Annotated in this window: 99 protein-coding genes, 2 tRNA genes and 1 pseudogene (2 of these 102 cut by a window edge); 53 read left to right on the forward strand and 49 right to left on the reverse strand. The window is 65.6% G+C overall.

All coding sequences use genetic code 11. From position 1 onward, the window contains the following. The 5 genes from pcaC to KHN96_RS10525 all read left to right on the forward strand — a co-directional run. Positions 1–120: the end of a 4-carboxymuconolactone decarboxylase gene (gene pcaC / locus KHN96_RS10505; RefSeq protein WP_045787362.1), read on the forward strand. The gene continues 279 nt to the left of window position 1, outside the view; 120 of the gene's 399 nt are visible here — the last part of the coding sequence; its start codon lies beyond the left edge, outside the window; its stop codon occupies positions 118–120. Positions 121–199: 79 nt separating this feature from the next. Further along, positions 200–1069: a branched-chain amino acid ABC transporter permease gene (locus tag KHN96_RS10510; protein WP_045787361.1), complete on the forward strand. Its 870-nt coding sequence runs from the start codon at positions 200–202 to the stop codon at positions 1067–1069. Next, complete coding sequence (locus KHN96_RS10515) at positions 1066–2091, forward strand: branched-chain amino acid ABC transporter permease (protein WP_045787360.1); 1026 nt, start codon at positions 1066–1068, stop codon at positions 2089–2091. Before KHN96_RS10510 ends, KHN96_RS10515 begins: the two co-directional genes overlap by 4 nt. Beyond that, positions 2088–2861, forward strand: coding sequence for an ABC transporter ATP-binding protein (locus KHN96_RS10520; protein ID WP_045787909.1), 774 nt, complete (start codon positions 2088–2090; stop codon positions 2859–2861). The genes KHN96_RS10515 and KHN96_RS10520 overlap by 4 nt, the downstream gene beginning before the upstream one ends. Continuing rightward, complete coding sequence (locus KHN96_RS10525; protein ID WP_045787359.1) at positions 2854–3555, forward strand: ABC transporter ATP-binding protein; 702 nt, start codon at positions 2854–2856, stop codon at positions 3553–3555. Before KHN96_RS10520 ends, KHN96_RS10525 begins: the two co-directional genes overlap by 8 nt. Positions 3556–3557: 2 nt before the next feature. Here KHN96_RS10525 and KHN96_RS10530 read toward each other — a convergent pair whose 3' ends face one another. Both KHN96_RS10530 and KHN96_RS10535 read right to left on the reverse strand, forming a co-directional pair. Beyond that, a complete protein-coding gene (locus KHN96_RS10530) occupies positions 3558–4727 on the reverse strand; it encodes an ABC transporter substrate-binding protein (RefSeq protein WP_062738300.1) in 1170 nt (389 codons plus the stop codon). Between the two features lie 139 nt (positions 4728–4866). After that, positions 4867–5844, reverse strand: coding sequence for a LysR family transcriptional regulator (locus KHN96_RS10535; RefSeq protein WP_045787358.1), 978 nt, complete (start codon positions 5842–5844; stop codon positions 4867–4869). A gap of 282 nt (positions 5845–6126) precedes the next feature. Between KHN96_RS10535 and KHN96_RS10540 the strand changes: the two genes are divergently transcribed. The 3 genes from KHN96_RS10540 to KHN96_RS10550 all read left to right on the forward strand — a co-directional run bounded on the left by KHN96_RS10540 (position 6127) and on the right by KHN96_RS10550 (position 8427). Then, the gene (locus KHN96_RS10540; protein ID WP_045787357.1) at positions 6127–6420 is read left to right on the forward strand and encodes a hypothetical protein; all 294 of its coding nucleotides are present in this window, start codon (positions 6127–6129) and stop codon (positions 6418–6420) included. A gap of 345 nt (positions 6421–6765) precedes the next feature. Continuing rightward, the gene (infA, locus tag KHN96_RS10545; protein ID WP_004631109.1) at positions 6766–6984 is read left to right on the forward strand and encodes a translation initiation factor IF-1; all 219 of its coding nucleotides are present in this window, start codon (positions 6766–6768) and stop codon (positions 6982–6984) included. 450 nt (positions 6985–7434) lie between these two features. After that, positions 7435–8427, forward strand: a complete 993-nt coding sequence (locus KHN96_RS10550; protein WP_045787356.1) for a hypothetical protein — start codon at positions 7435–7437, stop codon at positions 8425–8427. A gap of 118 nt (positions 8428–8545) precedes the next feature. On the opposite strand, the gene galU is transcribed toward KHN96_RS10550, so the two are convergent. Both galU and KHN96_RS10560 read right to left on the reverse strand, forming a co-directional pair. Continuing rightward, positions 8546–9418, reverse strand: coding sequence for a UTP--glucose-1-phosphate uridylyltransferase GalU (gene galU / locus KHN96_RS10555; protein WP_045787355.1), 873 nt, complete (start codon positions 9416–9418; stop codon positions 8546–8548). 39 nt (positions 9419–9457) lie between these two features. Then, positions 9458–12334, reverse strand: coding sequence for a valine--tRNA ligase (locus tag KHN96_RS10560; RefSeq protein WP_045787354.1), 2877 nt, complete (start codon positions 12332–12334; stop codon positions 9458–9460). 154 nt (positions 12335–12488) lie between these two features. Here KHN96_RS10560 and KHN96_RS10565 point away from each other — a divergent pair, with 154 nt between their 5' ends. Continuing rightward, on the forward strand, positions 12489–14852 hold the full coding sequence (locus tag KHN96_RS10565; RefSeq protein WP_045787353.1) for a UvrD-helicase domain-containing protein: 2364 nt from the start codon (positions 12489–12491) through the stop codon (positions 14850–14852). A gap of 26 nt (positions 14853–14878) precedes the next feature. Here the strand turns inward: KHN96_RS10565 and KHN96_RS10570 are convergent, their stop codons facing one another. The 4 genes from KHN96_RS10570 to KHN96_RS10585 form a co-directional block, all read right to left on the reverse strand. Continuing rightward, entirely contained in the window at positions 14879–15676 is a 798-nt protein-coding gene (locus KHN96_RS10570; RefSeq protein WP_045787352.1) for a BPSS1780 family membrane protein, read from the reverse strand. Continuing rightward, positions 15667–16671: a homoserine kinase gene (locus KHN96_RS10575; protein WP_045787351.1), complete on the reverse strand. Its 1005-nt coding sequence runs from the start codon at positions 16669–16671 to the stop codon at positions 15667–15669. The genes KHN96_RS10570 and KHN96_RS10575 overlap by 10 nt, the downstream gene beginning before the upstream one ends. A gap of 82 nt (positions 16672–16753) precedes the next feature. Continuing rightward, positions 16754–17176, reverse strand: a complete 423-nt coding sequence (locus KHN96_RS10580) for a hypothetical protein (RefSeq protein ID WP_045787350.1) — start codon at positions 17174–17176, stop codon at positions 16754–16756. A gap of 106 nt (positions 17177–17282) precedes the next feature. After that, complete coding sequence (locus KHN96_RS10585) at positions 17283–18236, reverse strand: LOG family protein (RefSeq protein ID WP_045787349.1); 954 nt, start codon at positions 18234–18236, stop codon at positions 17283–17285. A gap of 4 nt (positions 18237–18240) precedes the next feature. Between KHN96_RS10585 and polA the strand changes: the two genes are divergently transcribed. The 4 genes from polA to KHN96_RS10605 all read left to right on the forward strand — a co-directional run bounded on the left by polA (position 18241) and on the right by KHN96_RS10605 (position 24424). Next, positions 18241–21048: a DNA polymerase I gene (gene polA / locus KHN96_RS10590; protein ID WP_045787908.1), complete on the forward strand. Its 2808-nt coding sequence runs from the start codon at positions 18241–18243 to the stop codon at positions 21046–21048. Positions 21049–21230: 182 nt separating this feature from the next. Then, positions 21231–22556 (forward strand): NAD(P)/FAD-dependent oxidoreductase, encoded by a 1326-nt coding sequence (locus KHN96_RS10595; RefSeq protein ID WP_045787348.1) that lies wholly within the window; start codon positions 21231–21233, stop codon positions 22554–22556. A gap of 44 nt (positions 22557–22600) precedes the next feature. Beyond that, a complete protein-coding gene (locus KHN96_RS10600) occupies positions 22601–23479 on the forward strand; it encodes a dienelactone hydrolase family protein (protein WP_045787347.1) in 879 nt (292 codons plus the stop codon). A gap of 138 nt (positions 23480–23617) precedes the next feature. Further along, positions 23618–24424 carry a ZIP family metal transporter gene (locus KHN96_RS10605; protein ID WP_062738301.1) on the forward strand — a complete coding sequence of 269 codons (807 nt, stop codon included), beginning with the start codon at positions 23618–23620 and terminating at the stop codon, positions 24422–24424. A gap of 76 nt (positions 24425–24500) precedes the next feature. Here the strand turns inward: KHN96_RS10605 and KHN96_RS10610 are convergent, their stop codons facing one another. The 3 genes from KHN96_RS10610 to KHN96_RS10620 all read right to left on the reverse strand — a co-directional run bounded on the left by KHN96_RS10610 (position 24501) and on the right by KHN96_RS10620 (position 27565). Continuing rightward, positions 24501–25388, reverse strand: coding sequence for a sulfurtransferase (locus KHN96_RS10610; RefSeq protein ID WP_045787346.1), 888 nt, complete (start codon positions 25386–25388; stop codon positions 24501–24503). Positions 25389–25410: 22 nt separating this feature from the next. Then, a complete protein-coding gene (locus KHN96_RS10615; protein WP_045787345.1) occupies positions 25411–26385 on the reverse strand; it encodes a DMT family transporter in 975 nt (324 codons plus the stop codon). Positions 26386–26467: 82 nt separating this feature from the next. Next, positions 26468–27565 carry an aromatic ring-hydroxylating oxygenase subunit alpha gene (locus tag KHN96_RS10620; RefSeq protein WP_045787344.1) on the reverse strand — a complete coding sequence of 366 codons (1098 nt, stop codon included), beginning with the start codon at positions 27563–27565 and terminating at the stop codon, positions 26468–26470. Positions 27566–27981: 416 nt separating this feature from the next. Between KHN96_RS10620 and KHN96_RS10625 the strand changes: the two genes are divergently transcribed. From KHN96_RS10625 to folE2, 4 genes are all read left to right on the forward strand, one after another. Further along, a complete protein-coding gene (locus tag KHN96_RS10625) occupies positions 27982–28278 on the forward strand; it encodes an exodeoxyribonuclease VII small subunit (protein WP_045787343.1) in 297 nt (98 codons plus the stop codon). After that, positions 28275–29174: a polyprenyl synthetase family protein gene (locus tag KHN96_RS10630; RefSeq protein WP_045787342.1), complete on the forward strand. Its 900-nt coding sequence runs from the start codon at positions 28275–28277 to the stop codon at positions 29172–29174. Before KHN96_RS10625 ends, KHN96_RS10630 begins: the two co-directional genes overlap by 4 nt. A gap of 56 nt (positions 29175–29230) precedes the next feature. Next, positions 29231–31141, forward strand: a complete 1911-nt coding sequence (gene dxs / locus KHN96_RS10635; protein ID WP_045787341.1) for a 1-deoxy-D-xylulose-5-phosphate synthase — start codon at positions 29231–29233, stop codon at positions 31139–31141. Between the two features lie 244 nt (positions 31142–31385). Further along, the gene (gene folE2 / locus KHN96_RS10640; RefSeq protein ID WP_045787340.1) at positions 31386–32192 is read left to right on the forward strand and encodes a GTP cyclohydrolase FolE2; all 807 of its coding nucleotides are present in this window, start codon (positions 31386–31388) and stop codon (positions 32190–32192) included. A gap of 48 nt (positions 32193–32240) precedes the next feature. Here folE2 and tsaD read toward each other — a convergent pair whose 3' ends face one another. Next, positions 32241–33284 (reverse strand): tRNA (adenosine(37)-N6)-threonylcarbamoyltransferase complex transferase subunit TsaD, encoded by a 1044-nt coding sequence (gene tsaD / locus KHN96_RS10645; RefSeq protein WP_045787339.1) that lies wholly within the window; start codon positions 33282–33284, stop codon positions 32241–32243. A 94-nt stretch (positions 33285–33378) separates the two neighbouring features. Between tsaD and KHN96_RS10650 the strand changes: the two genes are divergently transcribed. From KHN96_RS10650 to dnaG, 3 genes are all read left to right on the forward strand, one after another. Then, on the forward strand, positions 33379–34599 hold the full coding sequence (locus tag KHN96_RS10650) for a BaiN/RdsA family NAD(P)/FAD-dependent oxidoreductase (protein WP_045787338.1): 1221 nt from the start codon (positions 33379–33381) through the stop codon (positions 34597–34599). 121 nt (positions 34600–34720) lie between these two features. Then, a complete protein-coding gene (locus KHN96_RS10655; RefSeq protein ID WP_045787337.1) occupies positions 34721–35170 on the forward strand; it encodes a GatB/YqeY domain-containing protein in 450 nt (149 codons plus the stop codon). A gap of 39 nt (positions 35171–35209) precedes the next feature. Continuing rightward, positions 35210–37021 (forward strand): DNA primase, encoded by a 1812-nt coding sequence (gene dnaG / locus KHN96_RS10660; RefSeq protein WP_045787336.1) that lies wholly within the window; start codon positions 35210–35212, stop codon positions 37019–37021. Between the two features lie 107 nt (positions 37022–37128). On the opposite strand, the gene KHN96_RS22795 is transcribed toward dnaG, so the two are convergent. Further along, on the reverse strand, positions 37129–37491 hold the full coding sequence (locus KHN96_RS22795) for a hypothetical protein (protein WP_233902588.1): 363 nt from the start codon (positions 37489–37491) through the stop codon (positions 37129–37131). Here KHN96_RS22795 and rpoD point away from each other — a divergent pair. The 7 genes from rpoD (at position 37484) to KHN96_RS10695 (ending at position 46368) form a co-directional block, all read left to right on the forward strand. After that, on the forward strand, positions 37484–39817 hold the full coding sequence (rpoD, locus tag KHN96_RS10665; protein ID WP_233902589.1) for an RNA polymerase sigma factor RpoD: 2334 nt from the start codon (positions 37484–37486) through the stop codon (positions 39815–39817). The genes KHN96_RS22795 and rpoD overlap by 8 nt on opposite strands. Positions 39818–39930: 113 nt before the next feature. Further along, positions 39931–40009, forward strand: a tRNA-Ile gene (locus KHN96_RS10670). A gap of 701 nt (positions 40010–40710) precedes the next feature. Beyond that, positions 40711–42300: a DUF2957 domain-containing protein gene (locus KHN96_RS10675; protein ID WP_062738302.1), complete on the forward strand. Its 1590-nt coding sequence runs from the start codon at positions 40711–40713 to the stop codon at positions 42298–42300. Positions 42301–42376: 76 nt separating this feature from the next. Continuing rightward, complete coding sequence (locus KHN96_RS10680; RefSeq protein ID WP_062738303.1) at positions 42377–43645, forward strand: DUF2957 domain-containing protein; 1269 nt, start codon at positions 42377–42379, stop codon at positions 43643–43645. A gap of 82 nt (positions 43646–43727) precedes the next feature. Further along, complete coding sequence (locus KHN96_RS10685) at positions 43728–44552, forward strand: OmpW/AlkL family protein (protein WP_045787332.1); 825 nt, start codon at positions 43728–43730, stop codon at positions 44550–44552. Positions 44553–44663: 111 nt separating this feature from the next. Then, positions 44664–45155: a hypothetical protein gene (locus tag KHN96_RS10690; RefSeq protein WP_062738304.1), complete on the forward strand. Its 492-nt coding sequence runs from the start codon at positions 44664–44666 to the stop codon at positions 45153–45155. A gap of 208 nt (positions 45156–45363) precedes the next feature. Then, positions 45364–46368 carry an MBL fold metallo-hydrolase gene (locus tag KHN96_RS10695; RefSeq protein WP_062738305.1) on the forward strand — a complete coding sequence of 335 codons (1005 nt, stop codon included), beginning with the start codon at positions 45364–45366 and terminating at the stop codon, positions 46366–46368. A gap of 4 nt (positions 46369–46372) precedes the next feature. On the opposite strand, the gene KHN96_RS10700 is transcribed toward KHN96_RS10695, so the two are convergent. From KHN96_RS10700 to KHN96_RS10710, 3 genes are read right to left on the reverse strand one after another with little or no spacing between them, the layout of a single operon-like run. Continuing rightward, on the reverse strand, positions 46373–47650 hold the full coding sequence (locus KHN96_RS10700) for a branched-chain amino acid ABC transporter substrate-binding protein (RefSeq protein WP_045787329.1): 1278 nt from the start codon (positions 47648–47650) through the stop codon (positions 46373–46375). Positions 47651–47677: 27 nt separating this feature from the next. Next, positions 47678–50995, reverse strand: coding sequence for an acetyl-CoA carboxylase family protein (locus KHN96_RS10705; RefSeq protein ID WP_062738306.1), 3318 nt, complete (start codon positions 50993–50995; stop codon positions 47678–47680). 14 nt (positions 50996–51009) lie between these two features. Further along, entirely contained in the window at positions 51010–52713 is a 1704-nt protein-coding gene (locus tag KHN96_RS10710) for an AMP-binding protein (protein ID WP_062738307.1), read from the reverse strand. A 200-nt stretch (positions 52714–52913) separates the two neighbouring features. Between KHN96_RS10710 and KHN96_RS10715 the strand changes: the two genes are divergently transcribed. Then, positions 52914–53600 (forward strand): TetR/AcrR family transcriptional regulator, encoded by a 687-nt coding sequence (locus tag KHN96_RS10715; RefSeq protein ID WP_062738308.1) that lies wholly within the window; start codon positions 52914–52916, stop codon positions 53598–53600. Here the strand turns inward: KHN96_RS10715 and KHN96_RS10720 are convergent. Further along, the gene (locus KHN96_RS10720) at positions 53554–54399 is read right to left on the reverse strand and encodes an oxygen-binding di-iron domain-containing protein (protein WP_062738309.1); all 846 of its coding nucleotides are present in this window, start codon (positions 54397–54399) and stop codon (positions 53554–53556) included. The two genes, KHN96_RS10715 and KHN96_RS10720, sit on opposite strands and share 47 nt — an antisense overlap. A gap of 232 nt (positions 54400–54631) precedes the next feature. Here KHN96_RS10720 and KHN96_RS10725 point away from each other — a divergent pair, with 232 nt between their 5' ends. Beyond that, positions 54632–56119 (forward strand): DEAD/DEAH box helicase, encoded by a 1488-nt coding sequence (locus tag KHN96_RS10725; protein WP_062738310.1) that lies wholly within the window; start codon positions 54632–54634, stop codon positions 56117–56119. A 25-nt stretch (positions 56120–56144) separates the two neighbouring features. Here KHN96_RS10725 and gluQRS read toward each other — a convergent pair whose 3' ends face one another. Both gluQRS and KHN96_RS10735 read right to left on the reverse strand, forming a co-directional pair. Continuing rightward, on the reverse strand, positions 56145–57089 hold the full coding sequence (gene gluQRS, locus KHN96_RS10730; RefSeq protein ID WP_062738311.1) for a tRNA glutamyl-Q(34) synthetase GluQRS: 945 nt from the start codon (positions 57087–57089) through the stop codon (positions 56145–56147). Positions 57090–57150: 61 nt separating this feature from the next. Next, a complete protein-coding gene (locus tag KHN96_RS10735; protein WP_062738312.1) occupies positions 57151–58053 on the reverse strand; it encodes a LysR family transcriptional regulator in 903 nt (300 codons plus the stop codon). Positions 58054–58159: 106 nt separating this feature from the next. Here KHN96_RS10735 and KHN96_RS10740 point away from each other — a divergent pair, with 106 nt between their 5' ends. Both KHN96_RS10740 and KHN96_RS10745 read left to right on the forward strand, forming a co-directional pair. Then, on the forward strand, positions 58160–58858 hold the full coding sequence (locus tag KHN96_RS10740) for a pirin family protein (RefSeq protein WP_062738313.1): 699 nt from the start codon (positions 58160–58162) through the stop codon (positions 58856–58858). Positions 58859–58926: 68 nt separating this feature from the next. Then, a complete protein-coding gene (locus KHN96_RS10745; RefSeq protein WP_062738314.1) occupies positions 58927–59499 on the forward strand; it encodes a flavodoxin family protein in 573 nt (190 codons plus the stop codon). Between the two features lie 185 nt (positions 59500–59684). On the opposite strand, the gene KHN96_RS10750 is transcribed toward KHN96_RS10745, so the two are convergent. Beyond that, positions 59685–60533: a sulfurtransferase gene (locus tag KHN96_RS10750; protein ID WP_062738315.1), complete on the reverse strand. Its 849-nt coding sequence runs from the start codon at positions 60531–60533 to the stop codon at positions 59685–59687. A 150-nt stretch (positions 60534–60683) separates the two neighbouring features. Between KHN96_RS10750 and dnaE the strand changes: the two genes are divergently transcribed. The 5 genes from dnaE (at position 60684) to KHN96_RS10775 (ending at position 68245) form a co-directional block, all read left to right on the forward strand. After that, positions 60684–64202 carry a DNA polymerase III subunit alpha gene (dnaE, locus tag KHN96_RS10755; RefSeq protein ID WP_062738316.1) on the forward strand — a complete coding sequence of 1173 codons (3519 nt, stop codon included), beginning with the start codon at positions 60684–60686 and terminating at the stop codon, positions 64200–64202. Positions 64203–64284: 82 nt separating this feature from the next. After that, positions 64285–65352, forward strand: a complete 1068-nt coding sequence (locus KHN96_RS10760) for a glycosyltransferase family 4 protein (RefSeq protein WP_062738317.1) — start codon at positions 64285–64287, stop codon at positions 65350–65352. After that, a complete protein-coding gene (locus KHN96_RS10765) occupies positions 65349–66629 on the forward strand; it encodes an O-antigen ligase family protein (protein ID WP_062738318.1) in 1281 nt (426 codons plus the stop codon). Before KHN96_RS10760 ends, KHN96_RS10765 begins: the two co-directional genes overlap by 4 nt. A gap of 13 nt (positions 66630–66642) precedes the next feature. Further along, positions 66643–67416, forward strand: a complete 774-nt coding sequence (locus KHN96_RS10770) for a glycosyltransferase family 2 protein (RefSeq protein ID WP_062738386.1) — start codon at positions 66643–66645, stop codon at positions 67414–67416. After that, positions 67403–68245 carry a glycosyltransferase family 2 protein gene (locus tag KHN96_RS10775; RefSeq protein ID WP_062738319.1) on the forward strand — a complete coding sequence of 281 codons (843 nt, stop codon included), beginning with the start codon at positions 67403–67405 and terminating at the stop codon, positions 68243–68245. The genes KHN96_RS10770 and KHN96_RS10775 overlap by 14 nt, the downstream gene beginning before the upstream one ends. Before the next feature lie 17 nt (positions 68246–68262). Here the strand turns inward: KHN96_RS10775 and KHN96_RS10780 are convergent, their stop codons facing one another. Continuing rightward, positions 68263–69045 (reverse strand): glycosyltransferase family 25 protein, encoded by a 783-nt coding sequence (locus tag KHN96_RS10780; RefSeq protein WP_062738320.1) that lies wholly within the window; start codon positions 69043–69045, stop codon positions 68263–68265. A gap of 197 nt (positions 69046–69242) precedes the next feature. On the opposite strand from KHN96_RS10780, the gene msbA reads away from it, so the two are divergent. Together msbA and KHN96_RS10790 are read left to right on the forward strand one after the other, a co-directional pair. After that, entirely contained in the window at positions 69243–70967 is a 1725-nt protein-coding gene (msbA, locus tag KHN96_RS10785) for a lipid A export permease/ATP-binding protein MsbA (protein WP_062738321.1), read from the forward strand. A 49-nt stretch (positions 70968–71016) separates the two neighbouring features. Beyond that, positions 71017–71613, forward strand: coding sequence for a peroxidase-related enzyme (locus tag KHN96_RS10790; RefSeq protein ID WP_062738322.1), 597 nt, complete (start codon positions 71017–71019; stop codon positions 71611–71613). 13 nt (positions 71614–71626) lie between these two features. On the opposite strand, the pseudogene KHN96_RS10795 reads toward KHN96_RS10790, so the two are convergent. The 7 genes and pseudogenes from KHN96_RS10795 to KHN96_RS10825 all read right to left on the reverse strand — a co-directional run. Beyond that, positions 71627–72142, reverse strand: a pseudogene (locus KHN96_RS10795) (LysR substrate-binding domain-containing protein); the annotation flags it as partial. 141 nt (positions 72143–72283) lie between these two features. Continuing rightward, on the reverse strand, positions 72284–73342 hold the full coding sequence (locus KHN96_RS10800; protein WP_115043866.1) for a type VI secretion system protein TssA: 1059 nt from the start codon (positions 73340–73342) through the stop codon (positions 72284–72286). Between the two features lie 74 nt (positions 73343–73416). Beyond that, positions 73417–74460, reverse strand: coding sequence for a type VI secretion system baseplate subunit TssG (gene tssG / locus KHN96_RS10805; RefSeq protein WP_115043868.1), 1044 nt, complete (start codon positions 74458–74460; stop codon positions 73417–73419). Positions 74461–74462: 2 nt separating this feature from the next. Then, on the reverse strand, positions 74463–76343 hold the full coding sequence (gene tssF / locus KHN96_RS10810; protein ID WP_115043870.1) for a type VI secretion system baseplate subunit TssF: 1881 nt from the start codon (positions 76341–76343) through the stop codon (positions 74463–74465). Between the two features lie 4 nt (positions 76344–76347). After that, positions 76348–76869 carry a type VI secretion system baseplate subunit TssE gene (gene tssE, locus KHN96_RS10815; protein ID WP_115043872.1) on the reverse strand — a complete coding sequence of 174 codons (522 nt, stop codon included), beginning with the start codon at positions 76867–76869 and terminating at the stop codon, positions 76348–76350. Then, positions 76862–77623 carry a type VI secretion system accessory protein TagJ gene (locus KHN96_RS10820; protein ID WP_244855863.1) on the reverse strand — a complete coding sequence of 254 codons (762 nt, stop codon included), beginning with the start codon at positions 77621–77623 and terminating at the stop codon, positions 76862–76864. The genes tssE and KHN96_RS10820 overlap by 8 nt, the downstream gene beginning before the upstream one ends. 64 nt (positions 77624–77687) lie before the next feature. Next, the gene (locus tag KHN96_RS10825) at positions 77688–78269 is read right to left on the reverse strand and encodes a TagK domain-containing protein (protein ID WP_147282529.1); all 582 of its coding nucleotides are present in this window, start codon (positions 78267–78269) and stop codon (positions 77688–77690) included. Positions 78270–78708: 439 nt separating this feature from the next. Here KHN96_RS10825 and tssH point away from each other — a divergent pair, with 439 nt between their 5' ends. Together tssH and KHN96_RS22800 are read left to right on the forward strand one after the other, a co-directional pair. Beyond that, complete coding sequence (gene tssH, locus KHN96_RS10830; protein WP_115043880.1) at positions 78709–81414, forward strand: type VI secretion system ATPase TssH; 2706 nt, start codon at positions 78709–78711, stop codon at positions 81412–81414. A 47-nt stretch (positions 81415–81461) separates the two neighbouring features. Beyond that, complete coding sequence (locus KHN96_RS22800; RefSeq protein ID WP_244855864.1) at positions 81462–82577, forward strand: OmpA family protein; 1116 nt, start codon at positions 81462–81464, stop codon at positions 82575–82577. A gap of 693 nt (positions 82578–83270) precedes the next feature. Here KHN96_RS22800 and rng read toward each other — a convergent pair. The 8 genes from rng to KHN96_RS10880 form a co-directional block, all read right to left on the reverse strand. Continuing rightward, on the reverse strand, positions 83271–84740 hold the full coding sequence (gene rng / locus KHN96_RS10845; protein WP_045787308.1) for a ribonuclease G: 1470 nt from the start codon (positions 84738–84740) through the stop codon (positions 83271–83273). Between the two features lie 124 nt (positions 84741–84864). Then, positions 84865–85488, reverse strand: coding sequence for a Maf family protein (locus tag KHN96_RS10850; RefSeq protein WP_062738326.1), 624 nt, complete (start codon positions 85486–85488; stop codon positions 84865–84867). Next, positions 85485–85955 carry a 23S rRNA (pseudouridine(1915)-N(3))-methyltransferase RlmH gene (gene rlmH / locus KHN96_RS10855; RefSeq protein WP_062738327.1) on the reverse strand — a complete coding sequence of 157 codons (471 nt, stop codon included), beginning with the start codon at positions 85953–85955 and terminating at the stop codon, positions 85485–85487. The genes KHN96_RS10850 and rlmH overlap by 4 nt, the downstream gene beginning before the upstream one ends. A gap of 21 nt (positions 85956–85976) precedes the next feature. Further along, entirely contained in the window at positions 85977–86615 is a 639-nt protein-coding gene (gene rsfS, locus KHN96_RS10860; protein ID WP_062738328.1) for a ribosome silencing factor, read from the reverse strand. A gap of 72 nt (positions 86616–86687) precedes the next feature. Further along, positions 86688–87398 carry a nicotinate-nucleotide adenylyltransferase gene (locus KHN96_RS10865; protein WP_062738329.1) on the reverse strand — a complete coding sequence of 237 codons (711 nt, stop codon included), beginning with the start codon at positions 87396–87398 and terminating at the stop codon, positions 86688–86690. After that, positions 87395–88303 (reverse strand): oxygen-dependent coproporphyrinogen oxidase, encoded by a 909-nt coding sequence (gene hemF / locus KHN96_RS10870; RefSeq protein WP_062738330.1) that lies wholly within the window; start codon positions 88301–88303, stop codon positions 87395–87397. Before hemF ends, KHN96_RS10865 begins: the two co-directional genes overlap by 4 nt. Before the next feature lie 153 nt (positions 88304–88456). Next, on the reverse strand, positions 88457–89725 hold the full coding sequence (gene purD / locus KHN96_RS10875; RefSeq protein ID WP_045787302.1) for a phosphoribosylamine--glycine ligase: 1269 nt from the start codon (positions 89723–89725) through the stop codon (positions 88457–88459). 94 nt (positions 89726–89819) lie between these two features. Then, positions 89820–90545 carry a YebC/PmpR family DNA-binding transcriptional regulator gene (locus KHN96_RS10880; RefSeq protein WP_062738331.1) on the reverse strand — a complete coding sequence of 242 codons (726 nt, stop codon included), beginning with the start codon at positions 90543–90545 and terminating at the stop codon, positions 89820–89822. Between the two features lie 172 nt (positions 90546–90717). On the opposite strand from KHN96_RS10880, the gene KHN96_RS10885 reads away from it, so the two are divergent. Further along, entirely contained in the window at positions 90718–92289 is a 1572-nt protein-coding gene (locus KHN96_RS10885; protein WP_062738332.1) for a helicase HerA-like C-terminal domain-containing protein, read from the forward strand. A gap of 70 nt (positions 92290–92359) precedes the next feature. On the opposite strand, the gene upp is transcribed toward KHN96_RS10885, so the two are convergent. Together upp and KHN96_RS10895 are read right to left on the reverse strand one after the other, a co-directional pair. Beyond that, positions 92360–93010, reverse strand: coding sequence for a uracil phosphoribosyltransferase (gene upp / locus KHN96_RS10890; RefSeq protein WP_062738333.1), 651 nt, complete (start codon positions 93008–93010; stop codon positions 92360–92362). Positions 93011–93083: 73 nt separating this feature from the next. Continuing rightward, positions 93084–94562: an NCS1 family nucleobase:cation symporter-1 gene (locus KHN96_RS10895; protein WP_062738388.1), complete on the reverse strand. Its 1479-nt coding sequence runs from the start codon at positions 94560–94562 to the stop codon at positions 93084–93086. A gap of 173 nt (positions 94563–94735) precedes the next feature. On the opposite strand from KHN96_RS10895, the gene KHN96_RS10900 reads away from it, so the two are divergent. The 4 genes from KHN96_RS10900 to KHN96_RS10915 are packed head-to-tail and all read left to right on the forward strand — an operon-like array spanning position 94736 to position 97910. Continuing rightward, positions 94736–95674 carry a DMT family transporter gene (locus tag KHN96_RS10900; RefSeq protein ID WP_062738334.1) on the forward strand — a complete coding sequence of 313 codons (939 nt, stop codon included), beginning with the start codon at positions 94736–94738 and terminating at the stop codon, positions 95672–95674. Positions 95675–95696: 22 nt separating this feature from the next. Beyond that, a complete protein-coding gene (locus KHN96_RS10905) occupies positions 95697–96488 on the forward strand; it encodes an SDR family oxidoreductase (RefSeq protein WP_062738335.1) in 792 nt (263 codons plus the stop codon). A 10-nt stretch (positions 96489–96498) separates the two neighbouring features. Next, the gene (locus KHN96_RS10910; protein ID WP_062738336.1) at positions 96499–96933 is read left to right on the forward strand and encodes a methylglyoxal synthase; all 435 of its coding nucleotides are present in this window, start codon (positions 96499–96501) and stop codon (positions 96931–96933) included. Next, the gene (locus tag KHN96_RS10915; RefSeq protein WP_062738337.1) at positions 96930–97910 is read left to right on the forward strand and encodes a quinone oxidoreductase family protein; all 981 of its coding nucleotides are present in this window, start codon (positions 96930–96932) and stop codon (positions 97908–97910) included. The genes KHN96_RS10910 and KHN96_RS10915 overlap by 4 nt, the downstream gene beginning before the upstream one ends. A gap of 9 nt (positions 97911–97919) precedes the next feature. Here the strand turns inward: KHN96_RS10915 and KHN96_RS10920 are convergent, their stop codons facing one another. The 5 genes from KHN96_RS10920 to KHN96_RS10940 form a co-directional block, all read right to left on the reverse strand. After that, a complete protein-coding gene (locus tag KHN96_RS10920) occupies positions 97920–98216 on the reverse strand; it encodes a YkvA family protein (protein ID WP_009241129.1) in 297 nt (98 codons plus the stop codon). 164 nt (positions 98217–98380) lie between these two features. Beyond that, positions 98381–99538, reverse strand: coding sequence for a BMP family ABC transporter substrate-binding protein (locus tag KHN96_RS10925; RefSeq protein ID WP_027680954.1), 1158 nt, complete (start codon positions 99536–99538; stop codon positions 98381–98383). Between the two features lie 79 nt (positions 99539–99617). Next, positions 99618–100538 (reverse strand): ABC transporter permease, encoded by a 921-nt coding sequence (locus KHN96_RS10930; protein WP_062738338.1) that lies wholly within the window; start codon positions 100536–100538, stop codon positions 99618–99620. 1 nt (position 100539) lies between these two features. Further along, the gene (locus tag KHN96_RS10935) at positions 100540–101649 is read right to left on the reverse strand and encodes an ABC transporter permease (RefSeq protein WP_062738339.1); all 1110 of its coding nucleotides are present in this window, start codon (positions 101647–101649) and stop codon (positions 100540–100542) included. After that, positions 101642–103156 (reverse strand): ABC transporter ATP-binding protein, encoded by a 1515-nt coding sequence (locus KHN96_RS10940; RefSeq protein ID WP_062738340.1) that lies wholly within the window; start codon positions 103154–103156, stop codon positions 101642–101644. The genes KHN96_RS10935 and KHN96_RS10940 overlap by 8 nt, the downstream gene beginning before the upstream one ends. 481 nt (positions 103157–103637) lie before the next feature. On the opposite strand from KHN96_RS10940, the gene KHN96_RS10945 reads away from it, so the two are divergent. The 8 genes from KHN96_RS10945 (at position 103638) to pcp (ending at position 111205) form a co-directional block, all read left to right on the forward strand. Then, positions 103638–104849, forward strand: coding sequence for a multidrug effflux MFS transporter (locus KHN96_RS10945; protein ID WP_062738341.1), 1212 nt, complete (start codon positions 103638–103640; stop codon positions 104847–104849). 270 nt (positions 104850–105119) lie between these two features. Next, positions 105120–105767: a 5-oxoprolinase subunit PxpB gene (pxpB, locus tag KHN96_RS10950; protein ID WP_062738342.1), complete on the forward strand. Its 648-nt coding sequence runs from the start codon at positions 105120–105122 to the stop codon at positions 105765–105767. After that, positions 105764–106813 (forward strand): 5-oxoprolinase subunit C family protein, encoded by a 1050-nt coding sequence (locus tag KHN96_RS10955; RefSeq protein ID WP_082062884.1) that lies wholly within the window; start codon positions 105764–105766, stop codon positions 106811–106813. Before pxpB ends, KHN96_RS10955 begins: the two co-directional genes overlap by 4 nt. Positions 106814–106829: 16 nt before the next feature. Next, on the forward strand, positions 106830–107573 hold the full coding sequence (gene pxpA, locus KHN96_RS10960) for a 5-oxoprolinase subunit PxpA (protein WP_045787288.1): 744 nt from the start codon (positions 106830–106832) through the stop codon (positions 107571–107573). Between the two features lie 59 nt (positions 107574–107632). Then, positions 107633–108355 carry a DUF969 domain-containing protein gene (locus KHN96_RS10965; RefSeq protein ID WP_045787287.1) on the forward strand — a complete coding sequence of 241 codons (723 nt, stop codon included), beginning with the start codon at positions 107633–107635 and terminating at the stop codon, positions 108353–108355. A gap of 3 nt (positions 108356–108358) precedes the next feature. Further along, on the forward strand, positions 108359–109315 hold the full coding sequence (locus KHN96_RS10970) for a DUF979 domain-containing protein (protein WP_062738343.1): 957 nt from the start codon (positions 108359–108361) through the stop codon (positions 109313–109315). A 138-nt stretch (positions 109316–109453) separates the two neighbouring features. Continuing rightward, entirely contained in the window at positions 109454–110479 is a 1026-nt protein-coding gene (locus tag KHN96_RS10975; RefSeq protein ID WP_062738344.1) for a TRAP transporter substrate-binding protein, read from the forward strand. Positions 110480–110557: 78 nt separating this feature from the next. Then, positions 110558–111205 carry a pyroglutamyl-peptidase I gene (gene pcp, locus KHN96_RS10980; RefSeq protein ID WP_062738345.1) on the forward strand — a complete coding sequence of 216 codons (648 nt, stop codon included), beginning with the start codon at positions 110558–110560 and terminating at the stop codon, positions 111203–111205. Positions 111206–111230: 25 nt separating this feature from the next. On the opposite strand, the gene KHN96_RS10985 is transcribed toward pcp, so the two are convergent. From KHN96_RS10985 to rdgB, 6 genes are all read right to left on the reverse strand, one after another. Continuing rightward, entirely contained in the window at positions 111231–111953 is a 723-nt protein-coding gene (locus KHN96_RS10985; RefSeq protein WP_238587560.1) for a ribonuclease E, read from the reverse strand. A gap of 171 nt (positions 111954–112124) precedes the next feature. Beyond that, positions 112125–112778, reverse strand: a complete 654-nt coding sequence (locus KHN96_RS10990) for a DUF2968 domain-containing protein (RefSeq protein WP_115043883.1) — start codon at positions 112776–112778, stop codon at positions 112125–112127. Positions 112779–112813: 35 nt separating this feature from the next. Continuing rightward, a complete protein-coding gene (locus KHN96_RS22805; RefSeq protein ID WP_238587561.1) occupies positions 112814–113002 on the reverse strand; it encodes a hypothetical protein in 189 nt (62 codons plus the stop codon). 321 nt (positions 113003–113323) lie between these two features. Next, positions 113324–113413, reverse strand: a tRNA-Ser gene (locus KHN96_RS11000). A 75-nt stretch (positions 113414–113488) separates the two neighbouring features. Further along, a complete protein-coding gene (gene hemW / locus KHN96_RS11005) occupies positions 113489–114757 on the reverse strand; it encodes a radical SAM family heme chaperone HemW (RefSeq protein WP_045787281.1) in 1269 nt (422 codons plus the stop codon). Positions 114758–114764: 7 nt separating this feature from the next. Beyond that, positions 114765–115343, reverse strand: the 3' portion of a protein-coding gene (gene rdgB / locus KHN96_RS11010; protein ID WP_045787903.1) for an RdgB/HAM1 family non-canonical purine NTP pyrophosphatase. Its footprint extends 27 nt past the window's final position; the window shows 579 of its 606 coding nt (coding positions 28–606); the start codon falls outside the window, past its right edge — the gene reads right to left on this strand; its stop codon occupies positions 114765–114767.

Here is a 115343-nt window from a genome sequence, read left to right on the forward strand (position 1 = left end):
ATCCAGGAGACGCTGCTGCAGACCGCCATCTACTGCGGCGTGCCGGCTGCCAACCATGCCTTCCAGCTCGCGCAGACGGTGTTTGCCGAGATGGATGCTGAAGCCGCCGGCAAGGCGTAACGGCAATCGTCTCAGGAGAGACGCCACGACACACCGGGCAAACTGGCCGCTGAGCCGGAAACGCCCAAGGAGGAGGCCCATGCTGAGCGCATTGGGTGTGTTGTTCGACGGGCTGGCCTACGGCAGCCTGCTGTTCCTGATCAGCATCGGCCTGTCGGTCACGATGGGCTTGATGCACTTCATCAACCTTGCGCACGGCGCATTTGCCATGGCGGGCGGCTATGTCTGCGTGGTTCTGATGAACCGACTCGGCGTGCCGTTCCTGGCGACGCTGCCCATCGCTTTCCTCGTCACCGCGGCCTTCGGGTTCGTGCTGGAGCGCACGCTGTACCGGCGGCTCTATCGCGCGAGCCCGCTCGACCAGGTGCTGTTCTCCATCGCGCTCGTGTTCATGGCGATGGCCGGCGCGACCTACGTGTGGGGCCCTGCCCAGCAGCCGGTGGAACTGCCGGAGATGCTGCGCGGGCAGCTGCGCGTATTGGACAGCGGGCTGGAAGTCGGGCGCTATCGGCTCTTTCTGATCGGTGTGGTCATCGTGCTGACGGCGTTGCTGGCGTGGCTCATTGAGCGCACACGCTTCGGCGCGCAGGTGAGGGCGTCGGTGGACAATCAGCAGGCGTCGGCGGGGCTCGGGATCAATGTGAGCCTGGTGTTTTCGGTCACGTTTGCGCTCGGCTCGGGGCTCGCGGGCCTGGGCGGCGGGCTGGGCATCGACGTGCTCGGGCTCGATCCGGCATTCCCGATCAAGTACATGGTGTACTTCCTGCTCGTGGTGGCGGTGGGCGGTGCGGGCTCCATCAAGGGGACGTTGCTGGCGGCGCTGGTGCTCGGCGTCTTCGACGTGGCGGGCAAGTACTACGTGCCGGAGGTGGGCGCGTTCGTCATCTACGGGCTGATGGTGGTGCTGCTCGTGGCGTTTCCGAATGGCCTGCTGGGGAGGCGCGCATGAACGTGCTGCAGCAACTGATGCGCTCCGCGCAGCCGGCGCCGGCCGGACCGGCACATGGTTTGCCAGATGCGCGCTGGTCGCCGTTCGAGCTGGCGTTCTGGTGTGTGCCCGTCGCAGTGTTCTTCCTGCTTCCGGATTACCTCGTCTTTGGCAGCCAGGTGCTGATCGTCGGGCTGTTCGCGTTGTCGCTGGACCTGGTGCTCGGCTATGCGGGCATCGTGTCACTCGGGCATGCGGGGTTCTTTGGGCTTGGCGCGTATACGGCGGGCTTGCTGGCGGCGCACGGTTGGGGCGAACCCCTGACCGGGCTGGCCGCCGGTGCCGCCGTGGCCGCGCTGGCGGGCTTCTGCGTGAGCTTCCTCGTGGTGCGCGGGCACGACCTGACACGGCTGATGGTTACGCTCGGCATTGGGTTGATGCTGTATGAGGCCGCCAACAAGATGGCGTTTCTCACGGGCGGTGTCGACGGCCTTTCGGGGGTGACGATGAACAGGGTGCTCGGCGCCTTCGAGTTCGACCTGCAGGGTCGTACGGCGTACGTCTACAGCCTGGCCGTGCTGTTCCTGGTGTTCGTGTTCCTGCGGCGGCTGGTGCGGTCGCCGTTCGGGCTGTCGCTGCGGGGCATTCAGCAGGGGCCCAAGCGCATGCCGGCAATCGGCGCCAACGTCCGCATGCGGCTGGTGGCCGCCTTCACCGTGAGCGCCGCGATTGCCGGTGTGGCTGGCGGCCTGCTCGCGCAGACGACGCAGTTCGTGGGGCTCGATTCGCTGGGCTTTTCGCGGTCGGCGGAACTGCTCATCATGCTGGTGCTCGGCGGCGCGGGCCGGCTGTATGGCGCGCTGATCGGCGCGGCGGTGTTCATGGTGGCGCAGGATGTGCTGGCCGGCATGAACCCCGTCTATTGGCAGTTCTGGATCGGGCTCCTGCTGATGGTGATCGTGCTGTTTGCGCGTGGCGGCATCCTGGGCGGGCTGGACACGATCGCCAAAGCATGGCGCGCCCGCAAGGCAGGCGCCGCATGAGCCCACCGATGATGCAGCGCGCGCCGACGCTCAGCACACGCGGCCTCTCCAAACGCTGGGGCGCCTTCCAGGCCAATGCCGACATTTCGCTCACGTTCGCCCCCGGCGCGCGCCACGCGTTGATCGGACCGAACGGTGCCGGCAAGACCACCTTCATCAACCTGTTGACCGGCACGCTGGCGCCCACGGCGGGGCAGGTCCTGCTCGACAACGAAGACATCACGCGCCTGCCCGCACACCGGCGCGTCAAGCGCGGCCTGACGCGCACGTTCCAGATCAACACCCTGTTTCCGGGGCTGACGGTGCTGGAGTCGGTGATGCTCGCCATCTTCGAGCGCAGCGGCGCGTCGTGGCACGGCTATCGCACCGTCGCTTCGCACAAGGAGGCGCGTGATGAGGCGATGGCCTTGCTGTGCCGCCTTCAGCTGGGCGCCGATGCGCTGTCGCCCACGCAGGCGTTGCCGTACGGCAAGCAGCGGCTCGTGGAGATTGCCCTGGCGCTGGCCACGCAGCCGCGCATCCTGCTGCTCGACGAGCCCGCCGCGGGCATCCCTGCAGGCGAAAGCGCCGAACTGTTCGAAGTGATCGCCAGCCTGCCGCGCGACATCACCATCCTCTTCATCGAGCACGACATGAACCTTGTCTTCCGTTTTGCCGAGCGGATCACCGTGCTGGTGGGTGGCCGTGTGCTGACCGAAGGCACGCCGCAAGAGATTGCCGCCGACTCGCGTGTGCGCGAGGTCTACCTGGGGGAGGCCGGGCATGACTGAACTGCTCGCGTTCGAGAATGTGAGCGCCGGCTACGGCAACGCCGTCGTGCTCGACGATGTGTCGTTCACGCTGCAAGCCGGCGGCAGTCTCGCGCTGCTGGGTCGCAACGGCGTCGGCAAGACCACGCTGCTCGCCACGCTGATGGGCTTCACGCGCCTGCACGCGGGGCGCATCCGTTGGCAGGGCGCGGACATCGCCAAGGTCGCACCGCACAAGCGTGCCCGGGCGGGGCTTGGCTGGGTGCCGCAGGAGCGCTGGATGTTTCCATCGCTCACCGTGGAGGAGCATCTGACCGCCGTCGCACGCCCCGGTGCATGGGATGTGGCGCGCATCTACACGATGTTTCCGCGCCTGCAGGAACGACGGCGCAATCTGGGTAACCAGCTCTCGGGCGGCGAGCAGCAGATGGTGGCCATCGCGCGCGCACTGGTGACGAATCCGGCGTTGCTGTTGCTCGATGAGCCGATGGAAGGTCTTGCGCCGATCATCGTGCAGGAACTTGGCCGCGCCATCCGCACGCTGGTCGACGAAGGCGGCATGGCGGTGATCGTGGTGGAGCAGCACGCCCGCCTGGCGCTGGAACTCACGCAGCGCGCGCTGGTGCTCGACCGCGGGCGCATCGTGCACGCATCGGCCAGCGCGGAACTGCTGGCCGACGCGCAGTTGCTGCAACGGCTCGTGTCGGTGGCGTAGCGTTACTTGCCCGGGTCCTTCACGTCGGCGAACTTGTCGAATTCGACGTTGTAGAGCTCGTTGCCGACCTTTTCGACCTTGCGGATGTAGACCGTCTGCACGACGTCGCGCGTGGCGGGGTCAATGGTGATGGGCCCGCGCGGGCTGTCGATCTTCATGCCCTTGAAGGCGGCCATGGCCTTTTCCCCCTCGATCTTGCCGCCCAGCTTGTTGATGACGTTGTAGATCGCGCCGATGCCGTCATACGCGGCCACCGCCATGAAGTTCGGCCGGCCGGCGCCCGGGTTCGCGTCGGCGAAGGCCTTCAGGAACGTCTTATTCTGCGCGGAATCGTGTGCCGCGGAGTAGTGGAACGACGTGATGACGCCCAGCGTCGAGTCGCCCATGGCGGGCAGCACGTGGTCGTCCGTCAGGTCGCCGGTGGCGATGACCTTGATGCCGGCCTGCGCGAGCCCGCGTTCGCGAAAGCCCTTCATGAAGGCCACGCCCTGCTCGCCCGCGGGCAGGAACACGAACACGGCCTGCGGCTTCGTATCCTTCACGCGCTGGATGAACGGCGCGAATTCCGGATTGCGCAGCGGCACGCGCACGGCTTCCACGACCTGACCGCCGCCCGCGGTGAAGGTCTGCCTGAAGGCCGTCTCTGCGTCGATGCCGGGCGCGTAATCGGCCACCACGGTGGCGACCTGCTTAATGCCGTTCTTCAGCGCCCACGAGGCGATCGGCGTGGAGATCTGCGGCAGCGTCATCGACACGCGCGTCACGTAGTCCGACTTGGTCGTGATCGACGACGACGCTGCGTTGAAGATGACCATCGGCTTCTTGGCCTGCTGCGCGATGGGAGCCACCGCGAGCGCTTCAGGCGTGAGGCCGAAGCCGGCAAGAAAGTCCACCTTGTCGCGCACCACCAGTTCCTGCGCGAGCCGTTTGGCCACATCGGGCACGGGGCCGGTCGTGTCCTTCAGGACGATCTGCACCTGCCGTCCGCCGGCGGTCGTGCCGTGCAGCTTCTGATACGCCTTGATGCCGCCTTCCATCTGCTTGCCGTAGTCGGCAAACGGGCCGGAGAAGGGCGCGATCAGGCCGATCTTGATCGGCTCGTCGGCAAGCGCCGGCAGGCCGGTCATCAGCGCGGCGGCAACGGCGGTCAACAGCAGGGCACGGCGTTTCATGAGGGTCTCCAAAGGTTGATCGGCAAGCGTGGGCCGAGAAACCGCAACGGCGTCGCGTGCGCGTGGCGATGATCCTAAAGGCTCTGTGTTCGCATTGCAATCGAGTGTTCGGATTGTGAACAACTCGCGCCAGAGTCGACTACTTCGTGTGCTTGCGTTTGGCCGGCGGGTGGCCGGGTTCGCGCCATTCGTCGGCTTCGTCGTTGAAGAGCGACGACACCAGCGCGCGGAACCACCGGCTGCGCGCGTCGTTGTGGAATTTGCGATGCCAGTGCTGCTTGAGGTCGAAGCTGGGGAGTTCCAGCGGGGGCTCCATCGCGCGGATGTTGGCGTGCGATTGCATGAACGACAGCCCCACCGCGTGCGGCACCGTCGCAATCAGATCGGTGCGCGCAAGAATGAACGGTATGCTCATGTAGTGCGGCGTGAGCAGCGTGGGCGTGCGCCGAATGCGCTTGCGCTCGAGGAAGCGTTCGTACAGCTCCTGGCTGCGTCCTTCTGCGCGCACCACGGCGTGACCGTATTCCAGGAACTGCGCCATCGTCAGCTTCGTGTTGCCGCCACGCGTGACGGGGTGGTCGGCCCGCACGATGCACGTGAAGTAGTGCGTGAACATGCGCTGCTGGAAGAAGTTGTTCTTCTTCAGGTCGGGGAAATAGCCCAGGGCGAGGTCCAGCGAGCCGGTCTCGAGCGCCCGCTCGATCTGCGCCGGCGGCAGCGATACCGACTGGACCGCCGCCCGCGGCGCCGCGCGTGCCATCGCTTCGACGATGCGCGGCAAAAACACCATCTCGCCTACATCGGAGAGCGCGATCGAAAAGAGATGGGTGGTCGTTGCCGGGTCGAACGCGCCGGTGTCGAGGATGCCCTGCTGCACGCGTGCGAGCACATCGCGCGCGGCGGGGATGAGCGCCATCGCACGCGGCGTGGGCTCCATGCCGCGCGACGTGCGCACGAACAGCGGGTCATCGAATGCCGTGCGCAGTTTGGCAAGCGCCGTGCTCACGCCCGGCTGGCTCATGCCGAGTTGCTGCGCGGCCATGCTGACGCTGCGGGCGTCGTGCAACGCCAGCAGGATCGGCAGCAGGTTCAGGTCGAAAGCGGGCAGGGCGGACATGGCAGCACCACTATCTGGATGGGCGATAGAGTGTATCCGCACTATCCGGTTATGCGATATGGAAAGCGTGCCGGGATGATTCCGGTCGAGCGTGCCGGCCGGCATGGCGCGACAACGCGTGGCCCGACGATGCGCGTGCATAGGCAGCAAGCTGGGTCACCGCAACCCTACGTCAAGCGGAGGCAGGGCCTAGACCAAACGTTGGCGCGGGTTTCATCGCCACGCCAGACTCGCGGGTGTATAGTCGGACAGCAGTCGACGTTCAAGAAGGGGGCACTCGAGATGGACACTTCGCCGGCGGGCCAATACAAAGGCTTCGACATTTATCCGTTGGCTTTCCAACATGAACGCACGGCACGCTGGCCCGAGGCCAGGGAAGACCGCAGCTACAACGCAGCCGTGATGATCTGTCGGGCGGGGGAGTCGCCCGAGCCAGGGCAGACCCAGGTGTTCCGCCTGTCGGGGGACCAGCAGTTCACCAACATCGGCGACGCCCGTGTGGCGGCGCTGCGCTTTGCCGAAAGCATCATCGATGGCGACGTGCCGGACCTGTCGCTTGCCGCGGGAAGCACCTGAAGCGACGCCCCCGCCCGTGATAGAATAATGGGCGAATCCGGCCCGCCGCCGCGCCTGCCGTGGCCGGTGGCAGCCGAATCCAGCACCGGGGATTACCCCGCGCCGAGCCGGGCGGCGCGCATCTGCAACCGCCACCCATTCTTCGCTCTCGCTTGCACCACACGGCGCGCGCCAATGGCGGGCGCGATTTGTGTTTCGTGCAATTCGGTACCCCCCAGGCCCGCTGTCCGGGCAGATGATCGCGGCGATACGCTGTGCACCCGTGGGTGTGAAGCGGGATTCGGGTGGGTCATCACATCATTGCAACCATCGGCGCAGCTGCGTGCTGCATACAAAGGAACGAGTTTGGCCAAGGAAGAACTGATTGAATTTGAAGGGGTGGTGTCTGAAGCACTGCCCGATAATCGTTTTCGCGTGCAACTGGAAAACGGCGTGGAGATCTGGGCCTACGCATCGGGCAAGATGCAGAAGCACCGCATTCGCATTCTCGCGGGCGACCGCGTGAAGCTGGAGATGTCGCCGTACGACCTCACCAAAGGTCGCATCAACTATCGGCACAAGTAACGGCTGGCAAGCCGTCAAGACGCTCGCCAGACGGGCGTTTCGAAGGAGCCGCGCCTCCGCTGGGAGCGCGGCTTTTTTATTGTTGTTGCGTAAGCAGCGTTAAATTTCGTTGATCTGCTCATAACTTCCGGTATCATGCCGTCTGTCTGCTGACGGGGGGTGTGTAGTTGGCAGCGCTCTGAAGCGCGGGCTTGCCGGGATCGGCGGGTTGCGTCCTGCCCCGGTGGGGCGCCACGCGCATCAGTTTCCAATAAGCGCAAGGTCCGCCGAGTGATCGGCCGGACTCCTAATCGCGCGTTCATGCGCCGACCGGGCGTCGTCTGACGCTGAGAGCCGTTCGGTGTTCAGTGTGTCAATCAGGTCACATCGGAAAGGGATACCGCACAGGTAGGACGGCGCTCGTCTACCACATCTGGGCGTCATGTTTGCGTCCGAGGGAACATAAAACACATGTTGGAAACCACAGCAGCACAGAAGGCGGCGCGTATGAGCCTGCGCGCCAAGGTGGGCCTGGTGGCGGCGGCAGCGCTGGCCGGCCTGGGGATGCAGTCGGCGCTGGCGCAGGCTACGCGCCCGAAGGCTCCCATCTACGGCGTCACCCTCGATGACGTCACCAACATCAACGCGATCGTGGCATCGCTCACGCACCTTCCGTACAAGCCGACGGTACGCGTGGTGTTCGACCCGGGCACCTCGGCGGCCGACTATTACGCGCCGCTGGTCAAGCTCCATCAAGTGGCCTACGTCATGGGCGAAGTGATGGATTCGTACTATTTTCCTGTCGACTCCAGCACCTACAGCGCACGCACCAAGGAATTGGTGAGCACACTGAAGAACGTGGTCGATGTGTGGGAAATCGCCAACGAGATCAACGGCGAATGGCTGCGCGCCAACCCGAGCGGCCCCACGGCGACGGCCACGGCGCAGGAGCAGGCAATCGGCCAGATGGTCGGCAATGCGTACGACATCGTGAAGGGCGCGGGCGGCCTCGTCTCGGTGACGATGTACTACAACGACGACGGCAAGGGCACTAACTGCTACGAGTTGCCGATGGATTCGTGGCGCACCTGGGCGACGAACTTCCTGCCGGCCCGTGTGCGGCAGGGCACCGATTACGCGCTGTTCAGCTATTACCCGTACCAGGACTGCCCGGGGCTGAAGCCGACGTGGACGAGCGACTTCAAGCTGCTGGAGAGCATCTTCCCGGCGGCAAAGGTCGGCTTCGGCGAGATCGGCACGTCGAGCACCTCGGCGCCGACGTCGGTGCAGCAAAGCCTGCTCAAGTCGTACTACCCGATGGGCACCACCACGATGGCGGCGGATCCGCGCTTCATCGGTGGCTACTTCTGGTGGAATTACGTCGAGCAGATGCTGCCGTACACAACGAGCTCGTACTGGAGCCTGCTGAACAACACCATCAAGCCGCTGGCGGCGCCGCAATAGTCGCCACGGCAACCTGTATCCAAAAGGGGGATATACGGGACCCGGGTCGATGTCTGGCCCGGCAATAAAAAACCCGCGTCGGCCTGTGCTGACGCGGGTTTTTTTCTGGCGCGCCGGATCAGCCGCGCGAGGCGAGATACGCGCGGAACTCGTCGGCGACTTCCTTGTGCTTGAGCGCCAGTTCGACCGTGGCCTTCAGGTAGCCCAGCTTGCTGCCGCAGTCGTAGCGCACGCCCTTGTAGCGGTAGGCCAGGACCTGCTCGGCCGACAGCAGCGATTGGATCGCGTCCGTCAGCTGCAGTTCGCCGCCGGCGCCGGGCTTGAGATTGCGGATGTGGTCAAAGATGCGCGGCGTGAGGATATAGCGGCCCACCACGCCCAGGTTGGACGGCGCGTTCTCGGGCGCCGGCTTCTCAACGATGCCCGACATCTTGATCACGCTGCCGTCTTCTTCCCACGGGCGGCCATCGACCACACCGTACGAACGGCTCTGCTCGCGGTCGATCTCTTCCACGCCGATCACCGAGCAGTTGTAGTGGTCGTACAGGTCGACCATCTGCTTCATGACGGGCGGGGTGCCGTCGAGCAAGTCGTCGGCCAGGATGACGGCGAAGGGCGTGTCGCCGACGAGCTTCTCGGCGCATTGCACGGCATGGCCCAGGCCCAGCGCTTCGGGCTGGCGCACGTAGAAGCAATCGACATGCGACGGCTTGATCGAGCGCACGACCTCCAGCAGGGCGGTCTTCTGCTTGGCTTCGAGCTCGGCTTCGAGTTCGTAGGCCTTGTCGAAGTGGTCTTCAATGGCGCGCTTGCTGCGGCCCGTGACGAAGATCATCTCGGTGATGCCGGCAGCCATGGCTTCCTCCACGGCGTACTGGATCAGCGGCTTGTCCACCACCGGCAGCATTTCCTTCGGACTGGCCTTGGTGGCCGGCAGAAAGCGGGTGCCGAGGCCAGCAACAGGGAAGACGGCTTTGGTGACACGTTGCATCGTGGTTTCCTTGACGACGTTTGATTCTGACCCGACGGCTCAGGCGGCCTGCACGGGCAGGCGTGCAATCTGGGCTTCCAGTTTGGCGAGCGTGGCTTTGAAATCCGCCAGACGCTTCTGTTCTTGTTCCACCACCGCCGCCGGCGCGCGCGCGACGAACGATTCGTTGCCGAGCTTGCCCTCGCACTTGGCGATCTCCCCGCGCAGGCGGTCGATTTCCTTGGACAGGCGCGCGTGTTCGGCCGCGACGTCGATCTCGACCTTCAGCAGCAGCTTGTTCTCGCCGACGATGGCGACCGGAGCGCCGGCGCCGTCCTGCTCCATGGCCGCGGCGTCCGTGTAGACCTTCACTTCCGACAGCTTGCCGAGCGCCTGCACGTAGGGGGCGGCGGCCTGCAGGAACTCGGCCTCGCCGTTGGCGTACAGCGGCACGCGCTGCGCGGGGGAGATGTTCATCTCGCCGCGCAGGTTGCGGCACGCATCGACCAGGGCCTTCAGCTGCTGCACCCATTGCTCGGCCTGCTCGTCGATCTTGCTGAGCACGGCGCGCGGGTACGCCTGCAGTGCCAGGCTTTCGGTGCCGTCGCCTTTGGCGCGGCCGGCCATCGGCGCGACCTTCTGCCAGAGCTCTTCCGTGATGAACGGGATGATCGGGTGGGCCAGGCGCAGCACGGTTTCGAGCACGCGCAGGAGCGTGCGGCGGGTGGCGCGCTGCTGCGCGGGCGTTCCGGTCTGGATCTGCACCTTGGCGAGTTCGAGGTACCAGTCGCAGTATTCGTCCCAGACGAACTTGTAGATGGCGTTGGCGATGTTGTCGAAGCGGTAGTCGGCAAAGCCTTTTTCCACTTCGGTTTCCACGCGCTGCAGCAGCGAGACGATCCAGCGGTCGGCCTGCGAGAAGTGCAGGTAGCCTTCCGGGCCGCAGTCACCGACGCATTCCTGCATGCCGCAGTCCTGGCCTTCGGTGTTCATCAGCACGAAGCGCGTGGCATTCCACAGCTTGTTGCAGAAGTTGCGGTAGCCCTCGCAGCGGCTCGGGTCGAAGTTGATGCTGCGCCCCAGCGTGGCGAGCGACGCGAAGGTGAAGCGCAGCGCGTCGGCGCCAAACGCCGGAATGCCTTCGGGGAATTCCTTGCGCGTGCGGGCTTCCACCTTGGGCGCGTCCTTCGGGCGGCGCAGGCCGGTGGTGCGCTTGGCCAGCAGCGGCTCCAGCGCGATGCCGTCGATCAGGTCCACCGGGTCCAGCGTATTGCCCTCGGACTTGCTCATCTTCTTGCCTTCCGAATCGCGTACGAGGCCGTGCACGTAGACGGTGTGGAAGGGCACTTCGCCGGTGAAGTGCAGGGTCATCATGACCATGCGCGCCACCCAGAAGAAGATGATGTCGTAACCGGTGACGAGCACGGTGGACGGCAGGAAGTGCTTCAGTTCCGGCGTATCGGCCGGCCAGCCCAGCGACGAGAACGGCACGAGCGCCGACGAGAACCACGTGTCGAGCACGTCGTCGTCACGCTTGAGCGCGCCGGTGTAGCCCTTTGCCGCAGCTTGCGCGCGCGCCTCTTCTTCGGTGCGGCCGACGTACACGTTGCCCGCGTCGTCGTACCACGCCGGAATCTGGTGGCCCCACCACAGCTGGCGCGAGATGCACCAGTCCTGGATGTTGTTCAGCCACTGGTTGTACGTGTTGACCCACTGCTCCGGCACCAGCTTGATCTTGCCGCTCTGCACCGCGTCCAGCGCCACTTCAGCAATGGAGCGGCCGGGGAAGCGCGTGCCTTCCGGCGCCGGCTTGCTCATGGCGACGAACCATTGGTCGGTCAGCATCGGCTCGATCACGACGCCGGTCCGGTCGCCGCGCGGCACCATCAGCGTGTGTTTCTTCACCTCGGCCAGCAGGCCTTGCGCTTCGAGGTCCGCGACGATCTTCTTGCGTGCATCGAAGCGGTCCATGCCGGCATAGGCGGCCGGGGCGTCGGCGACGATCTTCGCGTCCAGCGTCAGGATCGACAACTGCGGCAGCTTGTGACGCTGGCCGACCGCGTAATCGTTGAAATCGTGGCCCGGCGTGACCTTCACCACCCCGGTGCCGAATTCGCGGTCGACGTATTCGTCGGCAATCACCGGAATCTTGCGATCGGTCAGCGGCAGGTGGACGAACTTGCCGATCAGGTGGGCGTAGCGCTCATCGTCGGGATGCACCATCACCGCCGTGTCGCCGAGCATCGTCTCCGGACGCGTGGTGGCGACCGTCAGGTGCGTCAGGCCGCGAACCGTATCCGCCTCGACCAGCGGATAACGGATGTGCCAGAGCGAGCCTTCCTCCTCCTCGCTCACCACCTCCAGGTCGGAGACGGCGGTGCCGAGCACCGGGTCCCAGTTGACCAGGCGCTTGCCGCGGTAGATCAGGCCCTGCTCATACAGGCGCACGAAGACGTCGGTGACGGCGCGCGACATCTTCGGGTCCATCGTGAAGTATTCGCGCTCCCAGTCGATCGAGGCCCCCATGCGGCGCACCTGGCGGGTGATGGTCGAGCCCGATTGCTCCTTCCATTCCCACACCTTTTCGACGAACTTCTCGCGGCCCATGTCGTGGCGCGATACGCCCTGGGCATCCAGCTGGCGTTCGACGACGATCTGCGTGGCGATGCCCGCGTGGTCGGTGCCCGGTACCCACAGCGTGTTGGCGCCCGACATGCGCGCGTGGCGCGTCAGGCCGTCCATGATGGTCTGGTTGAACGCGTGGCCCATGTGCAGCGTGCCCGTCACGTTCGGCGGCGGCAGCTGGATGCAGAAATCCGGCTTGCCGGCTTCAAGCGTCGCACGGGAGACGCCCATCGCTTCCCACGCTGCGCTCCACTTCTGTTCGATGGTGGCGGGTTCGAAACTCTTGGCGAGGGCTTGGTTTTGATCGGTCATGCTGACAGGGGGCGCAAAAAGCGGCGCAAAGAGACGTTTGGCCCAGGAAAATGGCGGGCGAAAGCCTTGAATTATACGGCCTGTCCGCGTTGCGCACGGGCTGGAGGCCCCCACCCCTCGCTATAATTCCGGGATTCCGCAAAGGCTCCTCCGCATGTCCGACCTGCTCGCCAACCTGAACCCCGAACAACGCGCCGCCGTCACACTTCCCGATGAGTCGGCGCTGATCCTGGCGGGGGCGGGCAGCGGCAAGACCCGCGTGCTGACGACCCGCATCGCGTGGCTGATCCAGAGTGCGCGGGTGTCGCCGTCGGGTGTGCTGGCCGTCACCTTTACCAACAAGGCTGCCAAGGAAATGACGGCCCGTCTTCAGGCCATGCTGCCGATCAACACGCGCGGCATGTGGATCGGCACGTTTCACGGCCTGTGCAACCGGTTGCTGCGCGCCCACTACCGTGATGCCGGTCTGCCGCAGACGTTCCAGATCCTTGACACGCAGGACCAGCTTTCCGCCGTCAAGCGCCTGCTCAAGTCGCTCAATATCGACGACGAGAAATTCCCGCCCAAGAACGTCCAGTACTTCATCAACGGGGCCAAGGAGCAGGGCTTGCGTGCGGGCGATCTGGAAATCGCCAACGAATTCGACCGGCGCATGGCCGACCTGTACGCCGCCTACGATGCGCAATGCCAGCGCGAAGGCGTGGTCGATTTTGCCGAACTCCTGCTGCGCTGCTACGAACTGCTGCGCTACAACGACGCCATCCGCGCGCACTACCAGCGCCGCTTCAAGCACATCCTGGTCGACGAGTTCCAGGATACGAACAAGCTGCAATATGCCTGGTTGAAGCTCCTGGCCGGCCTGGGCGAGCCGGGCGTCACGCCCAACGCCATCTTCGCCGTGGGTGACGATGACCAGAGCATCTACGCGTTTCGCGGTGCCAATGTCGGGAACATGGTCGACTTCGAGCGCGAATTCCGTGTGCAGCACCGCATCAAGCTGGAGCAGAACTACCGCTCGCACGGCAACATCCTCGATACGGCCAACCACCTCATCGCCCACAACTCGCGCCGCCTCGGCAAGAACCTGCGCACCGACGCCGGCCATGGCGAGCCCGTGCGCGTCTACCAGGCCGCCACGGATGGACAGGAAGCCGGCTGGATCGTCGATGAGATCCGCGACCGCATCGCCAGCGGCATGGCGCGTTCCGAGATCGCCATCCTGTATCGCAGCAATGCGCAATCGCGCGTGATCGAGCATGCGCTGTTCTCGGCCGGCATCCCGTACAAGGTGTACGGCGGTCTGCGCTTTTTCGAGCGGGCCGAGATCAAGCACGCGCTGGCGTACCTGCAGTTGCTGGAAAACCCGGACAACGACGCGGCGTTCGGCCGTGTAGTGAATTTTCCGGCACGCGGGATCGGGGCGCGGTCGCTCGAACAGCTTCAGGATGCAGCCAGGCTGTACGGCATTTCGCTGGCGGCGTCGGTGCCGTACCTGACGGGTGCGGCGGGCACCAAGCTGGCCGCGTTCGTGCGCCTGATCGAGCAGATGCGCGCCGATACGCGGCAGATGACGTTGCCCGAGGTCGTCCAGCACGTGATCCACGCGAGCGGCCTGATCCCGCATTACCAGGGCGAGAAGGAAGGGCTGGACCGCATCGAGAACCTGCAGGAACTCGTCACGGCGGCCCGGGCCTTCGTGGCCGAGGAAGGCTACGGCGTGGACGCCATCGCGACGGCTTTGCCGGTGCGCCACGACGCGATGCTGCGCATCGAAGGCGGAGAGAGCGATACCGCCTCGGAGCTCGTCACCGACGAAGCGCCGGCCGAGATGACGCCGCTGGTGGCATTCCTCACGCACGCGTCGCTCGAGGCCGGCGACAACCAGGCGCAGGCCGGCCAGGACGCCGTGCAACTCATGACCGTGCACGCGGCCAAGGGGCTCGAGTTCCACGTCGTGTTCATCACCGGGCTCGAAGAGGGCTTGTTCCCGCACGAGAACAGCCAGATGGAGATGGACGGCCTGGAAGAAGAGCGCCGCCTGATGTACGTGGCGATTACGCGGGCGCGCGAACGGCTGTACCTGTCGTTTGCGCAAAGCCGCGTGCTGCACGGACAGATCCGCTACCACATCCGTTCACGCTTCTTCGACGAGTTGCCCGAGGAAACGCTGAAATGGCTTACGCCGCAGCATGCGGGATACCAGGCCACGCGCCGCGTGACGGCCGAATCGGCCTGGGGCAAGGACTGGTTCAAGCGCCCGGAACGCGGCGATGAAGAGGCTTATACCGGCACGCGCCCGACCGGCGGCATGGACACCGGCAAGAACTACGCCGACGCCAAGCGTGCGGAGGCCACGGGCTTCCGCGTCGGCCAGTCAGTGTTTCACAACAAGTTCGGGGAAGGCGTCATCACGACGCTGGAAGGCGAGGGCGCCGAGGCGCGCGCCCACATCAAGTTCAACCGCCATGGCGTGAAGGTGCTGGCGCTGGGCATCGCCAAGCTGGACCCGATCAACTGAACATCGAACGGGCCGGGGGGGTATCGTCAGACCGCCGTATCGGTCGTCTGGCCGGCCGCTTGCGTGACGTTGAAGCAGCCACGGTAGGTCGCGTAGAACGAGCAGTACAGAATCGCCATCACCAGAATCCGGTACGGGGTTGCGATGAGCGGCGCAATGTTGTTGGCACCGCTCGATGCAAACAGGGCATCGATGAAGAGCGGCACGGCGATCAGCAGAATCGCCACCAGCACGCCGTACACGATGAACGCCCCCCGGTTGCGCCATACGGCCATCCAGCTGAAGAACAGTGCCTTGCCGACCGGGATGCCGTGCCATGCCACCAGCAGCGGCGCAAACCAGAACAGCACCGCCACCGGGATGTACAGCACCGAGCCCATCACCATGGCCAGGTAGAACTCGCGGATGGCGTCGGGGGAAAGCGGCTTGTCGCTGAGCACGGTCATCAGCGTGTCGACATCGACCATCGTCATCAGCACGCCGCTGACGACCAGCAACAGCACGCCATAGATGCCGCCCAGCTTGAGCAGGCTGCGCATCGCATCCATGCCATACGACCGGAAGCCCGCAATGAGCGAGGCCGGGCCGACCCGCTTGCCAGCGACCGTGTCGCGGCACGCCGACATGAACCCCACAAAGATGGCGGGGTTGACCAGCAGGATGGCGAACACGCCTGCCGGCGGTACCAGCAGCATCAGCAGGTTGGCGGCAAACAGGTACATGAACAGCAGCAGCAAAAAGCCGATCGGGTTCTTGCGGAACAGCCACGCGCCCTGGCGCAGCCACACGTAGCCTTGCTTGGCCGGTACTTCGATCAGTTGCATGGTTGGGGTAGATTCAGAATCAGGCCGTGGGCCCGGACGCGTTCGCGCAGCACGCGCTCGAAGTGGGTCGGATCATGCGGCTTGAGCAGTTCAGCATCGCGCGGCAGATAGAAATCCCACAGGCGCGAGACCCAGAAGCGATACGCCGCGGCGCGCAGCATGTCCTGCCAGTGTCGTGCCTCGGCAGCGGTGAACGGGCGTACGGCGTGGTACGCCTGGAGCATGGCGCGTGCCCGCGCGGTATCCAGCACGCCGGTGGCCAGGTCGATGCACCAGTCGTTGACCGTGACGGCGACGTCGAACAGCCATTTGTCGACGCCGGCGAAGTAAAAGTCGAAAAAGCCGCCCAGGCGTTCCGGCTCACCGTCTTGCGCCGGCTCGAACAGCACGTTGTCGCGGAACAGATCGCAATGGCACGGGCCTTCGGGCAGCGCAGCGTAGTCGGCGCTGGCGAAGAAGCGTTGCTGGTGCGCGAGTTCGCTCTCGAGCAGCGCCCGTGTGTCGCCATGCACGAACGGCGCCACGTCGGGCACCACCTCGTTCCACCATGGCAGGCTGCGCAGGTTAGGCTGATGACGCGGATAGTCGCGCCCGGCCAGGTGCATGCGCGCCAGCATGTCGCCGACGATGGCGCATTCCGACACCGTCGGCGCGAGGTTCGAGCGGCCCGAGAGGCGCGTCACCATGGTTGCCGGTTTGCCATTGAGCGTGCGCAGGATCTCGCCGTCGCGGCCTGGAATCGGCGCCGGCACGCTGATGCCGTGCTGTGCCAGATGCTGCATCAGGTACAGATAGAACGGTAGCTGCTCGAATGTCAGCCGCTCGAACAGGGTGACGACGTATTCATGCGTCTGCCCGTCCTTTTCCGTGGTCAGGAAGAAGTTGGAGTTTTCGATCCCGGAGGGAATGCCGCGAAACGCGCGCACGGCGCCCACATCGTATTGATCCAGCCAGAGAGCGATCTCGGCGTCGGAGACCGGGGTGAAAACAGCCATGCTTCAGGAAGAGGAGACGGGTGGAGGAGAATGCGCGGCAAGCCGATGTTGCCGCGCTGGTGCGCCTCTCAGGCGCAGCCATTCAGAACTTCAGGACATTCACCGAGGGCACGCGGTCGACGCTGCCGCGTTCACGGATGCGCGGCGAGCTGTCTTCGGGCTTGCTCATGTTGTACGACGTACCCATGCCCGACTTGACGTGGATGTCCGGCGCCTGGCCTTTCTGGAAGCGGTATTCCTCGACCTGCGTACCGTCGTTGTCGCGGTAGTCGAAGCTGGGCTTGACGGTCTCGTGATGGATCGCGCCCTGGGTCGGCTTGGCAATCGGCTGATTGTTGATCGCCTTGACGTCGGGGAGGTCCAGGCCGGCGCTGTCGGAAGTCACCTCGGCGTGCGCCGGCAGGGCGAGGCAGATGGCCGCGCCCGCGAGCAGCCCTGCGTGGCGCATCAGGCGCGCAATATTGGCGGGGCGGAGGGCGGCGGGCAGGTGAAACAGCGAATCCATGATGGACTCCGGCGAGTGATCTGGGACCCTACATTCTAGCAGTCCGGGCACCCGCCATCGTCCGTGCGGCGTGGGCCGGATGTCACACCGGAGGTCGCAACCAGCGTCACAGGTAGAACATCTCTTCCTTGGGCGGAATCGGCGACGTGCCTTCGCGTTTCTCGTAGAACTCGTAGACGGCGTCGAGCGCGTCCTTGGGCTCGTCGACGATGCGCATGATGTCGAGGTCGTGCTCGGCAATCAGGCCCATCGGCAGCAGCGTGAAGCGGAACCAGTCGAGCAGGCCCTTCCAGAAGCGGCTGCCGAACATGACCACCGGCACGCTGCGCGATTTGCCGGTCTGCACGAGCGTGAGCACCTCGGCCAGCTCATCGAGCGTGCCGAAGCCGCCGGGCATGACGATGAACGCGTCGGAATTCTTCACGAAGGTGACCTTGCGCGTGAAGAAATGCCGGAAGCGCATCGAAATGTCTTGATACGGATTGCCCTGCTGCTCGTGCGGCAACTCGATGTTCAGGCCCACGCTGGCAGACTTGCCCGCATGCGCGCCCTTGTTGGCCGCTTCCATGATGCCGGGGCCGCCGCCGGAGATGACGGCGAAGCCCGCATCCGAGAACAGTCGCGCGATTTCGATGGTGCGTTCGTAGTACGGCGAATCCTCGCGCAGGCGCGCGCTGCCGTAGATCGAGACGGCCGGGCGGATCTCCGAGAGGTACTCGGTCGCCTCGATGAACTCTGCCATAATCGTGAACATCTGCCAGGAGGCGCGCGCCTTCTTTGCGGTCGCGCGTTCTTCGTCGGCGAGTGCCCGGAGGCTGGGAATCATCTTGCGATCGGTGCGGCCGTGCGCGATGTCGGCTTTGGGCTCGTGTTCCACGCCCACCGTCACGTTGACGTCCATGTCCGCCGTGGTGGCCCGGCGCGCAGGGCTCACCCCCGTCAGCTCCGTTGCCGAAACTTCAGCCGAGGAAGGGCCTGCAGCCTGCTGTGTCACGCCGCCGGAAGCGGAAGCGCCATTGTCGGAAGCGCCGTTGGGCGTTCCAGTCACTTTAGAGTCCATGGGAATGTCGGAAAGTCAAGAAACGCTGTTGCTCGTCGATGGCTCGAGTTATCTGTACCGTGCTTATCACGCACTGCCCGACTTGCGAAATGGAGAAGGGTTTCCTACGGGCGCCATCTACGGCATCGTGAACATGCTGCGCAAACTGCGCAGCGACTACCCGGCCAAGTATAGCGCTTGCGTTTTCGACGCCAAAGGCAAGACCTTCCGCGACGACCTTTATCCGGCCTACAAGGAGCACCGCGCGCCCATGCCCGATGACCTGCGCGCGCAGATCGAACCGATCCACGAAGCCGTGCGGGCACTGGGCTGGCCCATCTTGGTGGTCGATGGCGTCGAGGCCGACGACGTGATTGGCACGCTGGCCAAACGTGCCGCCAGGGAAGGCGTTCGCACCATCGTCTCAACGGGTGACAAGGACCTCGCCCAACTGGTGAATGACCACGTCACGCTGGTCAACACCATGACCAACGAAACGCTCGACCCGCCCGGTGTGCTGGCGAAGTTCGGTGTGCCGCCCGAGCGCATCGTCGACTATCTCTCGCTCATCGGCGACACGGTCGACAACGTGCCGGGCGTGCCGAAAGTCGGCCCGAAGACCGCGGTCAAATGGCTGACCGAATTCGGCTCGCTCGACAACATCATCGCGCGGGCGGGCGAGATCAAGGGCGTGGTGGGCGACAACCTGCGCAACACGCTCGAGTGGCTGCCCAAGGGCCGCGAATTGCTGACGGTCAAGGTCGACTGCGACCTCTCGAAGGAAGTGCCGACGTTCGACGCACTCATCGACGGCGGCGAAGACAAGGCCCAGCTCGTCGATTTCTTCAGCCGCTACGGCTTCAAGACGTGGCTGCGCGAGGCCTCGGGTGAAGCGCTGCCGGATACGCGCAGCGTCGGTGCTGCACGCAAGGCGGCAACGCCAGTGAAGAACTACGCCGGCGAGGCCACGCAGCCGCAGGCCAACCTGTTCGACGTGGAAGCGCCGCCGGATGAAGTCCGGTACGAGACCGTGACTACCGAGGCGCAGCTCGAATCGTGGATGCGGCGGCTCGATGAAGTGGACCTCGTCTGCATCGATACCGAGACGACCTCGATCGACCCCATGCTCGCGCAGCTGGTGGGCATTTCGCTCTCGGTCAAGCCGGGCGAGGCATGCTACATCCCGGTCGCGCATCGGGGGCCCGATGTGGCGGGGCTCGACGGCGCGGCGCAACTCTCGCGCGACGCCGTGCTCGCACGCATGAAGCTGTGGCTCGAAGACGAATCGCGCAAGAAGGTCGGTCAGCATCTGAAGTACGACGCGCACGTGTTTGCCAACCACGGCATTGCGCTGCGCGGCATCCTGCACGACACCATGCTCGAATCGTACGTGCTGGAATCGCACCGCAATCACGGCATGGACGCGCTGGCCGAACGCGTGCTGCACCTGAAGACCATCACGTACGAAGCCGTGTGCGGCAAGGGCGCATCGCAGATCGGCTTCGATGAGGTGCCGCTCGATCGCGCGACCGAATACGCGGCCGAAGATGCCGACATCACGCTGCGGCTGCATCGCACGCTGTTCCCCAAGGTGGCAGATGACGAGAAGCTGCGCTACGTCTACGAAGAGATCGAGATGCCGACCTCCATCGTGCTGCAGAAGATGGAGCGCAACGGCGTGCTGGTCGACGGCGAGCGCCTGGCCCGGCAGAGTGCCGAGCTTGGCCAGCGCCTGCTGGAGCTCGAAGAGCAGGCGTTTGCGCTGGCGGGGCAGCCGTTCAACCTGAATTCTCCCAAGCAGATCGGCGAGATCTTCTTCAACCAGCTGAAGCTGCCCATCATCAAGAAGACCGCCAGCGGCGCGCCCTCCACCGATGAAGAGGTGCTGCAGAAGCTCGCCGAGGATTACCCGCTGCCGAAGCTGCTGCTCGATTTCCGGGGGCTCGCCAAGCTCAAGTCGACCTACACCGACAAGCTGCCGAAGATGGTCAATCCGCGCACTGGCCGGGTCCACACCACCTACGGTCAGGCGACGGCGGTCACGGGGCGTCTTGCCTCCACCGAGCCGAACCTGCAGAACATTCCGGTGCGCACCGAAGAAGGGCGGCGCATCCGCGAGGCCTTCATCGCGCCGGAGGGCAGCGTGATCGTTTCGGCCGACTACTCGCAGATCGAGCTTCGCATCATGGCGCATCTGTCGCAGGACGAAGGCCTGTTGCGCGCCTTCCGTGAGGGTCAGGACGTGCACCGCGCGACCGCCGCCGAGGTGTTCAACGTCACGCCGCTGGAGGTGACGCCCGACCAGCGCCGCGTAGCCAAGGTCATCAACTTCGGCCTCATCTACGGCATGAGCGCGTTCGGGCTGGCGAGCAACCTTGGCATTGGCCGCGACGCCGCCAAGCTCTATATCGACCGTTATTTCGCCCGCTATCCCGGCGCCGCGCGCTACATGGACGAAACGCGCCAGACCGCGCGGGAGCGCGGCTATGTGGAAACCGTCTTCGGGCGGCGACTCTGGCTGCCCGACATCAACGGCGGCAACGGCCCGCGCCGCCAGGCGGCCGAGCGCGCCGCCATCAACGCGCCGATGCAGGGCACGGCCGCTGACCTCATCAAGCTGTCGATGCTCGCCGTGCAGGGATGGCTCGAGCGCGATGCGATGCGCTCGCGCCTCGTCATGCAGGTGCACGATGAACTGGTCCTGGAGGTCCCGCAGGATGAGCTGGCCGTCGTGCGCGAGCGGTTGCCGGAACTGATGTGTGGCGTCGCAACACTGCGCGTGCCGCTGGTGGCCGAAGTCGGTGCCGGCGCCAACTGGGAAGAAGCGCACTGAGGCGGCTGCCCGCTTGCCGTTCCGCAAGGCATGGCGTTTGGTTTCCTGCCAAGGCAGTGTGCGTGCGGCCGCAGCATCCATCGCCGATGATCCGCCGTATCCATTGATGCGGGGTTGCGGCGGGTTTTGCGTTGCAGCAGACTGGACGTGATTCCAAAGATTCAAAGCTCCAGGAGAACGGTATGGCAGGGCAGGCCGACGGCGCGGGCGGACCGCGCATTGTGGTGGTGGGCGGCGGCGCGGGCGGGCTCGAACTCGCCACGCGTCTTGGCGACAGGCTCGGCAAGCGGGGCACCGCGCAGATCGTGCTGGTCGATCGCAATCCGACCCATATCTGGAAGCCGCTTCTGCACGAAGTCGCTGCTGGCAGCATGGATCCGAACACGCACCAGCTCGAATACGCCGCGCAGGCGCGCTGGCATGGCTTCGAATTCCAGCAGGGCGAACTGAAGGCGCTCGATCGCGCCGGCAAGACGATCACCGTGTCGGGCTATCTCGATGCCGACGGCACGGAGGTGCTGCCCGAGCGCGCCATTCCGTACGACGTGCTGGTGCTCTCCATTGGCAGCGTGACGCATTTCTTCGGCGTGCCGGGCACCGCTGAACACGCCATCGCGCTCGATACCGCGTCGCAGGCCGAGCGCTTCCGCCGCAAGCTGATCTCTGCCTGCATGCGTGCCCAGAACGGCGTGCCGGGCGCACGCTCGCAGGTCGATATCGCCATTGTGGGCGCCGGTGCGACCGGCGTGGAGTTGTCGGCCGAGCTGCGCAACACGGCGCACGTCCTGGCCGCCTATGGCCTGCACAAGCTGGACCCGCGCCGCGATATCTGCATCCACCTCATCGAGGGCGGGCCGCGCATCCTGCCGGCGCTGTCCGAGCGTGTCTCAGCCGAGACGACCAAGCTGCTTCACAAGCTCAACGTCGACGTCATTACCGGCGAGCGCGTGACGGAAGTCACCGGCACCGCCGTCAATACCGCGAGCGGCAAGTCCATCCCGGCCGATCTGACTGTGTGGGCCGCAGGCATCCGGGCGCCGTCGGTGCTGGGTGAGTTGGGCCTGCCGGTCAACAAGCTGGGGCAGGTGATCGTCTCGCGCACGCTGCAGGTCGACGGCGAAGAGACGATCTATGCGTTTGGCGATTGCGCCAGCTGCCCATGGCCCGAAACGTCGGGCAGCGTGCCGCCGCGCGCCCAGGCCGCGCACCAGCAGGCGACGTATCTGTTCAAGGCGCTGCGTTTGCGGCTTGAAGGCAAACCGGCCGAGCCGTTCGCGTTCAAGGATCTCGGCTCGCTCGTCTCGCTGGGGCACTTCAGCGCCGTGGGGAGCCTCATGGGCGGCCTGATCGGCGGCTCGATGTTCATCGAGGGGTTGATGGCCCGGCTGATGTACACCTCGCTGTATCGCATGCACGTGATGGCGCTGCACGGCTTTATACGCATGGCGCTCGATACGGTCACGCACTGGCTGCGCAGCAAGACGAATCCGCGCGTCAAGCTACACTAGCCGCTTCGTCCACCGTAACCGCCCGAGGGCGTGAGGAGAGTGCGATGCAGCTTGAAGCAGAAGTGGAGAGTCTGGTACCCGGCCGCAGCTTCGATCGGCGCGGCTTCATGAAGACGGCGCTGGGTTCGGCGTTTGCGGCAGCGGCCTTGCCGGTGTCCGCACAGGCCATCAAGACCGATTTCAATGGCTTGACGGCCGGCGAGGTCACGGTGCCGGTGGGCGACTTCAAGATGCCCGCCTACCGCGCCCAGCCGGAGGGCAAGACGAAGCTGCCCGTGGTGATCGTGGTCAGCGAGATCTTCGGTGTGCACGAGTACATCGCCGATGTCTGCCGGCGCTTCGCCAAGCTCGGCTATCTCGCCATCGCGCCGGAGCTGTTCGTGCGCCAAGGCGACCCGCAGTCGATCGCGACGATCAGCGAGCTACAGGAGAAGATCATCTCCAAGGTGCCCGACGCGCAGGTGACGGGCGACCTGGAGGCCACGGTGGCGTGGGTCAAGCAGAACGGCGGCGACGCCGCGCGCATCGGCATCACCGGTTTCTGCTGGGGCGGCCGCCAGACCTGGCTGTTTGCCGAACACAGCCCCGATATCAAGGCGGCGGTGGCATGGTATGGCCACCTGAAGGGCAATCCCAGTGCGCTGCAGCCGGCGTTTCCGATCGACCGTGTCGACGAGCTCAAGGCCCCCGTGCTGGGCCTGTACGGCGCCAAGGACACCGGCATCACGCAGGATGCCGTCAACGCCATGAAGCAGGCGCTCGAGCATTCCAAGAACCCGAAGGCCCGCGCGTCGCGCATCATCGTCTATCCGAATTCCGGCCACGCGTTCCATGCCGACTACCGGCCCAGCTACGTCAAGGCGGATGCGGAAGACGGCTGGAAGAAGTGCGTCGCCTGGTTCAAGGACCACGGCGTGGAATAGGCCGCGTCCGCTGCTTGCACGACGGCCCCATGCCATCGCTTGGGGCCTTTTGTATTTGGTTGCGCTGGCAAAGGACGGCAAACGGGCATACAATGCGTGCCTTCTTGCAACTGTGTTGCGTTTGTCGGCTCCCGCCACATGACCCTCGATACCACCCTGTTAGGCATCCTCCTGGCCACCGCACTGTCGGGCATCGGCAGCATGGCCGGCGCCGCCGTGCTTTCGCTGACCGTGCTGGCGCGCGTGGTCGATCGCATGGTCAGCTTTTCGGTCGGTGTGCTGCTGGCAACGTCGCTGCTGCATTCCCTGCCCGAGGCATTTGAGGCGCACCACGGCGTCGTGCCGAACACACACGCGCTGTTCGCCACGCTACTCGCGGGGCTGCTGGGCTTTTTCCTGCTCGAGAAGATCTCGCTGATCCGCCACTCGCATCACCATGAGGGCGACGGGCATGGCCACCACCACGGACATGATCGGCAGGAGGCCGGGCGCAGCGGGCTCATGATCCTGGTGGGCGACGGGCTGCACAATTTTTCCGACGGCATTGTCATTGCGGCTGCGTTCCTGGCGGACATCAAGGTCGGCATCGTGACGGCCCTGGCGATTGCCGCGCACGAAATCCCGCAGGAGATCGGCGACTTCATGGTGCTGCTGAACGCAGGCTTCTCGAAGACGCGTGCCTTTGTCTACAACCTGCTGTGCAGCGTCTGTGCACTGGTGGGGGCCGTGCTGGGCTACTACCTGCTCGACCGTCTGACGTCATGGATCCCGTATGTGCTGGTGGTTGCGTCGAGCAGCTTCATCTACATCGCCGTGTGCGATCTGATGCCGCAGATGAAGCGGCGGCCGCGCTGGCAGGAATCCGCCGTGCAGGTTGCGCTGATCGTCGCCGGGGTCGGGATGATCTTCCTGCTCACGGAAGGCCTGCACGGACACGCGCACTGAGCGCCCGAATCAGGCGAGGAAAAAAGCCCGGTCCATGCCGGGCATTTTTCCGGTGGCATCCAGGCGCCTTGGGGCGTCAGGGGTTCGGTCCCGTGGCGACCGGGCGCGATGGATCGGCGCACCACTCGCTCCATGAGCCCGCGTACAGCGCCGCGCCCTGGAGGCCGGCAATTTCCATCGCCAGCGCGTTGTGGCATGCCGTCACGCCGGAGCCGCATTGCAGCATGGCGTCTTCGGGCTTGGCGCCGGCCAGCACGCCGGCAAACTCGGCGCGTAATTGTTCGGCCGGTTTGAATGTGCCGTCGGCACGCAGGTTGTCGCGGAAGAACCGGTTGCGAGCGCCGGGGATGTGTCCGCCGACCGGATCGAGCGTCTCGTTCTCGCCGCGGTAGCGGTCCGGCGCGCGGGCATCGATGATGGGCTTGCCAGGCTGCCCGAGATACTTCTGGACGATATCCACCGTCACCAGCGGCGCAAGCGACGGCTTGCGCGTCAGGTTGCCCGGGGCAGCCACCAGCTGCGGCTCTTCAGGCACGACGTTTTCGACGGGATAGTGCCCGGCCTCCCACGCCTGCAGGCCGCCGTCGAGCACGGCCACGTCGGCGTGGCCGACCCAGCGCAGCAGCCACCACAGCCGGGCGGCATACATGCTGCCCTGGCGGTCATAGGCGACGACTTGCGAATCGTCGTTCACGCCCAGCGCCTGCAGCCGGGCGACGAGCGCGTCGGCATCGGGCAGCGGATGCCGGCCGTTGGTGCCCGTCTTGGGGCCGGACAGCTCGTTGTCGAGGTGCAAGTAGAACGCGCCACGGATGTGCTTGGCGTGATACGCCTCGCGTCCGGCGGCCGGGTCGGCCAGGTCGAAGCTGCAATCGATGACGACAACGCTCTGCGGCGCGCTTTGCTGCAGCGCGGCCAGTTGCGGCGCGGTGATGAGGGTGGCGTAGTGAGCGCGTTCGCTCATGGCGGCAATCTCCGGGGTTCGATCAAACTTCTGGGTGAATCTCGGCTTCCGGGCCGGACACGGCGGTCTGTGGCGTCGGATGCTCGCTGCCCGACTGGCGGGCCCGCATGATCGTGGTCACGATGCCGCTCCCGATGATGAGCGCCATGCCCGCCCACGACAACGCGTTCAGGTGGTCGTGCCACAACAACATACCCCAACCGCTCGCAAACACGATGCCGGTGTACTGGAGGTTGGCCGTCAGCAGCGTATTGCCGCGCTTGTAGGCGCGCGTCATGGCAGTCTGGCCTAGCGTGGCGAGCAGGCCAACGGCCAGCAGCAGTCCCGCGCTTGCCCACGTATGCGGCTGTGCGCCGCCAATCAGCATCCACACGCCGCCCGCCACCGCGCTCACCAGCGAGAAGTAGAAGACGATGCGCGCCTCGTTCTCGCCCAGGTCGCCCAGTTGGCGGACCTCCACATAGGCGAGGGCGGTAAATACGCCGGACACCAGCCCGACCATGCCGCCGGTCATCTGCGACGGCCCGACACTGGGCTGCAGCAGGCAGATCACCCCGATGAACGACATCAGGATCGCTGTCACCATCTTGCGATCGGCGCCGCCCGGCTTGCCGGCCAGCGTGGCGCCCGCGCCGATGATCAGCGCAATCCACACCGGCGACATGTAGTTCAGCGTCATGGCCGTCGCCAGCGGCAGCAGGCTGATGGAGGTGAACCACAGCAGCAGCGACGTCACGCCGAACACGCTGCGCTTGATGTGCGACGTGAGATACGGCGTACGGATGCCAGCGCCCGTGCGGTACAGCACGGCGCCCATCAGCGCCATGCCGATCACGCTGCGGTAGAAGACGATTTCGCCGGTGCTGTAGTGCGCCGAGGCGAGCTTGACGCATACGCCCATCGCAGAAAACGCGAAAGCCGCAAGGATCATCCACAACGACTGGCGGGAGGAACTGGTGGCCGTCTGGGCGGCTTCGACTGCAGTATCGGCGGGCATGGGCGAAGGGCAAAAAAAACGGCGCAGGCCACAAGGGCTGCACCGTTCGTATTGTGACGCGGAAGGCGGCGGATGCCTATGGTCAGTAATCCATGACGCGGCGATACCATTCGTGAAAGTGCTGCATGCCGTCTTCCATGGGGGACTGATACGGGCCGACTTCGCTCGTGCCGCGCTTGAGCAGCGCCAGGCGGCCGGCGTCCATGCGTTCGGCGATCTCGTCGTCTTCGATGCAGGTTTCCATGTAGGCGGCCCGTTCGGCCTCCACGAACTCGCGCTCGAACAGGACGATCTCTTCCGGGTAGTAGAACTCGACCACGTTGCGGGTCTTGGCCGGGCCCATCGGATGCAGGGTCGAGACCACCAGCACGTTCGGATACCACTCGACCATCACGTTCGGGTAGTACGTGAGCCAGATCGCGCCGTACTTGGGCATCTCACCGTTGTTGAAGCGCAGCACGGCGTCGTGCCACTTCTGGTACGCCGGTGTGCCTGGCTTGCGCAAATTGGCGTGGATGCCGACGGTCTGCACGCTGTGCCACTCGCCGAATTCCCATTGCAGGTCGTCACACGAGACGAACTGGCCCAGACCGGGGTGGAAGGGCACGACGTGGTAGTCCTCGAGGTACACCTCGATGAAGGTCTTCCAGTTGTAGTTGCAGTCGTGCACCTCGACGTGGTCGAGCATGTAGCCGGAGAAGTCGAGATCGCGCGCCACGCCCAGGCGGGCCAAGTCATTGCGGACATCGCGTTTGCCCTCGAACAGCAGGCCGTTCCAGTTCTGCAGCGGCGAGCGCGACAGGTGCACGCACGGCTGCTGCGCGAAATGCGGCGCGCCCAGAAGCTCGCCCTTGAGATCGTACGTCCAGCGGTGCAGCGGACACACGATGTTCTGGGCATTGCCGCGCCCATTGAGCATGATGGCCTGCCGATGCCGGCACACGTTGGAGAGCAGTTCGACGCCGTTCGGGTTGCGGACCAGCACGCGGCCTTCGGATTCGGCGGCGAGCGTGTGGTAGTCACCCACCTCCGGAACCATCAGCTCGTGGCCGACATAGCCCGGGCCCTGCTTGAACAGACGTTCGATTTCAGTTTGATACAGCGCCTCGTCAAAGTATGCAGAGACGGGCAACTGGGTTTCAGACGGCACCAGGTTCAGTGCGGTGCTGAGATTGGACATTATCCCCACTCCCAATAACGGTGAAAGCAGTGAACAACCCAACCATCGAAAAGATCGATTTGGGAAAGGACGCCATCGGCGGGCGGCTCAAGGTCTGTTGAAATGAAAAAACGAGCGCTGCCGGCCCCCGCTTGGGCCAACGACCATACGCTTGATGGGCCAACAGACCCGAACCACCGGTACGGGGCGGTGTATGCCGGCCCGGCCTTTGGAGGAAAGGGGGGGATTGTACCCCAGGGAAATCGATAAGTCCCTGATTTTTCGTCGCCTTTCGGCTGCCCGCCGGTCCTGCCGGTGTCCGCCGCCGTCGCCGCCGCTTCCAACCGCCCGGAAGCCGCCGCCCTGCGCCATATGCGCAGAACGCACGCCGATTTGCCGTAAAATGCCGGATTGTCCTTTTCTCATTCGCAACCGGCATGCCCCGTGCCTCTAACGACGCCTCCGCCGCTGCCGGCGACGCGTCCGCCACTCCCGCCGCAGCCCCGGCATCTTATGAAGCGGCCATGGCCGAGCTCGAAACCCTGGTCGCCAGCATGGAATCCGGTGAACTGCCGCTGGAGGCCTCGCTTGCGGCGTATCGCCGCGGGGCCGAGCTGGTCCGGTATTGCCAGCAGGTGCTGGAGCGCGTGGAGCAGCAGGTGCGCGTGCTCGATGGCGACGCCCTGAAGCCGCTGGCCGACGACGGCAGCCCGAACGAGCAGGCCGGCGCATGACCGACTTCTCGCAATGGATGGCGTCGGTGGTGGCGCGGACCGAAGAGGCGCTCGACCGCGCCCTGCCCGCCGAAACCGTATCGCCGCAGCGCCTGCATGCCGCCATGCGGTATGCCGCCCTGGGCGGCGGCAAGCGCGTGCGGCCGCTCCTGGCACATGCCGCCGGTGCGCTGGGTGACGCATCGCCCGAGGCGCTCGATGGCGTGAGTTGCGCAGTGGAAATGATCCACGCCTACTCGCTGGTCCACGACGACATGCCATGCATGGACGACGATGACCTGCGCCGCGGCCGCCCGACCGTGCATCGCGCCTATGATGAAGCGACCGCCCTGCTGGTGGGCGACGCCTTGCAGACGCAGGCCTTCACCGTGCTGGCCGAGCTGGACCCGGTCGCCCCGGCCATGCGGGCCGCGTTGGTCAGCGAGTTGGCGCGCGCTTCGGGGTCGGTCGGCATGGCGGGCGGGCAGGCAATCGACCTGCAAAGTGTTGGCGTGGCGCTGTCGCAAGACGCCCTGGAAGCGATGCATCGCATGAAGACCGGCGCGCTGCTGCGGGCGAGCCTGCGTATGGGGGCGCTCTGTGCGGGTGTGCAGGCCGGGGCACTGCAGCAGGTGGATGCCTACGCGGCTGCCGTTGGGCTGGCGTTCCAGGTCGTCGACGACATCCTCGACGTGACGGCCGACACGGCGACGCTCGGCAAGACGGCTGGCAAGGACGAGGCCAATGACAAGCCGACCTATGTGTCCATCCTGGGGCTCGATCAGGCCCGTGCGCTGGCGGACGAGCTGCATGCCGCGGCCGTCGCGGCGGTCGCGCGGCTGGCCCGCGAAGCCGGCGAGGCGCGCACCGTACGGTTGGCCGAGATGGCCGACCTGATCGTGCGGCGTGGCCACTGAACAACATTGCATAGACGGTAGAAGTCTTTGCCAAAACGCCAAAGCGGCGGTCCCACATGACGTACGAACTTCTGAACACCATCGACGACCCGGCCGACCTGCGCCGCCTGGACCGTCGCCAGCTCGGGCCCCTGGCGGATGAGCTGCGCGCCTTCGTGCTCGATTCCGTCTCCCAGACGGGCGGCCATCTGTCGTCCAACCTCGGCACGGTGGAGCTGACCATCGCGCTGCACTACGTCTTCAACACGCCGGAAGACCGCATCGTGTGGGACGTCGGCCACCAGAGCTATCCGCACAAGATCCTCACGGGGCGCCGTGACCAGATGAGCACGCTGCGCCAGCTGGACGGCATCTCCGGCTTCCCGCGCCGCAGCGAAAGCCCGTACGACACGTTCGGCACGGCGCACTCGTCCACGTCGATTTCCGCCGCGCTGGGCATGGCGCTGGGCGCAAAGACCAACGGTGAACAGCGTGTCGCCATTGCCGTCATCGGTGACGGTGCGATGAGCGCCGGCATGGCCTTCGAGGCCATGAACAACGCGGGCGTCTACAAAGACCTGCCGCTGGTGGTGGTGCTCAACGACAACGACATGTCGATCTCGCCGCCGGTGGGGGCGCTCAACCGCTACCTGGCGCGGCTGATGAGCGGCCAGTTCTACGCGGCGACCAAGAAGGGGGTGGAGAAGCTGCTGTCGGTGGCGCCGCCGGTGCTCGAATTCGCCAAACGCTTCGAGGAGCACGCCAAGGGCATGCTCGTGCCGGCCACGATGTTCGAAGAGTTCGGCTTCAATTACATCGGCCCGATCGATGGGCACGACCTCGAATCGCTCGTGCCGACGCTGCAGAACATCCGCCAACGCGCGCTGGAAGGCGGTGGTCCGCAGTTCCTCCACGTGGTCACCAAGAAGGGCCAGGGCTACAAGCTGGCCGAGGCGGACCCGATCCTGTATCACGGCCCCGGCAAGTTCAATCCGCAGGAAGGCATCAAACCGTCCGCACGCCCGGCCAAGGTGACGTACACGCAGGTGTTCGGGCAATGGCTGTGCGACATGGCCGCAGCCGACAAGCGCCTGATCGGCATCACGCCCGCCATGCGCGAGGGCTCGGGCATGGTCGAGTTCGAACAGCGCTTTCCCGACCGCTATTACGACGTCGGCATCGCCGAGCAGCACGCCGTCACGTTCGCTGGCGGCCTGGCCTGCGAGGGTCTGAAGCCCGTCGTCGCGATCTATTCGACGTTCCTGCAGCGCGGGTATGACCAACTGATCCACGACGTGGCGCTGCAGAACCTGCCGGTGGTGTTTGCGCTGGACCGCGCCGGCCTGGTCGGCGCGGACGGGGCTACGCACGCCGGCGCGTACGACATTGCGTATCTGCGTTGCATCCCGAACATGATGGTGATGACGCCGGCCGACGAGAACGAATGCCGCCGGCTGTTGAACACGGCATTCGCGCAGGATTGCCCGACGGCGGTGCGCTATCCGCGCGGCGCCGGCCCGGGCATTGCGGTGGAGCCCACGTTGGAGCCGCTGCCGCTTGGCAAGGCGGAGGTCCGCCGTGCATCCGCGGCGCCTGCGGGCCAGCGCGTGGCAATCCTGGCGTTTGGCTCGATGGTGGCGCCCGCCACCGCCGCTGCCGAGCGCCTCGATGCGACCGTGGTGAACATGCGCTTCGTCAAACCGCTGGACGCCGCTTGCGTGCTGGACATGGCACGCACGCACGATTACGTGGTGACGGTGGAGGAAGGCTGCGTGATGGGCGGCGCCGGCAGCGCCTGCGTCGAAGCGCTGGCCGCGGCCGGTGTCGCCACGCCGGTGCTCCAGCTTGGATTGCCTGACCGCTTCGTCGATCACGGCGACCATGCGGTGCTGCTCGCGCAATGTGGGCTCGACGCCAACGGCATCCTCGCCTCCATCCGCGAGCGTTTTGCCGTACAGCCGCGAGCCACGGCCGCGCGTGTTGCCTGAGCAACACATCATGCATAGGCAGAATCAATCACCCGTATTGCTTCTGCGGGTTTGAGTAGTTGACTGCAGAGGTGGGAAATTTCCCTTACACTCCGCCAGTCCATTTTGTGAATTGTGTGCGCAGTCGCGGGATGGGTTGAGACGATCACTTGAGGGGTGGTCTCGATCAGCCAGGTTCCGCGGTTTCACACTCGTTGCGTTCCGGTCGACTGCGATGGCCGGGCGACCGTAAAGGAAACCGATCATGAACGATATGAACCCGGCCTTCGCCATGCCGGACGTGCAGTCCAGCCACGATACCCGCCAGATTCCGATCCAGCGCGTTGGCGTGCGCGGGGTGCGTTACCCGATGTCGCTGCAGACGCCGTCGGGCGTGCAGAACACCGTGGGCACGTTCAACCTGGACGTGCACCTGCCGGCCGACCAGAAGGGCACGCACATGTCGCGTTTCGTCGCGCTGCTCGAAGAAGAGCGCGAGCCGCTGAACCTGGCCCAGTTCCAGTTGCTGCTGGAAAAGATGCTGGAGAAGCTCGAGGCCGACGCCGGCCGTATCGAAGTCCACTTCCCGTATTTCGTCAGCAAGACGGCCCCGGTGTCGGGCGTGCAGTCGCTGATGGACTATGAGGTGACGATGATCGGCGAAGTGCGCAACGGCCATACCACGGTCCGCGTCAAGGCGCTGGTGCCGGTCACGAGCCTGTGCCCGTGCTCGAAGAAGATCTCGCAGTACGGCGCGCACAACCAGCGTTCGCACATCACGATCGACGCCGAACTGGCGGCCGACACGCCCGTCGAAGCGCTGATCCGCATGGCTGAAGAAGAAGCCTCGTGCGAACTGTGGGGCCTGCTCAAGCGCCCGGACGAGAAGTTCGTGACCGAGCGTGCGTACGAAAACCCGAAGTTCGTGGAAGACCTGGTGCGCGATATCGCCATGCGCCTGAACCAGGACGACCGCATCGTCGCCTACACGCTGGAAGCCGAGAACTTCGAATCGATTCACAACCACAGCGCCTATGCGCTGATCGAGCGCGACAAGCGCACGGACAAGTGATCGACGCGCCGCGCTGCAAGAAACAGCCGCTCATCCGAGCGGCTTTTTTCATGCGCGGTGGATGCGGATGTCTTCGAGGTCCCATCGGGGCGTGACGCCGAAGCCGTAGCCGTCCTGCACCTGCGCAGGGTCTGCCTGCAGCCGCATCGCGCCGGCAAACGCGATCATCGCGCCGTTGTCGGTACAGAACTGCAGGTCGGGGTAGTACACACGCAGGCCGCGCTTCTTGCCTTCAGCGTTGAGCCCCTCGCGTAACTGGCGGTTGGCGCCCACGCCGCCCGCCACGACGATGCGCTTGAGGCCATGCTCGCGCGCCGCCCGCAGCGTCTTGCTGACGAGTACTTCAACGATCGCATCGACAAACGCGCGGGCAAGGTCGGCGCGCGGCTGGTAGCAGGTTTCGCTGTCGGTCAGGTTCAGCTTGCGCACTTGCGTGAGCACCGCCGTCTTCAGTCCCGCGAACGAGAAATCGAAATTGCCCGAGTGCAACATCGGCCGGGGCAGGTCGAACACCCCTGGGTTGCCGAATTCGGCCAGGCGCGACACCGCCGGGCCGCCGGGGTAGCCGAGGCCGAGCAGCTTGGCGGTCTTGTCGAACGCCTCGCCGGCCGCGTCGTCGAGCGTTTCGCCAAGCAGCGTGTACTGGCCGACGCCGTCGACGCGCATCAACTGCGTGTGCCCGCCCGAAACGAGCAGCGCCAGGAACGGAAACTCGGGCCGGTCGGCCTCCAGCAGCGGCGAGAGCAGATGGCCCTCGAGGTGATGCACGCCCACCACCGGTTTGCCCAGCGCAAACGCCAGGGCGTTCGCCACCGAGGCGCCGACAAGCAGCGCGCCCGCCAGCCCTGGGCCCTTCGTGTAGGCAATCGCATCGATGTCGGCGGGCGTGGCGCCTGCCTTGCCCAGCACTTCCTCCAGTAGCGGGATCACACGGCGGATGTGGTCGCGCGAGGCCAGTTCCGGCACCACGCCGCCGTATTCGCGGTGCATCGCGATCTGCGAATACAGCGCGTGCGCGCGCAGCCCGGCGGCCGTGTCGTACAGGGCGACGCCGGTTTCGTCACAGGAAGATTCGATGCCGAGGACCAGCATGGCGTGTGAAGGAAGAAATCCGTAGGGAGGCGCCGAAGATAGCACAAGCTAAAATGCGCGGTTTTCAGGCATAGACAGAGGCGGCGCGGCGATCATGATGCGGTGCGATGTGGCGGTGATCGGCGCGGGCGCGGCCGGGATGATGTGCGCGGCCGTGGCCGGGCAGCGGGGCGCGCGCGTGGTGCTGATCGACCACGCGACCCGGCTCGCCGAGAAGATCCGCATCTCGGGCGGCGGCCGGTGCAACTTCACCAACGTCAACGCGGGGCCGGCCAATTACCTGTCGAACAACCCGCATTTCTGCCGCTCCGCGCTGGCGCGGTACACGGCGCAGGATTTCATCCGCCTCGTTTCCAGCTACCGCATCCCGTATCACGAGAAGCACAAGGGCCAGCTTTTCTGCGACGACAGCGCCGAAGACATCATCCGCATGCTCGAAGCCGAGTGCGAGAAGGGCGGCGTCCTCTGGCGCACCGGCTGCTCCATTGCTGAGGTCGGCAAGGCGGGCGATGCGTATCGGCTTTCAACCAGCGCGGGGGAGATCGTCGCGCGCAAGCTGGTGATCGCCACGGGCGGCCTGTCCATTCCCAAGATCGGCGCGACGGATTTTGGCTATCGCGTTGCGCGCCAGTTCGGGCTGAAGATCGTCGAGACGCATCCGGCGCTGGTCCCGCTCACGTTCAACGCCGAGCACTGGGCGCCGTTCTCGGCGCTGTCCGGGGTGTCGATGGAAGTGGATGTGACCGTCGCGCAGCAGGCGGGGAAGGGCCGCAAGGGCGGCGCCACCACGTTTCGCGAAGACCTGCTGCTCACGCACCGCGGCCTGTCCGGCCCGGCCATTCTCCAGATTTCGAGCTTCTGGAATGCAGGCCGGCCGCTGGCCATCGATCTGCTGCCCGACACGGACGCCGCGCAGTGGCTGTGCGACGAGAAGTCGGGCTCGCGCAAGCAGCTCGGGACGGTGCTGGCGCAACGACTGCCGGAACGCGTGGCGCAGGCCTGGTGCGCCACGCATGGCGCCAACCCGCATGCGCCGATTGCCGAGCTACCCGACAAACTGCTGCGTGCGCTTGGTGCGGCCCTCAATCGATGGGAGCTGACGCCGTCGGGCAGCGAGGGCTACCGCAAGGCCGAGGTCACGCGCGGCGGCGTGGATACGCGTGCGCTGTCCTCCACGACCATGGAGGCGCAGGGCGCACCCGGCCTTTACTTCATCGGTGAGGTCGTCGACGTGACGGGGTGGCTCGGGGGCTACAACTTCCAGTGGGCGTGGGCCTCTGCCGTGGCGGCGGGGGAGGCCGTGTCTGCCGCTTGACGCCGCGGACGGGGCCGGGAACCGTCCTGGTTCTGTGCTACGATCAGCGATCCACTTTTCTACGTTTGCAACCCGCTGGGCCAGCCGCTCAAGCGGGTTTTGCCGTTTATCGGAGTTCGGAATGTCCCTCAAGGCACAGATCACGGAAGACATGAAGGCCGCCATGCGCGCCAAGGAAATGGATCGTCTGGGCACGATCCGCCTGCTGCAGGCCGCCATCAAGCAGCGCGAGGTCGATGAGCGCATCGAGCTCGATGACGCCGCCGTGCTGGCCGTGGTGGACAAGATGATCAAGCAGCGCAAGGACTCCATCGCCGCGTTCGAGCAGGCCGGCCGCGACGACCTCGTCGCAAAGGAAGCCGCGGAAGTCGCCGTGCTGCAGGTCTACATGCCGGCGCAGCTGTCCGAAGCGGAAGTCGATGCCGCGGTGCGCGAGGCCGTAGCCCGGGCCGGTGCCGCCGGTCCGCAGGACATGGGCAAGGTGATGGGCATCCTCAAGCCGGCCCTCGCCGGCCGCGCCGACATGACGCAAGTCTCCGCCCGCGTGAAGGCGGTGCTTGCCGGCGCCTGATCCTGCCCGACCAACGTTCCCCACAGGGGCGCACCGCGCGTGATCCCGCAGCCGTTCATTGACGACCTGCTCAACCGCGTCGACATCGTCGACGTGGTGGGCCGCTACGTGCAGCTGAAGAAGGGCGGCGCCAACTTCATGGGGCTGTGCCCGTTTCATAACGAGAAGTCGCCGTCGTTCTCGGTGTCGCCCACCAAGCAGTTCTATCACTGCTTCGGATGCGGCGCGCACGGCTCGGCCATCGGCTTCCTGATGGAGTTTTCGGGCCTGTCGTATGTCGAGGCCATCAAGGACCTCGCGCAGTCCGTCGGCATGGTGGTGCCCGAGGAGCGCGGGGGCCTGCCACCGGCCGCCCGCGCCGAGCAGCAGGCCAAGACGGTCGCCCTGGGCGACATCATGGCCCGTGCCTGCGACCACTACCGCAAGCAGCTGCGCAGCGCACCCAACGCCATCCAATATCTCAAGGGCCGCGGCCTGACGGGCGAGATCGCCGCGCACTTCGGCCTCGGATATGCGCCCGACGACTGGCAATCGCTCGAAGCCGTGTTCGGCCCGTACCGGGACGACGCCGTTGCGGCGCCGCTGATCGAAGCGGGCCTGGTCATCGAAAGCGAGAAGACCGGCGCCGACGGCACGCACCGCCGCTACGACCGCTTCCGCGATCGCATCATGTTCCCCATCCGCAATACCAAGGGCGTGGTGATCGGCTTTGGCGGCCGGGTGCTGGGGCAGGGCGAGCCCAAATACCTCAACTCCCCCGAGACGCCGCTGTTCAGCAAGGGCACCGAGCTGTACGGCCTGTTCGAGGCGCGCAGCGCCATCCGCGAGTTCGACTACGTGCTGGTCGTGGAAGGCTACATGGACGTCGTCGCGCTGGCGCAGCTCGGGTTTGCCAACGCCGTCGCCACGCTCGGTACGGCCTGCACGCCCATCCACGTGCAGAAGCTGCTGCGGCAGGTCGATACCGTGATCTTCTCGTTCGACGGGGACAGCGCCGGGCGCCGGGCCGCGCGCCGCGCGCTGGAAGCCTGCCTGCCGCACGCCACAGACAACAAGACGATCAAGTTCCTGTTCCTGCCGCCCGAGCACGATCCGGACACGTTCGTGCGCGAAGAGGGCACCGAGGCGTTCGCCCGGGAAGTCCACAACGCTATGCCGCTGTCGCGCTTCCTGCTGCAGGCCGTGACGGAAGATCTCGACCTGCGCCAGCCCGAGGGCCGTGCCCGCGCGCAGTACGAAGCCAAGCCGCTGCTCGCTGCGATGCCGGCCGGCGGCCTGCGCCTGCAGATCGTGCGCGGCCTGGCCGAACTGACCGGCACCACGCCCGCCGACATCGAAGCGCTGTGCGGCCTGCGCAGCGACCCCGCCCAGGCAGGCCGCATGACGCAGAAGCGCCCGCGTGTGGCGCGTACGGCACCGACCGCGCTGGAGCAGAAGGTGCTGCGGTTGCTGATGCGGTATCCGGCCCTGGCCGGCCGGCTCGATGCCGATGCGCGCGCCCAGTTGACAGCGCCCGAACTGCCCCAAGGTGAGGTACTGGCAGGACTGTTGGCCGAATGCGATGCCGCGGGCCCGGACGTGCACTTCGGCGCCTTTGTCGAGCGCCTGGGGCAGACGCCTTACGCCGAAGCCTTTGCCGGCCTGCGTACCGCCGTGCTGCAGGACGACATCGAACTCGAGCCCGCGATCTTGGAGTTTGATACTGCGGTGCAGAAGATGCTCGCCGAGCCGCTCAAGCGTGAGTTGGAGATGCTGCAGCGCAAGATGGAAGCCGGCCATGCGAGCGACGACGACAAGGAGCGCATGCGCTGGCTGGTGGCCGAGATCAGCCGCCGCCGGCAGCTCGTGTAGCGCCGACGCCGCAGCGCCGGGGCCAGACGGGGCGGGCCATTGCGGGTAGCCCCTTGATTTTTCAGGCGAAAACCCGATTTTCGTTTAGACCGGCCGGGTCTGACGTGCTAGAATAGCCGGTTTGGATTGCAAGACCTTTTTCCCATTTTCGGGGGAGTGAGCGTGCCCATGGTGAAGGTGAAGACCTCCGCGAAGGCCGGTTCCAAGGCCAGTCCTGCTTCTGTTTCTGCCACGCGAGTCTCATCGGCGCGCGGCGCCGGGGGCGGAAAGACCACAGCGGGAACGGCGAAAGTCGCAAACGGTCGGACCCATGTGGGGCAGGCGGGAACCAAGGCCACTGCGCCGGCAAAGACGGGGAAAGCCCAGCCGCGCCAGTCCGCCGACATCGCCGTCGCCGCCAAAACGGCACCACGCACAAAGGGTGCAGTCCAATCTTCAACCTCAGGCAAGGTCTCGACGTCGATGAGCACGAGCGCCAGACCTGGCGGCAAAGCCGCTTCCGTCGCACTCAAGGGCAAGACAACCACCGTGGCGAAATCGAAAGTTACCGAAGTCGAGAGCAAGCAGACCACTGCCAGCGCGCGCGCAACCAAGACGGGTACCGCTCGTACCAGCACCGCAGCCAAGCCGACCAAGGCGGCAGCGGAGGACACCAAGCGCACGGCCCAGGCAGCGGCCACTCCCACCCCAACTCCCCCTGCGCCCCGCGCGGCGGCGGCAGCCGAGCCCAAGAAGCGCGGTCGCAAGCCCAAGGCCGAGACGCAGGCAGATGACGACAGCAGCACGGACGTGACTGAAGAATTTGACACCCCCGCCGCTCCGGCGCCGAAATCCGAGAAGCTGAAGGCCCGTGACCGCAAGGCCAAGGAAAAGGCCCTGCTCAAGGAATTCGCGGCCTCGCAGCAAGGCGGTTCGGAAGAAGAGCTCGAGGCTCGCCGCCAGAAGCTCAAGGCGCTGATCAAGCTGGGCAAATCGCGTGGCTACCTGACCTACGCCGAAATCAACGACCACCTCCCCGACGACATGGTCGACGTGGAGTCGATGGAGACGCTGGTTGCCACGCTCAACGACATCGGCGTGGCCGTGTACGAGCAGGCGCCGGACGCCGAAACGCTGCTCCTGAACGACAACGCGCCTTCCGTGACCACGGAAGAAGAGGCGGAGGAAGAAGCCGAAGCCGCGCTGTCGACGGTGGACTCCGAATTCGGTCGCACGACTGACCCGGTGCGCATGTACATGCGCGAAATGGGCACGGTCGAGCTGCTCACGCGCGAAGGCGAAATCGAGATCGCCAAGCGCATCGAAGCCGGCCTGAAGGACATGGTCATGGCCATCTCGGCCTGCCCGGTCACCATTTCGGAAATCCTCGCCATGGGCGAGCGCGTGGCCAATGACGAAGCCAAGATCGACGAGTTCATCGACGGCCTGATCGACCCGAATGCCGAAGCCGAGGCCGCTGCCGCCGCGCAAGCCGAGGAAGACGAAGACTTCGAGGACGAGGAAGCCGAAGAGGAAGGCGACGAAGAAGAAGACGAAGACGATGACGGCGCCGGCGCGTCGGCCGCGTCTGCGCGTCAGCTCGAAGAGCTTAAGCAGGCTGCGCTCGAGAAGTTCCGCATCATCGCCGACCAGTTCGACAAGATGCGCCGCGCGTTCGAGAAGGAAGGCTACAAGTCCAAGCCGTACCTGAAGGCGCAGGAAGCCATCCAGAACGAACTGATGACGATCCGCTTCACGGCGCGCAACGTCGAGCGCCTGTGCGACACGCTGCGCGGCCAGGTGGACGAGGTGCGCAAGCTCGAACGCGCGATCCTGAACATCGTGGTCGACAAGTGCGGCATGCCGCGCGCCGATTTCGTCGCGCGTTTCCCTGGCAACGAGACCAACCTGGACTGGATCCAGTCCGTCGTGGCCGACGGCAAACCGTACAGCGCCATCGTCGAGCGCAACGTGCCGGCCGTGCACGAGCTGCAGCAGAAGCTGATCGACCTGCAGGCGCGCGTCGTTCTGCCGCTGGCCGAGCTGAAGGACGTCAACCGCAAGATGTCGGAAGGCGAGCGCCGCGCCCGCGAGGCCAAGCGCGAGATGACCGAGGCCAACCTGCGTCTGGTGATCTCGATCGCGAAGAAGTACACCAACCGCGGCCTGCAGTTCCTCGACCTGATCCAGGAAGGCAACATCGGCCTGATGAAGGCGGTGGACAAGTTCGAATACCGCCGTGGCTACAAGTTCTCGACGTACGCGACGTGGTGGATCCGCCAGGCCATCACGCGCTCGATCGCGGATCAGGCGCGCACCATCCGTATTCCGGTTCACATGATCGAGACGATCAACAAGATGAACCGCATCTCGCGTCAGATCCTGCAGGAAACCGGCCAGGAGCCGGATCCGGCAACGCTGGCCGAGAAGATGGAGATGCCGGAAGACAAGATCCGCAAGATCATGAAGATCGCCAAGGAGCCGATCTCCATGGAAACGCCGATCGGTGACGACGACGACTCCCATCTGGGCGACTTCATCGAGGATACGAACACGCTGGCCCCGGCCGAAGCGGCGCTGCATGGTTCGATGCGCGGTGTGGTGAAGGACGTGCTCGATTCGCTGACGCCGCGCGAAGCCAAGGTGCTGCGCATGCGCTTCGGTATCGAGATGAGCACCGACCACACGCTGGAAGAGGTCGGCAAGCAGTTCGACGTGACGCGCGAACGTATCCGGCAGATCGAGGCGAAGGCACTGCGCAAGCTGCGCCATCCGAGCCGTTCCGACAAGCTGAAGAGCTTCCTCGAAGGCAGCTAAGGTCGAATCCAGGGGTGGGCTTCGGCCCACTTTCGGGTAAAATCGCATACATGGCCCGGCCTAACCCGCCGGGTTTCTTTTTGCCGGGCGCCTGTTCGGGCGCCGCACACCTTGGGCCTCTAGCTCATGCTTGGTTAGAGCAGCGGACTCATAATCCGTTGGTGCCGGGTTCGACTCCCGGGGGGCCCACCATCTTTTCTTCCCTCGACGTAGTCTCTTGCTGGCCGACATGGGTGCCGGCCCCTTCAGTCTGGTGCGGCCAAGAGCGCCTTGCCCTTCCGGGACCGGCTTTTGCTAAAACACTTCCCTTCCAAGAAATATCGGCTGATTCCTGAATTCGATAATGCCGGCGCGCCAATCCGCTCAATGGGGGATAGGTTTAAAACACTTCAAAGGAAACCGTTTCATTCCCTCGTTTGAAAAATCGGCAGCCCGCGCCGCGCCTGCTTGTACAGGGGATGGTCGGCGGTGTTTTGAATGAAATCTCTATTTACTTCATACTCGGCGCGGACCATAGTTTCCGCCATAACGACAAGTAAATAGCCAGTAGCGTACCTTCGGAGACACAGGATGTTACGCATTCAAAACGGGCCATTCCAACATTCCGCTTCTGCGCGTGCCCACGCGCGTCATCGTCATCGCGGCGGCGATCCGGCTCGCCTGCGGTAGCAGCCTCACATTCATTGTTTTGAGATCGGCGCCTGGCCGATCTGCGTGATACCCGCGCATTGCGGGTCGCACGCGTTCAAGCACGCTTGTCGTTTCCGTCGTTTGCCGCTCGGCCTGTCGACAAGACGAAGCGTGCGCTGCCGGCTTCCATGCGCGGCAGACGGAGTATTGGCCGGATACCGCCGGCGCCAGCACAACAAGTTCCGAAAACGCGAGGAGACACCATGGGAAGTCCACGTCATCTTTTTATTGTCATGGCAGCCAGTTGTCTGGCGGCCGTGCCGTTCATCGGCGGGTGCGGCGGGGCGGATGACCCCGGTTCGTCGGATGTGGCGCAGTGCTCGGGCAGTTCCTGCCCTCCGAGCGGCGCGACCACCACGCCCAGCACCCCCGCCAGCCTGTGTCCGGCGTCGCTCGACTATTCGACCACGTACACCGGTGGTTCGGGCAGCGGCGAGTACATCAAGGTCCGGTTCGATACGAGCAAGAACACGTACCAGATGCAGTTCATCGAGTCGTCGGTGCCGACTTCCGCGGGACAGATCAACAACACGCGCAAGGGCCTGACGATCAACGGTACGTTCGTCCATCCGACGAATCTGCCGACGGCCGAACAGAACCGCTGTGCGTTCGTGCTGCAGTCGGGCAAGACGGCCGACAACAGCTATGCGATCACCGTCAACCCGCAGGATCCGCCGATGCTGTTTGTCGGCAAGGGGATCGTGGGCGGGGGCATTCCGGGCGCGACGATCCAGTTTGATGGGCCACTTCCGGGCGTGCCCATCGGCGTCGTGCCGTCGCGCACGTTCGACTTTTATCCGTTCCTCGGCTTCTCCGAGACCGTGACGGACTTCTCGCAAGTCGCCGGCCGCTACAACGAGCTCGGCGTGCATGTCACCCCGACCGGTTCGGGCAACCAGACATCTTCGCCGCAAGGCTGGGAACCGGATGCCGTGAACTGGACGCAAACGCTCAACGCTGACGGCTCCTGCACGCCAGACGCGTCGGACTATTCCTGCCACACCACCGGTACGCCGTGGACGCTGCGCCAGAACGACGACGGCTCGCCGGACAACGTGTTCGTCAGCCATCCGACCGGCCCGAACACCCCCTATGCCTACGTCGGGCAGGTCTCGCCGTTGATGCTGCTGGCGCCGAGCCAGGCCAAGGGCATCATGATCGTCGGCAAGCTCGGCGGGCAGGTGGTGCCGGTGGTGATCCGCGTGGGGTACTCGTACAGCGACCCCGCGAACCTGCTGGCCTCGGTGGGCGATGACCAGATCGGCATCTCGATCCTGACACCCGCGACGCCCATCCCGACGAACGCGCTCGCCGGCGGCTACATCGGTGCGACCAGCGCATCGGCATGCGGCCTCGTGACTTCGAATGGGCCGACCACCAACATCGGCGGTTTCAACGGCATCAATGGTACGGTCCCGCACCCCGAGCTTCCCGGCACCTACAGCAATGGCTTCTTCCATCCGGAAGCCGGCAACTGCAGCGACGGTACGGCCGTCTCCACGCTCGCGGCGAACTACACGTCCACGCTGTTCCAGAACGGCACGGCCGCCTTCATCAACCCGCTCACCTCGCGTGTGACGGCGCAGTTCGGGCTCGACTACACGCAGGCCTCGCCCGGCAAGTTGATCGTCACCGCGCAGAACGACTTCAACGCGCAAGGGGCAAGCGGCAACGTGGCGCTGTTCAAGGCCGGCGACAAGGGCGTCGCGGTGAAGGTGGGCGACGTGTACGCACTGCTCATGAACAACAACAAGTACAACCCGTTCTTCACGGTGGGCGCGTTCGTCCAGTAGGACGCGCAGCAACGCAACCGCAGGCGGCAGCGCCAGCGCGCTGCCGCGTCTGAACAACGATATGGAGGAGACGCAAATGCAATGGCGTAAATGGCTGGCAGCGCTCGCGTGCGCACCGATGACGGCGGCACTCTTGACGGGATGCGGTGGTGGAGACGACCCGCCGCCGCCCGTGATCCAGCGCCTGTGTCCGCAAGCGATCGACTACAACACCGTCTTCACCGGGGGCGCGGGCTCGGGCGAACTTGTGAAGGTGCAGCTCGACACCACCAAGATGACGTACCAGATCACGTACCTGGCCTCGCCGATTCCGGTCAAGACCGGCACCGTGGCACCCACGCGCGATACGCCGCCCAACAACGTGCAGACTGGCACGCTCACGCAGGAGACGGCGCTGCCGACCGAGAAGCTGAACCAGTGCGCGTTCCGCCTGAACAACGCAAGTCTCGACCCGAGCCGGCCCGCGCGGTTCTTCCTGGGGCAAGGGGTGCTGGGCGGCACGATTCCGGGCGCGACGATCCAGTTCGACGGCATTGTCGGCGTGGGCAGGATTCCGCAGACGACCTTTCCGTATTACCCGTTCATCAGCTTCTCGAACACCGAGACCGATCTGAGCAAGATCGCGGGCAACTACAACCAGTTGGGCTATCACCAGGTGCCGTCGCAGAGCTTCTCGCAGCAGGCGGTCGATGCGCGCTTCACCATCAACGCAGACGGCACGTACACCGAATGCGACAACCTCGGCGTGAAGAACGGCGGTGCATGCCTGACCTCCACCGCGACGGTCAACCAGAAGTTCACCTTGCGCAGCGACGCGCCGGCCTTCACCACGCTGAACTACCAGCCGCAGGTGCCGCCGACGGTGTCGTCGCTCGATCCGAGCAAGGCGGGCAAGGGCGTGCTGATCGTGGGCAAGCTGTACGGCCAGCTCGTCCCGGTCTTCATTCGCGTGGGCGCAGCCAACTCTGATCTGACGGCCGGCCCGCCCGTGGCTGACGACGAATCCGGCATCTCGATCATGGCGCCGGCCGCGAACGTCGCGCAGGGCTCGCAAGACGGCGAGTACACGGGCGTGGACAGCCAGTTCAACTATCGCGCCACGGCGCTGGTCGGCACGCAGGCCACCCTGCTCGACCCGTTCAACGCCTCGCAGGCCGCGCTCACCCGTCCGCTGAACCTGGACTTCACGCAGACCGTGCCGGGCGTGATCCGCACCACGCAGACGAGCGCGCCCGCAGGCTCCGCGCCGACGGGCAAGCTGATCTTCACCGGCAAGACCTTCGGCTTCCTGGACATGAGCGATACGAAGAACCCGTACTTCACCGTGGGTGCCTTCGTGCAGTGACGGCTCCATCCGAAAACGCCATGGGCGTGGCGCATGACCGAGGCAGCGCCACGCCCCGCTCAGAACAACAGGAGGAAGGAACATGAAACGACTGACTGTCGCATTGATGGCGGCTTGTGCAACGGGCGGCGCCATGGCGCAGCAGGCCGGCGACAACGTGGCCACGCTGGGGTGGTTCCACATCATGCCGCAGGACTCCAGCAACAACCTGACGACCACGGTGATCAACGCGCCGATCAACGACCCGCTGCGCCTGCCGCGCAGCTTCACGTCGCCCAACAGCGGCCTGACGGTCAACAACGCCGACACGCTCGGCCTGACGCTCACGCACTTCTTTACGGACAACATCGCGCTGACCACGATTGCCGGCGTGCCGCCCGAATTCAAGCTGACCGGGCATGGCGTGATCCGCGCGCCCGGGCCGGCAGGCGCGCTCGGGCATGTGGACCTGGATGATCCTTCGAACCAGCCGGCGGTGCGCAAGGCGCGCCAGTGGAGCCCCGGCGTCATCCTGCAGTACTACTTCGGGCATGCGCAATCGAAGTTCCGGCCGTTCGTGGGCGCGGGCGTGGTCTACAGCTTCTTCACCAACATCGAGCTGAATCCGAACTTTGCTTCGGCCGTCAATCGCGAGCTGGGCAGCGTGCTCGCCGCGGGTGCGGGCAAGCCGGGGCCGACGAGCGTGGAGGGGAAATCCTCGTCGTCGTGGTCGCCGATCTTCAACCTGGGCGCGAGCTATGCCATCAACGAGCGCTGGGCGCTGACGGCAACGGTGTCGTACATCCCGCTCAAGACCGAAGCCGCCACCGTGATCAAGGCCGCGGACGGCACGACGCTCGCCACCACGAAGACCACGCTGAAGGCCAATCCGATCATCACGTTCGTGGGGGTGTCGTACAAGTTTTAGCCGGGTGCCGGCTGTCTACCTGGCTAAATCGGCGCGGCGGGCGTCCAACGGGAACGGGTTCCCGCCGCTTTCTTAAGACGGTTTCCACCGTCAGTTCCAGTGAGGCAATAAATGAGCACACGTAAAGTCGTATCTCTTGCAGTTGCACTCGCACTTGCCACCGTAGCAGCCACACCCGCACTGGCCGTCACCGTTTCGCGTGTCGATGGCCAGCCGATGAACCCGAACGGCGAGCCGTTCTCCGTGACCGGCGCAACCACGTTGTCCAAGAGCATCCTGAGCGCCAACTGCACGGTGACGTTCAACGGCACCATCACACCGTCGGGCATCGTCAACATCACGTCAACCACCTTTGCCGGTGGCGGGACGTGCGGCCTGATCACCGGCCTCACGCCGTGGACCGGGCAGGCGGACAGCACCACGCAGCTGACCATCAACAACGCTGCCGTCAATGTCTTCCTGGCGGGCAAGTGCGGCCCGAGCAAGGTGGTGACGACGTGGAACAACGATGCATCGTCGCTCACGTTCACCAACGCGCCGATGGACCCGGACTGCAAGGTCGGTGGCACCGTGTATTCGTCGCCGAAGTTCACGGTGCAGTAAGCACGCCACCGGTTGGCCCGCGGATGCGCAGCCGCTGTCAATCGGCATGAAGCAATGGGCCCGGCATGTCGGGCCTGGCTTGTTCTGGGGCGTGCTTCTCAGGGCAATACCCCTGTCGCCAATAGCGACAACGCATGTGCTTCGGAAGTGGCATGATCGCGCTTGCGCCGCTGCACCGGGGCAGCGGCCAATCTTCAGGAGCCAAGACATGCGTTTGCTCACTTCCGCCGCAGCGGCCGTTGCGATGGCCGCATCCGTCGGCATCGTCCACGCACAGACCGCCACGCCTGCCGCCACACCGGCACCCGCCATTGCACAGCAACGCACGCAGGTGCCCGGCTACTACCGCATGGCGCTCGGGGATGACGTCGTGACCGCGCTGTACGACGGCTACGTCGACCTGCCTGCCAAAACGCTGGTGGGCATGAACGCGCAGTCGGTGCAGAGCCTGCTGGCACGCATGTTCGTATCGAGCACACCCGGCATGCAGACTGCCGTGAACGGCTACCTGATCGACACGGGCAGCAAGCGCATCCTCGTCGATACGGGTTCGGGTACCTGCTTCGGTCCGACCATGGGCGGCCTGGCGGGCAACGTGCGCGCGTCCGGTTACCAGCCCGAGCAGGTCGATGCGGTGCTGCTCACCCATCTGCACCCGGATCACGCGTGCGGCCTGCTGACGCCGCAAGGCCAGCCGACGTTCCCCAACGCGCAGGTGTATGTGGCTGCGCCGGAAGCGGATTTCTGGCTCAGCGAGACGATCGCGGCATCCAAGCCGAAAGACATGCAGCCGTTCTTCAAGATGGCACGCGATGCCGTGGCGCCGTACGCCGCCGCCGGCAGGCTGAAGCAGTTCAAGCCCGGCGACGAAGTGGTGGAGGGCGTGCGCTCGGTGGTGGCGAACGGCCATACGCCGGGGCATAGCGGCTACCTGGTGAGTTCCAAGGGCCGCAGCCTGCTGGTGTGGGGCGACATCGTCCACAGCCACGCGGTGCAGTTCCAGCACCCCGAGGTCGCGTTCGAATACGACGTCGACCAGAAGCAGGCCGTGGCCTCGCGCCGCAAGCTGTTTGCCGACGCGGCGCAGAACAAGCTGTGGGTGGCCGGTGCGCATCTGCCGTTCCCGGGCCTGGGCCACGTGCGCAAGGACGGCAAGGCCTTCGCCTGGGTGCCGATCGAGTACGGCCCCTTGCGCACCGACCGCGCAGACTGAACCGTCACGCGCCTGCCGGCCGCTTCATCTTGCACGTGGTCGGCAGGTCGAGGTCTTTGGCGGCGGTGGTGCTTTCGGTCTTGTGGCCCCATTGCGTGCCGTCATAGCCGACCTTGACGGTCTTGCCGTCCACCGGTGCGATCGTCGAGACGACCTGCGGCAGCAGCAGTTGGTGGTCGACCTTGCGCATGGTGACTTCGCCGAGGAAGCTCTGCTTCTGCATGCCCTCCAGGGCAAGGGCGATCTTCAGCGGGTCGGCCGAATGGGCCTTGCGGATGGCATCGGTCAGCAGTTCGACCGAGAGCACGGTCCGCGGTGCGAAATGCTCGCCGGCGGCCGTCTGCCGGGCACGGGCGTCCATCTGCATCAGCTGCGCGTTGCCGCTGCCCGGCGTCCATTCCGACACCCACGTCACCTTGCCGAGCTTGGCCTGTGATACCGCCAGCACTGTGCCGGGTGCGCCCGCGCCACTGTGGTTCAGGTAGCGCACGTCGTAGCCCATGTCACCGGCGGCCTTGATGAGCAGGTTCAGATCCTGCCCCCAGTTGCCAGTGAGCAGCGTATCGGCGCCGCTGGCCTTGGCTTTCGAAGCATAGGGCGCGAAGTCCTTCACCTTGCCGATCGGGTGCAGCGTCTCGCCGGTGAACTGCACGTCGGGCCGTGCCGCAGAGATCATCTGCTTGCCCAGCGACGCCCACAGCCGCCCATGCGCGTAATCCTGGTTGAGCGAGTAGACCTTGCGGATGTCGGGCTGCGTCTTCACGAAGTTGGCCAGCGCGCGCATCTTCATGGCCGTGTTCGCCTCGGTGGCGAAGTGCCAGAAGCTGCAGTGCGCGCCCGTCAGGTCCGGGTCGATCGACGCGTAGTTGATGATGAGCACCCGCTTGGCCGGATTGCGCTCGTTGTGCTTGGTGGCCGCATCGACCATGGCCGCCACCACGGACGAGCCCGAACCCCCGGTGAAGACGATCTTCGCGCCGGCATCGATCGCGCTCTGCAACGCCGACAGGCTGTCCTGCGCCGAGAGCTTGTTGTCGTACGTCGACAGTTCGTAGCGCGCACCGCTGAGCACGCCCTGCGGCTGCGCGTTGGCGTCGTCGATGGCGAGCTTGATGTTGGCCAGGAACTGCTCGCCCACGTTGGAGAGCGGGCCACTCAGCTGATCGATGAACGCGACCTTGATCGGCGCGGCATCGGCGGCGTGCGCCTGCGGTGCGCAAAGCAGCGTCGCGGCACAGGCCAGCGCTGACAACGGACGGGCGAAGCGGAACGATGCAGCCATGGGGTCTCCTTGATTGTTCGTTGTGGCCTACCACGTATCGATGAAGCGGCGCGAGGCAGGGTCGCGCGTATGCCGCGGCGGGGCAGGCGGCACCGATCGCAGCCCGCGCAGCAGCCAGCGGCGCGTGTCGGCGGGGTCGATCACCGCGTCGATCTCGAGATAGCTCGCAATGTTGAGCGCGCGGCCTTGCTCGTAGGCCTCGTCAACCATCTTGCGGAACAGCGCCTCGCGCTCGGCCGGGTCTTGCACCGCTTCCAGCTCCTTCCGGTAGCCGAGGCGGATGGCGCCCTCGATGCCCATGGCGCCAAATTCGCCGCTCGGCCACGACGCCGTGAAGAACGGCGCCTGGAAGCCGCCCGCCGCCATCGCCATCGCCCCAAGGCCGTAGCCCTTGCGCAGCACCACCGTGAAGAGCGGCACGCGCAGGTTGCCCGCCGTGACGAACATCCGGCAGACGTGGCGCACGGTGGCCGTCTTCTCCGCTTCAGGGCCCACCATGAAGCCCGGCGTGTCGCACAGCGAGACGATCGGCAGGTCAAAGGCGTTGCACAGCTGCATGAAGCGTGAGGCCTTGTCGGCGGCGGCCGAATCGATGGCGCCGCCGAGATGCCGGGGGTTGTTGGCAATGCAGCCGAATGCGCGGCCTTCGATGCGGATCAGCGCGGTGATGATGCCCACGCCAAACGCCTTGCGCAGCTCCAGCACGGAGCCGGTGTCGGCCAGTGCATCGATGACGGCGCGCATGTCGTAGCTGCGCAAGCGGTTTTCCGGGATCACGTGGCGCAGGCGTCGGGCGTCGCTGGCGCTCCAGTGGGCGAGCGGGCCCTGGAAGTAGCTGAGGTATTGGCGCGCCGCGTCCACGGCTTGCGCTTCGTTCTCGACGAGCACGTCGATCACGCCGTTGGGGGCCTGCACGCTCACGGGGCCGACCTCCTCGGGGGCATACACGCCCAGGCCGCCGCCCTCGATCATGGCCGGTCCGCCCATGCCGATGGTGGCATCGCGCGTGGCGATGATCACGTCGGCGCAACCGAGCAGCGCCGCATTGCCGGCAAAGCACCGCCCCGACACGATGCCCACCGTCGGCACGAGCCCCGACAGGCGCGCGAACTGGATGAAGGTCGGGCAGTCCAGCCCGCTGATGCCGCGCTTCTCGGTGTCGCCGGGCCGGCCGCCGCCGCCTTCGGCAAACAGCACGACGGGCAGCTTCCACTGCTGCGCCAGGTCCAGCGCGCGGTCGGTCTTCTTGTGGTTGAAGGTGCCCTGCGTGCCGGCCAGTACGGTGTAGTCATAGGCCAGCACCATGCAGCGGGCGTCCTGGTCGGGAAAGTGCGCGCCGTTGACGGTGCCGATGCCGGTGATGATGCCGTCAGCCGGCGTCGAGCGGATCAGGTCGTCCAGCGAGCGCCGTTGCCGTTGCGCGGCGATGGCCAGGGCGCCGTACTCGATGAACGAATCGGCATCGCACAGGTGCGCGATGTTCTCGCGCGCGGTGCGCTGGCCCGTCTTGCGTCGGCGGGCGACGGCCTCGGGCCGGTTCTCGTCGAGCCCGAAGGCATGGCGGTCGATGACGGCCTGCAGATCGGGGCGGATGTGGTCCAGGTCGACTTCAACGTCCGCCGCTTCGGCGTGCTGGTCGGCATCGTCCAGCTGCAGCGCCAGCAGCGGCTGGCCTTCGCGCATGGTGGCGCCGGGTTGTGCATACACCTGAAGCACGTGCCCGGATGCCGGCGCGAGCACCACGTGTTCCATCTTCATCGCCTCCATCACGGCCAGCACCTGGCCGCGCGTGACGGCTGCGCCGGCTTCCGCGTGGATCTGGATCAGCGCACCGTCCATGGGCGCCGTCAGCAGTTCGGCATCGTCCGGCAGATCATCGATGGGGACGTGGCGCGCCTGCCCATCCGGATCTGCCGCGGCATCCGACGACGGATGAAACGCTCGGTGCGCACCGTCGCTGGCGTTCAGCAGCTCCGTCAGGCGCGCGTCGAGAAACTGCGTGTGGACCGCGTTGGCCTGCACGTCTGCATCGCTCAGGAGATCCTGCAGCAGCCGCTTGTTCGTCGCCAACCCTTCGATGCGGAATTCGCACAGTGCGCGGTACGTCTGCGCCAGCGCCTGCGCATACGTGCCGCGCGCTGTATGGACGATCAGCTTGGCGAGCAGCGAATCGAAGCGCGGGTTCGGCCGATAGCCGACGTAGCCGCACGTGTCGACGCGCACACCCGGGCCATTGGGTGGCTCGAACGCGGCAAGCGTGCCGGTGGACGGATGCGGCTGGCCGGAAGCGTCGAGCGTTTCGGCATTGATGCGCACCTGGACAGCGTGGCCGCGCGGTGCGATCGGCTGGCCCAGCCCAAGCTCTGCCAGCGACGCCCCTTGCGCGAGCGCCAATTGCGTCGCCACGAGGTCGACACCCGTCACCATCTCCGTGACGGTGTGTTCGACCTGCACGCGCGGGTTGGCTTCCATGAAGTAGAACGCGGCGTGCGGTGTGCCGGCGCCTTCCACCAGAAACTCGAATGTGCCGATGCCGCAGTAGCCGGCCGCTTTGGCGAGCGCAATGGCCGCGTCGGCGATGCCCGCGCGCAGGGCGTCGTCCAGCGCGGGGCTGGGTGCGATCTCGATCAGCTTCTGGTGACGGCGCTGCAGGCTGCATTCGCGCTCGCCCAGGTGCGCGACATTGCCGTGTGCGTCTGCAACGATCTGGATTTCAATGTGGCGCGGCGCCGGCACCAGTGCTTCCACGTAGACGTCGCCGCTGCCGAATGCGGCCTGGGCCTCGGACACGCAGCGCGCATAGGCCTGCGCAATCGCAGCCGCATCGTGCACGGCGCGCATGCCGCGTCCCCCGCCGCCGGCCACGGCCTTGATCATCATGCCGTGCGACGGCGGCAGCGCCGCGAAGAACGCCTGCGCCTCCTGCACCGACGTTGCGCCGCGTGTGCCATTGACGATCGGGATGCCGGCTTCGTGTGCCAGCGCCCGAGCGCGGGCCTTGTCGCCGAACATGTCGAGAACGCGCGGGGCAGGGCCGATGAACTGCACGCCGGCTTCGGCGCACCGGCGCGCGAACGCGGCGTGCTCGCTCAGAAAGCCGTAGCCGGGGTGGAGCGCGTCGGCGCCCACGGCGCGCGCGGCGGCGAGAATCGCTTCGCCATCGAGGTACGCACGGGGGCCGGTGCCGGGCAAGGGTACGGCTTCGTCGGCGCGCAGCGGGTGCAGGGCATCCCGGTCGTCTTCGGAATAGACGGCGGTGCAAGGCAGGCCGACCGAGGCAGCCGCGCGGGCAATGCGAATGGCGATCTCGCCGCGATTGGCGATCAGCAGTTTGCGAAACGTCATGTGAGGGGGAGGCGTCAAATCCGTTCTGCGAGCGGCGCGAGATCCTGCTTGCGTACCTTGCCCGTGGCCGTGAGCGGCAGGGCATCGACGATGCGCACGATGGGCACCTTGTAGACCGCCATGTTGTCGCGGCACCACTGGGTGAGCGTCGCGTCGTCCAGCGTGCCGACGGCCTCGGGGCGCAGCATCACGAACGCGACCGGGACCTGGCCGCGCTGCTCGTCGGCGCGGCCGACCACGGCGGAGCCCAGCACAGCGGGGTGCTTGCCGAGCATGGCTTCGATCTCGGCCGGGAATACGCTCATGCCATTGACCTTGAGCATCTCCTTGCGGCGGCCGAGGTAATGGATGTAGCCGTGCTCGTCGATGCAGCCGATGTCGCCGGTGTGGAACCAGCCGTTGCGCAGGGTTTGTGCAGTCGCTTCCGGCTTGTTCCAGTAGCCCTTGAGCAGCGTAGGGGTGCGCACGCACAGTTCGCCCTCTGCGCCGATGGGCAGGACTTCGTGCGTGTCGAAATCGCAGATCTTGAAGTCGGTGCCCGGCACGGGCAGTCCCACGAAGATCGGCTGCGAACGCAGGTCGAAATCGTCATCCTGCATGCCGACCGTGAAGGTGTTGCAGGTTTGCGTTTCGGTCATGCCCCAGGCGCTCTCGGCCATCATCGAGCCGGTGAGCTCCCGCCACGCGCGGCGGTACTCCGGGTTCAGCTTCTTGACGAACGACGACACGCCCGTGTGCCGCAGCGAGCGCAGGTTGTATTCGTGCACGCGCGGATGCGCCATCACTTCGGCCGCGCTGTCGACGAGCATTGAGCCGTTGGTGACGCGGTAGCGCTGCACGCCGGCCATGAAGGCCTCGGCATCCCAGCGCGCCAGCAGCACCAGCGGCACGCCGAGGAACGCGGGAAAGATCAGCCCGGTGTTCTCGCCGGCAATCCAGAACTGCGGATAGAAGCTCAGCATGACAGTGTCGCCGTCTGCGCGCAGCGACACGGCCGAAAACGCGGCGGCCATGTCGACCATGTCGCCCTGCGTGTGGATGCAGCCCTTGGGCAGGCCCGTCGTGCCGCCGGTGTAGTTCAGCGCGGCGGGGGCGTCGAGCCCAGCGGGCGGCAAAGCGATGGGCGCAGTGTTTGCCAGCGCCGGCACCAGGTCGATGGCGTCATCGCAGGGGGCGGGCGCTTCGGCCAGCATCGCGGGCAGCGGCAGCGTCGGCTGCGCGGGCACCACATCCGCATAGCGCGTGACGAAAACATGCTCGAGCGATGTCTCGGCCCGCACGTCGCGCACCAGCGGCATCAGCCGATCCAGCGTGACGATGGCGCGCGGCGTCGCGTCGGTGAGCGCATGCATCAACTCCGCGCGCTGCGATAGCGGGCTGATCGGCACATACACGGCACCGAGCTTCAGGATGCCGAAGAACACCACATTGAATTGCGGACAGTTCGAGAGGAACACCCCCACGCGATCGCCCGCGCCAATGCCGTGCCGGGCTAGCAGCGCCGCAAAGCGGTCAGACAGGTCATCGAGCTGGGCGAACGTCGTGTCGTGCCCGTAGAAGTGGATGGCCGGTTTGTCTGGCGTGGTGCGGGCCCAGTGGCGCAGATACTCGGTCAGGGCGACGCGTCCGATGGGGTAGTGGGGTTCGCGGGGGGCATCGACCGGCCATGCGCGCGCCCAGAGCGCGCGAACGCGGCCGAGATACTCGGACTCGTCCATCGCCAAAGCTTGTCTCCGTTGGGTTGTGCAGGGCATACGCCCGTGGGCGTCGCACTGTCTATACTTGATGGTAGATTTTTATACCAACGGGTATGAATATAGGAGCCGTTTTTTGAGGCGTCAAGCATTCCAGGATGCCGGGCCGCCAGGATGTGCGCACGCTACGGCGTGTTCCCGGGCGGCGTGCGAAAATGCGCGCTATGTCCTCCGTCCGCAAAACCGCTGTCTCCGACGTGAATCCGCCTGCCGAAGCCGAAGCGCCGTCGATGCGCCCGCACATTGCCGAGCGGCAGGAGGCGCGCCGCCGCCAGATTCTCGATACCGCCGCCCAGCTCTTCTTCACGAAGGGCTACGCCGGCATGACGATGAGTGATCTGTGCAGCGCGCTCGGCGTGACCAAGCCGGCGGTGTATTACTACTTCACCGACAAGTACGAGATCTTCGACATCCTGTGCCGCGAGTCGGCGCGGATCACCATGTCGGCCATCCGCGAGACGGCCGACCCGGCGTTGCCGGTGCGCGAACGCCTGCATGCGTGCATGCTGGAACTGGCCCGACGCTGCATCGCGTGCCATTACTCGGCCACGCTCTGCTATCGCGACCGCCAGTACCTGCGCCCCGAGACGATCGAATGGATGGGCGCGATGTCGCGCGCGTACTATCGCGACCTGTATGCGCTGCTCGACGAAGGCAAGCGCCTGGGCGTGTTCGAGTTTGGCGATGCACGCGTCGCGGCACACGCCATGGGCGGCGTCATGGGTTTCATGTACACGTGGCATGACCCGTCGCGCATCGACGCCGAGGTGCTGGCGCGCGAACTGGCCGACGCCATGATGAAGATCATCCTGCCGGCTGCTCCGAGCCCCGGGCCCCAGCGCGCGCGCTGAGCGTAGCCCCCGTTGCCCCTGGCGGCAGCGCGGGGAGCCGGAAAGTCTCCGGCGTCATCAGGTCGATGCCGCAATCGAGCGTTTCCACCCAATCGATGAACCGATTGACCATGGTCTTGCCGCGGAAGGCCTGACCGTGCTGCGGCACGATCCATTCGATGTCGAGCCCGCGCACCATCTGCGCCCACAGCCGGCACACCCGGTTGCCGCTCATGTAGCGGCGGTGGAACGGCGCCATCAGCGGCAGGTGCGCATCAAAATCCTTCACCGGTGTGGCAGCCACATTGGCATGCACCATCGACGCTCCCAGGTCGCCCGAAAACAGGATGCGCGACTGCGGATCGTAGAACTGGAAATTGCCCTCCGAGTGCAGGAAGTGCGCCGGCACCGCCAGCAGGTGCGTGTTGCCGAGCGGGATCGCCATGCCCGTATCCGGGATCGGCACGATGCGACCTTCGGTCTTGCCCACGTTGCAGAAGTGCGGCAGAAACCGTTCCCACACGCGCGAGATCAGGATGTCGCAGCTCGAACTCGTGAGCCATCTTCCGGCGGAGGCAACGATGTCCGGGTCGGCATGCGAGGCAAGCACATAGTCGAGCTGCTTCGGCGCAAAGTAGCGGTTCATCGCCAGGAAGAGCGCGTTGTACGTCATCTGGCCGCCGGGGTCGATGAGCGCGCCGTGGCCGTGGTCGACGATGAGGAACTGGTTGGTCTGCACCGGCAGGGCGTCGTGGTCGTCGACGAGGTCGGAGAACATCAGGCAGACGTGCTGGGGCGCTTCATACAGGGTGGTGACCATGGCGGGCAGGGCGCGGTTGGGATGCCGCGATGGTCGCGCAGCGCCGCGCGCCGGCGCTTGATCCGTGTCAAGGCTCGCGTGACCCGACAGGAGCCCGGCGCTGTCCGTTGTCGGTCTTGCCTAGGCTGCACGTGATAAACTTTTGATTTTTAACGCTTTGCGCGAGCCGCTCGCGGGTGTTTCCGCCTGAGTCTGTCGCGCCGCCATGCCACCCGGCATGCTGCATCCCCCTATGAACACTGCGACATCGTCAGAAGCGCCGGTCAACGAATCGGTGACATTCGACAGCTTTGGCCTGCACGCCGATATCCTCCGTGCGCTGGCCGAAAGCGGCTATACCAAGCCCACGCCTATCCAGGCGGCTGCCATTCCGGTGGTCACTGCCGGCCGTGACGTCATGGGCGCGGCGCAAACGGGCACCGGCAAGACCGCCGGCTTCTCGCTGCCGATCATCCAGAACCTGCTGCCGGACGCCAATACGAGCGCATCGCCGGCGCGCCACCCGGTGCGGGCGCTGATCCTGACGCCCACGCGCGAGCTGGCCGACCAGGTGTACGACAACGTTGCCAAGTACGCGAAGTACACGGCGTTGCGCAGCGCCGTCGTGTTCGGCGGCGTCGACATGAACCCGCAGACCGAGCAACTGCGGCGCGGTGTGGAAATCCTCGTGGCGACGCCGGGCCGCCTGCTGGACCACGTGCAGCAGCGCAGCGTGAACCTGTCGCAGGTGCGCATGCTGGTGCTGGACGAAGCCGACCGCATGCTCGACATGGGGTTCCTGCCCGACCTGCAGCGCATCATCAACCTGCTGCCGGCGCATCGGCAGACGCTGCTGTTCTCGGCGACGTTCTCGCCGGAGATCAAGAAGCTCGCCGCCAGCTACCTGCGTCATCCGCAGACCATCGAAGTGGCGCGCAGCAACGCCACGGCCGAGAACGTCCGCCAGGTGATCTACACCGTGCCGGACAACCACAAGCAGGCCGCGCTCGTGCACCTGTTGAAGCAGCGCGCCGAGCAGGGCCTGCCGCGCCAGTGCATCGTGTTCTCGAACAGCAAGATCGGCTGCTCGCGCCTGGCGCGTGCGCTGGAGCGCGAAGGCATCAACGCCAGCGCCATCCACGGCGACAAGACCCAGACCGAACGCATGCAGACGCTCGAAGCGTTCAAGCAGGGCACCGTCGATGTGCTGGTCGCCACCGACGTGGCAGCACGTGGTCTCGACATCTCGCAGATGCCGTGCGTGATCAACTTCGACCTGCCCTTCAATGCGGAAGACTATGTGCACCGTATCGGCCGCACAGGCCGTGCCGGCGCGTCCGGCGACGCACTGTCGCTGTTCGCTCCCGGCGATGAGAGGCTGCTGGCCGATATCGAGAAGCTGATCAAGCGCAACCTGCCGCGCGAGCAACTGGAAGGGTTCGACCCTACCGGCGAGCAGTCCCGGGACCGTGAGCGCCGCGAGCGTGACGAGAAGCGTGCGCGCGCCGAAGTGCGCCGTGCCCGTGAGCGCGAGGAGCGCAACGGCGCCCGCGTGCTCGACCACACCGTCGTCCGCCCGGCATTCCGGCCGTCGGATGATCCGTTCTTCAATCGTCCGTACGAGTCGACGGCGCCCGCGGAAACGGCCGAGACCGCCAAGCCCGCACAACCGGCGGGGCATCCGCGCACGGCCAAGCGTCCGATCGCGGCGCTGCTGGGCGGCGTGCCGCGCAAGCGTTAAGGCGCGCCGTCGGGAACGGCGGCAACTATGCCGCCGGAGTCAATCGTGCAAGGCGATTGGCCCATGCCGGGACGGCCTCCCGGTAGAAGCCTTCCACATCCTGCGCGTGGATCTCCAGCCCAAGATGCCTTGCTGCCTCGGTGAGCGCGGCAAGCGGCTGATTGCGGTCGATGGCGCGCGCGCCGGTCTGCTTGCTCAGCTTTTCGCCTTCGGTGTTGACGACGACAGGCACGTGCAGGTAGCGCAGTGCGGGCAACCCGAGCAACTGCTGGAGATAGATCTGGCGCGGGGTTGAGTCGAGCAGATCGGCGCCCCGGACCACATCGGTGATGCCCTGGGCGGCATCGTCCACCACCACCGCGATCTGATACGCCCACATGCCGTCGGCGCGCTTGAGCACGAAGTCGCCCACGGCTTCGGCCAGGTTCTGGCATTGGGTGCCCTGCCAGCGGTCGTTGAAGCACACGGTCGCGGCTTGCGGATCGGGCACGCGCACGCGCCAGGCGCGCGCCGGGCGCCCGTGCAGGCCGTTGCGGCACGTGCCGGGATAGATCAGTGTCTGGTGACGCAGGCGGCCGTTGGCGTCGATGGTCGTGACGGAGTCGGCAATCTCGCGCCGCGTGCAGCCGCAGGGGTAGAGCTTGCCGACGGTTTGCAGCCGTTCCAGTGCCGATTCGAAGCGCGCCAGATGGCCGCTCTGCCATTGGGGCGCTTCGTCGGCGATCAGGCCGAGCGCCTCCAGCGTGGCCAGGATGTCGCGATCGGCGCCTGGCACGTTGCGCTGGAAGTCGATGTCTTCAATGCGCACGAGCCACGTACCGCCGTGCACGCGCGCGTCGAGCCAGCTCGCCAGTGCGGTGACCAGCGAGCCGATGTGCAGCGGCCCCGTCGGCGACGGGGCGAAGCGCCCGCGGTATGGTCCGCGCGACGCGAGGGTGGAATCCGGAAAATCGAGATTGGCTTGGGACAACGCAGCACTCCAGGCGCAGATACCGACACCGCTATTGTGCGCGATCTCGCAGCGGCTACCGCTACTGCATCAGCAGGGCCTGCGCCAGGCGCGGGTCCTCCAGCTTGTCGACCCACCACTGCAGTGCCTTGCCGCGCATGTTCGTGCGCCAGGCCACCTGGAAGGTGCCGGCACGGTCGTCCTCGGTAGTGGTCTTGGCGATCAGCACGCCGGAGTCCAGGTACGGCTGCGCCAGCGGAACGGGCAGCCAGCCGCAGCCCAGGCCTCGGATCTGCGCTTGCACCTTGTCGGCCATCGACGGCACCACCAGCGTGTCCTGCCCCGCCATGACGCCGATCGTGCGTGCCGGGAGGCTGCGTGACGTATCCCCGACCGCAACGATGCGATGTCGCGTGATGGCGGCAGCGGGCAGCGGCTCCTCCAGCCGCGCAAGTGGGTGGTGCGCCGCCACCGCGAACACGAACGGGATCTTTCCGAGCGTGCGCGTCTGCAGGCCCTGCATCTGCATCACCTGGGCCGGGCCGATCAGCAGGTCGGCACGGCCCGAGAGCAGTGCATCCCATGTTCCGGCCAGCACTTCGCGGGAGAAGCGCAGGCGCGTGGCGGTGTTCTCGGCGTAGAAATCCTGGATGACCGGCATGAGTGCGCGGAAGTGCACGAGATCATCGACCACGATGGTCAGCGTGGCCTCCCAGCCGGTGGCCAGGCGCTTGACGCGGCGCGCGAGATCGTCGGCGGCCTGCAGCAGGTGGCGGCCTTCGTCGAGGAGCGCCCGGCCGGCGGGCGTCAGCTCCGCACGGTGGCGCCGGCGGTCGAACAGCAGCACGTCGAGGTCGTCTTCCAGCTTGCGCACGACATAGGTAAGCGCCGACGGCACCTTGCCGAGCTCCTGCGCGGCTGCGGCAAAGCTGCCCTTGCGTTCGATCGCGTCCAGCACTTCCAGGGATTCCAGCGAGAGCGCCATATTCAGAATTTTTGATGGGATGTGTCAAAGCGGTACCGCGTAAATATAGCCAATGTGCGTAGCATTGCCACATCAACGAAGTGATTTGGACAGGAGATCCATCAAAATGATTGAAATGCGCCCCTCGCAGGACCGCGGCTACGCAGACCACGGTTGGCTGAAGTCGTATCACAGCTTCTCGTTTGCCGATTACATGGACCCGGAGCATGTGCAGTTCGGGCCGCTGCGCGTCATCAACGAAGACCGCGTCGCGCCCGGCATGGGCTTCGGCACGCACGGCCACCGCGACATGGAGATCATCAGCTACGTGCTGGACGGGGAGCTCGCGCACAAGGACAGCATGGGCAACGGCAGCGTGCTGCGCCCGGGCGACGTCCAGCGCATGACGGCTGGGACTGGCGTGCGTCACTCCGAGTTCAACCACGCGCAGGACCAGACGACGCACTTCCTGCAGATCTGGGTGCTGCCCGCGCAGATGAGCCTCACGCCGAGCTATGAAGAGCGCCATTTCGATGCGGCGGCCAAGCGCGGCAAGCTTGCGCTGATCGCCAGCGCCGATGGCCGCGACGGCTCGGTCGAGGTGCACCAGGATATGGCGCTCTACGCCGGCCGCTTCGACGGTGCCGAAGCCGCGACGCTGTCCCTGGCAGACGGCCGGCGCGCCTACGTGCACGTGGTGCGTGGCAAGGTGAGCGTCAACGGCCGGGCGCTGACCGGTGGCGATGCGGCCAAGCTGACGCACGAAACCGCGGTGACACTGTCGGACGGCGAAGACAGCGAAGTGCTGGTATTCGATTTGCCGTAATGTTGACGGCGCACGCTGGTGCGCCGTTTCTCTCGTCTTTTTGTCGACCCAACCAAAAGAGGATTCCCATGGCAAAAGTTGCCGTCGTTTATCACAGTGGTTATGGCCATACCAAGAAGCAGGCGGAAGCCGTGTTCGCAGGCATCCAGAATGCCGGCGCCGAAGCGCATCTGATCTCGGTGGCCGACGTCAATGACGACACGTGGGCCCTGCTGGCCAGTGTCGATGCGATCGTCTTTGGCGCGCCGACCTACATGGGCGGTGTGTCGGGCGACTTCAAGAAGTTTGCCGATGCCTCGTCCAAGGCCTGGTTTACCGGGGCATGGAAGAACAAGATCGCGGCCGGCTTCACCAACTCGGCATCGATGAACGGAGACAAGTACGCCTCGATCCAGTACCTGTGGACGCTCTCGCAGCAGCACGGGATGATCTGGGTGGGCACGGGCATGATGCCGGCCAACACCAAGGCCGCCACGCGCAACGACGTCAACTACCTGGGCGGGTTTGGCGGGGCGCTGGCGCAATCGCCGTCGGATGTCAGCCCGGAAGAGGGCCCGCTGCCGGGCGACCTGGAAACCGCCAGGCTGTATGGTGAACGCATAGTCGCCATCACGAACCAGTTCGTGCGTGGCGCCCAGTAAGCCCATGCACCAGAATAAAAAAACGCCGGCATCATGTCCGGCGTTTTTTTATGAGGCGTGCGTTCAGAACCGCGTGCCGGTGCCGCAGAACACGCCCCGGTTGGAGCCCCCCGCACAGCTGGTGGAGCACCCGCCCGACACCGCAAGGCAGCATAGTGCAAGCAGGAGGGCGGCGTTCAGTCGCTTCATGCGGCGGCGCGGGTCTGGCGGTCGGCGCAATGCGGGCAGCGCTGACCGGGGATGTAGTCGGCGGATTGCTGTTCTTCCGGTGTCACCACCGCGCGGCAGGCGAAGCACTGCTTGGGGCCGGCCGGCAGCAGCTGGGCATTCAGCGCGGTGCGGTGGTCGAAGACGAAGCAATCGCCATCATAGTGCTCGCCGCCGACTTCTTCGAAGTACTTCAGGATGCCGCCTTCGAGCTGGTACACCCGTTCGACGCCGATCTTCTGCATGTGGATCGCCGCCTTTTCGCAGCGGATGCCGCCGGTGCAGAACGACACGACGGTCTTGCCTGCGAAGTCGTCCTTGTGGGCGGCAATGGCCGGGGGGAATTCGGTGAACTTGGTGATGCCGTAGTCGACAGCGTTGCGGAACGTGCCGACCGCGACTTCAAAGCCGTTGCGCGTATCGAGCATCACCACGGGGCGGCCTTCATCGTCGTGGCCCTGGTCGAGCCAGCGCTTGAGGTCGGCCGGCGAAACCGATGGCGCCCGTCCGTCTTCCGGGCGGATCAGCGGGTGGCGCATCGTGATGATTTCCTTCTTCAGGCGCACCAGCAGGCGACGGAATGGCTGGTGGTCGGACAGGCTTTCCTTCGGGTTCAGATCGGCAAAGCGGGGGTCGGCGCGCAGCCAGCCGACGATGCCGTCGATAGCCTCGCGCGTGCCGGCCAGGAAGATGTTGATGCCCTCGGGGGCCAGCAGCACGGTGCCCTTGAGCTCGCGCGCCTGGCACTCGGCCAGCAGGGCGGGGCGCAGGGTTTCGCGGTCTTCGAGCGTGACGAATTTGTAAGCGGAAATATTGACGATCTGCATGTGCTGCCGCGCCGCTTTTCAGGCGCTTGGATAACCCGTTGATTCGTAAGCCGAAATTATAGCCGCCCGCGCAGCGGTGCGGGGCTGCCGCAGGCCGGGCGGGCGTGCTCGGAATGCTTTGCGGAAGGTGTCACCCGGTACAATACGCGGATGAATTCGCCGCGCTTCGTCCACCTCCGTCTCCATTCCGAATACTCCGTCGTCGACGGCAACGTGCGCCTTGACGATGCCGTCAAGGCCGCGGCCAAGGACGGCATGGGCGCCCTCGCGCTGACGGACCTCGCCAATGCGTTCGGCCTCGTGCGCTTCTACAAGGAAGCGCGCGGCAAGGGCATCAAGCCCATCGTGGGCGCAGACGTGTGGATCACCAATCACGACGAGCGCGACAAGCCGAGCCGATTGCTGCTGCTGGTGCGCAACAAGCAGGGTTATCTGAACCTGTGCCAGCTGCTGGCGCGCGCCTGGCTGTCCAACCAGCACCGTGGCCGCGCCGAAATCGCACCCGAGTGGTTCGACGAGCCTGGCGTGGAGGGCGCGCCGCTGGCCGGCGGCCTGCTGGCGCTGTCGGGCGCGATGGGCGGCGATATCGGCATGGCGCTGGCCAACGGCAACGAGGCGCTCGCGCGCAAGCTGGCAACGCACTGGTCGCGCGTGTTCCCGAACGCGTTCTACATCGAGTTGCAGCGCGCGGGCCACGCGGGCACCGAGGCCTACATCCAGCAGGCCGTGAAGCTGGCGGCGGCGATGCACCTGCCCGTGGTTGCCACGCACCCGGTGCAGTTCATGACGCCGGACGACTTCACCGCGCACGAGGCGCGCGTCTGCATTGCCGAGGGCGACCTGCTGGCCAACCCGCGCCGCGCGCGTCGCTTCACGACCGACCAGTATTTCAAGACGCAGGACGAGATGTGCGAGCTGTTTGCCGACATCCCGTCTGCGCTTGCCAATGCGGTGCAGATCGCGCAGCGCTGCAACCTCACGCTCGAGCTGGGCAAGCCCAAGTTGCCGCGGTTCCCGACGCCCGACGGCATGTCGCTGGACGACTACCTCGTCCAACTGGCCAAGGAAGGGCTGGAGAAGCGGCTGGAGGTGCTGTTCCCCGACGAGGCCGTGCGCGAATCGAAGCGGCCCGAGTACTACGCCCGCCTGGAATTCGAGACCGGCACCATCATCAAGATGGGCTTCCCGGGCTACTTCCTGATCGTGGCCGACTTCATCAACTGGGCCAAGAACAACGGCGTGCCGGTGGGACCGGGCCGCGGCTCGGGTGCCGGCTCGCTGGTGGCCTATGCGTTGGGCATTACCGACCTCGACCCGCTCAAGTACAACCTGCTGTTCGAGCGCTTCCTGAACCCGGAACGCGTGTCGATGCCCGACTTCGACATCGACTTCTGCCAGCACGGCCGCGACCGCGTCATCCAGTACGTGAAGGAGAAGTACGGCAAGGACGCCGTCTCGCAGATCGCCACCTTCGGCACCATGGCGGCCAAGGCTGCCGTGCGCGACGTGGGCCGCGTGCTCGACCTCGGCTACAACTTCGTCGATGGGGTCGCCAAGCTGATCCCGTTCAAGCCGGGCAAGCTTGTCACCATCGAAGAGGCCAAGAAAGAAGAACCGCTGCTGGCGGAGCGCGAAGCCAACGAAGAAGAGGTCAAGCAGCTGCTGGAGCTCGCGCAGCGCGTGGAAGGCATGACGCGTAACGTCGGCATGCATGCAGGCGGCGTGCTGATCGCTCCCGGCAAGCTGACCGACTTCTGTCCGCTTTACACGCAGGGCGGTGAAGACGCCGGCGTCGTGAGCCAGTACGACAAGGACGACGTGGAAGCTGTCGGCCTGGTGAAGTTCGACTTCCTGGGCCTGACCACGCTGACCATCCTCGACTGGGCCGAGCGCTATATCCGCATGCTCGACCCGTCCAAGGCGGACTGGAATTGCAGCCAGATTCCGCTGAACGACAAGGCGGCGTTCGACATCCTGAAGACGGCCAACACGGTGGCGGTGTTCCAGCTGGAAAGCCGCGGCATGCAGGGCATGCTGAAGGACGCCAAGCCCGACCGCTTTGAAGACATCATCGCCCTGGTGGCGCTGTATCGCCCGGGCCCGATGGACCTGATCCCGAGCTTCTGCGCCCGCAAGCACGGTCGCGAGAAGGTCGAGTACCCCGACCCGCGCGTCGAGCCGGTGCTCAAGGAGACCTACGGCATCATGGTCTACCAGGAGCAGGTGATGCAGATGGCGCAGATCGTGGGCGGATACTCGCTCGGCGGCGCCGACCTGCTGCGCCGTGCGATGGGCAAGAAGAAGCCCGAAGAGATGGCGCAGCACCGCGAGTTGTTCCGCGCGGGCGCAGCCAAGGACGGGCTCTCCACCGAAAAGGCCGACGAGATCTTCGACCTGATGGAGAAGTTCGCCGGCTACGGTTTCAACAAATCGCACGCGGCCGCGTATGCGCTGCTGGCGTACTACACCGCGTGGCTCAAGGCGCATCACCCGGCCGAATTCATGGCGGCCAACATGTCGCTCGCCATGGACGACACCGACAAGGTGAAGATCCTCTATGACGATGCGGTCGGCAAGAACGGTCTGAAGGTGCTGCCGCCCGACATCAACGCGAGCCAGTACCGCTTCACGCCGACCGACGCCAAGACCATCCGCTACGGCCTGGGCGGCATCAAGGGCAGCGGGCAGGGCGCAATCGAAGACATCCTGCGCGCGCGCGAAGACGGCCCGTTCAAGGATCTGTTCGACTTCTGCGAGCGTGTGGATCGCCGCCAGGTCAATCGCCGCACCATCGAAGCGCTGGTGCGCGCCGGCGCCTTCGACAGCCTCAACGACAATCGCGCGCAGCTGCTCGCCTCGATCGGCCTGGCCATGGAAGCCGCCGAACAGAAGGCTGCCGCCGCCAATCAGGTCTCGCTGTTCGACCTGATGGGCAGCGACGACGCCGAGCAGCATCGGCCCGAACTCGTCGACGAACCGGCGTGGACGACCAAGCGCAAGCTGCAGGAAGAAAAGCAGGCGCTCGGCTTCTATCTCTCTGGGCACCTCTTCGACGAGTACCGCGACGAGGTGCGCCGTTTTGCACGTACGACGCTGGCCGATCTCGCCCGCGAGGTGACCGACAAGGGCAGCGGTGGCGGCTACGGCAACCGCGATGCGCGCAACAAGACCGTGGCCGGCGTGATCGTCGGCCTGCGCACGCAGATGACGCAGCGCGGCAAGATGCTGATCGTCATGCTCGACGACGGCTCGGCCAGCGAAGCGACCGAGGTGACGGTCTTCAACGAAGTCTACGAAGCCAATCGCGCACTGTTCAAGGAAGACGAAGTGCTGATCGTGCAGGGCAGCGCGCGTCACGACATGTTCACGGGGGGCGTGCGCGTGACGGCCGAGACCGTGATGGATCTGACCCAGGCGCGTGCGAAGTTCGCGCGGGCGATCCGCCTGTCGATGAACGGCGATTCCACGGCCGCCAGGCTGCGCGACCTGCTGACGCCGCACGTGGCGGCCGACGGCAACGGCGTGTCGGTGCGCATCAGCTACGTGTGCGAGCAGGCGCGCTGCGAAGCGGTGCTCGGAGATGCATGGCGCATCGTCCCCAGCGAGGATGCGATCGCCGCCTTGCGCCAGGCGTTGGCGGCGGAGAACGTGGCAACGCTCTACGAGTAGTCCGGAGATGGCGCGCGGGGGCGCCATCGGGGGGACGCACCCCCGCACGACTGCACTTCACACAATTACGACGACAACTTCCATGAACGTTGGAATCTCGTGCAACGCGCTGGGCTACAGCGGCGGCAGTGAGCGCTATGCGATGGATCTGGTTCGCGGGTTGCACGAGCGCGCCATCCGTCCCGTGTTCTTCGCCAAGATGGTCGACAAGGCCATTCCCGAGTATCACCAGGTCAAGGCGGTCGCCTTGCCCACGCGCAAGCTGCCGGGCAAGCTGAACGACCACGCCTTCGGCTGGCTGGTGCGCCATCTGGCCAAACGCGAACACGTCGACCTGATGATCGGCTGCAACCGCACGGGCGCGTCTGACATTGCCATCTGCGGCGGCACGCACATCGGTTATCTGAAGAGCTTTCCCAAGCCGGCCGCGTTCTGGGATCGCCAGCAGATCGCGCTGGAACGCCGCGACTACGTGCGTTCGCACGTCATCGTCGCGCATTCGCGCCTGATGGCGCAGGAGGTGCTCGATTACTACGACATCCCCGAGGCCAAGGTGAAGACGGTGTACCCGCCGGTGAGCGAGGCAAAGTTCCGGCCTGTGGGCGAAGCGGAGCGCCAGCGCTTGCGCCATGAGCTCGGGTTTGCCGAGGACCGCGTGACTTTCGTGTTCCCGTCGTCGAGCCACAAGCGCAAGGGGTATCCGCTGCTGGAAGCGTTCTTCTCCAAAACGAACCTGCCGGTGCAGCTCGTGGTGATCGGGCGGCCGGTGTCGTCGTCCTCGCCGAATATCCGGTATCTCGGCTATCGCAAGGACATCGAAAACGTCTACCGCGCGGCCGACTACACGATCCTGGCCTCGCATTACGAGCCCTTCGGACTGATCGGCGTGGAGTCCGTGCTCTGCGGCACGCCCGCAGTGTTGGCGAGCAACATCGCCTGCACCGAGGTGATTTCCGACGAAGGCGCACCGACCTTCGACGTGAACGATCCTGCCACGCTCGCGCGCACAATCGAAGCCGCCGTTGCACGTGCGCAGGCCGGCCAGGCACGTCTTGCGCACCCGCGCGAGCACTTGCGCTACGACCCGGGGGTCGCCGCGCATATCGATGCCTTGCTGGCCCTGGCTCCCCACGCGGAGACCGACCGATGAGCGCCGTGGTACGACGTGGCCGGACGCTGGTTCGCAGCGTGCCGGAGGTGCTGGCCGTGGTCGCGATCGCCATCCTGCCCGCCTTCATGCTGTCGGTGCGTGGCGCGGCCTTTCTCGCGTTTTCGCTGCTGCTGGCAGCCGCGCTGTGGTCGATGCTTGCGCCGCCCGCTGATGTGATGTCGCGCCTGCGCGCCATGTGGCGCGAGCACCGGTGGCTGATACTCGCAATGGCCGCCATGCCGACCGCCATGCTCATCAGTGCGCTGCTGAATCCGCAAGCGCCGCGCGGCGTTCCGTTTGCCTATGGAAGGCTCTGGTTGTTCGGGTTTGTACTGCTCGCGCTGCTGCAGCTGCGGCCAACACAGTTGCAGAGCGTGCAATGGGGCTGCGTGGCCGGGGCATTGGCTTCAGTGGTCTGGGCGTATCTCGAACTGCGTAACGCCCGTCCGGATACGGTCGGCGCGTTTTCCAACGCCATCCCGTTCGGCAACCTGTCGCTGCTGATGGGGCTGTTTTCCCTCATCTCGATCGGCTGGTCGAAGGGCGATGGTTGGCCGCTGACGGTGCTGCGCCTCGCGGCGGGCGCGGCGGGGCTCTATGCGTCGTACCTGTCGCAGTCGCGCGGCGGCTGGATCGCGATTCCGGTGCTCCTGCTGATCGCCGTAGCGACGCTGCGGCACGTGAGCTGGCGGAAGCGGGTGGCGGCCTTGCTACTGTTCTTCGCTGTGCTTGCCGCGGTCTGCGCGTCGTCGAGCCTCGTTCGCACGCGTTTTGATCAGGCCATGAACGACATTCGCGCCTATCAGGCCGGGCAACTCGACACCTCGGTCGGCATCCGGTTTCAACTGTGGAAAGCCGCAACCCTCATGTTGACCCGCCACCCGGTTGCCGGCGTCGGTCGGGGCCGGTTTGAGCCCACGCTGAAGGCGATGTCCCAGGAAGGCGTGATCACGCAGCAGGCCTCGGGCTTCGAGCATGCCCATAACGAGTTTCTATACAATGGCGCCACGCTCGGGGTACTCGGTCTTGGCGCGCTGCTGGCGTTGTACTTGGCGCCCGCCGCTTACTTCCTGCGCGCTGCACTGTGCGATGACCGCATCCTGCGCACCACCGGTGCGATGGGCCTCACGCTATGCGTGGGCTTCGTGCTCTTCGGGCTGACGGAGGTGATGTTCATCATCGCGCAGACCGTGGTGTTCTATAGCGTCATGGCGGCCGTCTTTGCCGCGCATATTCACCGGCGCCGGCAGGAGCTTGGCGCCCATCCTGTCCTCTGAGATCGTCTTTCGCATGCCTGCTTCCAACCGCGCCACGCTGGCCGTCATCATCGTTGCCAAGAATGAAGCCGCAGACATTGGTGACTGCATTCGCTCGGTGCGCGACTGGGCCGACGATGTGATCGTCTTCGACTCCGGCAGCACCGACGGCACGCAAGAGATCTGCCGCCAGTTGGGCGCGCGCGTATTCGAAACCGACTGGCCGGGCTATGGCGAACAGTCGAACCGCGCCTTGCGCGAGGCACGCACCGACTGGGTTCTTTCACTGGACGCCGATGAGCGCGTCAGCCCCGAACTGCGTGCGGAGATGATCGCCGTGCTCGAGTCGGGCAGCTCGCACACCGTGTATTCGATGCCGCGCAGTTCCAGCTTCTGCGGCCGGTTCATGAAGCACTCGGGCTGGTGGCCCGACCGCATCCGGCGCTTCTTCAAGCGCGAGAAGGTCACGTTCTTCGATGCGCCGGTGCACTCGCACCTGATTTTCGAGGGTACGGTCGGCGACTTCCGCTCGCCGATCATCCATTACTCCATTCCCGATCTAGAAGCGGCGCTCGACAAGGCCAACGATTATTCGACCGCCGGTGCCGCGGCGGCTTACGCCAAAGGCAAGCGTGCATCGCTGGGTAGCGCGATCGGCCACGGGCTGTGGGCGTTCATCCGCACGTACATCATCCAGCGCGGGTTCCTCGATGGGGCGGAGGGCTTCATGCTCGCCGTGTCGAACGCCGAGGGCACGTACTACCGCTATGTCAAGCTGATGATGCTGCATCGCCATGGCAAGCGCTGAGCGCCCGCGCCGCCTCGCCCTCGTTGTCACGACGTACAACCGGCCGGAGGCGCTCGCACGCGTGCTGGCCGGGTGCGCGGCGCAGACCGACACCGCATTCGATGTGATCGTCGCCGATGACGGTTCGCGTGACGATACACGCGCGGCCGTGGAGGCGGCTGCCAAGACGGCGCCGTACCCGTTGCGCCACGTCTGGCACCCCGATGACGGCTTCCGCGCGGCGGAAATCCGCAACCGCGGTGTGCTGGCAACGGACGCGGACTACCTCGTCTTTCTCGACGGCGACTGCGTCCCGCGCCCCGACTTCGTGGCGCGTCATCGGGCATTGGCCGAGCCGGGCCGGTTCTTGTCCGGCAGCCGCATCCTGCTCGATGAGGAAATGACGCGTGAAGTTGTGGCCCACCAGATCGATATTCATTTGAAGGACCGCGCGTACTGGTTCCGTGCGTGGCGCGCCGGCCGTATCAACAAGTTCCTGCCGTTGCTGGTGCCCGGCCTTCCCGCGCCGCGCACGTTCCGCGACACCAGCCTGCGTGGCATCAAGAGCTGCAACCTGGGCGTATGGCGCAGCGATTTCGAGCGCGTCAACGGCTTCGACCAGAGCTTCGTCGGCTGGGGTCACGAAGATGCGGACCTGGCAGTGCGGCTGTACAACGCCGGTGTGCGGCGCAAGCGCGGCTTCTGTGCGACGGAAGTGTTCCACCTCTGGCATCGCGAGCAGTCGCGCGAGCAGGAAAGCCCGAACTACCGCCGCATGATGGCGCGCAGGAACACCGATGTCATCCGTGCAGAATCGGGCTTGGCAGAGCTGCGTGAACAGCGTGCCTGACTGGCAGAGACCTGCGTCTACCAGGTCTTCTTCTGCTTGGCCAGGCCCAGGAATGGCCGCACGAAGATCTGGTAGAGGAACTTGCGTACCAGGATCTGGTGCAGGTGATGGCCGAGTCCAAGGCGATCATCGGCTTCGCGGCTCTTGATGGCGCGATCGGCTTCCAGGTTGGAGCCGCTGTCGAAGTTCTGCACGCCAATCACGTACGGCACCACCGCGCGCATCTGCACGATGCCTTCACGCTCGAACTTGTACCAGTAGTCGGCGGCAAGCCAGACGGGATAGAGCTGCTCGACCATGCGCCTTGCCGCCGCCCGCGTGACGAAGTAGCCGTGCGCGAGCCACTGGTAGTTCGCGAGCTTCACCACGTCGTGATGCGCCGTCAGCGGCCTCGCGCTCCGCTTGTAGTAACGATCGATGTGGGTGAGAAGCGTCACGACCGGCTCGTCGGGCGAGACCTGCTGCGCCAGCGCGTCAAGTACGGCAGGAACATCGGCGCCGAGCTTTGCGTCGTCTTCGAGGATGAGGGCGTGCGGCAGGTCTTGCTCCAGCATCGCGCGGTAGACGCCGAGGTGGCTCAACGCGCAGCCGACTTCCCCGACGGTCAGCTCGCGGCTTTGCGCGAGGGCGCGGGCATGATCGTACTGGCGTGCCAGTTCTTCGGGCGGAAGTGCCTTCCCGTACACCCCCGGAAAGCGGGTATGCGGCAAGCCGAGTGCGTCGAGCTGACGCTCCAGTGCCTCGCGGCGCCCTACGTCGTGATCGAGGTTGATGAAAAACGTGGGGACGCGCGAAGTCATGCGGAAAGGGCTGGTGCCAAGCTGGGCCGGGGTGGTCGATTGCCGCTAAAATGCCGGGTCGCCTCGCTGCCGGATGGCAGTGCGGGCGGCGCATCTTGCCGGCAGCCAGGTCGCAATGCGATGCAAGCTGCCCACCCACCTTTGAAAACGCCGTGAGTATACAAGCAAAGTCCGATCACCCAGCCCCCTCCAAGCCGATGCTCAAGCGGCTGTGGACCTACCTGCGCCCAGAGCTCACCGCGTTCATCCTGGCCATGGTCGCCATGGGCGTGGTGGCTGCCACTGAAGGGATCATCCCCAAGGTCGTGAAGGATCTGCTGGACCAGGGCTTCGGCGGCGAATACGCCGGCAAGCTGTGGCAGGTGCCGGCCATGCTGGTTGGCATTGCCGTGGTGCGCGGCGTGGCGCAGTTTGCGTCCACGTACCTGCTGAGCCTGGTGTCGAACAAGGTGCTGCTGAACCTGCGCATGACGATGTTCGAGCGCCTGCTGCAGGCGCCCGCGTCGTTCTACCAGCGCAACACGGCGGCGTCGATCATCAATGCGGTGATCTTCGAGGTGAACCAGGTGCTGCAGGTGCTGACCGGTGTGTTCATCACGCTGGTGCGCGATTCGATGACGGTGCTGGCGCTGCTGGTGTTCCTGTTCTATACCAACTGGCGCCTGACGCTGGTGGTGGCGGTGATTCTGCCGATCATCGGCCTGCTGATGTCGCGCATCAACCGCCGGTTGCGTTCCCTGAACCGTGAGAGCCAGAACCTGACCAACCAGGCCGCCTACGTGGTGGAAGAGGCCGTGGGCGGCTACAAGGTCGTCAAGCTGCACGGCGGCGAGGCGTATGAGTCGCTGCGCTTCAACGCCATGACGAATCGGCTGCGCGGCTATGCCATGCGCGTGGCGGTGGCCGGCGGCCTGAACCAGCCGGTCACGCAGTTCCTGGCGGCGCTGGCGCTGTCCATCATCCTGGCCATTGCCATGCTGCAGGCGCAGGCCAACCAGACCACGGTGGGCGGCTTTACCGGTTTCGTGATGGCGATGCTGCTGCTGATCTCGCCGCTCAAGCACCTGACTGACGTGAACCAGCCGCTGCAGCGCGGGCTGACTGCCGCCGAGTTCATCTTCGGACTGATCGACACGCCGGTCGAACCGCAGGAAGGCGGCAAGCGCATTGACCGCGCGCGCGGCGACATCCGCTTTGACGACGTCACGTTCCGCTACGGCCACGACGGCAAGGCAGCGCTCGACAGCATCGACCTGCACGTCAAGCCCGGCGAGGTCGTCGCGCTGGTGGGGCCGTCCGGCAGCGGCAAGACCACGCTGGTGAACCTGCTGCCGCGCTTCTTCGATCCGACCTCGGGCACGATTTCGCTCGACGGCGATGCGCTGGCTGATCTGTCGCTGCACGACCTGCGCCGCCAGATCGCCTTCGTGAGCCAGGACGTGGTGCTGTTCAACGACACCATCGCCGCCAACGTGGCCTATGGCGCGCGTGATGCGTCGGAGATCGACATGGCCCGCGTGCGCCGCGCGCTCGAGGCTGCTTACCTGACCGATGTGGTGGACAACCTGCCCGAGGGCATCGACACCAACATCGGCGACAACGGCTCGAAGCTCTCCGGCGGCCAGCGTCAGCGTCTGGCGATCGCACGGGCGATCTACAAGGACGCGCCGATCCTGATCCTGGACGAAGCGACTTCGGCGCTCGATTCCGAATCCGAGCGCCAGGTGCAGGCCGCACTCGAACGCCTGATGGAGGGCCGCACGACGCTGGTCATCGCGCACCGCCTGTCGACGATCGAAAATGCCGACCGCATCGTCGTGCTTGAGCACGGCAAGATTGCCGAAGCTGGCACGCACCGCGAACTGCTCGAGCGCGATGGGCTGTATGCTGGATTGCATCGTATCCAGTTCGCCACCCAATAAGCGTTGCCCCGGGCGGCGTGCGCAGGATGCTCAAACCAAAGGAGACATCATGACGACCACCACGCCCCCCATCAGCCGGTTCCCCGTTCCTGAACTGGCCGACATTCCTGAAGACATTCGCGCACGCATCCTGGAAGTGCAGGAGAAGACCGGCTTTGTGCCGAACGTCTTTCTCACGCTGTCGCATCGGCCCGACGAGTGCCGTGCCTTCTTCGCCTATCACGATGCCCTGATGCTGCGCGAGGGCAGCAGCTTGACCAAGGGCGAGCGCGAGATGATCGTCGTGGCCACCTCGGGCGCCAACCAGTGCCTGTATTGCGTGGTCGCGCACGGCGCCATTCTGCGCATCTACGAAAAGAACCCGCTCGTGGCGGACCAGGTTGCAGTCAACTACCGCAAGGCCGACATCACGCCGCGTCAGCGCGCGATGCTCGATTTTGCGATGAAGGTCTGCACCGCCTCGCACACCGTCACCGAGGCCGACTACGACGCGCTGCATGCGCACGGCTTTGATGACGAGGACGTCTGGGACATCGCCGGCATCACGGCCTTCTTCGGACTGTCGAACCGCATGGCGAACGTGATCTCGATGCGGCCGAACGATGAGTTCTTCCTGATGGGCCGACTGCCGCGCGACAAGCGGTAGGGCGGTAGTCCGCTCAGGCCGCCAGGGTGCGCAGCGCTTCGCGCAGCTTGACAGCGGGGCTCGGCAGGAAGCCGCGACGGCGCCGGAATGCCGTGAGCGTGCGGCGCGATATGAGACCGGGAATGGGCAGCGGTTGGATCACGCCGGCGCGGCGTCCGGCGTCGATCATCGGTTCGGCCACCCAGGTCAGAAAGCCGGAGTGCGTGACCCGGTTTTTCAGCGCCGTCACCGAGCGCGTTTCCGCCACAATGTTCGGGAGCCCCAGACCGGCGGCCTCGAACACCTGCCGCACGTGCTCGAATGGGGCGGTTCCGCGCGGTGCAACGGCCCAGGGCACCTCCAGCGTATCGCAAGGGTCAGGGCAGGGGCGCTTGCGCAGCGCGTGCCCGGGTGAGGCCACCGCACAGCCCGCGTCTTCCCAGCGGCAATCTGCGATCGCCACGATCTCTTCCGTATCGGGCATCGCCATGGACAGCGCGAGATCGATCTCGTGTTTGACCAGCCCTTCGGCCAGTCGGTCCCACACTCCCCTCCAGAATTTCCACACCGGCTTTGCCGCCGAGCTTGCGTGTGTCGATGCGTGTGGTCAGGTGGCGAGGACAATGCTCTGTTACGGCAGCAGAATGACATGTCGCTGACGACTTCGCGCTTTCACCGAGATGCCCCCGCATCAATCATCGTGTGCCCAGCGCTCCACGAGATCGGCAGGAATCGCCTGAAACACTTCATCAAAACGCTTGCCGCTGAGCCGTTCCGCTTGCTTGAGCAAAAGCCCCACGGGGCTGCTTGGCTCATGCGCCTCAAACCAACTCCGGGCGGCGCGAATGGAGGCGAGGGCGGCACTGCGATCCATGACGGTCTCAGGTGGGTTGCTATCAAGCGACGTTGCTAGCGGGGTCTCGACGGTGGCGCCGGCAAGGCCTTGCTGGCCAGCCGGCGCGCGTTCCGTAACCGGAAGCGCTATCACGGCAGATGCACCCGGTGGCACCGCGCCAGTCACCGTATCCAACAGCCGCAACAACGTACCCAGGTCCGGATAGTCGTCCGGCAGATGAAGTCGCGCCCAAGAGTCGATCGATGACGCAAAGGCTTGGGCTTCATCCAGCGCGGACATTGTCGCGCTGTCTTGTTTGCGTAGTGCGTGGAGCTGCTGCTGCACCGACTCTGGTTCCAAGGCATCTGACGCGCGTGGAATGCTCAATGATCGCTCGATGTCACGCACCCGTAGGCGCAGCGCACCGTTGGGTGGGATCGCCAGGTCCCGCACGTCCTGCACCAGCCCTTGCGGGTCGGCCAAGGCGGCCAGCGCGTTAGCGCGCACGGCGGGGTCGGGCTCACCGTCCACCACCAGTTGCGGATGGATGGCTTCTGGCCATGTCTCAAGCAATCGCGACAGGATCGCTAACCCGTCCCGCAAACCAATTGCCTGGTCCAGCCGGACCCGGCAGCGCACCAGCAGCACGAGGATACGAATATCGCGCGTGCGCAGCAGCAAGCGACGGCAATCTCGCTCGACTTCCGTCCAGTTGATTGCCTCGGGAGGACTTACAAACTCACCATACTGAGCGTCCTGCTTAGGGATGACCTTGCTTTGCAGAAGAACGAACTCGGGGTCATATTCCAGATCGTTCCCGCACGGATGCGCTCCGGAGACCGGCGCCAACAGCTCGGGGAAGATCAGGGCAGGGAGCGCGGGCTGCGCGTCGTTGGTTTTCTTGCTGAAGAACATGTGGTGTAAGCGGTGGCAACTGTGCCAGTGCCATGTAGTCAATCCGATGGGCGAAGGGGTGTCGACGGAGCAACTCAGTGCTTCGCGTACTGCTCCGGCTCAAACACCATGCCCGTAATCGCTCGGCTGCGATCAGGCTCGCCCAGCCAGGTCGACCACCCCAGGCGTTCCGATGAGCCGAGCACGGCTGGCGGAGCCGAGTCAGGAATCACCTGCAACTCCACTTCCCACACGAACTCGTAGCCAACGAACGAGCGCACCCATTCGATCAGCACCGGCAAGTCCCGTCCATTGGGCGTGAAGTCCAGATACTGCTGCAGACTCAATGGCCCGATAACGAGCCGGAACTTGTGCTGCCGATCCGGCACCATCTCGCCCAGCATGGCACCTTGCCCCATCATGCTTGGTGCGCCCGGATGCCCCAACTGAGAAAGCTCCTCCGGGTCAACCGCGATCCAGTGCAGCACAAACTCCTCAAGGCACACTGGCACGCCAAAGAAATGGGCCAGCGTCGCGGCAATGCCGTCAGGGCTGCGCGATTCGCGCACGTGGTGCGCGCTGGCAGCCAACCGCGCGTGCGGCGGCAATGGGCTCCCCGCAATCTCGTCTGTATCGGACCCCGCCAGCCACCCGACATAACGCGAGAACACCTCGGCATCCGGGCGATCCAGCCCCGCCGTAGACTGTGAGTGAGCCCATGCCTGATAAAACTGCGTCAGTGCCCGATGGTGGAACAGGTCTAGGAAATCCGCCGTGGTGCTGTCACGGTGCGCTTCCGTGTGTTCCCGTACGATCTCCGTGAAGTGGAGCGGCAAGGCACCATTCGGCCCCAGCATGCCCAGCCCGAACAGCTGGATCCTGAGCTTGCCCTGCACTTGCCGCAGTTGCGCGATCTCACGCGGCGCAAACGTCAGAGATGCCAGTTGCCCGATCCGGAAATGCTCATCCTGTGGCCGGCTTGCGTGGCCAATCGGCGGCAAATCCGGGCGATGCGCTGCCAATTGCCGTAACAAGCCCAAGAAGCTCAGCCGCCACGGCGCGTGTTCCGAAGCTGGCGTCGCGTCCATGGAGGGTGAGCCCGTTGCCGGCGGCGCGTTGTCGTCAAGGCCTCGGTACATGGCTACACCGTGCTCCGCGTGCCCATGCGCACCGGCCAGCGATGCACCAACCCGCGCTGAATGGACGTCAACTCAGTCTGTGTAAACGAATTCACAGACACATGCCGCGCCAGAAAATGCTCCAGTACGACGCCAAAGAGGTAGGGGCTGATGCCCGAGAACCCGGCTTCGTCCACGGACAACTGACATTGAACTCCCCGACCGTAGATGATGGGGCCGTTCCCCGGCAATCGCCGCGTCACAGGCCGGACCTGTGTGCCAATCAAACTCGCGATTTGGCGTTGCTGGGCCGGGCTGTCACTGGCAACAAAGAGCCGCAGCATATCGCGCAAGCCCTGGCCGCCTTCGCGGTGGTCGAGATCGGTTAATGACAGGTAGTTGAACCCCAACTGGCGGATCAATCGCCAGGCCATTTCCCCTTCTGCGAAGGGCGCGCGCGGCGCAGAAGGCGGACGAACCAGACCGACGCTCGCGACCGGCACGGAGTCAGGTGCACGCAGGTCGTCACGGCCGTTTCTTGGAATCAGACTGGGTAGGTCGCGATTAGTGACCAATGCCTCAACGGACAGATGTCGAAGCGTATCCGGGTAGGGGGCCTCGTTCTGGTCAACCAGAGACAGGAACACCTCGGTGCCGACGTAGGCGGTGCGCGTTCCGTACTTGCGTGCTTGATCCGAAGCAAGGCGGCGTTCTCTACGGACGGAGAAGTACCGCCCGTGGTTGCCTTCGTCTCCATTCAGCGTGGCAAAGAGCGGGCGGAAGTCCACCGTTTCACTGTGTTCGGCCTTCTGCCCGTAAATGCTCTGGACAGAGTAGATCTCGAAGTCGAGCGGCAGGGTTCGATCTGGCACCATATGAAACTCAGCCCTGCCGCGATGAACCTCAATGCGGTCAGTCCGCTTCGGAAAAAGGTTCACAATTGGTGCGCAATACAGCGCGAACTGGTTTGCATCGACATGGGCGGCCAGTTGGTCCGCAGACTTCGACAACAGCACAACGATCTCGGCCTCGGTCCCCTCGATCCTGGAAAGCCCGGCAGCCAGGCCGTTCAGCGCGAAGAAATAGAATCGCTGCGGGCACGAGAAATACTCGTGTACGAGGTTGTGTCCGTGGAACTTGTTCCAAGCCAGTGGCAACGCGCTCTCATTGGGAGCGAACCCAACTAGGGATACGGCATTCTGAGTGACCGCCGAAGGTCGATTTCCCATTGCGCTTGGTTGCCCGATCAGCGAGACTGCCCCAGCGCTGTGGATGAGCTCGAAGAGATGGCTGGCGATCTGTTCATCGCCACGCAGATAGACGGCGAGGGATTCAACTGGAGGAAGTTGTGCAAAGGTAATGTCACGCTTGATGCGCAGGCGCAACCGCAGCGCACCCTGCACGGTGACGTGGGCCGGCACATAGCGTTCCAGCCCAGGGATGTCAGGCGGGATGCCCGTCAGCCGTGCCCCGGCAATTTCAAACGGCCAGAGCTGTACGTCTTGGGTGGTGCGGAACTCGCAAGCCGTGGTTTCGCCGTCAGGAATGCGCGCTTTCAGCGTTGTGCCCCGGGGCACAATGACTCCCCGGGCGAAATCGCCCTGTTTCTCGCTCGGATGAAACTGCGCTACCGCCATCGCTGGCGTAGGCGTCACGTAGTTGGGATAGATGACCTCCAACAACCGCTGCGTAAAGCGCGGGAACTCCGCATCCAGCTTGATCTGCGTACGCGCGGACAGAAAGCAGAATGCTTCGATGAGCCGCTCGACATAAGGGTCGGCCACCTCGTGCCCGTGCATGCCTAGTCGCTTTGCGACCTTGGGGTGCTGGCTAGCGAATTCACTGGCCAGTTCGCGCAGGTAGACGAGTTCGCGGTTGTAGTAATCGAGCAGTTGAGGGTCCATCGGGTCAGCCCGCCTGAATGGATTTGACAGAAATGCGGCTGGATTCCAGATCGAGGGAGCTTTGCGCGGTAAACGCCATCGGATACGGGTCCATGTGGATCAGCCCGCTTATTTCGAATAGCAGCACGTTGTAGCGGTGCGGAGCGTCTTCCTTCTCCAGCGGCGCAACGACCAAGCTGCTGGGAATCAAGCGGGGCTCGAAGTCGAGAATGGCACGCCGGATGATGTCGACAATGTCGCTCCACTTGTGCTCGGACAGATACGTCCCAGCGACGGCAGGCACACCGTAGTTGATGGTGGAGCTCGCCGCCGCAGCGTATCGGCTTCTGTCGACCTCGTCTTCGCGGTTGGTTGTATTCAGCAGGAATGTCAAGTCACGCTGGATGATGGCCCGCATCTGCGAGCGTGTCACCGCATACTCAGATGGGCTCTCCGTCTGCCGCTGCGGTGCGTCATCACGCAGCCGATCGAACAGCGTCGGTAACAGTTGCGTGTTGGGGCGCCGGGGTGTGCAGTGCTCACTCATGCGCGTCGTCCAGAATCAGGCTCGAAACATCCAGCAGCCCGACGTCACCCGCGCTCGTCATCCAGGTCTTCTGACCCAGTGCCACGACGCCGGTCTGGCCAACCTCCGACCAATGCGTCTCGCGCGCCAGTTTGAGCGCATCACCACCGTGTTCGGAGCCGGGGTAGCGCGCGGGCGTGAAGCCTCGGCAAACCGTACCATCCGCCAGCGTGAGCGTTGCGGAGCGCCAGACCAGATCCAGCAAGCCAGCCACCGGCACCATCTCCAGCTTGCGCATCTGCGCAAACGGCAGCCAGGCATATCGGCCACCCGAGACGATCTCGAAGGTCGGGCCGAAGCGGGTATCGCTGTCCGTGATCCAGACAAACCGCGTCCCGTCGAGCACACCACGACTCTCCACAACCTCGGAGAACGCTTGCTGCCGGCAGTGATCCGCGCCGTTCACATCACCCGCCTCGGCGAGCGCAAGCGCATTGCGCAGCGGTGTCATCCAGTCTGGCGCTGGCAATAACGCCCCCGGCTCACGCGCACCTTTGATGACATCACACCGAAACACCTCGGCCCGGATCAAGTCCCGGTACACGCGCGCCGTCTGCGCAAAGTCCGGCATCAACTGCGTCGCCACCTGCAACTGCTTGAGCGCGCGCGGCCAATCGCCCATCACGCACAGCCACTGGAACAACTGCCAACGCTCCGCAAACGCACCAGGCTGCTTGAGCACGCGCATCTCCGCGTTCTGCAGCGCCTGGGCCACCGAACCACGCTGCTGCAAAGCCGCAGCCAGACCCGATGTTGAGGCAGGCTCCAAGAGCGAGGTATCAGTCGTCATGAGAAGTCGGCTCCTGTTGTTGTTCCGGGGCGGGGTGATAGGCGCTATCCATCGCAACCAGGTGATGCTCCCGCTTGGTCAGCGCCGCCGTGATGCCACGCCGCTCGGGTATGGAAATGTCGCCCGCAAAGAGATGCAGTACGTCCGGCATCGCGGGCGCCGCAAACAAGGGGGTGTCGAGGGAGTCGGGCCCGCCGATCAGACTTTCGATTCGTGCCGGGCGCGCCAGCAGGTCCTGCAGGCTCACGTCTTTGGCGGATGCACCCGCTGCCATTTGGTCATCCGTGTGGCCAGCAGGCTGCGCAAGCTCGCCTTTGGGCGAGGCCAGATGCCAGTTGGCATTCGCGAGCTCCGGGTTGCGCAGCACAGCGTCGGCTTCGCGGCTCAGCAGATCCAGAACGTCGGTGGATTCGGTCGCCGCATCAGTCACAGCAGGAAGAGGCGTCGCCCAATGGGGGCGCAGGATCGAGAACGGGTCATTCGCACCTGGCTCGCAGAGCCGAGCCTCACTCGTTGGCACCAGGTCGTCGAGGATCCCACCCGCTGAAGGATGGCGTTGCTGGTTGCTCATGTCCACGCCCACTTTTTCTCAGAAAAACGGCGCCGATCATAGACGAAAACCACTGAAGGAAGAAATACTAAAAAATATCATCTTCTGTTTTTTGATATCAGAATTAAGCTCTATTGGTGTCTTGTATAGAATTCTTCTCATCATTTGCTGATCCGTATGAGCTTTGAATTATTAGTCAACGAATTCTGTTGCCATATGTGCAAATTATTGTGATTTTTGCGCCGAATGCGGGGTTTTTGATAGGAACTTTCCTAGTGTTTTCCGCTGGCGCCGATCATGGCTATTCGGGATTTGTGGCGAACCATTGATGGTAAATTGTTGTGCCAATTTTTAGAGTATCCATTCGGTTGCTTTGTTTTCATTGTGTCCAATAACCTAAATAAAGGAAGTGATTCATTCCGCTGCACTGCGATGCAGTCGGACTTACCAAGAAAAACGCATGGACATTTCACGCCAGGCCTTGTTTGGTCGGTTGAATCCGACGCTTTTCAAGGCGATTGAGAGCGGTACGGCCTTTTGCAAGCTGCGCGGCAACCCGTATGTGGAACTGGTGCACTGGCTGCATCAGTTGCTTCAGGCGCCGGACGGCGACCTCCAGCGCGTGCTGCGTCACGCCGGCGCAGATATGCAGGTACTGGAAGCCGACCTGACCCGCGCGTTGTCAGCCCTGCCTGCCGGCGCCACGTCCATCAGTGACTTCTCCTTCCAGATTGAATCCGCAGTCGAGCGCGCTTGGGTCTACGCCACCTGGGCGTTTGCCGATGACCGCGTGCGTGGCGCCTATTTGCTGACCGCGCTGCTCAAGACCCCGGAGCTTCGCCGCACGATGCTCGGCATCTCCACGGAGTTTGCCAAGGTGCGCGCGGACGAGTTGGTGGACAGCATTCCCGCCCTCATTGCGCAGTCCCCCGAAAGTACCGAAGCCGCCTACGATGACAGCGGCCTGGCGCCCGCCATCCCGGGCGAGGCCAGCAGCGCCATGGCATCCGGTACTTCGGGCGAGAGCGCCCTGGCCCAGTACTGCCGAGACCTGACGGAAGATGCACGCGCCGGCCGCCTGGACCCTGTCATCGGCCGCGAGCACGAGATCCGTACCATGACGGACATCCTGCTGCGCCGCCGTCAGAACAATCCACTGATCACAGGCGAAGCCGGTGTCGGCAAGACCGCCGTGGTCGAGGGCCTGGCGCAAGCCATCGCTTCCGGCGAAGTCCCACCGAGCCTCGCCGATGTGCGCCTGCTGAGTCTGGATGTCGGCGCACTGCTGGCCGGTGCCAGCATGAAGGGCGAGTTCGAGGCCCGCCTCAAAGGCGTACTGGAAGAAGCCGCCAAATCTCCCAAGCCAATCATCCTGTTTGTGGACGAAGTCCACACGCTCGTTGGTGCGGGCGGTCAAGCTGGCACGGGCGACGCGGCCAACCTGCTCAAGCCGGCGCTCGCACGCGGTGCGCTGCGCACGATCGGCGCCACGACGTGGAGCGAGTACAAGTGCCATATTGAGAAAGACCCCGCCCTCACGCGTCGCTTTCAGGTTCTGCAAGTCATGGAGCCGCAGGAAGCCAGCGCCGTGACCATGGTGCGCGGCCTGGTGGAGACCTTCGAGACGCACCACGGTGTGCTGATCCGCGATGAAGCCGTGCGCGCCGTCGTCAAGCTCTCGCACCGCTACATCACCTCGCGCCAGTTGCCGGACAAGGCCATCAGTCTGCTCGACACCGCCTGCGCGCGCGTGGCCCTCTCACTGCACGCGCCACCCGCTGCCGTTGAACTGCAACGCCAACGCCTGGCTGCCGTCGAGGCCGAGGCCGTACTGCTGGCCAAGGAAGCCGCCTTCGGCAGACAGGACAACCGCCGCGTCGCAGACGTGGAGAACACGGTTCGCGAGATCAAGGCGGAACTCGCCCAAGCCGAAGCACGCTGGCAGCAGGAAGCCGCGCTCGCAACCGGCGTGCTTGCGCAACGTCGCGCCGTTGTCGAGTCGTCGGAAGCGGCCGCGGAGGCGTCAGCGCGCACAGCGCTGCTGGCGTTGGAATCGGAACTGGCATCCGCTCAAGGCGAAACACCGCTTCTGTATACCGAAGTGGACGAAGCCGTTGTTGCCGCCGTCGTGGCAGATTGGACGGGCATCCCTGTCACCCGCATGGTGGCCGACGAGGTCGTGACCGTGATGACGCTCCCGCAAACGCTGGGTGCTCGCGTCATCGGCCAGGACCATGCCTTGGTTCAGCTGTGTGAACGCATTCAGACCGCCCGCGCGCAATTGACCGATCCGAACAAGCCAGTGGGCGTGTTCTTGCTGGTTGGCCCCTCCGGTGTCGGCAAGACCGAGACTGCGCTGGCACTGGCCGACGCGCTCTACGGTGGCGAGCAGAACCTCATCACAATCAACCTCTCCGAATTCCAGGAGTCGCACACCGTCTCCACGCTCAAGGGTGCGCCACCGGGCTACGTCGGCTATGGCGAGGGCGGTGTGCTGACGGAAGCCGTGCGCCGCCGCCCCTACAGCGTCGTGCTGCTCGATGAGGTCGAGAAAGCCCACCCTGACGTGCACGAAGTCTTCTACCAGGTCTTTGACAAGGGCTACATGGAAGACGGGGAGGGGCGCCACATCGATTTCAAGAACACCATTCTGCTGCTCACCAGCAATGCGGGTTCCGACCTGATCACCAGCCTGTGCGACGACCCGACACTGATGCCCGAGCCGGCCGCGCTGCGTGATGCGCTCACACCGGAGTTGCGCAAGGTCTTCCCGGCCGCCTTCCTGGGTCGATTGGTGGTCGTGCCGTACCTGCCGCTCGCAGCAGAGAACCTCGGTCGCATCGTGCGGTTGCACCTCAATCGCGTGGTCACGCGCATGCGCGAGCAGCACGATATTGCGCTCACCTATGACGAAGCGGTAGTCAAGCACATCGTCGAGCGCTGCCCAGTGGGCGAGACCGGCGCCCGCCAGCTCATCAGCTTTATCGAGCAAGCCATCCAGCCGCAACTCGCAAAGCTTTGGTTGGGTGCGCTGGCTGAAAAGCGCCAACTGCTGGCCATCGACATCCGCTTGGCCGACGGCGACAGCGTCGAACTGGCCTGCCACCCCGAATACCTTCCCGGCCTCACCACCATGCCGGCGATTCCCGCAGCCGAACCGGCCTGAGGCCGTGCGGCACCTCAACCCTTCCATGTAACCCACTGGGGAGATTCATGCTCGCCTTGGTGGCATTCGGGCTGTTTGGTTGGTTCAAATACCAGCTGATGTTTCAAGCGCACGACGTTGAGCAAGAAATTTTGGCCGTCGGAGAGATCACGCCCCCTGAGCCTCCAAAAGCATTGCGCTTGGCGGAACTGCTCAGGAGTGAAATTGCCCGGGGTGTGGTCCGAGTGGATGAAGACGCAACGCGCAGCGACGTGATCTTCCGCGGTGACGACATGTTCGGCGGCGGCCGGGCCGAGGTCAGCCAGAAGATCCTCCCGCTATTGGACAAGGTGGCCGCCGAGATCAGCAAGGTGAACGGCAAAGTCACCGTGATCGGCCATAGCGACAATGTGCCCATCAAGACCGCCAGGTTGCCGTTGCCGAAGATCGCGCTCCCCGCGCGGCAGAAGCCTGTATCGGCCACCTCAAGCATTCCCCCCATCATCGAAGAGCGTCACGCACCACACCAGCCTGGGCCGGCCGTCAGACCTCCGCTCGAAGTGCTGCTCGTGCGAGAAACATTTCCGCGACGGTCTTGGCTGGCCCTCGTCGTAGTAGCCGCAGTGATCGTGACTGCGATCGTACTTGGCCTGACCTTCATGCTGTACCGTCAGCACCAAGCCAGCAGGGCCCTTGCTGCGCAGGTGGAGTCGCTGTCCGCGCAGTTGGCCAAGCAGCGCGAATCGCTGGCGGATCGCATTGCGCGCGCATTGGCTCCCGAAGCCGGGGCAGCCCCGGTCGGCATCAGCACAAAAGACGATCGCATCTATCTCGCCTTCAGTAGCGACGAAGGTTTCGCCTCTGGAAGAGCCGACCTCATGCCGATGCTCGCGCGCCAGCTCGACCGGCTCGCCACCGTGCTTGCAGACACACGGGGCAAGGTGATCGTTCTCGGGCACACTGACGACGCCCCTGGCCCGCGTGATCGCATGGAGTCAAACCTGGCGCTGTCAACCTTGCGCGCCACGGCGGTCGCGCGGCATTTGCAGGAGCGACGGATCGCATCGGACCGCTTGTCGATCATTGGTCGTGGCGCTAAAGATCCGGTTGGAGACAACCGCACCGCCGCGGGCAGGGCGTTGAACCGGCGCGTGGAGATTGTTCTTGAAAACGAACCAATGTGATACCTCGCTGTTGCCAGGGCCGTACGAACGTCGGTGCATGCGTGGCGTAGATTACCTGTTGCGCATCGGTCCAAGCCGCGCCATGGGGGCGCGGGTCAAGCTCGATTTGCTAGCGGGGCATCCCGTCCCACATACGGGGTCGAGCTGCTGACTTGGCCGCGCGCCTGGCGCAAAGAGAGGGACGGGGGTCTCCTGTCTGCGACCCGATGGCTGTCTAGTCCGGGTGGGCAAAACGGAAAACTACAGGCGCTATGAAGCGGGCTGAGGGCAGCAATGCCTGCCAGGGGCCGCCGGTTCCCGTTCGATCGAGGCCGCGCGGCTTCCCGACCTCGCCACGGAACTCCTGCTGGCCGCAAGCGACGGGGCGCCATTCCGCTTACTCGTGGACGGCCAGATGGATGCTAGAACTTCCGATGACAAGGTCGTTGCGTGAACTGTGGGCCGAGTTGAACGCACTCGAGAAAGAAATCGGTCGCGTCCGCTTCCAGGAAGTCAGCGCGGAGGCGATCGGGGTCGGACAGATATGGATCTTTCGAGTTGCCCATTGCTGCATGTTAGCCAAGTATGTGGCTACACGTCTTAGCTGCGATGCGGTGGGGTGGCAATGGATGTCGTTGGAGTGGGCTTGCTGTAGAACCTTGATCTAATTCGGTTCTATCTATTCGTGTTGAGTGACGTTGGAGCGTGCTGGACTTACATCAGAATAATGTCGTACTGCTCCTGACTGGCCGCCGACGATTCCACCTGCAGCGAGATCGGCTTGCCGATGAAGTCTCCCAGCATCGCGAGGTGCTGGCTTTCCTCTTCCAGGAAGAGGTCGATCACGGACTGCGAAGCCAGGATGCGGAATTCCCGCGGATTGAACTGCCGCGACTCGCGCATGATCTCGCGCAGGATGTCGTAGCACACCGTGCGCGGCGTCTTGACCTGCCCCTTGCCGTGGCACACCGGGCACTGCTCGCACAGCACATGCGCGAGCGATTCCCGCGTACGTTTGCGTGTCATCTCGACCAGCCCCAACTGCGAGAAGTTGTTGACCGTGATGCGCGTCCGATCGCGCGCCAAGGCCTTGCGCAGTTCGGCAAGTACAGCCTCGCGGTGCTCGGCCGACTCCATGTCGATGAAGTCGATGATGATGATGCCGCCGAGGTTGCGCAGCCGCAGCTGCCGCGCGATGGTGTGCGCGGCTTCCAGGTTGGTCTTGAAGATCGTGTCGTCGAAATTGCGCGCGCCCACGTAGCCGCCGGTGTTGACGTCGATGGTCGTCATCGCTTCGGTCTGGTCGATCATCAGATAACCGCCTGATTTCAGATCGACCCGCCTCGACAGCGCGCGCTCGATTTCCGCTTCGATGTTGTAGAGATCAAAGATCGGGCGCTCGCCCGTGTAGTGCGTCAGGCGTTCGACCACGGCCGGCGTGTATTCCTGCGCAAACTCGATCAGCTTCTGGTGGTTCTCGCGCGAATCGACCTGGATGCTGCGCGTCTCGTCAGTCACGAAATCGCGCAGCACGCGCTGGGCGAGGTTCAAGTCCTGATAGAGGATCGACGGCGCGGGCAGGGTGGTCGCGTTGTGGCGGATCGTCGCCCAGATCTTGCGCAGGTACGCCACATCGTTGGCGAGTTCTTCGTCGGTGGCTTCCTCGGCGATGGTGCGCACGATGAAGCCGCCGCGCTCGTCCGCCGGCACCATCGCGGTCACGCGGGCGCGCAGCGCTTCACGTTCGGCCTCGTTGCCGATCTTCTGCGAGATGCCGATGTGCGGATCCTGCGGCAGATACACGAGCGTGCGGCCCGCGATGCTGACCTGGGTGGACAGCCGCGCGCCCTTGGTGCCGATCGGGTCCTTGATCACCTGCACCATCAGGGCCTGGCCCTCGAAGAGCGTCTTTTCGATGGCCACCTGCGGCGTCGGCGGGGCGTCCTTGGCGTCCCGCGGGTGCCAGATGTCGGCCACATGCAGGAACGCCGCGCGCTCCAGCCCGATATCGATGAACGCCGACTGCATGCCGGGCAGCACGCGCACCACCTTGCCCAGGTAGATGTTACCGACGAGGCCGCGCGTGAGCGTGCGCTCGATGTGGAGCTCCTGAACGGCGGCTTGCTGGACGATGGCCACGCGCGTTTCTTGCGGCGTGATATTGACGAGGATGTCTTCGGACATGGGATACCTGGAGAGCGGGTTTCAGCACCCGCCTCTGGGCCGGGCCGGGCTGCCCGAAGCGTGTCTTGAAACCAGCTTCCGCACGCTGTCCGCAGCGTGGGTCCGCGGCCGGCCAGAGGGCGGGTTACAGCGTGATGCCTGCTTGCGCGAGCAGTGCGGCGGTCTCGAACAAGGGTAGGCCCATGATACCCGAATAGCTTCCCGAAATATGGGAGACAAACGCTGCGGCGCGCCCCTGGATGCCGTAGGCGCCGGCCTTGCCGAAGGGTTCTCCGCTGGCGATGTAGCGGGCGATGTCGTTGTCCGTCAGCACCGCAAAGCGCACGTCGGAAATGGACAATGCGTGCATGGGCGTGCCGTCGGTCCTGACGACGGTGACGGCCGTCAGCACGCGGTGTGCGCGCCCCGACATGCCGCGCAGCATGCGGTGCGCATCGGCGGCATCGGCCGGTTTGCCGAGAATCTCCCCATCCAGGCACACCGTGGTGTCGGACGTGAGGATCGGCAGCGCGGGGAGGTGGCGTGCGGCGCGTCGGCGCACGGCGGCTTGCGCTTTCAACGCGCAAACACGCTGGACATAGTCGTCGGGCGTCTCACCGGGGAGGACGGCCTCCAGCGCTTCGGCGTCTTCGTCACCATCGGGCAGCAGCAACGCGAAGCGCGCGCCGATCTGGCGCAGCAGCTCCTGCCGGCGCGGGCTTTGCGAGGCGAGATAGAGGTGCGGCGCGCCCGGAGCGTCCAAGGTCATACGCGGTGGTACGGGTGGTTCTGCGTGATGCTCCACGCGCGGTAGAGCTGCTCGGCCAGCAGCACGCGCACCATGCCGTGCGGCAGGGTCAGGCTGGAGAGTCGCATCAGCATGCGCGCCTTGGCCTTGAGCACCGGGTCCAGCCCGTCGGCCCCTCCGATCACGAAGGCCACGTCGCCGCCTTCCTGCTGCCATCCGGTGAGCGATTCAGCCAGCGCGACGGTGGTGAGATCCTTGCCTCGCTCGTCCAGCGCGATCATGCGGCAGCCCTTTGGCAGCGCGGCCTCGATGCGCGCAGCCTCGAGCTGCATGACGGTGGCGGCGGTGCGGCTGCCCGAGCGCTGCTCGGGCTTGATCTCGCGCAGTTCGATGCGCAGTTCGGGCGGCATGCGCTTGGCATATTCCGAGAAGCCGTCCTCGATCCAGGACGGCATCTTGTGCCCGACTGCGATGATCAGCAACTGCATGGCGGAAGGCCCGGCGCGGGATTATGATGCGCGCTTGGCCGGAGCGCGCTTGGCTGCCGTCTTGGTTGCCGTTTTTGCGACGGTCTTGGTAGCGGTCTTCGTGGCGGACTTGGCGGTGCCGGCTGCGCGCTTGGTGGCGGGCTTCTTGGCGGTCGTCTTCGCAGGCGCCTTCTTGGCGGGTGCCGCGCCCTTGGTCGGGCGTTCGCCGGCGAGCTTCGGCTTGGTGGTGCGGCGCTTGGCCGGCGTGACCTCTTCGGCCTCGTCTTCCTCGTCGTCGTAGCCCTCGCTGGCCTTGGGCAGGCCGCGCTTGCCCGTGCCACCAAGTTCGATGCGCACCGGCTTGTCACCCCAGATCTCTTCGAGGTTGTAGTACTGGCGCAGTTGCGGCTGCATGATGTGGACCACGGCGTCGCCGCAGTCGACCAGCACCCACTCGCCCACGTCTTCGCCTTCCACGGCGATGATGTGGCCGCCGGCTTCCTTGACGGCGTCACGCACGGAGGCGGCGAGGGCCTTGGTCTGGCGGTTCGACGTGCCGCTGGCGATGACCGTGCGGTCGAACAGTTCGGTCAGGTGCGTCGTATTGAAGACCTTGATGTCTTGCGCCTTGACGTCTTCGAGCGCGTCGACGATCACGCGTTGTAGTTTGCGAATATCCATGCTGATTGAGAAGAACGTTTAAGGGCGAGAAAAGGTCAGGGAAAAGGTGCGTGAAAGCGGTCAATCACGCGGTCAAGCATTGACCGTGCCGTCGGCACGGCGGTACAGCGAATGCGATTGGATCAGGTCGGCCACCCCGGCGGGCAGGTCGGCGTCGCAGCGTTCGCCCGCGGCGAGCCGCTGGCGCAGGCGCGTGGATGACAGATCGACGGCCAGGGTCTGGTCGATCCACATGTGCCCGGCGGGTGCGCATTGTATCAATGCCGCATCGGCCCGGCGTGCGTCGAGTTCGCGTTGCACCGGCGCGTGCAGCGCCTGCAGGTCAAAACCGGGCCGTGTGGCCACGCACAGGTGCACGTATTCGAACAGGTCCTGCCAGCCGTGCCAGGTGTCCAGGCCGACGAGCTGGTCGGCGCCCATCAGCCACGCCATGGAGGTGCCGGGGCCGTAGACGCGGCGCAATTCGCGCACGGTATCGATCGTGTAGCTGGGGCCATGGCGGTCGACTTCCATGCTGCTCGCATGGATCTTGGCGCGCCCGCCGCGCACCGCCCTGGCGGCCAACTCGGTCATGGCCAGGCGCAGCGGAGCGGGCGTGATGTCGGCGGCTTTCTGCCACGACACGCCGGTCGGAATCCACAGCAGTTCATCGAGATCAAGCCGCGCGATGCACAGCTCGGCCAGGGCGATGTGGCCGACATGTGGCGGATCGAACGTGCCGCCCAGCAGGCCGAGACGATAAGGACGCCCAAGCGCCGGGCGGGGGAAGGCGGGAAGCGTCATACCCAGTCGCGCGCCGGCAGGAAATCGGTGTAGAGCGCGGCTTCGGGCGAGCCCGGCTCCGGCTGCCAGTCGTAGCGCCAGTTGGCCACGGGCGGCATCGACATCAGGATCGATTCGGTCCGTCCGCCGCTTTGCAGGCCGAACAGCGTGCCACGGTCGAACACGAGGTTGAATTCGACGTAGCGGCCGCGGCGATAGGCCTGGAATGCCCGCTCGCGCTCGCCGTAAGGCGTGGCGCGGCGTTGCTCGGCGATGGGGAGCCAGGCGGGCAGGAAGGCATCGCCCACGGAGCGCATCATCTCGAAGCTGCGCTCGAAACCGAGTTCGGCAAAGTCATCGAAGAAAATGCCGCCGATGCCGCGTGCTTCCTTGCGGTGCTTCAGATAGAAGTAGTCGTCGCACCAGCGCTTGAAGCGCGGATAGAGGTCCTCGCCAAACGGGGTGAGGGCGCTCTGGCACGTGCGGTGGAAGTGGGTGGCGTCTTCCTTGAAGCCGTAATAGGGCGTCAGGTCCATGCCGCCCCCGAACCACCAGACGGGTTCCGCATCGGGTCGCTTGGCGACGAAGCAGCGCACGTTCATGTGCACGGTCGGCACGTATGGGTTGCGCGGGTGGAAAACCAGCGACACGCCCATCGCCTCGAAACCGCGTCCGGCCAGCTCAGGCCGGTTTGCGGTGGCGGACGGCGGCAGCGTGTCGCCCATCACGTGCGAGAAGCCGACGCCGCCGCGCTCGAGCAGCGCCCCGCCTTCCAGGATGCGGGTGCGGCCGTTGCCGCGCAGGCGCTCGGTGGGCGGCTTCTCCCACGCGTCGGTGGCGAACGTGCCGCCGTCGAGCGTGCTTGCGGCGGTGGTGATGCGGTCCTGCAGGTCCAGCAGGTAGTCGCGGACGGCTTGGGTATCCATCAGTCGGGAAAGGGGCCGCCCGGGCGGCCAAGTCATGCGGGTGTCACCATTGTAGCGGGCGGGCCGCTGACGGCTGGGTGGGGATCACCCGAGGTGACGGAAGCCGCGCCCGGGGTGCGAGGCGCGGCATCGGGTGACGATTGCGTGGCGGGCTCAGTGGCGAATGGCGCGATGCCCGATGTCGGTGCGGTACTGGGCGCCGTCGAAGCGGATCTGCTCGACCACGCTGTAGGCGGCACGCTGCGCTGCCTTGACGGAGTCGGCCAGCCCGACCACGCACAGCACGCGGCCGCCGCTCGTGGTCAATTCGCCGTCCTTGAGCGTGGTGCCGGCGTGGAACGTGACGCTGTCCTCGGTTTCCTTCGGGATGCCGGTGATGACGTCGCCCTTGCGCGGGGCGTCGGGGTAGCCGTGGGCGGCCATGACCACGCCCAGCGCGGTGCGGCGGTCCCAGTCGAGTTCCATGCCGTCGAGCTTGCCGTCGATGGCGCGGTCGAGGACGTCGAACAGGTCGGTCTTCATGCGCGCCATGATGGGCTGCGTTTCCGGGTCGCCCATGCGGCAGTTGAACTCGAGCGTCTTCGGGTTGCCGTCGGCGTCGATCATCAGGCCGGCGTAGAGGAAACCGGTGTACGGGATGCCGTCCTTCTCCATGCCGCGGATGGTCGGCAGGATGATCTCGCGCAGCGCACGGGCGTGCAGCGTCGGCGTAACGACTGGCGCGGGAGAGTAGGCCCCCATGCCGCCCGTATTGGGGCCGGCATCGCCGTCGAGCAGGCGCTTGTGGTCCTGGCTCGTGGCCAGCGCCACCACGTTCTTGCCGTCGCACACGACGATGAAGCTCGCCTCTTCGCCGGCGAGGAATTCTTCGATCACCACGCGAGCACCGGCGTCGCCCAGGCGGTTGTCGGCCAGCATCATGTCGATGGCGCCGTGCGCTTCTTCAGCGGTCATGGCCACGACCACGCCCTTGCCCGCAGCCAGGCCGTCGGCCTTGATGACGATGGGGGCGCCTTCCTGGTCGACGTAGGCATGTGCCTGCGCGGCATCGCTAAAGGTCTGGTACTTGGCGGTCGGAATACCGTGGCGCTGCATGAACGCCTTGGCGAAATCCTTCGACGATTCGAGCTGCGCCGCCGCCTTCGTCGGGCCGAAGATGCGCAGGCCCTTGGCGCGGAAGAGGTCGACGATACCGGCGGCCAGCGGCGCCTCTGGGCCCACCACCGTGAAGTGGATGCCTTCGCGCTCGGCAAAGGCGGCCAGCACTTCCGGGTCCGTGATCGGCAGGTTCTGCAGGCGTTTGTCGAGCGCCGTGCCGCCGTTGCCCGGCGCCACGTACACCACCTGCACCTTGGGCGAGCGTGCCAGCTTCCATGCCAGGGCGTGCTCCCGTCCGCCCGAACCGACGACCATCACTTTCATGCTGTACCTACCTGAGATTGCAAATCCGATTCGAAATCTGAAAAACAAAAACGGCGATCGTGAGGTCGATCGCCGTTATGCGCGCGTCCGGGGCTTATTCCCCGATGACCGCGTTGGTGAAGACTTCCTGCACGTCGTCCAGGTTTTCCAGGGCGTCGAGCAGCTTCTGCATCTTGACCGCGTCGTCGCCGCTGAACTCGACTTCGGTCTGAGGCTTCATGATGACCTCGGCCAGTTCGGCCTTGAAGCCGGCGGCTTCGAGCGCGGTCTTGACCTTGCCGAAATCGTTTGGCGGGCAGATGACCTCGAGCGAGCCGTCTTCATTCGTGACGACGTCGTCGGCGCCCGCTTCGAGCGCGGCGTCCATCAGCTTGTCTTCGGGCGTGCCCGGGGCAAAGATGAACTGGCCGACGTGGTCGAACAGGAACGCCACCGAGCCCTGCGTGCCCATGTTGCCGCCGTGCTTGTCGAACGCGTGGCGGACTTCGGCCACGGTGCGCGTGCGGTTGTCGGTCATGCAGTCGACGATGACGGCGGCGCCGTTGATGCCGTAGCCTTCGTAGCGGATTTCTTCGTAGTTCGCGCCTTCCAGGCCCCCCACGCCGCGCTGAATGGCGCGCTGGATGTTGTCCTTGGGCATGTTGGCGTCGGTGGCTTTGTCCATGGCCAGGCGCAGGCGGGGGTTGGAGTCGGCATCGCCTCCGCCCAGGCGGGCCGCCACGGTGATTTCCTTGATCAGGCGTGTCCAAACTTTGCCGCGCTTGGCGTCGGCAGCGGCTTTTTTATGCTTGATATTGGCCCATTTGGAATGACCGGCCATGAAACTCTCCGAGCGGAATGCAGTGGAATCTGGCGCGCAGATGGCGGTCCGACGCCACCTGCACGCTCTATAATCGGTCGCGGATTTTAGCATGCTGAACCCGACCGCCGCGCCGTCCGTCCGGTCTGGCACGCGGGTGCGCCACCCTCCGATTGATCCACGTCTGAACGCCATGACCGATCCCATTCTGATTGCCAAGAACGCCAAGACCGAACTGGTGCTGCTGCCCCAGCTTGCCAACCGGCATGGCCTGATCACCGGCGCCACCGGCACCGGCAAGACGGTGACGCTGCAAACCATCGCGCAGGGCCTGTCGAACATCGGCGTGCCCGTGTTTATGGCCGACGTCAAAGGTGATCTGACCGGCATTTCCCAGCCCGGCCAGTCGAACGACAAGCTCAAGGCGCGCCTGCAGGAGCGGGGCCTGGACGAGCCCCAATGGGCCGCCTGCCCCGTCACGCTGTGGGACGTGTATGGTGAGCGCGGCCACCCCGTGCGCGCCACGGTGTCGGACATGGGCCCGCTGATGCTGTCGCGCATGCTCGAGCTCAACGACATCCAGACGGGCGTGCTCAACCTCGTCTTCAGGATCGCAGACGATTCGGGCCTTGCGCTGCTCGACCTGAAAGACCTGCGCGCGATGCTCCAGCACGTCGGCGAGCACGCGTCGGACTACACGAACCAGTACGGCAATATCTCGTCGGCGAGCATCGGCGCCATCCAGCGCAACCTGATCGCGCTGGAAGAGCAGGGCGCCGACCGGTTCTTCGGCGAGCCGATGCTCGACATCAACGACCTGATGCAGACCATCGGCGGCAAGGGCGTGGTCAACATCCTGGCGGCGGACAAGCTGCTCAACGCGCCGCGGCTGTACGCCACGTTCCTGCTGTGGATGCTTTCCGAGCTGTTCGAGCATCTGCCCGAAGTCGGCGACCTCGACAAGCCGAAGCTCGCCTTCTTCTTTGACGAGGCGCATCTGCTGTTCAACGATGCGCCGCCGTCGCTGCTGCAGAAGGTCGAGCAGGTCGTGCGGCTGATCCGCTCGAAGGGCGTGGGCGTGTACTTTGTCACGCAGAATCCGGCCGATGTGCCGGACACGGTGCTCGGCCAGCTGGGCAACCGCGTGCAGCACGCGCTGCGCGCCTTCACGCCGCGCGACCAGAAGGCCGTCAAGGCCGCGGCCACCACGATGCGCGCGAACCCGGAGTTCAGCATCGAACAGGCGATCAGCGAGTTGGCTGTGGGCGAGGCGCTGATCTCGCTGCTCGACGAGGGCGGGCGCCCCGAGGTGACGCAGCGCGCGTTTGTCGTGCCGCCCGCATCGCGCATCGGGCCGATTTCGGACGACGAGCGCAAGGCGCTGCTCGCGAACTCGCTGGTGGCCGGCCGCTATGACACCGCCATCGACCGCGAATCCGCCTACGAAAAGCTCAAGGGCCGCGTGGCGCCGGACGGCAAAGGGGCGGTCGCCCCCGCGCCGGGCACGATTGGCACGGACTTCGGCGCCTCGGCAGGTTCGGCGCCCGAGCCCGCCCCCGCGCCGACGGCGCCTGCCCAGGAAGGCGGCGGCTGGCTCGGCGAAGTCGGTTCGATCCTCACCAAGGGCACCGGCCGCAGCGGGCGTGGCGATTCAATTGTCGAAACGCTGGCCAAGTCGACCATGCGCACGATCGGCTCGACGGTCGGGCGCGAGATCGTGCGCGGCGTGCTGGGCAGCATCCTGGGCGGATCGAAAAAGCGCTGAGCGTTTGCCGCGCCCAGAAGCAAACAGCCGGCAATGCCGGCTGTCTTCGTTTGCGCAGAACCTGTCGCGATCAGTTCTTCGTGCCGAACAGGCGGTCGCCCGCGTCGCCCAGGCCCGGGATGATGTACGCGTTGCCGTCCAGGTGCGAATCGAGCGAGGCCACGAAGAGCTTCACGCCCGGGTGCGCCTTCTGGAAGACCTCCACTCCTTCGGGGGCGGCCACGAGGGCGAGGAACAGGATGTTCTCATCCGGCACGCCACGCTTCTTCATCACGTCGATGGCGTGCGCGGCCGAGTAGCCCGTCGCGACCATCGGATCGCAGAGGATGAACGTGCGCTCTTCCAGGTCGGGCAGCCGCACGAGGTACTCCACCGGACGATGCTGCTCATCGCGGTACACACCGATGTGGCCGACCCGCGCGGACGGAATCAGTTCCAGCAGCCCGTCGCTCATGCCCACGCCCGCGCGCAGCACCGGCACCACGGCCAGCTTGCGGCCGGCGATGACGGGCGCGTCCATCGGGCCCATCGGCGTGTCGATGTGGCGCGTGGTGAGCGGCAGGTTGCGTGTGATCTCGTAGCCCATCAGCAGCGTGATCTCGCGCAGCAGCTCGCGGAACGTGCGCGTGGACGTGTCCTTGTCGCGCATGTGCGTGAGCTTGTGCTGGATCAGCGGATGATCGAGGATGAACAGGTTCGGGAAGCGCGGGTCTTGTTTCATGGCAAGGCGGGAAGACGGGAATGCGGTGATGGGGCGCATTGTACGGCGGGCCCCACCCGGAGAGTCGAACGGTTTATCGGCGGCCGCGCATGAGGATGACGTACACCACGGCGGAGATCGCCAGCCCCACGAACCACGCATACGTGTACAGCGCCTCGAAGACGGCCGGCACGCTGGGAACGAACCCGGCCTGCTTGAAGAAGCCCGGCAGGTTCGGCAGCACGCCGATGACCAGCGCTGCAATCGCGCGGCCGTTCCAGCCGTTGCCGTAGCCATAGGGGCCGTCCAGGCGGAACAGCTCGCCGGTCTTGAGCACCGTACGGCGCACCAGGAAGTAGTCGACCATCATGATGCCGGCCACCGGGCCCAGCAGCGCGCCGTAACCAACCAGCCACGTGAAGATGTAGCCCTTGGTCGTCTCCAGGATCTTCCACGGCATCATCGCCAGGCCGATGCCCGCGGTGATGTAGCCGCCGATGCGGAACGAGATGCGATGCGGCGCCAGGTTCGAGAAGTCATATGCCGGCGAGACCACGTTGGCGGCGATGTTCGTCATCAGCGTGGCGGTGATCAAGGCCAGCAGTGCGACGATGACGGACGGGCCCGTCATCTTGCCGGCCAGCGTGACCGGATCCCAGATGGCCTGGCCGTAGATGACCACGGTGGACGAGGTGACCAGCACCGCCACCAGCGCCAGCAGCCCCATTGGCCCCGGCAGGCCGATGGCCTGCCCGACGAGCTGGTCGCGCTGGCTGCGCGCGAAGCGGGTGAAGTCGGGGATGTTCAGCGCCAGCGTGGCCCAGTAGCCGACCATGGCGGTCAGCGAAGGCCAGAAGAAGCCCCAGAACTCGCCCGCGCGCTTGCCGCCGTCGGCAAAGGCCGATGGCGCCGACAGCATCGGCCCGAAGCCGCCCGCATTCGTGTACGCCCACCACACCAGCCCCAGCGCAGCCAGGATCAGCAGCGGCGTGGCCAGCGCCTGGAAACGCTTGATCGATTCGAGCCCACGGGTGATCAGCCAGATGTGCAGGCCCCAGAACAGCAGGAAGCAGAACCCTTGGCCCGGGTTGATGCCCAGCCCCGGGATGTTGCCGCCCACCAGCATGTTGTCGGTGATGACGTTCAGGATGGTGTAGATGGCCTGGCTGCCCAGCCACGTCTGGATGCCGAACCAGCCGCACGCCACGATCGCGCGCAGGATGGCCGGCAACTGCGCGCCGCGCACGCCAAACGACGCACGCACCAGCACTGGGAAGGGGATGCCGTACTTGGTGCCCGCGTGTCCCACCAGCACCATCGGCACCAGCACGATCAGGTTGCCGAGGAACACCGTCAGCACCGCCTGCCACCAGTTCATCCCCTCGCTCATCAGGCCGGAGGCGAGCATGTAGGCGGGCACCGACACCACCATCGATACCCACAGGGCGGCGTAGTTGGCGGCCGTCCAGGTGCGGGCGGCCGGCGGGGTGGGGTTGAGGTCTTCGTTCCAGAGCGTCGGATCCGGCGCCCCGCTGGCGCCGCCGGAGTGGGCGGGGGAGGTGGTTTGGCTCATGTCGATGTGGAATCCGTTGTCGTTGTGATAGTCCGGAATGCAGGCGCGATTGTACGGCGGTCCTGGGCGCGCCCAAGCGAACGCCGTGCCACGGAGGCTGCACCCGGCCCGGAACGATTTGCTGAATTCAAATACAATCGACGCGCTCGCCAACCCGCCCCGCGCTCCCCGCTGTGACCACCGCGTCCTCTGCGTCTTCCACCTCCACGCGCACCACCGACACCGGCGGCCTGCTGCTTGCCTCCGTGGGCGCCGTGCTGTTCTCGGCCAAGGCCATCGTCGCCAAGCTGATGTACCGGTATCAGGTGGATGCCGTCATGGTGATCACCCTGCGCATGCTGCTGGCCGCGCCGCTGTTCATGGCGATGGGCTGGTGGCAATCGCGGCGGGCTGCGCCCCTGGCCCCGGCCGACCGCTGGCGCATCGTCGGCCTGGGGCTGATCGGCTACTACCTCTCGAGCTTCCTCGACTTCCTGGGCCTGCAATACATCACGGCCGGGCTGGAGCGGCTGATCCTGTTCCTGACGCCGTCGTTCGTGCTGCTGATCACGGCGACGGTGTTCAAGCGGCGCATTACCGGCTTGCAGTGGGCCTCCTTGGCGCTCGCCTACGCGGGCATCGTGCTGGTGTTCGCGCACGATCTCGATCTGGGCGGCGGCCACGTGTGGCTCGGCGGCGGCCTGGTGCTCGCCAGCGCCATCAGCTATGGCGTCTACCTGCTGGCAAGCGGCGAGCTCGTCAAGCGCGTCGGCTCGATGCGGCTCGTGGCCTATGCGATGTGCGTCTCGACGGTGGCGTGCATCGTCCAGTTTCTGGTGCTGCGGCCGGTGCATGCGCTGGTGCTGCCGTGGCAGGTGTATGGGCTGTCGGCCATCAATTCGGTGTTCTGCACCGTGGCGCCGGTCACGCTCACGATGATGGCCGTGGCGCGCGTCGGTGCGCCGGTGGCCTCGCAGGCGGGCATGATCGGGCCGGTGTCCACGCTGCTGCTGGGCTGGTGGCTGCTGGGCGAGCCGATCACGTTGTGGCAGATCGCCGGCAGTGGGTTGGTACTCGCGGGCATGGCGCTGCTGTCCCGCCGCGGTGGTCAATCCGGCGGTCCGCCGAAATAAACGTCAAGAGGAGTCAGGCAGGATGGATCTGGGCTTGAAAGGCAAGCGCGCGCTGGTGTGCGGCGCGAGCAAGGGATTGGGCTTCGCCTGCGCCGATGCGCTGGCAGCGGAAGGCGTGGACGTGGTGATCGTCGCGCGTGGCGCCGAGGCATTGCAGGCTGCGGCGGACCGCATTCGCAGCGCACATGGCGTGCGTGTGGAGGCCGTGGCCACCGACATCACCACGCCGGAAGGCCGCGCCGAGGCGCTGCTCGCGTGCGAGCGCCTGGGCGGCTCACCTGACATCCTCATCAACAACGCGGGCGGACCGCCGCCGGGCAACTTCCGTGACTGGGACCGCGAGGCGTGGATCGCCGCACTGAATGCCAACATGCTCACGCCCATCGAGCTCATCAAGGCGACCGTCGACAAGATGATCGAGCGCCGCTGGGGCCGCATCGTCAACATCACCAGCGGTGCGGTGAAGGCGCCGATCGACGTGCTGGGCCTGTCCAACGGTGCGCGCTCCGGCCTGACCGGCTTTGTGGCGGGGCTGGCGCGCGAGGTCGCCAAGCACGGCGTGACCGTCAACAACCTGCTGCCGGGCCAGTTCGAGACCGACCGCCTGGCCAAGACGCTGGAAGCCGGCGCCAAGGCGGCGGGCATCAGCGCCGAAGAAAACTACGAGCGCAAGCGCCAGGGCAACCCGGCGCGGCGCTTTGGCCAGCCGGCCGAATTTGGCGCCGTGTGCGCCTTCCTGTGCAGCGAGCACGCCGGCTACCTGAACGCGCAGAACATCCTGCTGGATGGCGGCGCATACCCTGGCACCTTCTGAGCCAACCACGATGACGACCCTGACGCCCGAGAGCGCCCCCCCGAAACGCCGCCGCATCGCCCTGATCGCGCACGACCACAAGAAAGACGACATGGTGGCGTTCGCGCAGACGCATCAGGCCTTTCTCTCGCAATGCGATCTGCTGGCTACGGGCACCACCGGCGGCCGGCTGGAGAAGGAGGTCGGCCTGACCGTGCAGCGCATGCTGTCCGGCCCGTGGGGCGGCGACCTCCAGATCGGCGCGCAGCTTGCTGAAGGCCGTGTCGACGCGGTGATCTTCCTGCGCGACCCGATGACGCCGCAGCCGCATGAACCCGACATCAACGCGCTCGTGCGCGCGTGCGACGTGCACAACATTCCCTGCGCCACCAACCTGGCGACCGCCGACCTGGTGATGTCCGCCCTGCAGGTGGTGCAGCCCGACCCGAAGGAGATCCACGCATGACACAAGCGAAAGCCATCCGCATCTTCGAGACCGGCGGTCCGGAAGTGATGCAGTACGTCGATGTCGACGTGCCTGCACCCGGCCCCGGCGAGGCCACCATCAAGCAGCACGCCATCGGTCTGAACTACATCGACGTCTATTTCCGCACCGGGCTGTATCCGCAGCCGCTGCCGGGCGGTATCGGCATGGAAGCCTCCGGGGTGGTCGAAGCGGTCGGTGAGGGCGTGACGCACGTCAAGCCCGGCGACCGCGTGGCCTATGCCGGCCGCCCCACCGGCGCCTACGCTGCGGTGCGCACGATGCCTGCCGACATTCTTGTGCGGCTGCCGGATGCGATCGACTTTGAAACCGGCGCCGCGATGATGCTGCAGGGCATGACCGCGCAATACCTGCTTCGTGACAGCTACCGCGTTCAGCCGGGCGATACGGTGCTGTTTCATGCAGCCGCAGGCGGCGTGGGCCTGATCGCATGCCAGTGGCTGAAGGCCCTTGGCGCCACGGTGATCGGCACCGTCGGCAGCGATGCCAAGGCCGAACTTGCCCGCGCGCACGGCTGCGATCACACCATCGTCTATACGCGTGAGAACTTCACCGAGCGTGTGCGTGAGATCACGAGCGGCAAGGGGGTGCCGGTGGTCTACGACGGGATCGGCAAGGACACGTTTGCCGGCTCGCTGGATTGCCTGGCGCCGCGCGGCATGATGGTGACCTACGGCAACGCGTCGGGCCCCGTGCCGCCGGTTGACCTGAGCGTGCTGAGCGCGAAGGGCTCGCTCAAGATCACGCGCCCGACGCTGATGACCTACACGGCGCGGCGCGAGCTGCTGGAACCGATGGCGGCTGAGTTGTTTGATGTGGTGAGCAGCGGCAAGGTGAAGATCGAGATTCACCAGCGCTACGAACTGCAGAACGCGGCGCAGGCGCACCGCGATCTGGAAGCTCGCAAGACGACCGGTTCGACGATCCTCTTGCCGTAAGTTGAGACGTTACCGCCCGGAGGGCTTCACCCGCCGGGCGGCGGCAAAGCGCGCATCCTCGCGCACGCGGTCGGGCAGGCCGCGCAGCAGCATGTGCAGCGCGAACGGCACCAGCACGATGTCGTCCACCCAGCCGATTACCGGGATGACATCCGGGATCAGGTCGACCGGCGATACCACATACCCCACCAGCAGCAGCGCAGCCGGCGCGAGCCACCACGGCTTGTCGGGATGGCGCAGCGCAAACCACAGCAGGCGCACGTCGTTGCGCACCACGCTCCACAGGCGGAAAAGTCGTCCGAACATCGTGGGCTCCTTGATGAAAAGTCGGCGTCACATGAGGGCGTTTGGCCGGCAAACCATCGTATCAGCTTGGGGACATGGCCGGGCTTTCAAGGTGGGGCCCCATCGTCCATGAAAAAAGCCGGCCCTCTTGCGAGGTGCCGGCTTTTTGCCTCAACGGGTAGAACTCAACCCGGAATCTTGCCTTCCACGCCTTCGACGTAGAACTTGATGCCGTGCAGGAAGCCGTCGTCGGCGACCTTGTCGGCGGGCAGGACTTCCTTGCCGGTGTTGTCCTTGAGCGGACCCTTCCAGATCGGTGCCGAGCCGTCGATGATGCCCTTCTTGCGGGTTTCGATCAGCGTCTTCACGTCTTCCGGCACCACGGCGTTGTAGGCGCCCAGGTCGATGGCGCCTTCCTTCAGGCCCCACCACACGGTTTCCGGCTTCCACTTGTTTTCGAGCACGTCGCCGACGACCTTGGTGTAGTACACGCCCCACTTGTTCATCGAGGCGGCCAGGTGGGCCTTCTCGCCGAACTTGGTCATGTCGCTGTCCCAGCCGATGGCGTAGACGCCTTTTTCCTGGGCCGTTTGCACGACGGCGGCGGAGTCGGTGTTCTGCATCAGCACGTCGACGCCCTGGCCGATGAGCGTGGTGGCCGCTTCGCGCTCCTTGCCCGGGTCAAACCACTTGTTGACCCACACCACGCGGGTGGTGGCCTTCGGGTTGACGCTGCGCGCGCCCAGCGTGAACGAATCGATGTTGCGAATCACCTCGGGGATGGGCACCGAACCCACCACGCCGAGCTTGCCCGACTTGCTCATCTTGCCGGCCACCACGCCCGCGAGGTACGCGCCTTCATACGTGCGCACGTCGTACTGGCCGAGGTTGTCGGCGGTCTTGAAACCGGTGGCGTGCTCGAACTTCACGTCCGGGAATTCCTTCGCGACCTTGAGCATCGATTCCATGAAGCCGAAGCTCGTGCCGAAGATGACCTTGTTGCCTTGCGTGGCGAGATCGCGGAACACGCGCTCGGCGTCCGCAGCGCTTTCGGGGACGCTTTCGACGAAGCTGGTCTTGACCTTGTCGCCGAACTTGGCTTCGACCTCCTTGCGGCCGGCGTCGTGGGCGTACGTCCAGCCTGCGTCGCCCACCGGGCCGACGTAGACGAACGCAACCTTCAGCGGCTCATTGGCCGGCGCCGGTGCGGCAGCGGCGGGGGCCGACGATGCGGCCGGCGCGGCATTGCCGCCGGCGTTGTCGTTGGACTTGCCGCAACCCCAGAGGGTCAGGGCAGCGCCGGCGGCCAGGGCGGCCAGCGTGATCCTGCGAGTGACGTTCATCGATTTCTCCTGTTGTGTGGCTCGTTGACTGTGTTGAAGCAAATGAAAGCGGAATGCAGAAGCTTAGGCTGCATGCAGTTTAGGCAGCCCCGGGGCGGAACGGCTTGCCAAGGGATGCGGGCATGTTCAGGCGAATCCAGTCCGGATTGCGCGAGATGATGGCCAGCACGACGATGGTGGCCGCAAACGGCGCCATCGACAGAATCTGCGACGGCACCGACACGCCCATCCCCTGCAGGTGGAATTGCAGGATCGTCACGCCGCCGAACAGCAGCGCACCGAACAGGATGCGCAGCGGGCGCCAGGTGGCAAAGGTGGTCAGCGCGAGGGCAATCCAGCCGCGGCCGGCGACCATGTTCTCGACCCACATCGGCGTGTAGACCAGCGACAGGTACGCGCCGGCCAGCCCGCAGCATGCGCCGCCAAACAACAGCGCGCCAAAGCGGACGGTGCGCACCGGATAGCCGAGCGCATGCGCCGACTCCGGCGATTCGCCGATCGCGCGCAGCGTGAGGCCAGCCCGCGTCTTGAACAGGAACCACGCAATCGCGCCGCACAGCAGCAGGCTGAAATAGACCATCCAGTGGTGCGCGAAGAGGGCGGGGCCGACAAACGGAATCGACTCCAGCCCGGGGATGCCGTGCGCCTGCGCCGGCAGCGACATGCCGACAAAGCGCTGGCCCATGAAGGCCGACAGGCCGGTGCCGAAAATCGACAGGGCGAGGCCCGTGGCGACCTGGTTGGTGACGAGCACCAGCGCCAGCCATGCAAACAGCGACGCCATCACCATGCCGGCAATCGCGCCGGCAGCAAAACCCAGCAGGGGAACCTGCGTCTGGTAGCCGACCATGAAACCGACCACGGCGGCCACCAGCATCATCCCTTCGGCGCCGAGGTTGAGCACGCCGGAGCGTTCGTTCATCAAGAGGCCCAGGGCGGCCAGCAGCAGCGGGGTGCCGGCGTTGATCGACGCGGCGATCAGGGGAGCGAGACTTTCCATATCAGTGGTGCGCGCGCCAGCGCAGGCGGTATTCGATGAGCGTGTCGCAGGCGAGCAGGAAGAACAGCAGCATCCCCTGGAACACTCCGGTAATGGCCGACGGCAGCCCCAGGCGCGATTGCGCAAGCTCGCCGCCGATATAGAAGAGCGACATCACGATCGCGCCCAGCACGGTGCCCACCGGGTTCAGGCGCCCGACGAACGCCACCACGATGGCGGCAAAGCCGTAGCCGGGGGAAATGGATGGCAGCAGTTGCCCGATCGGCCCGGTGACTTCGAAGGCGCCGGCAATGCCTGCGAGGCCGCCCGACACCAGCAGCGCCGTCCACAGCGCCGCCCGCGACGAGAAACCTGCATAGCGCGCGGCTTGCGGCGCCAGGCCGCCGACTTGCAGGCGATAGCCCGCAAAGCTGCGGAAGACGAACAACGTCATCGCCGCCGTCATCACCAGCATGAACAGGAAGCCGACGTGCAGGCGCGTGCCGGCCACGAGCGTCGGCAGAACGAACGCGCTGTCGAACACGATCGATTGCGGGAAGTTCATGCCGTTCGGGTCTTTCAACGGCCCGTTGACCACGTACAGCAGCAGCAACTGCGCGATGTACGTAAGCATGAGCGAGACGAGGATCTCGTTGGCATGAAAGCGATCGCGCAGCAGCGCGGTGATCGCCGCCCACAGCGCGCCGCCGACGAGGCCGGCAACGATGGCCAGCACCAGCGCAAAGCCGCCGGGGATGGCGGGCGCCGGCGTATCGAAGTAGATGATGGTGGCCGCTGCAAAGATGCCGCCCACGATGAGCTGCCCCTCCGCGCCGATGTTCCATACGTTGGCGCGATAGCACACCGACAAGCCCAGCGCGCACAGCACCAGCGGCACGGTCTTGAGCAGCACTTCACCGATCGCGCGCTTGCTGACCAGCGGTTCGACCAGGAACACGCGCAGCCCCGCGACCGGGTCCTTGCCGAGCAGCGCGAACAGCAGCAGGCCGAACACCATCGTCAGCACCAGCGCGATGAGCGGCGAGGCATAGGCCATGGTGCGCGACGGAATGGCCCGCAGCTCCAGCGAAACGGGCAGCGCCAGGCGGCTGCCATGCATGACGTCAGCCATGGGCCACCCCCGAGCTGGCGGCGGCCGGCGCCGGCGCTTTGTCCCACATGCCGCTCATCCACAGGCCGATCTGTTCGCGGTCGGTGGCGTGCGTGGGCGTGGAGGGCGAGAGGCGCCCGTTGGCGATCACGTGCAGGCGATCGCACAGCGCAAAGAGTTCGTCGAGTTCTTCCGACACGATCAGGATGGCGCAGCCCCCCGCCTTGAGCGCGAGGATTTCGTTGTGGATCTGGGCAGCGGCGCCCACGTCGACGCCCCAGGTGGGTTGCGCGACGATGAGCACGCGGGGCGCGCATTCGATTTCGCGGCCGACGATGAATTTCTGCAGGTTGCCGCCCGACAGGCTCTTGGCCAGCGCGTCGGGGCCGCCCGCCTTCACGCCAAACCGGCTGATGATGGCGGTAGCCAGCTTGGCGGCGGCCTTCTTGTCGATGAGCCCGCCCCGCACCTGGGGTGCACGCTGATGCGTCAGCAGCGTATTGGCTGCCAGCGACAGCGAGGGCACGGCGCCGCGCCCCAGGCGCTCTTCCGGCACGAACGACAGGCCGCGCTTGCGGCGCGCACGCGGGTCCAGCTTGGCGACCGGCTCGTTGCCGATGCTGATGGTCTGTGCCGACGCGCGGGTGTCCTCGCCAGACAGGGCTGCCAGCAGTTCCTGCTGCCCGTTGCCCGATACGCCTGCAATGCCGACGATCTCGCCGCTGCGCAACTGCAGGGCGATGTCCCGCAGCTCCGTCGCAAAGGCGTGGGCCTTGGGCAGCGACAGTCCGGCCACCTCCATGCGCACCTCGCCGGGTGTGGTCTGGGGGCGCAATTCGCGCGGAGGCTCGCCACCGATCATCATGCGCGACAGCGACGCCGCCGTTTCCTGGCGCGGGTCGCACACGCCCGTGACCTTGCCCATGCGCATCACCGTGGCGGTGTGGCACAGGGCCTGGATCTCGTCGAGCTTGTGGCTGATGTAGAGGATGCTCGTGCCTTCTGCCGCCAACTGGCGCAGCGTCACGAACAGCTTTTCGACGGCCTGCGGCGTCAGCACCGAGGTCGGCTCGTCAAGGATCAGCAGACGCGGCTTGGTGAGCAGGGCGCGCACGATTTCCACGCGCTGGCGCTCGCCCACGGAAAGCGTATGCACATGGCGATGCGGCTCCAGCGGCAGGCCGTATTTCTCGCCCGTGCTGCGCACCTGGTCAGCCACGTCGCGCAAATCGGTGCCTGCGGGCAGGCCGAGCAGGATGTTCTCCGCCACCGTGAGCGTGTCGAACAGCGAGAAGTGCTGGAACACCATGGCGATGCCGAGGGCGCGCGCCTGGTGCGGATTGGCGATCTCGACGCGCTGGCCGTCGAGTTGCATCTCGCCGGCGTCAGGCTGCACGGCGCCGAAGATGATCTTCATCAGCGTCGACTTGCCGGCGCCGTTTTCGCCCAGCACGGCGTGGATCTCGCCCGGCGCGACAGTCAGGCTGACGCCGTCGTTGGCGACCACGCTCGGGTAGCGCTTGGTCATGCCCGTCAGCGACAGGCGTGGTGGGAGTGGTGTCACAACAGGTTGGCTCGTGGTTTCCGTGCCGCTCACCGCGAGCGCATGTCGCGGAGGCAATCTTTTTAGGGCGTTGACGACACTGCACAACAGGCGATGCCGACGCAGATTCGCGCCGACGCATCGCAGCAATCATCATGGGTGTGTGATGCTTATCATCAACGAGGAATTATATCGTCCGGCACCGCGCCGGACGTCTGGTCTGGTGGGGTCGGCGCATGCCTCGTACGGGGGGTGGGGGAGTGCAAAAGCCGTGCCGGCCCGACCACGTTGATCTGCCGGTCGCAACTTGTCATGCCGAGGTATCCACGTGGCGGGGGCCGCTCTCGCGTGGGGCGCGCAGGCGATTTTGCACCCACGCGGTGCGCGGCGGCGTTTGCGAGTTTGCGCTACAGTTCACTGTTTGCCCCGGCACGGAAGCCATCCCTGCCGCGCGTCCCGCATTCTCATGACCGCTCCCAATCCCCGATCCCGCGTGCCGGGCCCGATTCCCGGCTGGCTTCTCTTGCTCGGCGCGCTGACCGCCGTCGGCCCGCTTTCCGTCGACATGTATCTACCGAGCTTGCCGACCATCGCGCGCGAGCTGAACACATCGTCCGCGGCAGCCGGTCTCACGCTCACCGTCTTCCTGATCAGCCTGGCAATCGGCCAGCTCATCTACGGGCCCGCCAGCGACCGGTTCGGCCGCAAGCCGCCGCTCTATATCGGCCTGGCAATGTACGTGGCCGCTTCCATCGGCTGCGCATTCGCCCAGGACGCCACCACGCTGGCGGCCCTGCGCGGCGTGCAGGGCTTCGGCGGCTGCGCCGGCATGGTGATCGCGCGCGCGGCCGTGCGCGACCGCATGGACCCGGCCGGCGCGGCGCAGGCTTATTCCACGCTGATGCTGGTGATGGGTGTGGCACCCATCCTGGCGCCCATGATCGGCGGGGCAGTGCTGCAGGTGGCGTCGTGGCGCGTCATCTTTGTGCTGCTCGCGGCGTTCGGGCTGGCATCGCTGGTGGCCGTGCACTACCTCATGCGCGAATCGCTGGCGCCGGAGCAGGCCCGCAGGCTGGCCGTCGGCCACGTGCTGCGCGACTACTGGGAATTGCTGCGCGATCGCCACTACGCCGCCTACATGTGGTGCGGCGCGGTGTTCCTGTCGGGCATGTTTGCATACATCACCGTGTCGTCGTTTGTGCTGATCGACGGCTATGGGCTGACGCCGTCGCGCTACGCCTGGGTGTTCGGCAGCAACGCGGCGGGGATGATCGCGGCCTCGCGTGTGAATGTGCGGCTGGTGCGCAAGTACTCGCCGGTGCGGGTGCTGCGCCGGGCGCTGTGGGTGCCGGCGATCACGAGCGTGCTGGCCGCACTGGCCGCCGTCGCCGGCTTTACGCCGTTGCCGCTCGTGCTGGCGGCGCTGTTCTGCTACATCGCCTCGATCGGCTGCATTTCGCCCAACACCGGCGCGTTGGCGATGGCCGGACAGGGCGCCCGCGCAGGCACGGGCTCGGCGCTGATGGGCGCCATGCAGTTCGGCCTCGGCATGGTGACCGGCACCGTGGTCGCCGCCATCGGGCAGACCGCGCTACCGTTGCTCGGCATGATGGCCATCTGCGCCGTCGCCGCGCTCGTCCTCGGCTTGCGCATTACGCGCGAAGAGCCGACGGCCTGATTCCTGCACCCTTCTGCGCCCGGGCTCTCCGGGCGTTTTCACGTTGATGGGTGGGGCGCCCGCGTGCGGTTCTTTCCCCCGTATGCCCGGTGCCTATCATGAAAGTGGGCCGATCGCGCTGGCAGTTGACGCCCGCCGATCCCGGACGGACTAAGGGTTACTTCTTATATAGAATTTATCAACGTTTTATTAACGTATCGCTTTCGTTTTCAATCGCGCACGGTTTTGCCGGGATCTCCCGCGAATCGCGCACACGAGACGGGGGTTAAGTTGCAGTGCACGATTCACCGGCTGGGCGAACTGGCGCTGTTGTGCGAGGTGCCGCCGCCGGCGACCTTGAACTGTCAGCAGCGCATCTGGGCCATGGCTTCGCGCGCGTCCAACTGGCCGGATGTGGTCGACGTGGTCCCCGGCATGAACAACCTGACGCTCGTGTTCGGTCCGCTGGCCGACGCGCAACGGCTTGAAACGCAACTGCGCGAGGCCTGGGAAGAAAGCGAGGCGCTGGTCGCCGACGGCAAGCTCGTCGACATCGAAGTGGCCTACGGCGGCGAGGAGGGTCCCGATCTGCGCGAGGTGGCCAGGCACACCGGGCTGACGCCGGCCGAGGTCGTGCGCCGCCATACCGCGCCCGAATACATCGTGTACTTCCTGGGCTTCCAGCCAGGCTTTGCCTATATGGGCGGCCTCGACAAGTCGCTGGCCACGCCACGCCGCGCCGAGCCGCGCATGGCGGTGCCGGCCGGATCCGTGGGCATTGGCGGCGAGCAGACCGGCATCTACCCGGCCGCGTCGCCAGGCGGCTGGCAACTGATCGGCCGTACGGATGCAGCGCTCTTCATGCCGCAGCGCAATCCTCCGGCGTTGCTGTCGCCCGGAGACCGCGTCCGCTTTGTTGCCTCGAAGGTGCGCGTATGAGTGCCAAGCTCCAGCCGATGATCGAGATCGTGCGGGCCGGCGTGCTCGCGTCGGTGCAGGATCTGGGCCGCACCGGATACCGCCGCTTTGGCGTGTGTACGTCCGGCGCGCTCGATCCGCTGTCGCTGTACGTCGGCAACCGCCTCGTCGGCAACCCCAGCAATGCGGCCGGTATCGAGTTCACGTTGGGCAACGCCACGCTGCGCTTCCATGCGAATGGCCTGATCGCGCTGACGGGCGCTGACTGCCGGGCGACGCTCGACGGCGCCCCGGTGCACGCCTGGCGCGCGATTCCGGTGCAGCGCGGGCAAACGCTGACACTGCGCGTGGCACAGGGCGGCGTGCGGGCGTATCTGTGCGTGGCCGGCGGCATCGATGTGCCGGAAATGATGGGCTCGCGCAGTACCGACCTGAAGGCCGGCTTCGGCGGCTTTGAGGGCCGCCCGCTCAAAGACGGCGACAGGCTGCCCGTGCTGCCAGCGGACACCACATACGCGCCCGACATCAGCGGCGACGCCGTCGCCGTGAAAGCCGCGCGCTGGACGTTCGACCGCACGCATCACGACACCCCGGTCATCCGCGTGCTGCCCGGCCCCGAATACGACGACTTCCTCGCCGATGCGCAGGCCGCGTTCTGGGAATCCGACTGGACGCTCACGCCAAACAGCAACCGCATGGGGTTCCGCTTGCAGGGGCCGGAGCTTGCCCGCAAGAAGCAGCGCAGCGGCGATCTGCTCTCCCACGGCGTGGTGCCAGGCGTGATCCAGGTGCCGCCCTCGGGCCAGCCCATCGTCCTGATGGCCGACGCGCAGACCACCGGCGGCTATCCGAAGATCGGCACGGTCATCCTCGCCGACCAGTGGCGCCTGGCGCAGATTCCGCTGGGGCAGCGCATCCGCTTCGAACGCGTGACGCTGGAACAGGCCGAAGCCGCCCGCGCCGACGTGGCACGTTATCTGCAGCAAATCGAAACCGCGCTGGATTGGCAGCGCCAGGGCATTCTCTCGACCGCGCGGCGCACCGCGCGCACGCGATTGAACGCCTGATGCACCGGAAAACATCATGACGACGATCGATCTGAACGCCGACCTGGGCGAAGGCTGCGAAAACGATGAGGCGCTGCTCAAGCTCGTGAGCTCCGCCAACGTCGCATGCGGCTGGCACGCCGGCGACGTCAACACCATGCGCCGGACGGTGGCGTGGGCACTGCGCGAAGGCGTCTCGATCGGCGCGCATCCGAGCTTTCCCGACCGCGAGAACTTCGGCCGCACGGAGATGCACCTGCCGCCCGAAGAGATCTACGCCGGCGTGCTGTTCCAGATCGGCGGCCTCGCAGCCATCGTGCGCGCGCAGGGCGGCAAACTCGCGCACGTGAAGGCGCACGGTGCGCTCTACAACCAGGCGTCGCGTGACCGGCCGCTGGCCATGGCCGTCGTGCGCGCCATCCGCGATTTCGATCCGTCGCTGGTCGTGTTCGGCCTTGCCGGCGGCGAGCTCATCAAAGCCGCGCGCGAGCTGGGCCTGCATGTCAAGGAAGAGGTGTTTGCCGATCGGGGTTACAACGCCGACGGCTCGCTCGTCAAACGCGGCACGCCCGGCGCGCTGATCGACGACGAAGACGCCGCGCTGGACCAGACGCTGACGATGGTGCGCGAACAGCGTGTGAAGGCCATCGACGGCACGTGGGTTCCGATCCGCGCGGAAACGGTTTGTCTGCACGGCGACGGCGCGCATGCGCTGGCGTTCGCGCGACGCATTCGGGAACGGCTTGGCAGCGAAGGCATCGCTGTCCGCGCCGGCGCCTGAACCATGATGGCCCCGTCCTTCCGGCGGGGCTTTTTTGACCTTTGGGGGGGAAGCACCACATGAGTACGGCAGTGAATCTATGGCCGCTGATCGGGGTGGTCGTCATCATCGCGGGGTTCATCCTGCGATTCAATCCGATGCTGGTGGTGGCCGTGGCCGCCATCGCTACCGGTTTTGCGGCGTCGATGTCCATCGAACAAATCCTGACGGCGATCGGGACGGGCATCGTCAAGACGCGGACCTTGCCGCTGATCATCCTGCTGCCGCTCGCGGTGGTGGGCCTGCTCGAGCGCCACGGCTTGCGTGAGCATGCGCAGAACTGGATCGCGCGCATTCAATCGGCCACCGTTGGCCGTCTGCTGATCGTCTATCTCGCCGTGCGCGAGCTGACGGCCGCTGCCGGTCTGACGAGCCTCGGCGGTCATCCGCAGATGGTGCGTCCGCTGCTGGCCCCGATGGCAGAAGGCGCTGCCGAGAACCGTTTCGGCAAGCTGCCGGCGCCGGTGCGCGAACGCCTGCTGGCCTTCTGCGCTGCCACCGACAACGTCGGCCTGTTCTTCGGCGAAGACATCTTCGTGGCCTTCGGCGCCATCGCGCTGATGCACACGTTCCTGCTGGGCTCGGGCATCGACGTGGAACCGCTGCATATCGCCGTGTGGGGCATCCCGACCGCGATCTGCGCGTTCCTGATCCATTCCGTGCGCCTCAAGCGCCTGGACGGCTGGCTGGCCCGCGAGCTGGGCGGCGCCAACACCAACGCGGCTGCGGCCAAGCAGGGGTAAGCCATGATTCTGTCGATCAACTATCTGTACTGGCTGGCCGGGATCATCCTGACGATCACCGCGCTGATGACCTTTGCCGACAAGCACCACCCGCGCCGCTGGACCACGGGCCTGTTCTGGGCGATCTTCGCCGTCATCTTCCTGGTCGGCGACAAGATTCCGCCGATCGTGGTGGGGGTGGGCGCCGTGGTGATGGCGCTGCTGGCGGGCATGGGCGGCGTCACGCTCGGCAAGCACGGCGAGCTGTCGGTGGAGGAACGCCGCGCCTCGGCCAAGCGCCTGGGCAACCGCCTCTTCATCCCGGCGCTGACCATTCCGGTGGTCACCGTCATCGGCAGCGTGTTCCTGAAGGACGTGAAGATCGGTGGCGACTTGCTGCTCGATCCGAAGAACCAGACCTTCGTCTCGCTGGGCCTGGGCTGCATCATCTCGCTCGCGCTGGCGTGCTGGCTGACGCGCGACACGCCGGTGCAGGCCATGCGTGAATCGCGTCGCCTGACAGAGTCGCTCGGCTGGGCGCTTGTGCTGCCGCAGATGCTCGCCATGCTGGGCCTGGTCTTTGCCGATGCCGGCGTGGGCAAGGCCGTGGCGCACCTGACCACCGCCTACATCAACATGGACTATCGCCTCGTCGCAGTCATCGTCTATTGCGTGGGCATGGCGCTGTTTACCGTCATCATGGGCAATGGCTTTGCCGCTTTCCCGGTCATGACCGGCGGGGTGGGCGTGCCCATCCTGGTGGGCGTGTTCCATGCGAACCCAGCGGTCATGGCGGCCATCGGCATGTTCTCGGGCTACTGCGGCACGCTCATGACGCCGATGGCGGCCAACTTCAACATCGTGCCGGCGGCGCTGCTGGAGCTGTCCGACAAGAACGCCGTCATCAAGGCGCAGGTGCCGACGGCGCTGATGTTGCTTGCAGCCAATATCGTGCTCTTGCACTTCCTGATGCTCCACTAATCGTGTTTAATGCGACGCGTGCGGTGCGCGTCACGCTGGCGGTTCTCAGCCGGCGGACGCCGCCAAGCGCGGTCGCTGCCCGCGAGACAAGGGCACGCGGTCGTAGACCTCGCATCGTGCTCTTCTCCGGGGGGATTCATGAGCAGCCAGATGACGAGCGGCCGTTCCATGTCGGGACGCCGCTTTTTTTGTGTTCTCGCAGCCAGCGCGCTGTCGTTGATTTCCGCCGCGCAAGCCCGTGCGGAAACGCTCCGAGTGGCCACGCCGTATCCGGCCCTCAATTTCCATACGCAAAACCTGCAGGCCTTCGCAGATGCGGTCAGCAGCGCCACCAATGGCGGGCTCAAGCTTGAGGTCTATCCGAACGGCACGCTGCTCAAGCCGGCCGCGATCTTTGACGGTGTCAAGGAAGGCAAGGCCGAGGCGGGCGAAGTGATGCTGTCGACGTTGGCCCAGCGCGATCCGCTCTTCGGTGTGGATTCGATTCCCTTTGTGGTATCGGGCTACAACGATGCGCGCCTGCTGTGGGAAGCCTCGCGCGGCCACATCGAAGCGTTGATGAAGGCCAACGGATTGCGCCTGCTGTACGCCGTGCCCTGGCCGCCGCAGAACCTGTATTCCGAAACACCGATTGCCCGTTTGTCTGACCTGAAGGGACATCGTTTGCGTACGTATAACGCGGCGCAAAAGCGCATTGCCGAGTTGTATGGCGCGCAGGCCGTGCAGGTGGAAGCCGCCGATCTGACCGCCGCGATTGCCGGTGGCCGCATCGACACCATGGTCACCTCGCCGTCCACCGGTCTGGAGACGAAGGCCGGCCAGCGCATGACGTATTACTACAAGGTCAATGCGTGGATTCCGAAGAATGCCGTGTTCGTGAACGAGGCGCGCTTTGCCAAGCTCCCGCCCGCGATGCAGCAGACGGTGCTCAAGCTTGCCAAGGATTACGAGGCGCGCGGTTGGGATTCCAGCCGCCAGACCTACGAGCGCGATGAAGCCGAACTCGCCAAGACCGGCGTGCGCGTGCTCAATCCCGACGTGACCCTGCAGGGCGACATGCGCCGCCTGGGCGAGCGTCTGACGCGTGAATGGCTGCACACCGCGGGCACGGAAGAAGTCGACATCCTGTTGAACTTCGAGAACAAGCGCAGCAAGGCACACTGACGCCGCAACGCGCTTGGGCATGATGTTCGACGGACGTTTATCATCGTTTTTGTCTTACGCAGCAAGCAGGAGAACGTCATGCCTACCGTCCTCGTCACCGGCTTCGATCCGTTCGAGAACGAACCCATCAATCCGTCGTGGGAAGCCGTGCGCACCCTCGATGGACAGGGAATCGCAGGCGCCGACATCGTCGCGCGCCAGTTGCCGACCATCTTTGGCGAGTCCAACAAAGTGCTCGGCAAGTTGCTGCAGACGCTACAGCCGGATGTCGTGATCGCCGTGGGGCAGGCCGGTGGCCGTGCCGAGATGGCGATCGAGCGCATCGCCATCAATGTCGACGATGCGCGCATTGCCGACAACGCCGGCAAGCAACCGATCGATATCGCCATCGCGAGTGACGGGCCGGCCGCGTATTTTTCAACGCTGCCGATCAAGACGATCGTGCGCGAACTGCGTGCGGGCGGCGTTCCCGCGTCGGTCTCGCAGACGGCGGGCACCTTTGTGTGCAATCACGTCTTCTATGGGTTGATGCACGCCATCGCCCGCCAGAAGCTGCCCACGCGCGGTGGCTTCATTCACATCCCGTATCTGCCGTCGCAGGCGGCCAAGCACCCGGGGCAACCCAGCATGGCGCACGACACCATCGTCGCCGGGCTGCGCATCGCCATCGAGACAACGCTGCGCACGCTGCACGACGTACGCGAAACCGGCGGCCAGTTGCACTGAGCCGGCGCGGCGGCACGCGCTCCGGTCAGTCTGTGAAGCGCGTATGCCGTTGCAGTTCGATGCGCACCGGCGTGCCCGGCGCTGCATAGGCTGAGGTGATCGGCGCCGTGTCGGTCGTCGGCCATTCGACTTCGATCGTCGCTGGCGCTTCGTCGTGCAATGCGGGCGAGCGCAGCAACTTCGGTGGCGTCGGCGCGGCGGCCCGCACCAGGGGGCGCGGTCCACGCGGTTTCGCCGGCAACTGCGCTAAGGCTGACTCTGCTGCGGCGATGGCCGGCGCGGCAACTTTCGTTTCGTCGAGCACCATGTCGGCCGCCGGGACCACGTGGGCTACGGGTGTGGCAACGACCTCGGATTCCGTGGCTTCATTTGGTTCCGTGGACGCCGCCTCTGACGCAGGGGCATGCTGGAGCGAAAGGGGCGGTACGGTCTGCGGGGCGAGGGCGGCCACGGTTGCTTGCTCCAACTCTGCGGCTGCCTGCCCATGCTGCCCGGTCCACCAGCCAAGCAACGCTGCCGCCAATGTGCATGCCATGCCAATGGACAGCACGGTCATGCGTTGACGCCACTGCCCATGGCCCGCTGTACCGGTGTCAACGCATGTGTCGGCTACCGGCTCGATCGGTGCGCTTACCTGCGTTGTCGCGCTGGGCTGCGCGCTGTCGAGTGCTGGCCCGAATGGCGGCGGCATACGCACCAAGCCCGGGAGGCGCAGGTGTCCGTCGATGATGAAGTTGGGGGATTCCAAGTCCGTCTCCGCTGGTGGCCGCAGCGCGCATCCGAGCTGGCTGCGCAAGCAGGCGCCATGCTAAGCGGGAGATGGACGGTGGTCGATCAGATTGCTCTTAACTCGATGCGCGTTGCGAAGGCGGAGAGGATGCCGGCCTGCCGCAGTTGCGCCAGGCCGGGAAGGTGAATGTCAAAGACCTTGACCAGACGTTGAGGGCGTCGGCGACCAGTGCGGATCGTTGAGTTGCTTTTCCAGCAGGCGGATCTGCTGCTGCAGCGATTCGACCTGCGCCTGGTACGCCCGGCGCTCGATGTCCAGCGCCTTCGTTTCCTGACGCATGGTCTGCTGTTCGGTCAGCATCTTCCGGCGCTGCGCCTGCATGATGCGGACTTCCTCGCTGAGCGAGGCGGCGCGCTGCTGAGCTGCCTGGGCTTCGCGCTCCAGTTGCGCCTTCTGGCCGGCCGTGACGGCGCGGCGCAGATCGTCTTCCGCCCACGTACGGGTTTGGCTGGCCAGCGTTTCGTACGCGCCCTCGGCCGGAGCGACCGACGCAAACTTGTAAACACGCCACAGTTCTTTGCGATACGACAGGGCGACGTAGGCCGTGGTGTCTTCGTTGACCAGCAGCAGGCTCGTGCCGTAGTCGCCGTTGTACGTCGTGCGCAGTTCGGTCAGGCGCTTCTGCGCCAGCAATTGCTGCAGTTCTGCGACGGTGCCGCCCGACGCAGCCGTGGACACTGCCGGGGCTTGTGGTGCACTGGCTTGTGCGTGGACGAGGCCGGCGCCCGCAACCGAGGCTGCGGCAACGAACGTGAGGACGGTTCGGCGGAGGACGAAAGACATCGCAAGGTTCAGAAATCGGAGGCGACGCGACTATATCAGCTTTGTGCGCCCGGCCCCGCAGCGAGCGTACCGATTTGACCTTCCGTCGCCTTTGAATCATGGCGGCGTCGCGCCTCGGCCACGATGCAATGCCATTCGCTGAATAAGACGCGCTCGCGGAACATCTCGATCAGGAAGTCGCCGACGTCCTGATGCCGCTTTGACGTGCCAAGCGCGGCTTTCAAGCGCCGCAACTCTCTCTGCAAACGCGTGACGCGAGCCCGTGCGTTGGCCTGTTGCAATGAGCCGATGGGGAATGTTCTTACGGATCTTCGGCCGCTGCCAGCGCTCGCACGAGATCGGCGCGCTGCTGTTGGAGCGATTCAATCTCGCGCTCGAGGTTGCGACTGGTTAGTTGGGAAGGGGACTGCGATTGCTCGCGGCGCCCGACGCCAATCGGGTGGCCGGGCACATGGCAAGGTTGGCGTACCGGTGACAAAGGAAACCCGGCGAGCGCAAGCGCTCCCCCACCAAGGCCCGGCCTTGGGGCAGGTGGGAGGGGGAATTGGCGGAAGCGGTGAGATTCGAACTCACGGATGGGTCACCCCATCGGCAGTTTTCAAGACTGCTGCCTTAAACCACTCGGCCACGCTTCCCTGGGACTTTGCTACGCAGTGCGTGCAAGGTCGCCATTGTAACGGCACCCGGTGCAACTTGGCACCGGGTCGCTGTCAGTTTTCGTCGTCGGACAGGAACAGCGCCTGCAGGTCGTTCAGGAATCGCTGGCCAAGCTCGGTGGGGCGGATGGCCACGTGGTCGCGCGTGAGCAGGCCGCGCTGCTCGGCCGCATCGAGTTCGCGCTCGATGGAACGCAGCGGCAGGCCGGTGCGCTCCTGGAACAGCGTGACGGGGAAACCGTCCGTCAGGCGCAGCGCGTTGAGCATGAATTCGAACGGCAGGTCGGCCGCGTCCACTTCCCGCTGCTCCTGCACGAGCGCCGCGCCGCCGGCGCTCTCGGCGTTGCGCAGATACGTGTCCGGATGCTTGTGCCGCATCTCGCGGATGACCCGGTGCGGAAAGCTGAGCTTGCCGTGGGCACCCGGCCCGATGCCGAGGTAATCGCCGAACTGCCAGTAGTTCAGGTTGTGCTTGCAGCGTTTGCCGGGCCTGGCATATGCCGACACCTCGTAGTGCTGGTAGCCCGCCGCGGCCAGCCGCGCGTGGATCCAGTCCTGCATCGCAAACGCCGTGTCGTCGTCCGGCAGTGCGGGCGGGTACTTGGCGAAGTACGTGTTCGGCTCCAGCGTCAGGTGATACAGCGACACGTGGTTCGTCTCGAACGACAGCGCGGCTTCCACGTCGGCCTCGCATTCGGCGAGGGTCTGGCCGGGCAGCGCGAACATCAGGTCGAGGTTGATGTTGTCGAAGTGTGCCCGGGCGATCTCGATGGCGGCACGCGCCTCGGCCGCGCTGTGGATGCGGCCCAGCGCCTGCAGGTGCTTGTCATTGAAGCTCTGGATGCCGATCGACAGCCGGTTCACCCCGCTGGCGCGGTAGCTGCGGAAGCGCTCGGCTTCGAACGTGCCCGGGTTGGCTTCCATCGTGATCTCGGCATCGGCGTCCACGGGCAGCAGCATGCGGATGTCCGACAGCAGGCGGTCCAGTCCCTGCGCGGAGAGCAGGCTCGGCGTGCCTCCGCCGATGAAGATGGTGTGCACGGGGCGGCCCCAGACCATCGGCAGCGCGGCCTCCAGGTCCTGCCGCACGGCCGCCAGGAAGCGCGCTTCCGGGATGCCGTGTTCCGGCTCCGCATGCGAGTTGAAATCGCAGTACGGGCACTTGCGCACGCACCACGGCACGTGCACGTACAGGGACAGCGGCGGCGAGGCGGGCAGGCTGATCTTGCCGGGCTGCAAAAAGACGGAGGTGACCTTGTCGCCCGTCTCGGCGGGTGGCGCGGGGGGCGTCCTGCCGGCGCCGGCTGGGTGAATCGGGATCATGGAAACGTCAGGCGTTGTCAAACTGGCGCAGGCGCTGGACCAACCGTCCGAGCGCCTGTGCCCGATGGCTCACGCGGTTCTTCTCGGCCTTGGACAGTTCGGCCGCAGTCTTGCCGAGGTCCGGGAGCAGGAAATGCGGGTCGTAGCCGAAGCCACCGTCGCCGCGCGGAGTGTCGATCACCTGGCCGAACCAGTTGCCCTCGGCGATGATGGGCTGTGGGTCGTCGGCATGGCGCACATAGACGAGCACACAAACATAGTGCGCGCCGCGGTCGGCCTTGCCTGCGAGCTCGCGCACGAGGCGGGCGTTGTTGGCGGCGTCGGACTTCTCTTCGCCGGCCAGTTGCGCATAGCGGGCGGAGTACACGCCGGGTGCGCCGCCCAGCGCATGCACGCAGATGCCGGAGTCGTCGGCCAGCGCCGGCAGGCCCGACGCGCGGCTTGCATGGCGCGCCTTGGTCAGCGCGTTTTCCACGAACGTGGCGTACGGTTCTTCCGCTTCGGGAATACCCAGTGCGCCCTGCGGCGTCACGTCGAAGCCGAGCGGGGCGAGCAGGGCGTTGAATTCCGCCAGCTTGCCGGCGTT

This window comes from Ralstonia mannitolilytica (genome assembly GCF_905397375.1).
GTDB lineage: Bacteria > Pseudomonadota > Gammaproteobacteria > Burkholderiales > Burkholderiaceae > Ralstonia > Ralstonia mannitolilytica.

Excerpts from the sequence above, each read along its gene's own strand:
- rng (WP_045787308.1), bottom strand. The coding sequence starts at position 84,740 with ATGTCCGAAGACATCCTCGTCAATATCACGCCGCAAGAAACGCGCGTG.
- KHN96_RS10575 (WP_045787351.1), bottom strand. The coding sequence starts at position 16,671 with ATGGCTGTTTTCACCCCGGTCTCCGACGCCGAGATCGCTCTCTGGCTG.
- KHN96_RS10975 (WP_062738344.1), top strand. The coding sequence starts at position 109,454 with ATGAGCAGCCAGATGACGAGCGGCCGTTCCATGTCGGGACGCCGCTTT.
- msbA (WP_062738321.1), top strand. The coding sequence starts at position 69,243 with ATGCTCAAGCGGCTGTGGACCTACCTGCGCCCAGAGCTCACCGCGTTC.
- KHN96_RS10850 (WP_062738326.1), bottom strand. The coding sequence starts at position 85,488 with ATGACCTTGGACGCTCCGGGCGCGCCGCACCTCTATCTCGCCTCGCAA.
- KHN96_RS10775 (WP_062738319.1), top strand. The coding sequence starts at position 67,403 with ATGGCAAGCGCTGAGCGCCCGCGCCGCCTCGCCCTCGTTGTCACGACG.
- KHN96_RS10620 (WP_045787344.1), bottom strand. The coding sequence starts at position 27,565 with ATGTCCAATCTCAGCACCGCACTGAACCTGGTGCCGTCTGAAACCCAG.
- galU (WP_045787355.1), bottom strand. The coding sequence starts at position 9,418 with ATGCAACGTGTCACCAAAGCCGTCTTCCCTGTTGCTGGCCTCGGCACC.
- KHN96_RS10510 (WP_045787361.1), top strand. The coding sequence starts at position 200 with ATGCTGAGCGCATTGGGTGTGTTGTTCGACGGGCTGGCCTACGGCAGC.
- KHN96_RS10725 (WP_062738310.1), top strand. The coding sequence starts at position 54,632 with ATGAACACTGCGACATCGTCAGAAGCGCCGGTCAACGAATCGGTGACA.
- KHN96_RS10525 (WP_045787359.1), top strand. The coding sequence starts at position 2,854 with ATGACTGAACTGCTCGCGTTCGAGAATGTGAGCGCCGGCTACGGCAAC.
- KHN96_RS10955 (WP_082062884.1), top strand. The coding sequence starts at position 105,764 with ATGAGTGCCAAGCTCCAGCCGATGATCGAGATCGTGCGGGCCGGCGTG.
- KHN96_RS10535 (WP_045787358.1), bottom strand. The coding sequence starts at position 5,844 with ATGTCCGCCCTGCCCGCTTTCGACCTGAACCTGCTGCCGATCCTGCTG.
- rlmH (WP_062738327.1), bottom strand. The coding sequence starts at position 85,955 with ATGCAGTTGCTGATCATCGCAGTCGGGCACAAGATGCCGTCCTGGATC.
- KHN96_RS10680 (WP_062738303.1), top strand. The coding sequence starts at position 42,377 with ATGCAATGGCGTAAATGGCTGGCAGCGCTCGCGTGCGCACCGATGACG.
- KHN96_RS10615 (WP_045787345.1), bottom strand. The coding sequence starts at position 26,385 with ATGCCCGCCGATACTGCAGTCGAAGCCGCCCAGACGGCCACCAGTTCC.
- KHN96_RS10865 (WP_062738329.1), bottom strand. The coding sequence starts at position 87,398 with ATGACGCTTCCCGCCTTCCCCCGCCCGGCGCTTGGGCGTCCTTATCGT.
- upp (WP_062738333.1), bottom strand. The coding sequence starts at position 93,010 with ATGAAACAAGACCCGCGCTTCCCGAACCTGTTCATCCTCGATCATCCG.
- KHN96_RS10530 (WP_062738300.1), bottom strand. The coding sequence starts at position 4,727 with ATGAAACGCCGTGCCCTGCTGTTGACCGCCGTTGCCGCCGCGCTGATG.
- KHN96_RS10740 (WP_062738313.1), top strand. The coding sequence starts at position 58,160 with ATGATTGAAATGCGCCCCTCGCAGGACCGCGGCTACGCAGACCACGGT.
- KHN96_RS10695 (WP_062738305.1), top strand. The coding sequence starts at position 45,364 with ATGCGTTTGCTCACTTCCGCCGCAGCGGCCGTTGCGATGGCCGCATCC.
- KHN96_RS10790 (WP_062738322.1), top strand. The coding sequence starts at position 71,017 with ATGACGACCACCACGCCCCCCATCAGCCGGTTCCCCGTTCCTGAACTG.
- KHN96_RS10760 (WP_062738317.1), top strand. The coding sequence starts at position 64,285 with ATGAACGTTGGAATCTCGTGCAACGCGCTGGGCTACAGCGGCGGCAGT.
- KHN96_RS10765 (WP_062738318.1), top strand. The coding sequence starts at position 65,349 with ATGAGCGCCGTGGTACGACGTGGCCGGACGCTGGTTCGCAGCGTGCCG.
- KHN96_RS10905 (WP_062738335.1), top strand. The coding sequence starts at position 95,697 with ATGGATCTGGGCTTGAAAGGCAAGCGCGCGCTGGTGTGCGGCGCGAGC.
- KHN96_RS10685 (WP_045787332.1), top strand. The coding sequence starts at position 43,728 with ATGAAACGACTGACTGTCGCATTGATGGCGGCTTGTGCAACGGGCGGC.
- KHN96_RS10630 (WP_045787342.1), top strand. The coding sequence starts at position 28,275 with ATGACCGACTTCTCGCAATGGATGGCGTCGGTGGTGGCGCGGACCGAA.
- KHN96_RS10825 (WP_147282529.1), bottom strand. The coding sequence starts at position 78,269 with ATGAGCAACCAGCAACGCCATCCTTCAGCGGGTGGGATCCTCGACGAC.
- KHN96_RS10895 (WP_062738388.1), bottom strand. The coding sequence starts at position 94,562 with ATGAGCCAAACCACCTCCCCCGCCCACTCCGGCGGCGCCAGCGGGGCG.
- rpoD (WP_233902589.1), top strand. The coding sequence starts at position 37,484 with ATGAGCACGAGCGCCAGACCTGGCGGCAAAGCCGCTTCCGTCGCACTC.
- KHN96_RS10735 (WP_062738312.1), bottom strand. The coding sequence starts at position 58,053 with ATGGCGCTCTCGCTGGAATCCCTGGAAGTGCTGGACGCGATCGAACGC.
- KHN96_RS10945 (WP_062738341.1), top strand. The coding sequence starts at position 103,638 with ATGACCGCTCCCAATCCCCGATCCCGCGTGCCGGGCCCGATTCCCGGC.
- KHN96_RS10625 (WP_045787343.1), top strand. The coding sequence starts at position 27,982 with ATGCCCCGTGCCTCTAACGACGCCTCCGCCGCTGCCGGCGACGCGTCC.
- KHN96_RS10710 (WP_062738307.1), bottom strand. The coding sequence starts at position 52,713 with ATGGACGAGTCCGAGTATCTCGGCCGCGTTCGCGCGCTCTGGGCGCGC.
- KHN96_RS22800 (WP_244855864.1), top strand. The coding sequence starts at position 81,462 with ATGCTCGCCTTGGTGGCATTCGGGCTGTTTGGTTGGTTCAAATACCAG.
- KHN96_RS10920 (WP_009241129.1), bottom strand. The coding sequence starts at position 98,216 with ATGTTCGGACGACTTTTCCGCCTGTGGAGCGTGGTGCGCAACGACGTG.
- KHN96_RS10580 (WP_045787350.1), bottom strand. The coding sequence starts at position 17,176 with ATGGATTCGCTGTTTCACCTGCCCGCCGCCCTCCGCCCCGCCAATATT.
- KHN96_RS10800 (WP_115043866.1), bottom strand. The coding sequence starts at position 73,342 with ATGTTCTTCAGCAAGAAAACCAACGACGCGCAGCCCGCGCTCCCTGCC.
- KHN96_RS10655 (WP_045787337.1), top strand. The coding sequence starts at position 34,721 with ATGTCCCTCAAGGCACAGATCACGGAAGACATGAAGGCCGCCATGCGC.
- KHN96_RS10770 (WP_062738386.1), top strand. The coding sequence starts at position 66,643 with ATGCCTGCTTCCAACCGCGCCACGCTGGCCGTCATCATCGTTGCCAAG.
- KHN96_RS10520 (WP_045787909.1), top strand. The coding sequence starts at position 2,088 with ATGAGCCCACCGATGATGCAGCGCGCGCCGACGCTCAGCACACGCGGC.
- KHN96_RS10515 (WP_045787360.1), top strand. The coding sequence starts at position 1,066 with ATGAACGTGCTGCAGCAACTGATGCGCTCCGCGCAGCCGGCGCCGGCC.
- tsaD (WP_045787339.1), bottom strand. The coding sequence starts at position 33,284 with ATGCTGGTCCTCGGCATCGAATCTTCCTGTGACGAAACCGGCGTCGCC.
- hemF (WP_062738330.1), bottom strand. The coding sequence starts at position 88,303 with ATGGATACCCAAGCCGTCCGCGACTACCTGCTGGACCTGCAGGACCGC.
- tssE (WP_115043872.1), bottom strand. The coding sequence starts at position 76,869 with ATGAGTGAGCACTGCACACCCCGGCGCCCCAACACGCAACTGTTACCG.
- dnaE (WP_062738316.1), top strand. The coding sequence starts at position 60,684 with ATGAATTCGCCGCGCTTCGTCCACCTCCGTCTCCATTCCGAATACTCC.
- KHN96_RS10585 (WP_045787349.1), bottom strand. The coding sequence starts at position 18,236 with ATGGACTCTAAAGTGACTGGAACGCCCAACGGCGCTTCCGACAATGGC.
- folE2 (WP_045787340.1), top strand. The coding sequence starts at position 31,386 with ATGAACGATATGAACCCGGCCTTCGCCATGCCGGACGTGCAGTCCAGC.
- KHN96_RS10970 (WP_062738343.1), top strand. The coding sequence starts at position 108,359 with ATGATTCTGTCGATCAACTATCTGTACTGGCTGGCCGGGATCATCCTG.
- KHN96_RS10700 (WP_045787329.1), bottom strand. The coding sequence starts at position 47,650 with ATGGCTGCATCGTTCCGCTTCGCCCGTCCGTTGTCAGCGCTGGCCTGT.
- KHN96_RS10565 (WP_045787353.1), top strand. The coding sequence starts at position 12,489 with ATGTCCGACCTGCTCGCCAACCTGAACCCCGAACAACGCGCCGCCGTC.
- KHN96_RS10750 (WP_062738315.1), bottom strand. The coding sequence starts at position 60,533 with ATGCAGATCGTCAATATTTCCGCTTACAAATTCGTCACGCTCGAAGAC.
- KHN96_RS10965 (WP_045787287.1), top strand. The coding sequence starts at position 107,633 with ATGAGTACGGCAGTGAATCTATGGCCGCTGATCGGGGTGGTCGTCATC.
- KHN96_RS10675 (WP_062738302.1), top strand. The coding sequence starts at position 40,711 with ATGGGAAGTCCACGTCATCTTTTTATTGTCATGGCAGCCAGTTGTCTG.
- pcp (WP_062738345.1), top strand. The coding sequence starts at position 110,558 with ATGCCTACCGTCCTCGTCACCGGCTTCGATCCGTTCGAGAACGAACCC.
- KHN96_RS10780 (WP_062738320.1), bottom strand. The coding sequence starts at position 69,045 with ATGACTTCGCGCGTCCCCACGTTTTTCATCAACCTCGATCACGACGTA.
- hemW (WP_045787281.1), bottom strand. The coding sequence starts at position 114,757 with ATGATCCCGATTCACCCAGCCGGCGCCGGCAGGACGCCCCCCGCGCCA.
- KHN96_RS10595 (WP_045787348.1), top strand. The coding sequence starts at position 21,231 with ATGGCAGGGCAGGCCGACGGCGCGGGCGGACCGCGCATTGTGGTGGTG.
- KHN96_RS10925 (WP_027680954.1), bottom strand. The coding sequence starts at position 99,538 with ATGAACGTCACTCGCAGGATCACGCTGGCCGCCCTGGCCGCCGGCGCT.
- KHN96_RS10915 (WP_062738337.1), top strand. The coding sequence starts at position 96,930 with ATGACACAAGCGAAAGCCATCCGCATCTTCGAGACCGGCGGTCCGGAA.
- KHN96_RS10935 (WP_062738339.1), bottom strand. The coding sequence starts at position 101,649 with ATGGCTGACGTCATGCATGGCAGCCGCCTGGCGCTGCCCGTTTCGCTG.
- KHN96_RS10940 (WP_062738340.1), bottom strand. The coding sequence starts at position 103,156 with ATGACCAAGCGCTACCCGAGCGTGGTCGCCAACGACGGCGTCAGCCTG.
- KHN96_RS10715 (WP_062738308.1), top strand. The coding sequence starts at position 52,914 with ATGTCCTCCGTCCGCAAAACCGCTGTCTCCGACGTGAATCCGCCTGCC.
- purD (WP_045787302.1), bottom strand. The coding sequence starts at position 89,725 with ATGAAAGTGATGGTCGTCGGTTCGGGCGGACGGGAGCACGCCCTGGCA.
- KHN96_RS10745 (WP_062738314.1), top strand. The coding sequence starts at position 58,927 with ATGGCAAAAGTTGCCGTCGTTTATCACAGTGGTTATGGCCATACCAAG.
- polA (WP_045787908.1), top strand. The coding sequence starts at position 18,241 with ATGTCGGAAAGTCAAGAAACGCTGTTGCTCGTCGATGGCTCGAGTTAT.
- KHN96_RS10560 (WP_045787354.1), bottom strand. The coding sequence starts at position 12,334 with ATGACCGATCAAAACCAAGCCCTCGCCAAGAGTTTCGAACCCGCCACC.
- tssG (WP_115043868.1), bottom strand. The coding sequence starts at position 74,460 with ATGTACCGAGGCCTTGACGACAACGCGCCGCCGGCAACGGGCTCACCC.
- KHN96_RS10885 (WP_062738332.1), top strand. The coding sequence starts at position 90,718 with ATGACCGATCCCATTCTGATTGCCAAGAACGCCAAGACCGAACTGGTG.
- KHN96_RS10600 (WP_045787347.1), top strand. The coding sequence starts at position 22,601 with ATGCAGCTTGAAGCAGAAGTGGAGAGTCTGGTACCCGGCCGCAGCTTC.
- KHN96_RS10690 (WP_062738304.1), top strand. The coding sequence starts at position 44,664 with ATGAGCACACGTAAAGTCGTATCTCTTGCAGTTGCACTCGCACTTGCC.
- tssH (WP_115043880.1), top strand. The coding sequence starts at position 78,709 with ATGGACATTTCACGCCAGGCCTTGTTTGGTCGGTTGAATCCGACGCTT.
- rsfS (WP_062738328.1), bottom strand. The coding sequence starts at position 86,615 with ATGGATATTCGCAAACTACAACGCGTGATCGTCGACGCGCTCGAAGAC.
- KHN96_RS10570 (WP_045787352.1), bottom strand. The coding sequence starts at position 15,676 with ATGCAACTGATCGAAGTACCGGCCAAGCAAGGCTACGTGTGGCTGCGC.
- KHN96_RS10605 (WP_062738301.1), top strand. The coding sequence starts at position 23,618 with ATGACCCTCGATACCACCCTGTTAGGCATCCTCCTGGCCACCGCACTG.
- KHN96_RS10720 (WP_062738309.1), bottom strand. The coding sequence starts at position 54,399 with ATGGTCACCACCCTGTATGAAGCGCCCCAGCACGTCTGCCTGATGTTC.
- dxs (WP_045787341.1), top strand. The coding sequence starts at position 29,231 with ATGACGTACGAACTTCTGAACACCATCGACGACCCGGCCGACCTGCGC.
- KHN96_RS10650 (WP_045787338.1), top strand. The coding sequence starts at position 33,379 with ATGATGCGGTGCGATGTGGCGGTGATCGGCGCGGGCGCGGCCGGGATG.
- tssF (WP_115043870.1), bottom strand. The coding sequence starts at position 76,343 with ATGGACCCTCAACTGCTCGATTACTACAACCGCGAACTCGTCTACCTG.
- KHN96_RS10540 (WP_045787357.1), top strand. The coding sequence starts at position 6,127 with ATGGACACTTCGCCGGCGGGCCAATACAAAGGCTTCGACATTTATCCG.
- KHN96_RS10610 (WP_045787346.1), bottom strand. The coding sequence starts at position 25,388 with ATGAGCGAACGCGCTCACTACGCCACCCTCATCACCGCGCCGCAACTG.
- KHN96_RS10880 (WP_062738331.1), bottom strand. The coding sequence starts at position 90,545 with ATGGCCGGTCATTCCAAATGGGCCAATATCAAGCATAAAAAAGCCGCT.
- KHN96_RS10550 (WP_045787356.1), top strand. The coding sequence starts at position 7,435 with ATGTTGGAAACCACAGCAGCACAGAAGGCGGCGCGTATGAGCCTGCGC.
- KHN96_RS10990 (WP_115043883.1), bottom strand. The coding sequence starts at position 112,778 with ATGTCTTTCGTCCTCCGCCGAACCGTCCTCACGTTCGTTGCCGCAGCC.
- KHN96_RS10910 (WP_062738336.1), top strand. The coding sequence starts at position 96,499 with ATGACGACCCTGACGCCCGAGAGCGCCCCCCCGAAACGCCGCCGCATC.
- KHN96_RS10930 (WP_062738338.1), bottom strand. The coding sequence starts at position 100,538 with ATGGAAAGTCTCGCTCCCCTGATCGCCGCGTCGATCAACGCCGGCACC.
- KHN96_RS10705 (WP_062738306.1), bottom strand. The coding sequence starts at position 50,995 with ATGACGTTTCGCAAACTGCTGATCGCCAATCGCGGCGAGATCGCCATT.
- pxpA (WP_045787288.1), top strand. The coding sequence starts at position 106,830 with ATGACGACGATCGATCTGAACGCCGACCTGGGCGAAGGCTGCGAAAAC.